Origin of the sequence: Dyella sp. C11, assembly GCF_003121485.1 — a bacterium.
Classification (GTDB): Bacteria; Pseudomonadota; Gammaproteobacteria; order Xanthomonadales; family Rhodanobacteraceae; genus Dyella.
In genome coordinates this window covers 1-113,514 of record NZ_QAVX01000009.1, presented here as the reverse complement: position 1 = coordinate 113,514, position 113,514 = coordinate 1, and the positions used below count along the sequence as shown (strand labels likewise).

Annotated in this window: 106 protein-coding genes and 1 pseudogene (1 of these 107 only partly in view); 36 read left to right on the top strand and 71 right to left on the bottom strand. The window is 63.2% G+C overall.

Annotation, left to right across the window (positions count from 1 at the left end; genetic code table 11):
* From argC to DK366_RS10665, 5 genes are all read left to right on the top strand, one after another.
* Positions 1 to 930, top strand: partial view of an N-acetyl-gamma-glutamyl-phosphate reductase gene (argC, locus tag DK366_RS10685; protein ID WP_109125539.1) — the 3' portion only. The gene continues 27 nt to the left of window position 1, outside the view; 930 of the gene's 957 nt are visible here — the last part of the coding sequence; its start codon lies off the left edge, out of view; its stop codon occupies positions 928 to 930.
* 166 nt (positions 931 to 1,096) lie between these two features.
* Complete coding sequence (gene argH, locus DK366_RS10680; RefSeq protein ID WP_109125538.1) at positions 1,097 to 2,392, top strand: argininosuccinate lyase; 1,296 nt, start codon at positions 1,097 to 1,099, stop codon at positions 2,390 to 2,392.
* A 26-nt stretch (positions 2,393 to 2,418) separates the two neighbouring features.
* Complete coding sequence (locus DK366_RS10675; protein ID WP_109125609.1) at positions 2,419 to 2,778, top strand: cupin domain-containing protein; 360 nt, start codon at positions 2,419 to 2,421, stop codon at positions 2,776 to 2,778.
* Positions 2,775 to 3,950, top strand: a complete 1,176-nt coding sequence (proB, locus tag DK366_RS10670) for a glutamate 5-kinase (protein WP_109125537.1) — start codon at positions 2,775 to 2,777, stop codon at positions 3,948 to 3,950. Before DK366_RS10675 ends, proB begins: the two co-directional genes overlap by 4 nt.
* The gene (locus tag DK366_RS10665) at positions 3,947 to 5,212 is read left to right on the top strand and encodes a glutamate-5-semialdehyde dehydrogenase (RefSeq protein WP_109125536.1); all 1,266 of its coding nucleotides are present in this window, start codon (positions 3,947 to 3,949) and stop codon (positions 5,210 to 5,212) included. The genes proB and DK366_RS10665 overlap by 4 nt, the downstream gene beginning before the upstream one ends.
* 107 nt (positions 5,213 to 5,319) lie before the next feature.
* Here DK366_RS10665 and DK366_RS10660 read toward each other — a convergent pair whose 3' ends face one another.
* The 5 genes from DK366_RS10660 to DK366_RS10640 all read right to left on the bottom strand — a co-directional run bounded on the left by DK366_RS10660 (position 5,320) and on the right by DK366_RS10640 (position 10,003).
* Entirely contained in the window at positions 5,320 to 5,802 is a 483-nt protein-coding gene (locus DK366_RS10660; RefSeq protein WP_232821002.1) for a nuclear transport factor 2 family protein, read from the bottom strand.
* Positions 5,803 to 5,967: 165 nt separating this feature from the next.
* Positions 5,968 to 7,248 (bottom strand): kynureninase, encoded by a 1,281-nt coding sequence (kynU, locus tag DK366_RS10655; RefSeq protein WP_109125534.1) that lies wholly within the window; start codon positions 7,246 to 7,248, stop codon positions 5,968 to 5,970.
* Positions 7,249 to 7,361: 113 nt separating this feature from the next.
* Positions 7,362 to 8,255, bottom strand: coding sequence for a hypothetical protein (locus DK366_RS10650; RefSeq protein WP_109125533.1), 894 nt, complete (start codon positions 8,253 to 8,255; stop codon positions 7,362 to 7,364).
* A gap of 210 nt (positions 8,256 to 8,465) precedes the next feature.
* Positions 8,466 to 8,972, bottom strand: coding sequence for a hypothetical protein (locus DK366_RS10645; RefSeq protein WP_109125532.1), 507 nt, complete (start codon positions 8,970 to 8,972; stop codon positions 8,466 to 8,468).
* On the bottom strand, positions 8,969 to 10,003 hold the full coding sequence (locus DK366_RS10640) for an amidohydrolase family protein (RefSeq protein WP_109125531.1): 1,035 nt from the start codon (positions 10,001 to 10,003) through the stop codon (positions 8,969 to 8,971). Before DK366_RS10640 ends, DK366_RS10645 begins: the two co-directional genes overlap by 4 nt.
* A 187-nt stretch (positions 10,004 to 10,190) precedes the next feature.
* On the opposite strand from DK366_RS10640, the gene DK366_RS10635 reads away from it, so the two are divergent.
* Positions 10,191 to 10,565 (top strand): YciI family protein, encoded by a 375-nt coding sequence (locus DK366_RS10635; protein ID WP_109125608.1) that lies wholly within the window; start codon positions 10,191 to 10,193, stop codon positions 10,563 to 10,565.
* 129 nt (positions 10,566 to 10,694) lie between these two features.
* On the opposite strand, the gene DK366_RS10630 is transcribed toward DK366_RS10635, so the two are convergent.
* The 20 genes from DK366_RS10630 to DK366_RS10535 all read right to left on the bottom strand — a co-directional run bounded on the left by DK366_RS10630 (position 10,695) and on the right by DK366_RS10535 (position 28,602).
* Positions 10,695 to 10,892, bottom strand: coding sequence for a hypothetical protein (locus DK366_RS10630; RefSeq protein ID WP_109125530.1), 198 nt, complete (start codon positions 10,890 to 10,892; stop codon positions 10,695 to 10,697).
* Between the two features lie 37 nt (positions 10,893 to 10,929).
* A complete protein-coding gene (locus tag DK366_RS10625) occupies positions 10,930 to 13,014 on the bottom strand; it encodes an FUSC family protein (protein WP_109125529.1) in 2,085 nt (694 codons plus the stop codon).
* A gap of 75 nt (positions 13,015 to 13,089) precedes the next feature.
* A complete protein-coding gene (locus DK366_RS10620; RefSeq protein ID WP_109125528.1) occupies positions 13,090 to 13,896 on the bottom strand; it encodes an N-acetylmuramoyl-L-alanine amidase in 807 nt (268 codons plus the stop codon).
* Positions 13,897 to 14,003: 107 nt separating this feature from the next.
* Positions 14,004 to 14,570, bottom strand: a complete 567-nt coding sequence (yeiP, locus tag DK366_RS10615) for an elongation factor P-like protein YeiP (protein WP_109125527.1) — start codon at positions 14,568 to 14,570, stop codon at positions 14,004 to 14,006.
* Between the two features lie 165 nt (positions 14,571 to 14,735).
* A complete protein-coding gene (locus DK366_RS10610; protein ID WP_109125526.1) occupies positions 14,736 to 15,497 on the bottom strand; it encodes an SDR family NAD(P)-dependent oxidoreductase in 762 nt (253 codons plus the stop codon).
* A gap of 178 nt (positions 15,498 to 15,675) precedes the next feature.
* Positions 15,676 to 16,251, bottom strand: coding sequence for a GNAT family N-acetyltransferase (locus DK366_RS10605; RefSeq protein WP_109125525.1), 576 nt, complete (start codon positions 16,249 to 16,251; stop codon positions 15,676 to 15,678).
* The gene (locus DK366_RS10600) at positions 16,248 to 16,715 is read right to left on the bottom strand and encodes a GNAT family N-acetyltransferase (RefSeq protein WP_109125524.1); all 468 of its coding nucleotides are present in this window, start codon (positions 16,713 to 16,715) and stop codon (positions 16,248 to 16,250) included. The genes DK366_RS10605 and DK366_RS10600 overlap by 4 nt, the downstream gene beginning before the upstream one ends.
* The gene (locus DK366_RS10595; RefSeq protein WP_109125523.1) at positions 16,709 to 17,311 is read right to left on the bottom strand and encodes a YdeI/OmpD-associated family protein; all 603 of its coding nucleotides are present in this window, start codon (positions 17,309 to 17,311) and stop codon (positions 16,709 to 16,711) included. Before DK366_RS10595 ends, DK366_RS10600 begins: the two co-directional genes overlap by 7 nt.
* A 9-nt stretch (positions 17,312 to 17,320) precedes the next feature.
* Entirely contained in the window at positions 17,321 to 17,806 is a 486-nt protein-coding gene (locus tag DK366_RS10590) for a GNAT family N-acetyltransferase (RefSeq protein WP_109125522.1), read from the bottom strand.
* Entirely contained in the window at positions 17,803 to 19,083 is a 1,281-nt protein-coding gene (locus DK366_RS10585; protein WP_109125521.1) for an amidohydrolase family protein, read from the bottom strand. The genes DK366_RS10590 and DK366_RS10585 overlap by 4 nt, the downstream gene beginning before the upstream one ends.
* A gap of 105 nt (positions 19,084 to 19,188) precedes the next feature.
* Entirely contained in the window at positions 19,189 to 19,563 is a 375-nt protein-coding gene (locus tag DK366_RS10580; RefSeq protein WP_109125520.1) for a hypothetical protein, read from the bottom strand.
* Between the two features lie 38 nt (positions 19,564 to 19,601).
* Complete coding sequence (locus DK366_RS10575) at positions 19,602 to 20,369, bottom strand: LytTR family DNA-binding domain-containing protein (RefSeq protein WP_198651513.1); 768 nt, start codon at positions 20,367 to 20,369, stop codon at positions 19,602 to 19,604.
* A complete protein-coding gene (locus DK366_RS10570; RefSeq protein WP_109125518.1) occupies positions 20,363 to 21,616 on the bottom strand; it encodes a histidine kinase in 1,254 nt (417 codons plus the stop codon). The genes DK366_RS10575 and DK366_RS10570 overlap by 7 nt, the downstream gene beginning before the upstream one ends.
* A gap of 145 nt (positions 21,617 to 21,761) precedes the next feature.
* Positions 21,762 to 22,658: a hydroxymethylglutaryl-CoA lyase gene (locus DK366_RS10565; protein WP_109125607.1), complete on the bottom strand. Its 897-nt coding sequence runs from the start codon at positions 22,656 to 22,658 to the stop codon at positions 21,762 to 21,764.
* Positions 22,659 to 22,695: 37 nt separating this feature from the next.
* Positions 22,696 to 23,409, bottom strand: a complete 714-nt coding sequence (locus DK366_RS10560) for a hypothetical protein (protein WP_109125517.1) — start codon at positions 23,407 to 23,409, stop codon at positions 22,696 to 22,698.
* Positions 23,410 to 23,493: 84 nt separating this feature from the next.
* Positions 23,494 to 25,482: a biotin carboxylase N-terminal domain-containing protein gene (locus tag DK366_RS10555; RefSeq protein WP_109125516.1), complete on the bottom strand. Its 1,989-nt coding sequence runs from the start codon at positions 25,480 to 25,482 to the stop codon at positions 23,494 to 23,496.
* 201 nt (positions 25,483 to 25,683) lie between these two features.
* Positions 25,684 to 26,202 carry a cupin domain-containing protein gene (locus tag DK366_RS10550; protein WP_109125515.1) on the bottom strand — a complete coding sequence of 173 codons (519 nt, stop codon included), beginning with the start codon at positions 26,200 to 26,202 and terminating at the stop codon, positions 25,684 to 25,686.
* A gap of 15 nt (positions 26,203 to 26,217) precedes the next feature.
* Positions 26,218 to 26,610 (bottom strand): VOC family protein, encoded by a 393-nt coding sequence (locus DK366_RS10545; protein WP_109125514.1) that lies wholly within the window; start codon positions 26,608 to 26,610, stop codon positions 26,218 to 26,220.
* A gap of 41 nt (positions 26,611 to 26,651) precedes the next feature.
* Complete coding sequence (locus tag DK366_RS10540; protein WP_109125513.1) at positions 26,652 to 27,446, bottom strand: enoyl-CoA hydratase/isomerase family protein; 795 nt, start codon at positions 27,444 to 27,446, stop codon at positions 26,652 to 26,654.
* 64 nt (positions 27,447 to 27,510) lie between these two features.
* Positions 27,511 to 28,602 (bottom strand): MBL fold metallo-hydrolase, encoded by a 1,092-nt coding sequence (locus DK366_RS10535; protein WP_109125512.1) that lies wholly within the window; start codon positions 28,600 to 28,602, stop codon positions 27,511 to 27,513.
* Between the two features lie 229 nt (positions 28,603 to 28,831).
* On the opposite strand from DK366_RS10535, the gene DK366_RS10530 reads away from it, so the two are divergent.
* The 3 genes from DK366_RS10530 to DK366_RS10520 are packed head-to-tail and all read left to right on the top strand — an operon-like array spanning position 28,832 to position 31,214.
* Positions 28,832 to 29,077, top strand: coding sequence for a FeoA family protein (locus tag DK366_RS10530; RefSeq protein ID WP_109125511.1), 246 nt, complete (start codon positions 28,832 to 28,834; stop codon positions 29,075 to 29,077).
* The gene (locus tag DK366_RS10525) at positions 29,074 to 30,918 is read left to right on the top strand and encodes a ferrous iron transporter B (RefSeq protein WP_109125510.1); all 1,845 of its coding nucleotides are present in this window, start codon (positions 29,074 to 29,076) and stop codon (positions 30,916 to 30,918) included. The genes DK366_RS10530 and DK366_RS10525 overlap by 4 nt, the downstream gene beginning before the upstream one ends.
* Positions 30,915 to 31,214, top strand: a complete 300-nt coding sequence (locus DK366_RS10520; protein WP_109125509.1) for a DUF6587 family protein — start codon at positions 30,915 to 30,917, stop codon at positions 31,212 to 31,214. Before DK366_RS10525 ends, DK366_RS10520 begins: the two co-directional genes overlap by 4 nt.
* 15 nt (positions 31,215 to 31,229) lie before the next feature.
* On the opposite strand, the gene DK366_RS10515 is transcribed toward DK366_RS10520, so the two are convergent.
* The 5 genes from DK366_RS10515 to DK366_RS10495 form a co-directional block, all read right to left on the bottom strand.
* Positions 31,230 to 32,129 carry an SEL1-like repeat protein gene (locus DK366_RS10515; protein ID WP_109125508.1) on the bottom strand — a complete coding sequence of 300 codons (900 nt, stop codon included), beginning with the start codon at positions 32,127 to 32,129 and terminating at the stop codon, positions 31,230 to 31,232.
* Between the two features lie 100 nt (positions 32,130 to 32,229).
* Positions 32,230 to 32,670, bottom strand: a complete 441-nt coding sequence (locus DK366_RS10510; RefSeq protein WP_109125507.1) for an SRPBCC domain-containing protein — start codon at positions 32,668 to 32,670, stop codon at positions 32,230 to 32,232.
* A complete protein-coding gene (locus DK366_RS10505; RefSeq protein ID WP_109125506.1) occupies positions 32,667 to 33,029 on the bottom strand; it encodes a metalloregulator ArsR/SmtB family transcription factor in 363 nt (120 codons plus the stop codon). The genes DK366_RS10510 and DK366_RS10505 overlap by 4 nt, the downstream gene beginning before the upstream one ends.
* Positions 33,030 to 33,084: 55 nt before the next feature.
* A complete protein-coding gene (locus DK366_RS21400) occupies positions 33,085 to 34,473 on the bottom strand; it encodes a hypothetical protein (protein ID WP_198651507.1) in 1,389 nt (462 codons plus the stop codon).
* Positions 34,470 to 36,161 (bottom strand): molecular chaperone HscC, encoded by a 1,692-nt coding sequence (locus DK366_RS10495; protein ID WP_109125505.1) that lies wholly within the window; start codon positions 36,159 to 36,161, stop codon positions 34,470 to 34,472. Before DK366_RS10495 ends, DK366_RS21400 begins: the two co-directional genes overlap by 4 nt.
* Before the next feature lie 128 nt (positions 36,162 to 36,289).
* On the opposite strand from DK366_RS10495, the gene DK366_RS10490 reads away from it, so the two are divergent.
* Positions 36,290 to 36,475, top strand: coding sequence for a hypothetical protein (locus DK366_RS10490; protein WP_109125504.1), 186 nt, complete (start codon positions 36,290 to 36,292; stop codon positions 36,473 to 36,475).
* A 50-nt stretch (positions 36,476 to 36,525) separates the two neighbouring features.
* On the opposite strand, the gene DK366_RS10485 is transcribed toward DK366_RS10490, so the two are convergent.
* The 3 genes and pseudogenes from DK366_RS10485 to DK366_RS10475 all read right to left on the bottom strand — a co-directional run bounded on the left by DK366_RS10485 (position 36,526) and on the right by DK366_RS10475 (position 40,276).
* Positions 36,526 to 38,133: a carboxyl transferase domain-containing protein gene (locus tag DK366_RS10485; RefSeq protein WP_109125503.1), complete on the bottom strand. Its 1,608-nt coding sequence runs from the start codon at positions 38,131 to 38,133 to the stop codon at positions 36,526 to 36,528.
* A gap of 544 nt (positions 38,134 to 38,677) precedes the next feature.
* Positions 38,678 to 38,935: pseudogene (locus DK366_RS10480) on the bottom strand (hypothetical protein); the annotation flags it as partial.
* Positions 38,936 to 39,094: 159 nt separating this feature from the next.
* The gene (locus tag DK366_RS10475) at positions 39,095 to 40,276 is read right to left on the bottom strand and encodes an acetyl-CoA C-acyltransferase (protein WP_109125502.1); all 1,182 of its coding nucleotides are present in this window, start codon (positions 40,274 to 40,276) and stop codon (positions 39,095 to 39,097) included.
* Positions 40,277 to 40,492: 216 nt separating this feature from the next.
* Between DK366_RS10475 and DK366_RS10470 the strand changes: the two genes are divergently transcribed.
* Positions 40,493 to 43,318 (top strand): autotransporter serine protease, encoded by a 2,826-nt coding sequence (locus DK366_RS10470; RefSeq protein ID WP_109125501.1) that lies wholly within the window; start codon positions 40,493 to 40,495, stop codon positions 43,316 to 43,318.
* Positions 43,319 to 43,484: 166 nt separating this feature from the next.
* On the opposite strand, the gene DK366_RS10465 is transcribed toward DK366_RS10470, so the two are convergent.
* The 5 genes from DK366_RS10465 to DK366_RS10445 form a co-directional block, all read right to left on the bottom strand.
* Complete coding sequence (locus tag DK366_RS10465) at positions 43,485 to 44,642, bottom strand: isovaleryl-CoA dehydrogenase (RefSeq protein WP_109125500.1); 1,158 nt, start codon at positions 44,640 to 44,642, stop codon at positions 43,485 to 43,487.
* A 112-nt stretch (positions 44,643 to 44,754) separates the two neighbouring features.
* Entirely contained in the window at positions 44,755 to 46,905 is a 2,151-nt protein-coding gene (gene yccS, locus DK366_RS10460; RefSeq protein WP_109125499.1) for a YccS family putative transporter, read from the bottom strand.
* Positions 46,906 to 47,086: 181 nt separating this feature from the next.
* On the bottom strand, positions 47,087 to 48,190 hold the full coding sequence (locus DK366_RS10455; RefSeq protein WP_109125498.1) for a Glu/Leu/Phe/Val dehydrogenase dimerization domain-containing protein: 1,104 nt from the start codon (positions 48,188 to 48,190) through the stop codon (positions 47,087 to 47,089).
* A gap of 210 nt (positions 48,191 to 48,400) precedes the next feature.
* The gene (locus DK366_RS10450; RefSeq protein WP_109125497.1) at positions 48,401 to 48,757 is read right to left on the bottom strand and encodes a YXWGXW repeat-containing protein; all 357 of its coding nucleotides are present in this window, start codon (positions 48,755 to 48,757) and stop codon (positions 48,401 to 48,403) included.
* A 230-nt stretch (positions 48,758 to 48,987) separates the two neighbouring features.
* The gene (locus DK366_RS10445; RefSeq protein WP_109125496.1) at positions 48,988 to 49,314 is read right to left on the bottom strand and encodes a YXWGXW repeat-containing protein; all 327 of its coding nucleotides are present in this window, start codon (positions 49,312 to 49,314) and stop codon (positions 48,988 to 48,990) included.
* A gap of 176 nt (positions 49,315 to 49,490) precedes the next feature.
* On the opposite strand from DK366_RS10445, the gene DK366_RS10440 reads away from it, so the two are divergent.
* The 10 genes from DK366_RS10440 to DK366_RS10395 all read left to right on the top strand — a co-directional run bounded on the left by DK366_RS10440 (position 49,491) and on the right by DK366_RS10395 (position 61,936).
* Entirely contained in the window at positions 49,491 to 50,114 is a 624-nt protein-coding gene (locus tag DK366_RS10440) for a TetR/AcrR family transcriptional regulator (RefSeq protein WP_109125495.1), read from the top strand.
* On the top strand, positions 50,111 to 51,043 hold the full coding sequence (locus tag DK366_RS10435; protein WP_109125494.1) for an alpha/beta hydrolase: 933 nt from the start codon (positions 50,111 to 50,113) through the stop codon (positions 51,041 to 51,043). The genes DK366_RS10440 and DK366_RS10435 overlap by 4 nt, the downstream gene beginning before the upstream one ends.
* Before the next feature lie 223 nt (positions 51,044 to 51,266).
* Positions 51,267 to 54,734, top strand: coding sequence for a methylmalonyl-CoA mutase family protein (locus DK366_RS10430; protein ID WP_109125493.1), 3,468 nt, complete (start codon positions 51,267 to 51,269; stop codon positions 54,732 to 54,734).
* A 12-nt stretch (positions 54,735 to 54,746) separates the two neighbouring features.
* Positions 54,747 to 55,346, top strand: a complete 600-nt coding sequence (locus DK366_RS10425; protein WP_109125492.1) for a 2'-5' RNA ligase family protein — start codon at positions 54,747 to 54,749, stop codon at positions 55,344 to 55,346.
* Positions 55,347 to 55,464: 118 nt separating this feature from the next.
* A complete protein-coding gene (locus DK366_RS10420; protein WP_109125491.1) occupies positions 55,465 to 56,133 on the top strand; it encodes a glutathione S-transferase in 669 nt (222 codons plus the stop codon).
* An 880-nt stretch (positions 56,134 to 57,013) separates the two neighbouring features.
* On the top strand, positions 57,014 to 57,715 hold the full coding sequence (locus DK366_RS10415) for a polysaccharide deacetylase family protein (protein WP_109125606.1): 702 nt from the start codon (positions 57,014 to 57,016) through the stop codon (positions 57,713 to 57,715).
* On the top strand, positions 57,712 to 58,824 hold the full coding sequence (locus tag DK366_RS10410) for a glycosyltransferase family 4 protein (protein ID WP_109125490.1): 1,113 nt from the start codon (positions 57,712 to 57,714) through the stop codon (positions 58,822 to 58,824). The genes DK366_RS10415 and DK366_RS10410 overlap by 4 nt, the downstream gene beginning before the upstream one ends.
* A 169-nt stretch (positions 58,825 to 58,993) precedes the next feature.
* Positions 58,994 to 60,307 carry a hypothetical protein gene (locus DK366_RS10405; RefSeq protein WP_109125489.1) on the top strand — a complete coding sequence of 438 codons (1,314 nt, stop codon included), beginning with the start codon at positions 58,994 to 58,996 and terminating at the stop codon, positions 60,305 to 60,307.
* A 124-nt stretch (positions 60,308 to 60,431) separates the two neighbouring features.
* A complete protein-coding gene (locus tag DK366_RS10400; protein WP_109125488.1) occupies positions 60,432 to 60,815 on the top strand; it encodes a metalloregulator ArsR/SmtB family transcription factor in 384 nt (127 codons plus the stop codon).
* Positions 60,812 to 61,936: an SRPBCC domain-containing protein gene (locus DK366_RS10395; protein ID WP_109125487.1), complete on the top strand. Its 1,125-nt coding sequence runs from the start codon at positions 60,812 to 60,814 to the stop codon at positions 61,934 to 61,936. Before DK366_RS10400 ends, DK366_RS10395 begins: the two co-directional genes overlap by 4 nt.
* Before the next feature lie 688 nt (positions 61,937 to 62,624).
* On the opposite strand, the gene DK366_RS10390 is transcribed toward DK366_RS10395, so the two are convergent.
* Positions 62,625 to 63,986, bottom strand: a complete 1,362-nt coding sequence (locus DK366_RS10390) for a DUF2252 family protein (RefSeq protein WP_198651506.1) — start codon at positions 63,984 to 63,986, stop codon at positions 62,625 to 62,627.
* A 234-nt stretch (positions 63,987 to 64,220) separates the two neighbouring features.
* On the opposite strand from DK366_RS10390, the gene DK366_RS10385 reads away from it, so the two are divergent.
* Complete coding sequence (locus DK366_RS10385) at positions 64,221 to 65,549, top strand: Nramp family divalent metal transporter (RefSeq protein WP_198651505.1); 1,329 nt, start codon at positions 64,221 to 64,223, stop codon at positions 65,547 to 65,549.
* Positions 65,550 to 65,651: 102 nt separating this feature from the next.
* Positions 65,652 to 66,032, top strand: a complete 381-nt coding sequence (locus DK366_RS10380; RefSeq protein WP_109125486.1) for a hypothetical protein — start codon at positions 65,652 to 65,654, stop codon at positions 66,030 to 66,032.
* 63 nt (positions 66,033 to 66,095) lie between these two features.
* Here DK366_RS10380 and DK366_RS10375 read toward each other — a convergent pair whose 3' ends face one another.
* Positions 66,096 to 67,484: an Hsp70 family protein gene (locus DK366_RS10375; protein WP_109125485.1), complete on the bottom strand. Its 1,389-nt coding sequence runs from the start codon at positions 67,482 to 67,484 to the stop codon at positions 66,096 to 66,098.
* Between the two features lie 440 nt (positions 67,485 to 67,924).
* On the opposite strand from DK366_RS10375, the gene DK366_RS10370 reads away from it, so the two are divergent.
* The gene (locus DK366_RS10370) at positions 67,925 to 68,269 is read left to right on the top strand and encodes a hypothetical protein (protein WP_157956502.1); all 345 of its coding nucleotides are present in this window, start codon (positions 67,925 to 67,927) and stop codon (positions 68,267 to 68,269) included.
* A gap of 324 nt (positions 68,270 to 68,593) precedes the next feature.
* A complete protein-coding gene (locus tag DK366_RS10365; RefSeq protein ID WP_157956501.1) occupies positions 68,594 to 69,382 on the top strand; it encodes a hypothetical protein in 789 nt (262 codons plus the stop codon).
* A gap of 128 nt (positions 69,383 to 69,510) precedes the next feature.
* Here DK366_RS10365 and DK366_RS10360 read toward each other — a convergent pair whose 3' ends face one another.
* The gene (locus DK366_RS10360) at positions 69,511 to 69,876 is read right to left on the bottom strand and encodes a VOC family protein (protein WP_157956500.1); all 366 of its coding nucleotides are present in this window, start codon (positions 69,874 to 69,876) and stop codon (positions 69,511 to 69,513) included.
* 244 nt (positions 69,877 to 70,120) lie between these two features.
* Between DK366_RS10360 and DK366_RS10355 the strand changes: the two genes are divergently transcribed.
* Positions 70,121 to 70,951 carry a hypothetical protein gene (locus tag DK366_RS10355; RefSeq protein ID WP_109125481.1) on the top strand — a complete coding sequence of 277 codons (831 nt, stop codon included), beginning with the start codon at positions 70,121 to 70,123 and terminating at the stop codon, positions 70,949 to 70,951.
* A gap of 42 nt (positions 70,952 to 70,993) precedes the next feature.
* Here the strand turns inward: DK366_RS10355 and DK366_RS10350 are convergent, their stop codons facing one another.
* Positions 70,994 to 71,920 (bottom strand): M14 family metallocarboxypeptidase, encoded by a 927-nt coding sequence (locus DK366_RS10350; RefSeq protein ID WP_109125480.1) that lies wholly within the window; start codon positions 71,918 to 71,920, stop codon positions 70,994 to 70,996.
* A gap of 144 nt (positions 71,921 to 72,064) precedes the next feature.
* Here DK366_RS10350 and DK366_RS10345 point away from each other — a divergent pair, with 144 nt between their 5' ends.
* Positions 72,065 to 72,808, top strand: coding sequence for a 2OG-Fe dioxygenase family protein (locus DK366_RS10345; RefSeq protein WP_109125479.1), 744 nt, complete (start codon positions 72,065 to 72,067; stop codon positions 72,806 to 72,808).
* A 25-nt stretch (positions 72,809 to 72,833) separates the two neighbouring features.
* On the opposite strand, the gene DK366_RS10340 is transcribed toward DK366_RS10345, so the two are convergent.
* The 5 genes from DK366_RS10340 to DK366_RS10320 all read right to left on the bottom strand — a co-directional run bounded on the left by DK366_RS10340 (position 72,834) and on the right by DK366_RS10320 (position 79,200).
* Entirely contained in the window at positions 72,834 to 74,618 is a 1,785-nt protein-coding gene (locus DK366_RS10340; RefSeq protein ID WP_109125478.1) for an aspartyl protease family protein, read from the bottom strand.
* Positions 74,619 to 74,752: 134 nt separating this feature from the next.
* Positions 74,753 to 75,706: an alpha/beta hydrolase gene (locus DK366_RS10335; protein WP_109125477.1), complete on the bottom strand. Its 954-nt coding sequence runs from the start codon at positions 75,704 to 75,706 to the stop codon at positions 74,753 to 74,755.
* A 204-nt stretch (positions 75,707 to 75,910) separates the two neighbouring features.
* Entirely contained in the window at positions 75,911 to 76,417 is a 507-nt protein-coding gene (locus DK366_RS10330; protein ID WP_109125476.1) for a PepSY domain-containing protein, read from the bottom strand.
* 255 nt (positions 76,418 to 76,672) lie between these two features.
* Positions 76,673 to 78,499, bottom strand: coding sequence for an ATP-binding protein (locus DK366_RS10325; RefSeq protein ID WP_157956499.1), 1,827 nt, complete (start codon positions 78,497 to 78,499; stop codon positions 76,673 to 76,675).
* Positions 78,500 to 78,516: 17 nt separating this feature from the next.
* A complete protein-coding gene (locus tag DK366_RS10320; protein WP_109125474.1) occupies positions 78,517 to 79,200 on the bottom strand; it encodes a response regulator transcription factor in 684 nt (227 codons plus the stop codon).
* Between the two features lie 423 nt (positions 79,201 to 79,623).
* Here DK366_RS10320 and DK366_RS10315 point away from each other — a divergent pair, with 423 nt between their 5' ends.
* Both DK366_RS10315 and DK366_RS10310 read left to right on the top strand, forming a co-directional pair.
* Complete coding sequence (locus DK366_RS10315; RefSeq protein ID WP_109125473.1) at positions 79,624 to 81,333, top strand: thiamine pyrophosphate-dependent enzyme; 1,710 nt, start codon at positions 79,624 to 79,626, stop codon at positions 81,331 to 81,333.
* A gap of 166 nt (positions 81,334 to 81,499) precedes the next feature.
* A complete protein-coding gene (locus DK366_RS10310) occupies positions 81,500 to 82,123 on the top strand; it encodes a dihydrofolate reductase family protein (RefSeq protein WP_109125472.1) in 624 nt (207 codons plus the stop codon).
* A 16-nt stretch (positions 82,124 to 82,139) separates the two neighbouring features.
* Here the strand turns inward: DK366_RS10310 and DK366_RS10305 are convergent, their stop codons facing one another.
* The 3 genes from DK366_RS10305 to DK366_RS10295 form a co-directional block, all read right to left on the bottom strand.
* Positions 82,140 to 82,949 (bottom strand): fatty acid desaturase, encoded by an 810-nt coding sequence (locus DK366_RS10305; protein ID WP_232821001.1) that lies wholly within the window; start codon positions 82,947 to 82,949, stop codon positions 82,140 to 82,142.
* 363 nt (positions 82,950 to 83,312) lie between these two features.
* Positions 83,313 to 84,677 (bottom strand): phenylacetate--CoA ligase family protein, encoded by a 1,365-nt coding sequence (locus tag DK366_RS10300; RefSeq protein WP_198651504.1) that lies wholly within the window; start codon positions 84,675 to 84,677, stop codon positions 83,313 to 83,315.
* A gap of 360 nt (positions 84,678 to 85,037) precedes the next feature.
* Positions 85,038 to 86,534, bottom strand: a complete 1,497-nt coding sequence (locus DK366_RS10295; protein ID WP_109125602.1) for an FAD-dependent monooxygenase — start codon at positions 86,532 to 86,534, stop codon at positions 85,038 to 85,040.
* On the opposite strand from DK366_RS10295, the gene DK366_RS10290 reads away from it, so the two are divergent.
* From DK366_RS10290 to DK366_RS10280, 3 genes are all read left to right on the top strand, one after another.
* Positions 86,533 to 87,243, top strand: a complete 711-nt coding sequence (locus DK366_RS10290) for a TetR/AcrR family transcriptional regulator (RefSeq protein WP_198651503.1) — start codon at positions 86,533 to 86,535, stop codon at positions 87,241 to 87,243. The two genes, DK366_RS10295 and DK366_RS10290, sit on opposite strands and share 2 nt — an antisense overlap.
* 129 nt (positions 87,244 to 87,372) lie before the next feature.
* Entirely contained in the window at positions 87,373 to 88,137 is a 765-nt protein-coding gene (locus DK366_RS10285) for an SDR family oxidoreductase (protein WP_109125469.1), read from the top strand.
* A 102-nt stretch (positions 88,138 to 88,239) separates the two neighbouring features.
* Positions 88,240 to 89,175, top strand: a complete 936-nt coding sequence (locus DK366_RS10280; protein ID WP_109125468.1) for an alpha/beta hydrolase — start codon at positions 88,240 to 88,242, stop codon at positions 89,173 to 89,175.
* Between the two features lie 82 nt (positions 89,176 to 89,257).
* Here the strand turns inward: DK366_RS10280 and DK366_RS10275 are convergent, their stop codons facing one another.
* The 12 genes from DK366_RS10275 to DK366_RS10220 all read right to left on the bottom strand — a co-directional run bounded on the left by DK366_RS10275 (position 89,258) and on the right by DK366_RS10220 (position 99,443).
* The gene (locus DK366_RS10275; RefSeq protein WP_109125467.1) at positions 89,258 to 89,734 is read right to left on the bottom strand and encodes a hypothetical protein; all 477 of its coding nucleotides are present in this window, start codon (positions 89,732 to 89,734) and stop codon (positions 89,258 to 89,260) included.
* Between the two features lie 128 nt (positions 89,735 to 89,862).
* Positions 89,863 to 90,519, bottom strand: a complete 657-nt coding sequence (locus tag DK366_RS10270; protein ID WP_109125466.1) for a ChrR family anti-sigma-E factor — start codon at positions 90,517 to 90,519, stop codon at positions 89,863 to 89,865.
* The gene (locus tag DK366_RS10265; RefSeq protein WP_232821006.1) at positions 90,516 to 91,088 is read right to left on the bottom strand and encodes a sigma-70 family RNA polymerase sigma factor; all 573 of its coding nucleotides are present in this window, start codon (positions 91,086 to 91,088) and stop codon (positions 90,516 to 90,518) included. The genes DK366_RS10270 and DK366_RS10265 overlap by 4 nt, the downstream gene beginning before the upstream one ends.
* Before the next feature lie 279 nt (positions 91,089 to 91,367).
* Complete coding sequence (locus tag DK366_RS10260) at positions 91,368 to 91,898, bottom strand: lipocalin family protein (protein ID WP_109125464.1); 531 nt, start codon at positions 91,896 to 91,898, stop codon at positions 91,368 to 91,370.
* A gap of 14 nt (positions 91,899 to 91,912) precedes the next feature.
* Complete coding sequence (locus DK366_RS10255; protein ID WP_109125463.1) at positions 91,913 to 93,001, bottom strand: cyclopropane-fatty-acyl-phospholipid synthase family protein; 1,089 nt, start codon at positions 92,999 to 93,001, stop codon at positions 91,913 to 91,915.
* Positions 92,982 to 93,797, bottom strand: a complete 816-nt coding sequence (locus tag DK366_RS10250) for a DUF1295 domain-containing protein (RefSeq protein ID WP_109125462.1) — start codon at positions 93,795 to 93,797, stop codon at positions 92,982 to 92,984. The genes DK366_RS10255 and DK366_RS10250 overlap by 20 nt, the downstream gene beginning before the upstream one ends.
* Entirely contained in the window at positions 93,794 to 94,330 is a 537-nt protein-coding gene (locus tag DK366_RS10245) for a DUF2878 domain-containing protein (protein WP_109125461.1), read from the bottom strand. The genes DK366_RS10250 and DK366_RS10245 overlap by 4 nt, the downstream gene beginning before the upstream one ends.
* Entirely contained in the window at positions 94,330 to 95,622 is a 1,293-nt protein-coding gene (locus DK366_RS10240) for a cyclopropane-fatty-acyl-phospholipid synthase family protein (RefSeq protein ID WP_109125460.1), read from the bottom strand. The genes DK366_RS10245 and DK366_RS10240 overlap by 1 nt, the downstream gene beginning before the upstream one ends.
* Positions 95,619 to 96,431 carry a DUF1365 domain-containing protein gene (locus DK366_RS10235; RefSeq protein ID WP_109125459.1) on the bottom strand — a complete coding sequence of 271 codons (813 nt, stop codon included), beginning with the start codon at positions 96,429 to 96,431 and terminating at the stop codon, positions 95,619 to 95,621. The genes DK366_RS10240 and DK366_RS10235 overlap by 4 nt, the downstream gene beginning before the upstream one ends.
* Entirely contained in the window at positions 96,428 to 97,708 is a 1,281-nt protein-coding gene (locus tag DK366_RS10230) for an FAD-dependent oxidoreductase (protein WP_109125458.1), read from the bottom strand. Before DK366_RS10230 ends, DK366_RS10235 begins: the two co-directional genes overlap by 4 nt.
* Before the next feature lies 1 nt (position 97,709).
* Positions 97,710 to 98,654, bottom strand: a complete 945-nt coding sequence (locus DK366_RS10225) for an acyl-CoA desaturase (protein WP_109125601.1) — start codon at positions 98,652 to 98,654, stop codon at positions 97,710 to 97,712.
* Between the two features lie 72 nt (positions 98,655 to 98,726).
* Positions 98,727 to 99,443 (bottom strand): hypothetical protein, encoded by a 717-nt coding sequence (locus DK366_RS10220; RefSeq protein WP_109125457.1) that lies wholly within the window; start codon positions 99,441 to 99,443, stop codon positions 98,727 to 98,729.
* A gap of 340 nt (positions 99,444 to 99,783) precedes the next feature.
* On the opposite strand from DK366_RS10220, the gene DK366_RS10215 reads away from it, so the two are divergent.
* Positions 99,784 to 101,895, top strand: coding sequence for a TonB-dependent siderophore receptor (locus DK366_RS10215; protein ID WP_109125456.1), 2,112 nt, complete (start codon positions 99,784 to 99,786; stop codon positions 101,893 to 101,895).
* A gap of 364 nt (positions 101,896 to 102,259) precedes the next feature.
* The gene (locus tag DK366_RS10210; protein WP_157956497.1) at positions 102,260 to 103,177 is read left to right on the top strand and encodes a cupin-like domain-containing protein; all 918 of its coding nucleotides are present in this window, start codon (positions 102,260 to 102,262) and stop codon (positions 103,175 to 103,177) included.
* A 591-nt stretch (positions 103,178 to 103,768) separates the two neighbouring features.
* Here the strand turns inward: DK366_RS10210 and DK366_RS10205 are convergent.
* The 3 genes from DK366_RS10205 to DK366_RS10195 all read right to left on the bottom strand — a co-directional run bounded on the left by DK366_RS10205 (position 103,769) and on the right by DK366_RS10195 (position 106,159).
* Positions 103,769 to 104,383 (bottom strand): peroxiredoxin, encoded by a 615-nt coding sequence (locus tag DK366_RS10205; protein WP_109125454.1) that lies wholly within the window; start codon positions 104,381 to 104,383, stop codon positions 103,769 to 103,771.
* A 151-nt stretch (positions 104,384 to 104,534) separates the two neighbouring features.
* Positions 104,535 to 105,182, bottom strand: a complete 648-nt coding sequence (locus DK366_RS10200; RefSeq protein ID WP_109125453.1) for a glutathione S-transferase family protein — start codon at positions 105,180 to 105,182, stop codon at positions 104,535 to 104,537.
* A complete protein-coding gene (locus DK366_RS10195; RefSeq protein WP_198651502.1) occupies positions 105,179 to 106,159 on the bottom strand; it encodes an AraC family transcriptional regulator in 981 nt (326 codons plus the stop codon). Before DK366_RS10195 ends, DK366_RS10200 begins: the two co-directional genes overlap by 4 nt.
* Positions 106,160 to 106,235: 76 nt before the next feature.
* Between DK366_RS10195 and DK366_RS10190 the strand changes: the two genes are divergently transcribed.
* Positions 106,236 to 107,225 (top strand): oxidoreductase, encoded by a 990-nt coding sequence (locus tag DK366_RS10190; RefSeq protein ID WP_109125452.1) that lies wholly within the window; start codon positions 106,236 to 106,238, stop codon positions 107,223 to 107,225.
* Between the two features lie 57 nt (positions 107,226 to 107,282).
* Here the strand turns inward: DK366_RS10190 and DK366_RS10185 are convergent, their stop codons facing one another.
* Complete coding sequence (locus tag DK366_RS10185) at positions 107,283 to 108,245, bottom strand: MBL fold metallo-hydrolase (RefSeq protein ID WP_109125451.1); 963 nt, start codon at positions 108,243 to 108,245, stop codon at positions 107,283 to 107,285.
* Between the two features lie 253 nt (positions 108,246 to 108,498).
* Here DK366_RS10185 and DK366_RS10180 point away from each other — a divergent pair, with 253 nt between their 5' ends.
* Positions 108,499 to 109,317 carry an alpha/beta hydrolase gene (locus tag DK366_RS10180; protein ID WP_109125450.1) on the top strand — a complete coding sequence of 273 codons (819 nt, stop codon included), beginning with the start codon at positions 108,499 to 108,501 and terminating at the stop codon, positions 109,315 to 109,317.
* A gap of 147 nt (positions 109,318 to 109,464) precedes the next feature.
* Here DK366_RS10180 and DK366_RS10175 read toward each other — a convergent pair whose 3' ends face one another.
* The 5 genes from DK366_RS10175 to DK366_RS10150 form a co-directional block, all read right to left on the bottom strand.
* A complete protein-coding gene (locus tag DK366_RS10175; RefSeq protein ID WP_109125449.1) occupies positions 109,465 to 109,794 on the bottom strand; it encodes a hypothetical protein in 330 nt (109 codons plus the stop codon).
* Between the two features lie 97 nt (positions 109,795 to 109,891).
* Positions 109,892 to 111,001 carry an alpha/beta hydrolase gene (locus DK366_RS10170; RefSeq protein ID WP_109125448.1) on the bottom strand — a complete coding sequence of 370 codons (1,110 nt, stop codon included), beginning with the start codon at positions 110,999 to 111,001 and terminating at the stop codon, positions 109,892 to 109,894.
* Between the two features lie 523 nt (positions 111,002 to 111,524).
* Positions 111,525 to 111,821 (bottom strand): hypothetical protein, encoded by a 297-nt coding sequence (locus tag DK366_RS10160; RefSeq protein WP_157956496.1) that lies wholly within the window; start codon positions 111,819 to 111,821, stop codon positions 111,525 to 111,527.
* A 72-nt stretch (positions 111,822 to 111,893) separates the two neighbouring features.
* Positions 111,894 to 112,208 (bottom strand): hypothetical protein, encoded by a 315-nt coding sequence (locus DK366_RS10155; protein WP_109125445.1) that lies wholly within the window; start codon positions 112,206 to 112,208, stop codon positions 111,894 to 111,896.
* A 56-nt stretch (positions 112,209 to 112,264) separates the two neighbouring features.
* Positions 112,265 to 112,597: a hypothetical protein gene (locus tag DK366_RS10150; RefSeq protein ID WP_109125444.1), complete on the bottom strand. Its 333-nt coding sequence runs from the start codon at positions 112,595 to 112,597 to the stop codon at positions 112,265 to 112,267.
* Positions 112,598 to 113,514 lie beyond the last annotated feature (917 nt).

The window sequence follows — 113,514 nt, the reverse complement described above, 5'->3', positions numbered from 1 at the left end:
ATCGTCGGCGCACGCGGGCACACGGGTGCCGAACTGATCCGGCTGGTGGCCGCACATCCGGCGCTGGAATTGGCGTTTGTTTCCTCGCGTGAGCTGGATGGCCAGCGCGTGGCGGATAACGTCGAGGGTTTCGAAGGCGAGCTGCGTTACGCCAGCCTCGACGCCGATGACGTGGCAGCGCAGGGCGCGGATATCGTCGTGCTGGCGCTCCCCAATGGGAAGGCTGCGCCGTATGTCGAAGCCATCGACAAGGCCAGGCCTGAGACGATCATCGTCGACCTTTCCGCCGATTATCGTTTCAACGAGAAGTGGTACTACGGTCTGCCGGAACTCACGCGCCAGCTGTGGCGCGGCGAGAAGCGCATCAGCAATCCGGGTTGCTACGCGACTGCCATCCAGCTGTCCATCGCACCGCTGAAGGATCTGCTGGCGGCACCGCCGGTGAGCTTTGGCGTATCCGGCTACTCCGGTGCCGGCACCACGCCGTCGGACAAGAACAACCCGGAGAAGCTGCGCGACAACCTGATGCCGTACTCGCTCACCGGTCACATGCACGAGAAGGAAGCGAGCCGGCATTTGAATGTGCCGGTGGAGTTCATGCCGCACGTGGCGCCGCATTTCCGCGGGCTCACGGTCACCACGAACCTGTATCTGGCACGCCAGGTGAAGCGTGAGGACATCGTGCAGCGCTTCAACGGTGCGTACGAAGGCGAAAAGCTGGTGCATGTGGTGGATGAGGCGCCGTGGGTCAGCCACATCGCCAACAAGCACCACGTGGATATCGGCGGTTTTGCCGTGTCCAACGACGGCAAGCGTGTCGTGGTGGTGGCCACGCTCGACAACCTCCTGAAGGGCGCGGCGACGCAGGCCATGCAGAACATCAATCGCGCCATTGGCGTTGACGAGTACACGGCGATCCCGATCACCTGACCGTCATTCCGGCGCAGGCCGGAATCCAGATGCGATGGCGAAGGGTCCCTGCGGTAGCAGCAGATCAGCTTTTTGCGACAACCAGGCCGTGTCTCTGCTGGATTCCGGCCTGCGCCGGAATGACGAGCAGAAAGATGGCGCCTTACCAAGATTGCAGGACACCACGATGACCCAACCTCTCTGGCAAAAATCCAACATCAAGATCGACACCCGCATCATGACGTTCCTCGCGGGCGACGACGTGGTGCTGGATCGCGAGTTCTTCCTGCACGACATCACGGCCAGCAAGGCGCATGTGGAAGGGCTAGCCAACATCGGTGTGGTGAGCGGGGATGAAGCCGCGGCGTTGAAGCGCGAGCTCGACGTGCTGGCGGAGGACTTCCGCGCCGGCAACTTCGTGCTCGACGACCGTTATGAAGATGGCCACTCGGCCATCGAGGCGCGTCTTACCGAGCGCCTGGGTGATGCCGGCCGCCGCGTGCACACCGGTCGCAGCCGCAATGACCAGATCCTGGTCGCCACGCGCCTGTGGCTGAAGGAGCAGCTGGCCACGCTCGAAGGCACCTGCAAGGCCATTGCCAAGGTTTGCCTGGATCGCGCCGCGCAGCCGGCCATCCCGTTGCCGGGCTATACGCATCTGCAGCGTGCGGTGGTGTCGTCCACCGGCATGTGGTTTGCGGGCTTTGCCGAGGGTTTCATCGACAACGCGCTGCGTGCGCAGCAGACCGCGCTGCTGATCGATGCCAACCCGCTGGGTACGGCGGCGGGCTATGGCGTGAACCTCAAGCTGGACCGCGAGCACACCACGCAGGCGCTGGGTTTTGCCCGCATGCAGGTGTCGCCCATCTACGCACAGCTCTCGCGTGGCAAGTTCGAAATGGCCGTGCTGGAAGCCATTGCCGCGGCGCTGCTGGACCTGCGTCGCCTGGCGTGGGACCTCTCGCTGTTCACCACGGCCGAATTCAACTTCGTGAAGCTGCCGAGCGAATACACCACAGGCAGCTCGATCATGCCGAACAAGCGCAATCCGGACGTGGTGGAGCTGCTGCGCGCCAGCTACGCCAGTGTCGCCGCCGCCCGTACCGAGATCGAGCAGCTGCTGTCGCTGCCGTCGGGCTATCAGCGTGACCTGCAGTTCTCCAAAGGTTCCCTGTTCCACGGTTGCCGTCATGGCCTGGCCGCGCTGGAACTGGTGCCGGACCTGCTGGCCCGCATGGAATGGAACGAGCCGGCCATGCGCGCCGCCATCGAGCCGGCCATGTATGCCACCGACGTGGCGATCGAGCAGGCAGCGGCGGGCGTACCCTTCCGCGATGCGTATCGTGCGGCAGCGGATGCGGCCGCCTCGGCCGGCGAGGGACGCACGCCCGAGGCCAGCCTCGCAGCACGCGTCTCGCCCGGTTCCGGAAACGACCTGCGCCTGGACGCATTGCGCGATAGACTCAGCCGTCTGGACGGCTAAAAGGAATAGGCATGTTGGAGATCGGCATGGGAACCGTCAGCACGGAAAATGCCGAACACTACCACTGGGGACAAGACTGCGACGGCTGGCATCTGCTGGCCGGCGCGGACCTCAGTGTGATCGAAGAACGCATGCCCCAGGGCGCGTGGGAGGTTCGTCACCGCCATGAGCGCTCCCGCCAGTTCTTCTATGTGCTTCAGGGGGAGCTGACCATCGAGCTGGACGGCGCGTCACACCGATTGTCGCCCAGGCAGGGTCTCCATGTGCCACCCGGGCGCCCCCATCAAGTCCGTAACGACAGCCACGCCGACGTGCGGATGCTGGTCGTTTCCTCGCCCCGCAGCCACGGGGATCGTATCGAAACGCCCTTGGGCGATCACGCATGAACGAAGGGCAGCGCTCGCAGGTTATTCCCATGCAGGCGCTGCCCACATGGCGTCGTTGCGTGCTGAAGGTGGGCAGCAACCTGCTTGCGGCCGACGGCGGTGGCCTCACATCAATCTATGCCGCGGCCTTGGCGGACTTCATCCGTGCCAGTCGTGACGCCGGTCGCCAGGTCGTGCTGGTGTCGTCGGGTGCCGTGGCCGCAGGGCGTGCCCAACTGCGCGCGCACACGCCAAGCGGCGGCGATATTGCTGCGAGGCAGGCATTGGCCGCGTTGGGGCAAGCGCCGATGATCGCGTTATGGCAGTCGCTGAGTTCACGGCCGGTCGCCCAGGTGCTGCTGACGCACGACGACCTGCGCAATCGCCGCCGTTACCTCAATGCACGCGCCACCTTGAGAGAGCTGCTGACGCTGGATGTGCTGCCGGTGGTGAACGAGAACGACACGGTGGCCGTGGACGAACTCAAGCTCGGCGACAACGACAACCTCGCCGCGATCGTGGCTGCGCTGGTGGACGCGGACCTGTTGCTGATCGCCTCGGATATCGATGCGCTTTACACCGCCGATCCACGGCGCGATCCCCTGGCAACGCCTTTGCAGCGTATTGAGGCATTGACGCCGGAAGTGATGGCGATGGCCGGTGGCAGCGGCAGCACCGTCGGCACCGGTGGCATGCGCACGAAGCTGGAAGCCGCCGCCAAGGCCGGTGCTGCAGGCGTTCCCACCGCGATCTTCAGTGGCAGGCGTTCGGAAACGGTCGACGCGCTGGCGCAGGGGCAGTTGCGGGGCACGTTCTTCGTGGCGGGCAAGACGCGCATGCAGGCACGCAAATATTGGTTGCGCCATGCGCCTGCCGCGCCGGGGCGCATCCAAGTGGATGCCGGTGCAGCGCGGGCGTTGGCAGGTGGTCGCGCTTCGCTGCTGCCCGGTGGTGTGCTCGACGTAACCGGGGAATTCCATCGCGGCGATCTCGTGGAGATCGTGGACGAGGCGGCCCGCGTCGTGGCGCGTGGGCTTAGCCAGTACGGTGCGGTTGAAGTGAAGCGCATGGCCGGGCGACACAGTCGCGACATCGAGCCCCTGCTGGGCTACAGCTACGGCGCGGAGATCGTGCACCGAGACGATCTCGCCACGCTGGTCGACATCGAAACCACAGGGGACATCGACGCATGAGTGACATTCGTTCGCTGGCCTTGGCCTGTCGCGATGCGGCGCCGGCTCTGGCGATGCTCGGCACCGAGGCGAAACGCGCGTTGCTGGCCGATATGGCGGGCGCGCTGGAAAGCCACGTCGACGCCATTCTTGCGGCGAACGCGACAGACATGCAGCAGGCGGCAGCAAAGGGCGTCGAAGGCGCCATGCTCGATCGCCTGCGACTGGATGGTCCACGCGTCAAAGCCATCGCACAGGCGCTGCGAGACGTGGCCACGCTGCCCGATCCGGTGGGCAGGGTCACGCGCCGGGAAACGCTTCCCAACGGTGTCGAGGTGGAACGCGTGCGTATTCCGCTCGGCGTCATCGCGATGATCTACGAAGCCCGCCCCAATGTGACGGCGGATGCCGCCGCGCTGTGCCTGATGGCTGGCAACGCCGTGATGCTTCGCGGTGGTTCCGAGGCGATCCATTCCAATGGCGCGGTCGCGGCAGCGCTGCATGAAGCACTGCGCACGCACGGCTTGCCCGAGGCAGCCATCACGCTGGTGGAGGACCTTCGCCGCGAGACCATGGTGGAGCTGCTGCAGCTGAGCGACATCGTGGACCTCGCCATTCCGCGTGGTGGTGAAGGATTGATCCGTTTCGTGGCGGAACACGCGCGCGTGCCGGTGATCAAGCACTACAAGGGCGTGTGTCATCTCTACGTGGATCGCTCGGTCGATATCGCGCTTGCCTTGAATCTGCTGGTCGATGGCAAGACATCGCGACCTGGCGTGTGCAATGCGCTGGAGACATTACTTGTCCATCGTGATGTGGCGGCGGAATTCTTGCCGCTCGCGGTTGCGGCATTGCGCGAGCGTGGTGTGGATCTACGCGGCGACGACGCTACGCGTGCGATAGCGCCTGGCGTGGGCGGTGCCAGCGAGGAGGATTACGCCGCTGAATATCTCGACCTGATTCTCGCCATGCGCGTGGTAGACAACATCGATGAAGCCGTAGCGCATATCCGTCGTTATGGCTCCGATCACACGGAAGTCATTGCGACCAAGGATGAGACGGCGGCGAAGAAATTCATCCACGCGTTGCGCTCGGCCGTGGTGATGGTCAATGCGTCGTCGCGATTCTCCGATGGCGGCCAGCTGGGACTCGGCGCGGAGATTGGCATTTCCACTACACGGTTGCATGCGTATGGCCCTATGGGGGCCGAGTCGCTGACCATCGAGCGCTTCGTGGTGAGAGGGAAAGGGCAGGTGCGCCACCCGGAAAGCCGGATCGCCTGAGTCGCATTGCTTGTTGTGGGAGCGCACCCTGTGCGCGACTGGGCTAGCGATGTCTGTTGAGCCAGTCGCGCACAGGGTGCGCTCCCACAACAAATCAGGGTGTGGTTTTACTTGCCGCTGTCGATGGCGTGATGGTCGTAGCTCACCACGCGCGTCATCTGCCACTGGCCGTTCTGGTAGCGCCAGATGTGGAGGAACTTGCCGATGCCTTCGCATTTGCCGGTATCGAGCTTGCAGAAGCGGTGCGTGCCCATTTCGATCGCGCCGTAATCCTTTATCGGATAGACCTCGAGCGTACCGACCAGCTCGCGCTTTACCTTGTGGCAGATGTTCCTGCGGGTGGCGTCCACCACGGCGTCGCGGCCGGTCATCAGGCCACCCTTGTCGTGATAGAACTCGACGTCCGCGCTGAAGAACGTGCCGAATGTCGTCATGTCGCAGGTGTTGTAGGCGTCGAACACCTTGGTGTCGAGCGCGGCGATGGTGCGGTTGAGTTCGTCGCCCGTGGGCGGTGCATCCGGCGCGGCGGCGTGTGCGGCGGCGGCGCCGAGAAGCAGGGACATCAGACAGCTCAGTCGGACGGTACGCATGGGCATTCCTTGTCTGGAGTGGTGCTTATCATCAGGCAATGGGCGTGCCAAAACGGAGCGTAGCCCAAGTGCTTGATGCGGAAGGTTACCCGAAGACAGGCGGGGCTGCGGACAGCGTCCGCGGACAGTCCGCGGACGGCTGGACGTCCATTTGCCCGCGAACTCTCAGGCCTTGGTTGCCCAGGCGCGAGCGGCTTCGACAAACGCCACGCAATCGGCGAAGCGGTTGTACAGCGGCGTGGGCGAGATGCGAATCACGTCCGGTTCGCGCCAGTCGCCGACGATACCGTTCTCCATCAGGTATTCGAACAGCGAACGACCGCGCTCGCGGCCACCCTGAACGCGGATGGACAACTGGGAGCCGCGGCGCGCCGGATCGCTGGGCGTTACCACTTCCAGCACGTCGCTCAGCTGGGTCTGCACCAGCCATTCCAGGTAGCCGGTGAGGCGCAGCGACTTCTCGCGTAGGTTCGCCATGCCTGCACGCACGAAGATTTCCAGCGACACGCGCAGCGGTGCGAGCGCCAGGATGGGCGGGTTGCTCAGCTGCCAGCCGTCCGCGCCGTAGGTGGGCACGAATGCCGGGCCCATCTGGAAGCGCGTGGTCTTGTCGTGGCCCCACCAGCCGGCGAAGCGCGGCAGGGTGGTGCGCGCATGGCGTTCGTGCACGAACGCACCGCCGACCGCGCCCGGCCCGCTGTTGAGGTACTTGTAGCTGCACCAGATGGCGAAGTCCGCGCCGATGTCGTGCAACTGCAAGGGCAGATTGCCCACCGCATGCGCGAGATCGAAGCCGACCATGCAGCCATGGCGGCTGGCGAGACGCGTGATGGCGGCGAGGTCGAAGGCCTGCCCCGTGCGGTACTGCACGCCGGGCAGCATCACCAGTGCGATGCGGGAGCCGTGTTCGGCCAGTACACGCTCGATGGCTTCCATCGAAATGGTGCCGTTGGCTTCATCGCCCTTCAGTTCGATCAGCGACGTCGCCGGGTCGAAGCCATGGAAACGAATCTGCGATTCCACCGCATAGCGATCGGTGGGAAACGAGCCTGATTCGATAAGGATGGCGTGGCGTTCCGGCGTGGGCCGGTAGAAGCTCACCATCATCAGGTGCAGGTTCACGCCCAGCGTGTTCATCGCCACCACTTCGGACGGCTGCGCACCCACCACGGTGGCGAGGTCGTCGCGCACGAACTCGTGGTAATTCATCCACGGCAGGCGACCCTTGAAGTGGCCTTCCACCGCAAGCCCCGCCCAGTCGTCCAGTTCCGCGGCCAGTGCGTCACGCACGGCGCGCGGTTGCAGCCCCAGCGAATTGCCGCAGAAGTAGTGGCTGTCCCTGCCTTCGTGCGGAGGTATCAGGAATTCATCGCGGAAGGAGCGGAGCGGGTCGGCGGCGTCCTGCGCTTGCGCCCAAGCGAGGGTGTTTTCGTATCTGTAGGGCATAAACTTAGTCACGCTTGGACAAGAAGCTAGATTGCCATGACTTGGCCTCGATACTCCAACTGAAACGAGGCGTCACCCATGGATACGGCCTCGTTCCATGACACGCTCGAATGTCAGTAAGCTGCGGCGGCACAGATTAGGGTGTTACCACCTTGCCCAACCTTCCATGTACATACGACCTCGCGAGGGCTTGAGCCGCCGTTGTAGTTCCAATCAGTTGGAGCACCGATGGAGTTCATGTGCTTGCCAAACCGACCCATATCATCGCCACCAGCCCCGGGTCCATACCATTTCCCTTGGTTTTGAGGTTGGATTGAGTCGGGGATAAGTTGGGTTTTTGGTGTTCTTGCGCTGCCAGGCACGAATTGCAGCTGCGTCTGGTTAGCGTCGTTGGCGGTCTTTCGGTAGATGACGTAACTGCCATCGGCAAAGGTGATTCGAACTTCCAGCGATATCTCACTCTTGAGGCCGAAGAATACAAGTCCCGCTTCGTTAACGGTGTTGTAGAAGGATCGAACTTGATTCCATCGATCTCTGTTATTGACGATTTCGAAGCCAATACGGTTACGCAGATTCGCATCTTCGGTTACGTCATAGGCCGTAGTACCTTGATTGAGTCCGGGAATATTTGAACCCAAATCGGTGTAGGGAATATTGATTGCTCCTTGCAGCTTGAATCCTGCGATTTGATAGAAGCCGCTTAGATTGACGAAAGCGCTATAGATGGCTGAATCAACTGATACTTCAGTAACCTCGATCGCGTCTGGCGGCGGATCAAATTCCTGGGAATAGCCCCGCTTCAGGCTGAGGCGGTAGGAGTGAATTGCTCCGGTCTTGAGGTTGTAGAGCGTTGGATTGCCGAGGTCGTAGTAGGACTTGGCTGTTTGGCGAAAATAAGCATCCGTCGTGCATGTCTGGCATTGATCGAGAATGCCGTCAAAGGCATTAGCAGTTGCCGTTATGCCAAATACGCCAATGAATATGCCGGGTATCGCGTGGAATTTCATGAGTACGTCCCCTCCCAGGTTGCAAAAAAAGCGTCGCAATAAATTGCGACGCTTTTTTACAGTGAAACGCTTGGTTAGAGATCGCTATCGTGCCATGCACATTGCTCGTGTCGGGCAGCGTAGTTTTCCGATGTAGCCGACGTCCTACCGCTTTCAGTTGCGGGGGCGGAGGCGTCGTAGCATCCGATGCCGACTGGACTTGTCCAATGCTTACTTCAGCCGCGCGGCAATCGCATCGCAGCCCTTGTCGAACGACGCACGCCAGGCCGCGCCGGCCGCGCTTTGCGCCGGGCGCACGCAGCGCAGCTGGATGGCGTGATTGTCCTTGAACCAGTAGCGCTCGCTGTAGCTGAACTGCGCGCCGTTTTCCTGCGCCGTGTAGACGAAGTTGTCCGGTGAGCCGCCCGTGGCAGGCTGGTAGCCGGTGAGGGCCTTGGCCTTGCTCATGGCGCCGGAAAAGTACTGCTGGAAGTCGCTGGCGGTGCCGAGCTGCTTCACCGTCACCGACACGCGGGCCAGGTTGCTGCTGCCGTTGGGCGAGGGGGCGGGCACCTGGAACACGCGTACTTCCGGGTCGCCCTGGGTTTCCATGATGCCCATCCACTGATCCGGCGTGCTGAAGTTGACGCTGCCGCCGGCCATGCTGACGTCCGTGGCGTGCGCAGCGCCGGCAAGCAAGAGGGCGCCGGCCAAACCGATGTTGCGGAAGAAGCTCATGCCTTTTCCTGTGCGAGGGTGTGAGGTTCGAATCGTTGCAGCGGCAGCCCCAGCCATTCCAGGGCGGTGCCGTGGAAGAGCCGCGCGCGGGCCACGTCGTCGAGCCCGAGTGACTCGATGCCGCTGCCAGGATGCTGTTCCCCCAGGGGGAAAGGATAATCGGTCCCCAGCATGACGCGCTCGACCCCGGTCACATCCAGGAGATAGCGCAGGGCCTGGGGATCGTGCACACAGGAGTCGAAGTACAGGCGTTGCAGGTATTCGCGCGGGTTGCGCGGGTTGTCCGTGGCGACCAGGTCGGGGCGCATGCGGAAGCCGTGCTCGATGCGGCCGATGGTCCACGGGAAACTGCCGCCGCCGTGGGCCAGCATCACGCGCAGCTTGGGCAGGCGCTCCAGCACACCGCCGAACACCAGGCAGCAGGCCGCGCGGGTCTGTTCGGCCGGCATGCCCACCAGCCAGGGCAGCCAGTACTTGGGCATGCTGGCCGCGCCCATCATGTCCCACGGGTGCACCATCACGGCGGCGCCCAGGTCGGCCGCCGCTTCGAAGAACGGAAACAGTTCCGGCGCGTCGAGGTTCCAGTCGTTGCAGTGCGAACCGACCTGCACGCCCTGCAGGCCCAGCTCGTCGATGCAGCGCTCCAGCTCGCGTATCGCCAGTTCCGGGGATTGCAGGGGCACCGTGCCGATGCCCGCGTAATGGCGGGGGTAGTCGTTGCAGATCCGCGCCGTCTCGTCGTTCAGATGACGATGCAGCTCCAGCGCCTGGTAACCGGGCGCCCAGTAGGAAAACAGCACCGGCACGGTGGACACCACCTGCACGCTGACGCCGAAGCGGGCGTAGTCGTCGATGCGCTGCTGCGCGTCGAACGCCGACTCCCATACCTCGCGGAAGAACTTGCCATCCTTGTAGATGCGATGCCGCCCGTCGTTGTGGATCATCACGGGGAAGCGCTCGTCGCCGTACTTGGCGGCAAGGTTGGGCCAGTCGCGAGGAAGGATGTGGGCGTGTGTGTCGATTTTGAGCATGCCCCCGAGTGTAAGTGAGGGGCGGGGTGCCGTCTCGGCGCAGTGCAGCGTAACTCCGGCCATCGGCTCACCCGCCGGGGAGACGCAGCCGGCCACTGCGTGAACCCGGGCCTGACGGCATATGCCGGCGTAACGTTTTGCGGTCATCATGGCTGGCGCGACGACGCCGTACGCCATCGGAGGCAACATGAAGTTCCTGGTCATGATCTATTGCGACGACAGCCTGCTCGACGCCCTGCCGCCGGGCGAGTTCGACACCATGATGCACGGCTGCTTCGTCCACGCGGACGAGCTGCGCGCGAAAGGTTGCCTGCTGGATTCCATGCAGCTGGAGGCGCCCTCGCAAGCCAAGGCGCTGCGCATGCGCGACGACAAGCTATCGGTGATGGACGGCCCCTTTGCCGAGGCGAAGGAATACCTCGGCGGCTTCAACCTTATCGAGGCCGCGGACATGGACGAAGCCGTGCGCATTGCCTCTGAATTTCCGTGGTCCCGCACGGGGCGTATCGAAATCCGGCCGGTGAGGGATATCGATGCCGTGCGTCGACGCGTCGGGGCATAAGCCCGAAAGCGGACGCAGCCTTTCCTGTTTGTGGGGGCGCACCCAGTGCGCGACTTTCCCCAAGCTCGTCGCGATAGCCGTCGCGCACAGGGTGCGCTCCCACAACGGCGGGGGGGTGACGCTGCGTGGTTACACCGTGGCCGTCGACTTGTGGTGACTGCGGCCCGTGATGTGCGCCAGCGTGTTCACGTTGTCCACCAGGCGGTCGCTGATGCGCGTGAGCGGGTCGGTGACATGTCGGCGCGTAACCCCTGCAAGCCATGAGACCTCTGTGGGAGCGCCCTGTGCGCGACATTCCCCAAGCTCATCGCGATAGCCGTCGCGCACAGGGTGCGCTCCCACAACGGCGGGGGGCGCTGCGTGGTTACACCGTGGCCGTCGACTTGTGGTGACTGCGGCCCGTGATGTGCGCGAGCGTGTTCACGTTGTCCACCAGGCGGTCGCTGATGCGCGTGAGCAGGTCGGCGGCCTGTTTGTCCTCGGCCATGCCCAGCAACGCGGCAAATGTGCGCTGCAGGCTGCGCAGGTCGGGCAGGCGTTCGGGTGCGCGTTGCGCGCGAATGGCGCTGGCAATTTCGTGCAGCGCTCCCGCGGCGTGCTCGACGAACGCGCACATTTCGGCGGTTTCAGGCAGGTTGGCGTGATCGTCGATCAACGCTTCCAGCGTCATGGCCGTGCGCGCCAGTCGGTTGCTGTTGGCAAACAGCGCGTTGGCAAGCTCCAGCAGCTGCGCGGGCGTGGCGGGTTCGGCGCGCATGCGGTCCAAAGACGCCTGTGCATTGCTGCGTGCCGTGCGCGCCGCCGTGCGCGCTTCGCGACGGCCATCGCGACGTTCCGGGTGGGCGAGCGCATTGAGGTAATCGGCGTACGCATCGACCATGTCCGACAACGCCGCACGCGCACGGGTGCGCTCCCATGTTGGCCACAGCACGTAGGCAATCAAGGCCATGCCGCTGCCCAGCGCCGTATTGATCACGCGATCCATCACCGCGTCGCTGGAATTGACGCCTTCGAACGAGAGCAGGATCACCACGGTGCCTGTCAGCGCGGCCACCGCCATGCCGTAGTGCGCCGTGGCCAGGTAGCGGAACGCCATGCACAGCACCGCCATCAGCGCGAGATGCGCCCACATCTCGTGTGGCGTGAAGTGCAGCAGCGCGGTGGTGATGACCAGGCCGAGCACCGTGCCGACCACGCGCAGCAGGCCTAAGTTGAACGTGGCGGCAAAGTCGGGGCGCAAGACGATGGCCGCCGTCATCGGCAACCAGTAGCCGTGGGGAAGGGCGAGTTCGCGCGACACGAACAGCGTGGCCGTCAGCGTGACGGCGCTGCGCACGGCGTGGCGAAACGCTACCGAATGCGGGGTAAGGTTGGCACGCAAGGTGGCGCGCGCCGAACTGCTGCGCAGTGCCGTCGGCAGTGGCGTTTCCGCCGCGGCCGCGCGGATTTCACCACGGCTGCCTGCCCAGTTCGCGTTACGCACCGCGGCCGCCAGCTGGCCGGAAAGCGCGTGGATGTGCGTCGCCAGGCCATCGGCGTTGCCGCCATCGCCGAGCAGGGCGTTCTCGCTGGCTTGCAGCGTTTGCAGCGCGTGCTGCGCTTGACGGGGCGATTCGGCCACTTCCAGCGCATCGGCAATGGCGGCGAGCACGCGCGCCGCATCGCCGCGGAACATCGCATGGATGGTGGGGTTGGCGCGCAACTCGGCCATGGCGGTGAGTTCAAGGCGGATGCGCTCGGCCAGCTCAAGCAGCACGCCGAAAGCCTCCATGGCACGCCCGCGTGCATGGTGCCGGCCCAGCAAGGTGTGCTGCAGCGTGGTCATGGCATCGGTAAGCGCCGGCACGTCGGCATCGTCGTGTTCCTGCTGGCGCGCGAGCGTGGCCAGTCCGCGATACACGGCGGCCAGTGCATGGCGTTCGGGCCGGTAGCGTTGCAGTGGCCATGCCGCTACTGAAAACAGCGTCAGCAGCAGGCCGCCGGCGAAGATCAGCGCGGATGCTCCGAGTGCTTCATGCAGCGGTCGGGGATTGGCCGCCGTGACTACCAGCAGGATCATGCTGGTCATGCCTACGCGGGTCATGTCGGTGCCAAACACCACCAGCAAGCCGCCGACGAAGCCGAACGCGGCCGTGGCGATCAGGATGGGAACCAGCTGGTCGCCGATCAGGAAACCGATCAACGAGGCGAGGCCCGCCGCCACCGATGCGAGCAGCAGCCGCGTCATGCGTTGGCGATAGGGGCCGGGCTGGTCCGAGAACATGGTGTCCAGCGCGCCGGCGCCGATACCCAGGCCAATGCCCGGATGTCCCATCAGAATGCCGATCGCCAGCGGCAGGATGACCGCCGCGGTGTTGCGTACCACCACGCGCACCGGCACGTCCGGCCGTTTCGTGGTCAGCAGGCTATCGACAACCGTGGCGCGCAGCGAATAACCCGTCGAGGACATGACGTGGCGAAGCTCCCTGGTAACGACGCAAGTTTGCCTTATCCAGGCTGAAGCGGACGCGACGGATCGGGCGCGTCAGCCGGCGGGTGCCGTGGTGACATGACCGTCTACGCCAAGCTGCTGCGCCAGGTTGAACAGGATGCGCAAGTCCTGCTGGTCCAGCGCATCGCCATCCATCCCGCGAAAGTGGTGGTGGAACGAACGCACCACCGCATCGCGGTTGTCCAGCGGGTAACCGATCAACCCCAACGCCGCCCACGGATCGAAACCCGGTGGCGGATCGACCAACGATCCGCGCGGCCACAAGCCAAACCCGGCCTGTGCCAGTTGCTGCCACGGAAAACGCGGGCCCGGATCGTCCTTGCGTCCGGGTGCTAGATCTTCGTGACCGATAATCTGCGTGCGCGGAATACGCAGGCGGTCGCACAGGTCGGCCAAGAGGCGCAGCAGGTTGTCGATCTGCACCTGCGTGAAAGGGGAGTCGCCGTCGTTGTCCAGCTCGATGCCGATGGAGGCGGAGTTCACATCGGTGATCGTGCCCCAGCGCCCCGCGCCTGCATGCCAGGCGCGTTCGCCGTCGGCGACCAGCTGGTAGATGTGGCCGTCGTTGCCGATCAGGTAATGCGAGCTCACCGGGCCGCCGCTGTTGGCCGTGCGCAGCGTGTGCAGCGCCTGCTCGGCAGAGTGCTCGTTGGTGAAATGAATGACGATCAGCACCGGGCGGCGCGCGTCGAAGTTGGGCGACGGCACCCATTGCGCGATGGGATTGCGCACCGGCGCGGGAGCACACGCGGCGAGCGCGAACGTCGCGCCGATCAGCAGCAGGCGCGCTACGCGCCATGGACGTGGATGCGGGGCGTGGGGACGCGACACGGCATGCATTCCTGAGCGGGAAGTAGTGAACGTGCCGCAGCGGCGCGGTGGCGTCAAGGCAACGAAAAAAACGCCGGGTTTCCCCGGCGTTTTCAGGCATCACGACGAAGCGTTGATCAGGAGGCGCGGCCGGCGAATTCGCCCGTCAGCGTGTTCACCCACACTTTTTCTTCGTTGGTGATGTATTCCGGCACCTGGATTTCAATGCCGGTGTTGAGCTTCGCCGGCTTGGTGCGCTTGGTGGCGCTGGCGCCCTTCAGTTCCGGCGCGGTGTCGACCACGGTCAGCGTGACGCTGGTCGGCACTTGCAGGCCCACCGGTGCGTCGTCGATCAGCTGCACGTAATAGCCTTCCACGCCTTCCACGATGTAGCCGGCGTTGTCGCCCACCAGTTCGGATGAGAGCAGGTACTGGGTGTAATCCTCGTTGTCCATGAAGACGAAGGCGCCGTCGTCCATGTACGAGATATTCGCCTCGCGGCGGACCAGGTCCATTTCCCTGAGATCGTCGTCGGCGCGCAGGCTCAGGTCGAACTTGCGGCCACCGGGAATCGAATACATGGTGAAGCGGAAGGTGACGTTGCCGCCACGCGCCGTGGGCGAGCTGCGCTCGATGTCACGCACCTGATAGACGGTGCCTTCGTGTTCGACCACATTGCCTTTCTTGACGTCGGAAGCTTTCATGTTTGGGTAAGTAGTAAGTGGTAAATGGTAAGTAGGAAGAGCGGACTGAGGCGCCTATCCGTGCGCGCCATGCAGGGGAAGCAAGTGCAAATAGCTGAGTGGCATTGAGCGGGCGGGTAGCCCTTGCTCTTTCCCTTTACCACTTACTACTTCCCCTTTACTGCCTTACTTTGGCTGCAAGCGCACCGCGCCGTCGAGGCGGATGGTTTCGCCGTTGATGTAGCGATTGCCCAGGATGAAGCCCACCGTGTTGGCGAACTCGTCCGGCTTGCCCAGGCGGGACGGGAACGGAATGGACGCGGACAGCGACTCCTGCACCTGCGGCGGCATGCCGTCCACCATGGGCGTCCAGAAGATGCCCGGGGCGATGGTCACGACGCGGATACCGAACCGCGACAGCTCGCGTGCCATCGGCAGGGTCATGCCGACCACGCCACCCTTGGAGGCGGAATACGCGGCCTGGCCGATCTGGCCTTCGAAGGCGGCAACGGACGCGGTGTTGATGATTACGCCGCGCTCGCCGTCTTCACCGGCTTCGTTGCCCTGCATCAGCGAAGCGCCTGCCTTGGCGACGTTGAAGCTGCCAACCAGGTTCACCATCACCGTGGTGGCGAAGGTGCTCAGCGGCATCGGGCCTTCCTTGCCGAGCATGCGGCCGGCGCCCAGGATGCCGGCGCAGTTCACCACCACGTTCAGGCCGCCCATCGCGTCGCGCGCGGCGGCAACGTTGGCGGACACGCCTTCCTCGGAGGTGACGTCGGTGCGGTAGAAGTGGCCCTTCAATGCCTTCGCCGCTTCCTGGCCCTTTTCCTCGTTCACGTCGAACAGGGACACCGTGCCGCCGTTGGCGACCAGGAACTGAGCCACGGCCTGGCCGAGACCGGAGGCGCCGCCGGTAATGATCGCCTTGACCTGATTGAGCTGCATGGAACGTCCTCGGAAATGCCAAAAACGAAATGGTAGCCGAGGAAAGGGGCTGGCCGCGCGTGACACCGGCCCCGGCCGTCACCTTTGTTTGTGGGAGCACACCCTGCGCGCGACAGGGTGTGCCGAGAGGTCGGTCATCGGGCGTCGCGCACAGGGTGCGCTCCCATATGTAGCCGGGTCAGGAATTGATGCGTTGCAACAACGCGGCCCACTCCGCTGTCTCACGCAGGGCCGCGAACGGCACCACCGGGCGCGGCGGGTTTTCAGGCGCCTGCAATTGCAGCTGCCACACGCCCACATCCCACCACTGGCCGAGCTTGTAGCCCGAGCTGCGCCAGACACCCGCAGGCGTAAAGCCCATGGATTCGTGCATGGTCACGCTGCTCTGGCCGGGCAGGGTAATGACGCCCACCGCCTGGTTGATGCCCTGCAGGCGCATGGCATCGAGTTGGGCGCCGTAGAGACGCCGGGCGATGCCGCGCCGGCGTGCATCGGGATGCACGTAGATGGACGTTTCGGCGATCCAGTCGTAGGCGGCACGTTCGCGAAAGCGGCTGGCGTAGGCATAGGCCAGCACGCGGCCGTCTTCTTCCCAGACAATCCACGGATATTGGCGCAGGCGCGTGACGACGCGCTCGCGCATCGCATCGACGCCGGGCAGTTCGGTCTCGAAGGTTTCCACGCCGTGCAGTACGGAAGGCGTGTAGATGTCGTGGAAGGCGGTGGCATCATCGGCCAGCGCAATGCGGATCATGGGAGCGGTTTCTCCATGCAGATGCTGCGCGGGTTGGCGCGGTGTTCGCCGAAGGGCGGGCAGCGACGATAACCGGCGCGCTCGTAGAGTTCCAAGGCTTCCGTTTGTGCCGTGCCGGTTTCCAGGCGCACGAGCGCGCCGCCTGCACGGACAATTTCAGTCTCCAGCGCTTCCAGCAACTGCTTGCCCAGGCCAAGGCCGCGGCAGGCCGGCAGCACGTACATGCGCTTCACCTCCACGTAGTCGTCATGGCGCACGAAGGCGCCGCAGGCGACGGGTGTGCCGTCGACGCGTGCGGTGAGGAAGGTGACGTTGGGCTGCTTCAATTCTTCGGCGGGTACCGGACGGATATTGCCGGTGGGATAGAGCTCGGCAAGATAGCCGTCCAATTCGCGAATCAGCGGCGACACGTCGAGTGATGACGGATCGTCCACCTCGAAATGCAGTACCGGCGCCTTCAGCATGATTCGTATTTCCAGTTCCGGCGCTTGCCTTCCGCCAGCCATTCCAGCGCGGTGGCCATGCGCTTCTGCCGGGTGGCGTCGGTTTTCGCTTCGTTGATCCAATCCACGTACTCGCGTTTGGCGCCTGGTGGAAAGGCTTCATACGTTTTTCGTGCCGCGGCATGCGGCCGGGAGACGAGCAGGGCGGCGAAGTCCTCGGGCAGCACGGGCGCGGACTTGGCGGCCGCACGGGCTCGCCTTGTCCGCGCGCCGCTCTTGTTCAGCGCCATGGCCTTGCGAATGAGCTCGATGAGGATGCGGTTGGGCGGCAGGTCCTTCAGCGATGTGAGCTTGCCGAACTGGCCCATGCCTTCGGCATCCTTGTCGCCGGCCAATTCCCTGTAGCGCCAGAAGCCGAACGAGCAGTGGCTTTTGAACGACGCCATCGAGCACAACGGCGTGTTCTTGTAGATGAAGAACGGCATGCTCCACTTGACGTCCTCTTCCACCTCGGGGCAGACCTCGTGGACGAGGTCACGCAGGTGTTCCAGGACCGGCTGCGCGAAGGGCGCGGCGTGGGCGATGTAGTCGTCGATGCGTGGATCGTGGCTGGCCATGGGCTTCTCTTACAGGTCGCGCATGTAGAACTGGTCACAGCTGAAATGCCCCGTACCGCCCATGGGTGCATCGATGGTGCGAAAGCCGTGGCGGCGATACAGCGTTTGCGCTGCGTCCATGCCGGTCAGTGTTTCGAGGTAGCAGCGACGGAACCCGTGTTCGCGCGCGGCGTCGAGGCAGCGAAGCATCATGGCGCTGCCGGCACCGATGCCGCGGGCTTCGGGCAGGAAATACATTTTGCGCAGCTCGCACACGTCGCTTTCGCCGCCCTCCAGTGGCGCCATGCCGCCGCCACCGATCACCTTGCCGTCGCGCTCCACCACGAAGTAGGCGCTGCGTGGGCGCGCGTAGGCCTCGTACATGGTGTCCACTTCGGCATCGTGGATGGCAAAGCCCGGGCCGTCTGCGCCGAATTCGGGCATCACGGTGCGGATGATCTGTGCGACAACGGGATTGTCGCGCGCTTCGATGGGGCGAATCAGTGCGTCAGTCATGGCGTGCTTTGTGGCGTGCGGTAAACGGTGCCGTCCTTCATCACGAAGACGGGATGCTGCAGGTCGTCGATATGCGTGCTGGGGTCGCCGGTGAACGCCGCGAGATCCGCGTGCATGCCCGGCGCAATGCGCCCGAAATTCTGCTGCTGGCGAAGAATGCGCGCGGCCACGTTGGTGGCGGCGTGCAGTGCCTGCGGCGGTGTCATGCCGTCGCGCACCATGTTGGCCGGTTCGCGCCAGTTGTCACCGTGGGTGAATACGCCCACGTCGCTGCCGTTGCCGATGATCACGCCGAGTTTGAGTGCGGTGCGAAAAGCGCGTTCGGCGTCTTTCATGCGGGCAGTGGGTGCGCTTTGGCCGGGCACGTAGTGTTCGAAATACTGCGCCGTGGACTCCACCGCGGTGAGCGTGGGTTCGTACGCGGTGCCATGCTGCTTCAGCAGACGGAACGTGGCTTCGCTGGCGCCATACCCATGCTCGATGCTGTCCACACCCGCTTCCACCGCAAGGCGTACGCCTTCGTCGCTGGATGCGTGAGCGGCGACCGGACGCCCGGACAGATGGGCGGTATCCACGATGGCCTTCATCTCGGCCAGCGACAGCGTGGGTTGCGTGCTGCCGTCGGTGCCCACGCGATAGTCGGCGTAGAGCTTGATCCAGTCGGCACCGTGTCCCGCCTGTTCGCGGGTGGCGCGAATGGCTTCGTCCACGCCGCTGATTTCCTGCGCGCCGCTGGGCAGGTCCATGTCCGGACGAAAGCCGCGCGGCCCGGGGCCGTAGCTGGCGGTGGCCACGATGGCGCGGGTGGCGACGAACATGCGCGGGCCGGGGATCATGCCTTCATCGATGGCCCGCTTGATGGAGACATCGGCATAGCCTGCGCCTTCGGTGCCCAGGTCGCGCAGGGTGGTGAACCCGGCGAGCAGGGTGGCGCGGGCATGGGCGGCGGCTTCCAGCGTGCGGTAGTCCTGCGGCTCCTTCAGCACCTGGTCGTTCCACAGCGTCTCGTTGTACGGGTGCAGGAACACGTGCGAGTGAAGATCGATCAGGCCCGGCGTGAGCGTGGCGCCCGGCAATGCGATGCGCTGGGCACCGGCAGGTGCCTGGATGCTGCCGGCGGGCCCCACGGCAGCGATGGTGCCGTCGTGCACCAGCACTTCCCAGCCGGTGTGGGCCGTGTCGCCGTCGGCGGTCCATATGCGCTCAGGCGCCAGCAGCACGTCGCCCTTGGCCGGCACGGCAGCGGTCGCTGAGGCACCCGTCACCATCAGGGCCATGAGCAGGGCCGTCCAGGCTTTATGTCGCTTCCACCGCATCGTGTACTCCCGCCATCGATGCGTCCGATTCTAGCGAGCCGCGGCAGGATGCCGCGATAGGACGTTTCAGGGAGTAGCGTGTCCGGTTTGTGCCAATTGCCGGGCACAGGCGTTGTCGGCGGCAGGCGTCGCGGTGACGCAGCTGGCGAAGTCTTCCGGCAGGCGCGTCAGCAACAGCGTATCGCCCTGCCGCATGGTGAAGACGGTGATGGGCGGTTCGCAATCCACGCTGCGTGTGCCACATGAGCCCGGCAGCAGGGTGTAGTGGCACAGGCCGCTCTGGCTGCGCAGGCAACGGAACGTGGCCAGTTCGCCGCTGATCTGGATGGTGCTGTAGATCAGGTCGCGGCCATTGGCGAGTTCATGCGTAACGACCGTGCGCACCGGTTCGAAGCCCGTAAGCGACAACAACAAGTGAAACAGAAGAATCAGCTTTTCCATGGCGACCTCTTGTGATTCTTGGTGGCGGAATGTCTCCGTTACATGTTTCGGAACAGGGTCATGAAAGGCTGGCTGACCACCAGCGTTTCCGGCCGCTGCTTGAGCCGCAGCGTGCCCTTGCCCGTGTCGTCGCGGACGACGGACGCCACGGCACGCAGGTTGACGATGGTGGAACGGTGAATCTGCTTGAACACGTTCGGATCGAGCACGGCGGCCAGTTCGCGGATGGGCGTGCGCAGCAGCGCCTCGCCTTCGGCGGTCATGGCGACGGTGTATTTGTTGTCGGCGCGGAAGTAAGCGACGTCATCGACCATGATCAGGCGTGTTTCGCGGCCATTGCTGGCGGTAATCCACGTCAGCGGCTCGGCGCGCGGCCCCGGGTTCAGCACCATCTCGCGCAGCAGCTGGGAAAGTGCGGCGGCATCGGTGACGCGCGAAGCGGCGCGTGTCTGCAGCCGCTGCATGGTTGCTGTCAGCCTTTCTTCGTTGATCGGCTTGAGCAGGTAGTCCACGGCACCGCGCTCGAACGCATCGATGGCGTACTGGTCGTAGGCCGTGGTGAACACCACTTGCGTGCCCGGGCTGGCTTCGGCCGTTGCGGCGGCGACTTCAAGACCGTTGAGGCCGGGCATGCGGATATCCAGGAAGGCCACGTCGGGCTTCTGCTCGCTGATGGCTTCAAGCGCGCTGGCGCCGTCCTCGCATTCGGCCAGCACTTCCAGGTCGGGCCAGACACGGGCGAGCAGATCGCTCAACGCCTGGCGCAACAGGGCTTCGTCTTCGGCAATGATCGCGGTGGTCACGATGCGTCACTCGTGGTGTCGTTGTGCATGGGGATGGTGATGGTGGCGGCCACGCCCTCGGGCACGTTGCCTACCACCGACAGCAAGGCGTCGGTGCCGTAGATCAGGCGCAGGCGTTCGCGCACGTTCTTCAGGCCGATACCGGTACCGCCGCCCGCTTCGCTGAAACCGCGTCCGTCGTCGGCAACGGTGATGGACACCGCATCGTCGTCGCGTCGCGCAAGAATCCAGATCGTGCCGCCGCCGGGCTTGGGCTCCAGGCCGTGCTTGATGGCGTTTTCCACCAGCGTCTGCAGCATCATCGGCGGCATGGGCATGGCACGCAGTACGTCGGGTACGTCGAGCTGCAGCGACAGACGTGGTCCCATGCGCAGTCGCATGATTTCCAGGTAGGCGCGGGTGCGTTCCAGTTCGTCGCCCAGGGTGGACAAGGTGTCGTCGCGCAAGGGCAGGGAGTGGCGCAGGTAGTGGATCAGGTGACCCAGCATCTGGTCGGCCTGTGCCGGATCGCTGCGCGTCAGGTATTGCGCGCTCGCCAGCGTGTTGTAGAGGAAGTGCGGTTCCACCTGGGCATGCAACAGGTTGAGGCGGGCCACCGTGCGTTCTTTCTCGCGTTCCGTCTGCTGGGCGCGCATCTGCTCGTTGCGACGCTTTTCGGCAATGCGCCGGGTAATGGCACGCGTAATGGCTTCGGCGTTTTCCAGGTTGGTGCCGTCATCCACGCGGAACCAGTCACTCCATGCGCCCAGTTCCGGTTCGCACACCAGCGTAACGCTGCCGATGCCTTCGCCTGGTGTCACCGTCGCAAAAATCTGATTGCGCAGGTGGCCGAACCACGTGGATGGATCGAGCCTGCCCAGCTGCCGGCCGTAGGTCAGTGGACGCTTCACCTTGGCGCGAATCTGCAGGCTGTCGCGTGCGCTTTCGATGTCTTCGCTGCGGGGCAGTTCTCGCACGGCTGCGTCGAGCAGGTCGAACGCCTCGCCGGCTTCGAAGGGAATCTCGATCTGCCGACGCTGGCGGTTGCCGATGGTGCTGTCGTCGATATGGCCGGCGATAAGCCGCACGCGCCGCAGGTGCGAGACCGCGCTGGTCACCACCAGCACGAGTGCGATGAAGATCAGCAGGACAAACATGCTGCCCGTGTCGCGGTACTCGAACGGCGGCGTGTGCGCAATCAAGATGGCCGCGAACAGCAGCACGAAGAACCAGAAAACAACGAGACGGGCGACGAAGAAAACGCTCTTCATGGTGGCAGCATCCTTGGCTTGGATGCGACGGAGAATACCCAGCCCTATCGAAGCTGGCGCGCGCTTTTCGACGAAACCGCCACCAAGCCGACGAACCCGGGCCCGACGGGAATGAAAACGGGCGAGGTCAGCGCCCGCTTTGCGCTCAGGCGGCCGTGAGCGCCCGCGTCACGCGGCTGGCCGTTTCCTTGTGCAACTGGCCGGCCAGCCAGGCGCCGGTGGCGACGAGGATGTCCAGGTCGATACCCGTTTCCATGCCCAGGCCATGCAGCATGTAGACCACGTCTTCGCTGGCCACGTTGCCCGTGGCGCCCTTGGCATAAGGACAGCCGCCCGTGCCGGAGACGGCGCTGTCGACTACGCGCACGCCTTCTTCAAGGCACGCCAGGATATTGGCCAGCGCCTGCCCGTAGGTATCGTGGAAATGCACTGCCAGCGCGGACATGGGCACTTCCTGCGCCACCGCCTTCAGCATCGCGCGTGCCTTGGCAGGCGTACCCACGCCAATGGTGTCGCCCAGCGATACTTCGTAGCAGCCGACCTCGTGCAGGCGTCGCGCCACGCGCACCACATCGCTCACCGGCACCTCGCCCTGATAGGGACAGCCGAGTACGGTGGAAACATAGCCGCGCACTTTCACGCCGTCGTCTTTCGCGCGTTTCATCACGGGGATGAAACGTTCGATGGACTCATCGATGCTGGCGTTGATGTTCTTCCGGTTGAACGCTTCGGATGCCGCGGTGAAGACGGCGATCTCGCTGACGCCAACGGCGCGTGCCCGCTCGTAGCCTTGCTCGTTGGGCACCAGCACGGGATAACTCACGCCCGGCACCTTGCGAATGCCCTGGAACACTTCGGCGGCATCGGCCAGTTGCGGCACCCACTTGGGACTGACGAAGCTGGTGGCCTCGATGGTCTTCAAGCCGGTGCTGGAAAGGCGATCGATCAGGGCGATCTTGACGTCGGCGGGCAGCAGCGTCTTTTCATTCTGCAGGCCATCGCGCGCGCCAACTTCGACAATGCGGACATGATTCGTACTCATGCCGATCAGCATAGCGCGTTCCCGCCTGTGAAGCCTCTCAGGGCAGGCGTTCGGGATGGAACGCCTGGATGAAGGGAAGGTAGAGCGCCTGCGCCTGCGGCGTCGTGAGGCCGGTGAGCGCGCTGCCGTTGTCGCTGGCCTGCAAGGTGACCATGTAGCGGTCCTTGAACAACGCCAAGGCTTCAGCAGGGCCCACCTGCGTCTTGGCCGTGACGTGGACGATGAACGAGTCCTTGGTGGCCGTGGGCACCAGAATCGGAGCGTAGTCAGGGCCGCCAATGGCAGCCAGAGCATCGGCACTCGTCTGCATGGGGTCGGTCATGGCGGTAAGCATTTCTATCGCCGCGCGGCTGGTGGAGCGCTGCATGTCGCGCGTGCGCCGATTCAGGTCCTGCTGCGCTGCCTGGTCGCCGGCGGCCGGCGGCGGGCTGGTGTCGGTCATCGAAATCTCGATTTGCCTGCCACCATGTGTGCCGTAAACGGCGCGAATACTGTCGGATGCGCAATCCCGTAGAAGGAAGGGCAGTCCGCCGACGGTTTCCTTGGGAGGCAGCGACTGCGCCAGCGGGTTGTCCTCGCATTTTGCGGTGGATGCTGCATCTTCCCGCGCCTGCGCTGCGGCGTCTGGCTGGCCATTTCCCTGCGCGCCGCCTTCCTCATCACCTTGATGCTTGCCGCAGGCGGTCAGCAACGTCATGGCGACGAACACGGACAACATCGTCGGCTGCAGCGAACGAAACGATGCACGCATGGATTCTCCCCGGTCCGTGCACTGGCACGGACAATGGGGGCTAGCGTCGGCATTGTCCTGTCGACGCGGCGTCAAGCCCCGCGGTCAATCGGCGAAGCGCAGCAGCACCGTGTCGGCTTCCACGAAATCGCCCTGCGCGGCGTGGACGCTCGCAAGGGTGCCGGCACGCGGTGCTTTGAGTGCCAGTTCCATCTTCATGGCTTCCATCACCAGCAGTTCCTGGCCTTCTTCCACCGTGTCACCGGCGCTGGCCTTCACCAGGACGATGCGACCCGGCATGGGAGCCACGATCTGATTGCCGCCGGCAGTTTCCTTCGATGCCCACGCGAACGCGGCAGCGCGCTCGAAGGTATGACGATTGCCATGGGCATCGTGCACTGTCACGCGCGCGGCATCCGTACGCACGGGCGTGCGTCGCGCTTCGCCGTCGAAGCGTGCGCTCAATGCGTCGTCGCCAAGACGTGCGCCTCGCACTTCCGTCGCGGCGTCGCCATGACGAAGCTGGTAGTTGCCATCGTGGCCGTAGGCTTCCACTTCATGGCGCTGGCCATGCAACGAAAGCGCAACGATGCGCTTGCCGGCGTGACCCACGCGCCATGCATCGGCACGCGCCCACGGTGAATGCGGGTCGGCGGCATTCGCCGCTACGTGGTTTTCGTCGTGCATCAACGCGGTTGCGGCTGCGGCAAACAGCACGTGCGCTTCCGGTGCCGCATCGCCGGCAAGGAATTCGTCGAGGTGACGATCCAGGTAGCCCGTGTCGGTGCGCGCCTCGACCACCACGGGATGGCGCGACAAGCGTTCGAGAAACGCGATGTTGGATTTCGGGCCTACGATTTCGCTGGCCATCAACGCATCACGCAGGCGTTGCAGTGCCTGCGGACGATCCGCGTCCCACACGATGAGCTTGGCGATCATCGGGTCGTAGAAAATGGTGACCGTGTCGCCTTCGATCACGCCACCGTCCAGGCGCACATGGCGCGAGGGTGCGGGCAGGCGCAGCTTGATCAGCTTGCCGGAGCCGGGCAGGAAGTTCTGGTCGGGATCTTCGGCATACAGGCGCACTTCGATGGCGTGACCGTGCGCCTTGACCTGTTCCTGCGCCAGCGGCAGCGGTTGGCCGGCGGCCACGCGCAGCTGCCCCTCCACCAGATCCAGTCCCAGCGTTTCTTCGGTGACGGGATGTTCCACCTGAAGGCGCGTGTTCATCTCCATGAAGAAGAACTCGCCATCCTGGCCCACGATGAATTCCACCGTGCCGGCGCCCACGTAATTCACTGCCTTGGCGGCGGCTACGGCAGCGGCGCCCATGGCTGTGCGACGTGCCTGGTCGAGGAAAGGCGAGGGCGTTTCCTCCAGCACTTTCTGGTACCGGCGCTGTGCGGAGCATTCGCGCTCGTTGAGGTGGATGACGTTGCCCTGCGTATCGCCGAACACCTGGAATTCGATGTGGCGCGGATGATCGACGTAGCGTTCGAGGATCACGCGCGTGTCGCCGAACGAACTGGCCGCCTCACGCTGCGCGGAGGCCAGTGCATCGGCAAATTCCGCTTCGCTGCGAACGATGCGCATGCCCTTGCCACCACCGCCGGCAGCAGCCTTGATCATCAGCGGAAAGCCGGTGCGGCGTGCCTGTTCGGCGAGCACATCGGCGGATTGGTCTTCGCCGTGGTAACCGGGTACCAGCGGCACGTCGTGCTTTTCCATCAGCGCCTTGGCCGCTGCCTTGGAACCCATGGCGTCGATGCTTTCCGGGCGCGGGCCGATGAAGACAATGCCGGCCTCGCTGCATGCGCGGGCAAACGCCGTGTTCTCGGAAAGAAAACCGTAACCGGGATGGATGGCTTGCGCGCCGCTCCTGCGTGCGACATCGAGAATCACATCGCCACGCAGATAGGATTCCGTGGGGCGCGGGCCGCCGATGGGCCACGCTTCATCGGCCAGGCGCACGTGCTGGGCGTTGGCATCCGCTTCCGAATACACGGCAATGGTGTGGATGCCAAGGCGTCGGCAGGTGCGGATGACGCGGCAGGCAATCTCGCCGCGGTTGGCAATGAGTACGCGCTCGAACATGCGGCTTCCGGGGACGGTGCGAAGCTGCCAAAACTAGCAGATTGCCGCGCTGCCGCCGATGCGCGGCGCAGCATGACACCGCATGAGCCCTGTAGGAGCGCACTTGTGCGCGACCGCTGCGCCCCATTCCACGATGCCATCCGATGAAGCGGTCGCGCACAAGTGCGCTCCTGCAAAACAGGTTTCTGTTGGACGGAGTCCTTATTCCTCGTCCCAGTAACCCACTTGCAGATCCGTGCGCGTCACCATGCGCAGGCCGCGCGGTGCGCCATCCGGACCGGGCGGGTACTCGGCGAGAATGCCGACTTTCTCCGTGTCCGGGTATTCGCAGATCTCCGGGGTCTCCTTGGTGCTCACCGCCAGGTAACGCATGTCGGTGGTGCCGGTGTTGATGATCTGGTGCGCCTTCTCCGGGCCACCGGGCGGGCAGGCAATCACGTCGCCCGCGCGAATGGGATGGCGCTCGTCGCCCATGCGCACTTCGCCGCTGCCTTCGATGATTAAGAACATTTCTTCATTGATGCGATGGCAGTGGAAGGGAAACGCACGTTTGCCGGGTGGCACGGCGGTGATGTTGTAGCCCAGCTTCCTGGCGCCGATCTGGGCGGAAAACCGGCCCATGCGCGCTTCGAATCGCTCCGCCGTGTCGCCGCTGGGGCCCATGCCGGGCGGATACGGCTGCAACTCAACGTCGTCGATGTTGATGATGGGATGTGTCATGGCGTGACCTCGAGGTCATTCCGGCGCGTGGCAGACGGCTTCGATGTTGTGGCCGTCCGGATCGAGCACGAAAGCGCCGTAATAGTGCTCGTGATAATGCGGGCGCAGGCCGGGCGCACCGTTGTCGGTGCCGCCGGCGTCGAGGGCAAGACGGTGAAACGTCCGCACGACTTCGCGGTTGGGCGCGGTGAAGGCGACGTGTGCACCGCCCATGGCGCGCGGATGTTGCGACGTATCGATCCAGAACACGGGTTTGTCATGGGCACCGAAACCGGCGTGCCATCCATCACCGGTCTGCTCGGCGGTGATCTCCATCACCAGCTCGATGCCCAGGGGCGCCAGCACCTGTCGGTAGAACTCGCGACTGCGTTCGTAACCGGATACCAGCAAACCCACGTGGTCGATCATGGCGTCGTTCCTTTACGCAATGGAACAACGAGTATGCGCTTTCAGCCTGGTGCGCACCACGCAGCAGCGCGCTTGGAAAGAAACGCGCCAAGGCCTTCCTGGCCTTCCTCGGAAACACGCAGGCGAGCGATCAAGGCTGCGTTCTCGCGATCGATGCTTTCAGCGCGTGCTTCATCGGCACCTGCCATGCGCAAGGCCAGTTGCTTGGCTTCTGCCTGTGCGACCGGACCGGCTTTGGAAAGCAACGCCAGCGCGGCATCGACGGCGCCATCGAGTTGTTCCGCCGGCACGCACTGGTGAAGCAGCCCGATCTGCAACGCCGTGCCGGCATCGAACAGTTCGCCTGTCACAAACAGTCGACGCGCATGGCGCAGGCCGATGGCGTGGATCACATACGGCGAGATCACCGCAGGCACCAGGCCAAGCTTCACTTCGGTCAAACCAAAGCGCGCGGAATCCACGCCAATGGCGATATCGCAGCACGCCACCAGTCCCACGCCGCCGCCGTAGGCGGCGCCATTCACGCGTGCGATGGTGGGCTTGGGCAGGTATTGCAGCGTGCGCATGAGCGTGGCGAGGCGCAGCGAATCGTCGCGATTGTCCGCCTCGCTCGCGCTGGCCATGCCGCGCATCCAGTTCAGGTCGGCGCCGGCGGAAAAGCTGGCGCCTTCGCCGGTGAGCACCACGGCACGCACGCTGTGGTCATTGCCGGCGTTTTCCAGGGCCGCGGTGAGTTCGGCGATCAGGCCGTCATCGAAGGCGTTGTGCACCTGCGGACGATTCAGCGTGATGCGACGCACGCCGCCGTGGTCGGCGATCTGGATGCTGCTGGTCATGGAAAGCTCCTGCTGGGGAGCGACATCCTAAACCGAACCCTGTCGTGCGACGTCGTGCGCTGCGTCAGTCCTTGGCCGGCAATACCAGGAATTCGGCGGCCTGCCGCGCGCAGCCGCGCGAGTGTTGGGTGCTGAGGTCGCGCCACCACGGCTGCGCTGTCTCGAACTGCGCCGGCTCGATGACTTCGCCCAGGCGTGGCATCACCAGGCCTTCCGGTACCTTCGCCAGCAGGACTTCGGCCGGCTCGCACCAGGGATGCATGGCGAGGTTGAAGGTGCCCCAGTGCACCGGCAGGAAACGCCCGCTGCCAAGCTGGCGCCACGCCGTGATGGCGTTGTCGGGGCCCAGGTGCACGCTGCCCCACGAAGGATGGAACGCGCCCACTTCGATCATCACCAGGTCGAACGGGCCAAGCCGCTGGCCGATCTCCGTGAAGTGCGGCGAGAGGCCGGTATCGCCACTGAAGAACACCGCATGGCGTTCGCCGCGCAGCACGAACGATGACCACAGCGTGGCATTGCGGTCGTGCAGGCTGCGGCCGGAGAAGTGGTGCGATGGTGCGGCAGTCAACGTCAGTCCCGCCGGCACGGTGAAGCTTTCCCACCAGTCCAGTTCGATGATGCGCTCGGCCGGCACGCCCCAGGCTTCCAGATGCACACCGACGCCCAGCGAGGTGATGAAGGGCACCTGCAACTTCGCCAGCTCGCGAATGCTCGGGTAATCGAGATGGTCGTAGTGATCGTGCGAGATCAACACGGCATCCAGCGGAGGCAGTTGCGAGATATCCACCGGCACCGGCTGGAAGCGCTTGGGGCCCATGAACGAGAAGGGCGAGGCGCGTTCGCCCCAGACCGGATCGGTGAGCACGCGTACGCCATCGATTTCGAGCAGCACGGTGGAGTGCCCCAGCCAGGTCGTGCGCAGGCCGGTGTCTATCGGGCGCGTCCATTGCGGGCGAGGGTCGAGCGTGGGAAGCGGATGGGCGGGCGTGCGGTCTTCACCGCGGAACATGAAGTCGTCCAGGGAGGGTTTGTCGTCCACCACGCGCGGCGTGCTGGCGGGGTAGGTGTTGATGAACGTCTCGCCCGAATGCTGCGGCGAGGCCTGCATGCGTTCCAGACGCAACCCGGTGGCGTGGCGGGCGAACAAAGCCATGTGGACCTCGGTATCCGTGAAAGCGGGAAAGGCGTGGCCGGCGCGGTATTGCGTCGGAACATGGAAACGCTATCGGGGCATTCGCGATCAGTTCCAAGGCGGTACCGATGGCAGGGGTTCAGCCTTCATGTTCTTGCGCCGCACCGCATGGGGCGTGGCATGGGGCCGCGCTGCACCTGCCGGGTGCCTCATGTACAATGCGAACCATTCTTATTTGAGTTGGTGACTAGTGCGCCTGTCCGATCTTCCGAAAGGGGCTACTGCCGTGGTGGACCGAGTGGACGATGCTCATGCTTCAGACCCCATCGCGCAGCGATTGCGCGACCTCGGGTTCGTGGCAGGCGAGCCCGTTCGCGTGGTGGCGCAGGGCCCGCTGGGAGCGGACCCGTTGCTGATCCAGATCGGCTCCACGCGTTTCGCCCTGCGTCGCAAGGAAGCCGAGCGCGTGCTGGTCCATGCGGAGAAGGCGGCATGAGCGCCGGCACCTTGCGTATTGCCCTGGTCGGCAACCCCAATTGCGGCAAGACCGCCTTGTTCAACCAGCTCACGGGTGGTCGCCAGAAGGTGGCGAACTACGCCGGTGTCACGGTGGAGCGCAAGGAAGGCCGTTTTACGGCGCCCTCCGGTCGCGTGCTTCAGCTGCTGGATCTGCCCGGCACGTACAGCTTCGACGCCACCAGCCCCGACGAACAGATCACCCGCGACGTGCTGGAAGGCAATTATCCGGGCGAGGCCGTGCCGGACCTGGTGGTGTGCGTGGCCGACGCCACCAACCTGCGCCTTCACCTGCGCTTTGTATTGGAAGTGAAGCGCCTGGGTCGGCCGGTGGTGCTGGCGCTCAACATGATGGATGCCGCGCGCCGTCGCGGCATCGTGATCGACGTGGCGGAGTTGTCGCGCCGACTCGGCGTGCCGGTGGTGGAAACCATAGCGGTGAAACGCGACGGCGTGCAGGCACTGATCGCGCAGGTGGACGGCGAGATTCCGCAGGCATCCCCGGCGCAGTCGGACGATGCGGCAAGCCGTGCCGACCTGCACGCGCAGGTGCGTGAATTGATGGCCGCGACGGTGACCATGCCGCGCGCCACGGCCGAAGTGGATGACGCGCTGGATCGATGGGCGCTGCATCCCGTCTTCGGCATCGCGATTCTCGCCTTCGTGATGTTCCTGATCTTCCAGGCGGTGTATGCGGCCGGCAAACCGATGACCGACCTGATCGGTGACGGTTTTTCGTGGATGGGCGAACACGTCACCGCGTGGATGCCGGCGGGTCCGCTGCAAAGCCTGATCGTCGATGGCCTGTTTGGTGGCCTCGGCACCGTGATCGGCTTCCTGCCGGAAATCCTGGTGCTGTTCTTCTTCATCCTGGTGCTTGAGGAATCGGGCTACCTGCCGCGCGCGGCTTTCCTGCTCGCTCGCATGATGGTTTCGGTCGGTTTGACGGGGCGTTCGTTCATTCCGTTGCTTTCCAGTTGCGCCTGCGCCATTCCCGGCATCATGGGTACGCGCAGCATCACCGACCCGCGCGATCGCCTGTCCACGATTCTCGTGGCGCCCTTGATGACGTGTTCGGCGCGCCTTCCGGTGTATGCCTTGTTGATTGGTGCATTCATTCCCACAAGGCGCGTGTGGGGCATCTTCAACATGCAGGGCCTGGTGCTGTTCGCGTTGTATGCAGCCGGCATTCTTGGCGCCATGGTGGTGGCATGGGTGATGAAGAAGCTGCGTCGCGACCGCAGCGAGCATGCACTGCTGATGGAGCTGCCGTCGTATCGCTTGCCGAAGGTGCGCGACGTGGCCATTGGCCTTTACGAACGCGGCATGATTTTCCTCAAGCGCCTGACTGGCGTGATTCTCGGCCTGACGATCCTGATGTGGTTCCTCTCCACGTTCCCTTCGGCACCGGCAGGCGCCACCGGTCCGGCCATCGACTACAGCTTTGCCGGCTACATGGGACGCGGCCTGCAGTACATCTTTGCGCCGCTGGGCTTCAACTGGCAGATCAGCGTGTCGCTGATTCCCGCCTTCGCCGCGCGCGAGACCGCCGTGGCTGCGCTGGCGACGGTGTATGCGGTGGGCGGTGAAGGCGCCGACGGGGCAGGCCTTGCACAGGCACTGGCAGCCAACTTCTCGCTGGCCAGCGCGCTGTCGCTGATGGTGTGGTTTGCGTTTGCGCCGCAGTGCATGTCCACGCTGGCGGTGATCCGTCGCGAAACCAACTCGTGGCGCAACGTGGGCATCTCGTTCGGCTACATGTTCGCCGTGGCATACCTGGCTTCGTTCCTCACGTACCAGATCACGAGCTGGCTGGCATGAGTACCGGCCTGCTCGTCCAGTACGTGATCATCGGCCTGGTGGTGCTGGCCGGCGCATGGATCACCTTGCGCAAGCTCGCACCGAAGATGACCAGCCGCTGGCTGGCGTCGCTGGCACTTGGCCTGGACAAGCCGGGCAGTGCGGCGTGGAAGCGCTCGCTGGCGCATCGCCTCCAGCCGAAGCAATCCACCGGCAACTGCAGCGATGGCTGCGATACGTGCGGTTCGTGCGGGCCCAAGCCGCCTGCCGCTGCGCGCGATGCGTTTCCGCTGGAATTTCGTCCGCGCGGCAAGTAACGGCGGGTTACGCGTTCACGGGTGGTCCGAGTCGTTCAGTGGCGGATTGATCTTCCGTATAGCCGGATCGTCCGGCTTCATCGGCGTAAGAATGCCCACGGTCACCGTGCCCGACCGCAGATACGAGGCAAACTTGGGATCGTAGGGATCCCTGCTGGCGCGCAGTTGCTGGTAGGCAATGGCACCATCGGTCTGATAGACGCCTGTGACGTCACCCGCCGTGAAGGCCTGCCTGCCGTTGTCTCCCATGTCGTAGACGGTGACCGAGTCATGGCTGTTGAAGCCGATTGTTCCACCGACGATCAGATGCGGTGCCGCCGAACCCACGCGTGATCCCGTGGCCGACATCAGTACCTCGCGCCAGCGCGCCTTGGCGCGAGCCAGCGCCACCTTGTCACCGTAGGTGGGCAGCAGCTCGCGCCAGATCACGTTGGCCTCGTTGAACTGGTCCGGCGTCAGGTGTGCGTAGAGCAATTGCTTGGCGTACACGTACTGCGTTTCGTTGCGCTCCGCTGCCAACGCAAACCAGGCCATCGCGCGTGGCAGGTCCACCGGTGAACCGAGGCCATTGAGGTACATCACACCCAGGTTGTATTCGGCCGGCTTGTACGCCCACGACGCGGCAACCTTGTACATCGCGATGGCATGCTCGTAGTCGCGCTTCTGGTTGGCCAGCGCGCCGAGATAGAAAAAATATTCGCCGGGACGGGCGTCGTCTTCGGGGCGATTGAACGGATCGGTGCGGTCGCGGGGGACATCCGGCGTGGCCGCATAGCTCACCACCTGGGGCGGTGGCGCCTGGGTGTCGACCGGTATGGTGGGCAGGCTGGCGTCGGCGGCATGAAGGGTGGGGCAGATCAGCAGCCCGGCCAGTGCGGCGATGCGAAGCGACATCAGATGGTTTCGCGCGTTCATGGCGATACCTCGTGTCTGCCTGAAGTGGCAGCCATGCCAAGTTACGCCCGTGACTCGCGGCGGGCAATCGCACATGGCTGGGCCATCCAACCGCTATGCGTCAACCGGACGCCTGTTCAAGATGGCGCGCCAGGTGCGCAAGGATCTCGCCCCAGCCGTGCTGCGTCGCATCCGCCCATTCGGCCAACACCTGTTCGTGCAGCAGGGTGAGGTCGCAACCTGATCCGGCCGGAACCATATCGATGCTCACACGCGTTGTCGCCTCGGAATACCTGGGCACCGCGAAGCTGAAGACGAGCCTGCGGGGCCGGTCGATTTCCAGGTATTCGCCCACGTGATCCACGTCCACGCCGTCGCGTCGGTCGCGGAAGCAGAACCGCCCGCCGACACGGGCGTCGATATCCACCTTCACCATCTCGCCCTTCGGCGTCGCGAACAGCCAGCGTCCCGCGGTGGCGGGATCGAGCCATGCATCGAAAACACGTTCCGGGCTGGCGGCGAAATGACGGGTGATGCGCAGGGTGCGCAGGGCGGTGCTCATGGTGATGTGTCTCCGCGGGCGTCCAGGCCGTCGTCTTCCGCTCCGAGCAGGGCGTCGAGTGCGTCGAGCTCGCGGTTCCAGAACTGTTCGTAGAAGCGAAGCCAGTCATCCGCCATGGCGAGCGGCGCGGGTTCCAGCTGGCAGACATGTGTGCGGCCCTGGACCAGGCGTCGCACCAGCCCTGCACGCTCCAGCACCTTCACGTGCTTGGAGGCGGCCGCCAGCGACATGTCGAAGGGGGCGGCCAGCTCGCCGATGTTGCGTTCGCCTTCGGCCAGGCTGCGCAGCATGGCGCGGCGCGTGCCATCCATCAGGGCCTGGAACACGATGTCCAGCGCGGGGGCTTGATGTTCAACCATAGGGTTGAATGTCTGCCGCTCAGGACTGAATGTCAACCAACAGGTTGAATGTTGGTCAGGCGCGGCTGGCCGTGACACGCAGCACGGTTCGCTGGTGCCAGACATCCAGACCCCACGGCACCAGCGCCAGCAAGGCCAGCCATTCACAGGTGATGTCACGCTCCAGGGTGAACCGCAGCAACGGGAAGGCCAGGAAAACGGCGATGCGCAACACGTTGGGTGACGCCCATTTGGCGCCCGTCCACGAGCGTCGCCAGTAGCGCCGCAACGCCAGCCACGCCGCCGGCAGCATGGGAACGAGATAGAGCAGGTTGTTCGGCTGGGCGATCTTGAGTGCCGCGCCCAGCAGGCAAAGCAGCGGCACCATCAGCAGGTTCAGCCAGGGCCAGCGCGCCGATACCTGCTCGGGCCGCGCGTGCCACGCGTCCAGTGGCAAATAGGCCAGCCACAGCAGCCAGATCAGCATGGGCGCGTTGACGAGCAGCAGAAGGCCGATCAGCGGGTTGGTGTCCGGCACGCCGCCAAGCAAGGGCAGCACGCCCAGGAGCACCGCCAGGATCAGGGCGACGGCCCACCGCGCCAAACCCAGGCCCAGGCGCGCGCGCGTCACCTGTTGTGTCTGCGCGGCATCCCACCAGAAGCGCATGCGCTGGCGGTCGAACGCGGCAGGCAATTCGTCCGGACGTCCCTGGCTCACGGCCGCCATGAACTGCATGCGTTCCCGCACGGCACTGGGGCGGAAGCCGGCAAGCAACACGGACGGCCAGCGGAATGGCCGCGTGAAGTCGGTCAACAGGCGTTGCACTTTGGCGAGCGTCCATTGCCGTGAATCGAGGCGTGCGTGAAGTGCCTCGGCGTGTTCGGGCTGTACTTCCCAGGCAAGACGCATGCGCCGCGCGACCTTGGCCAGCGCGGCAGCGTCCAGGCCACTGCGAACGCGGTCGAGATCGAAGAAGCCGAGCAGGATGTCGAGGCAAGCAGGCGACATCGGCGGGATTTCGCGCGACATCTGTTCTACGCAACGCCAGCCGACGGCTTGTTTGACGTGAAGCGACCACAGTTCAGGCCGTTCGCGCAGCCATGCGTGCAAGGCGTCGGCATCGCTGCGCGTGGCCATGGCGATGACGGAATGGGCCAGGGCGAGCACATCCACAGGCACGGGCATCGCCGGCGTTGTGGCGACGTCTTCCACGGTGTGTGTGGACACCGGCGGCGAAAGCGGCGTCGATGGCTCGGGCTCTGCTGGCGTCACTGGTGCATCGCCAGCGTTGCGGGCCTGTGCGCGGCAATAGGCGAGGGCGCGCTCGTATTGCGCATGCAATTGCTGAAAACCTTGCGGATCTTCATCCGGACGCGTCACCCGCAGCCGCTGGGCGTAGGCACGCTTGAGCGCACGTTCGTCGGCATCGTGCGGCAGGCCGAACGCATCCAGTGGCGACGTCACAGGCTTTTCTCCAGCAGATCCATCGCCTCGCCGAACAGGCGGCGATGCTCGCGAATCTGGTGGTCGTCCTGGCTGTCCAGCACGGTGCGGAACTGCATGATCCATTGCTGAAGCTGTGCCCGCGCAGCGAGGTACTCCTCGTACATGCGTTCGGCACGCGCCAGCATGGCGATGTTTTCCTGCTTGTCGCGCGGGTGAACCTTGATGTCCTGCAACGCAGCCAGGCGTGCACGGATATCGGCGGGATCGAGCACGCCCGGGTTCTGCTCCAGCACCAGCTCATGGCGCGCATTCGTCGCGCGCACGGTGGCTTCAACCTGCAGCACGCCGTTGACGTCGTAGGTGAAACGCACGTCCACCGAGTTCTCGTGCGAGGCGCGTCGTTGCGGCAAGTCGATGGAGAGCGTGCCGAGCTTGATGTTGCGCTCGACCATCGGGTTCTCGCCCTGATACACATTCAGTTCGAGCTGGGCCTGGTTGTCGCGCACGGGCTGGAACGACTGCTCGCGACTCACCGGCACGGTGCTGTTGCGGTGGATGATCGGTGCAAAGAACCCCGTTTGCGGATTGCCTGCATCGTCACGGCGCGACACTTCGATGCCCAGGGTGTACGGGCACACATCGGTGAGTATCACTTCGTCCAGGCGCGTATCACGCGCTTTCAAACCGGCAGCCACGCTGGCACCCAGCGCGATGGCTTCATCCGGATTCACATGGCGCAGCGGCAGGCGGCCGAACATGCGCGACACCAGTCGCGACACCAGCGGCATGCGGCTGGCGCCGCCCACCAGCACGATCTCGCTCAGCTGCGCCGGCTGCAGGTTGGCGTCGCGCATGGCGCGTTCCAGCGGCGCACGCAGGCGATGTACCAGTGGCTCGCTCAGTCGCGCGAAACGTTCTTCATCGATCTGCCAGGTGAAGAGTTGCTCGCCGCGCTGCCATTCCACCGTGGCCGACGCGCCGTTGCCGAGCTGGCGCTTGGCCACTTCCAGGCGACGACGCAGCTGGCCGCGCTCCTGCGCAGCCAGCGAGGCGATCTCGATCTGCTGCTCGGTGCAAAACGCTGCTTCGAGGCCATCGAGGAAATCCTCGCCGCCAAGGAAGTTGTCGCCGGCGCTGGCATGCACTTCCACCACGCCCTCGAACATCTCCAGCACCGACACGTCGAACGTGCCGCCGCCGAGATCGAACACGAGGAAGCGCGACCCGTCGCGATTCTCCTGCAGGCCATAGGCGAGGGCGGCTGCCGTCGGTTCGTTGATGAGGCGTTCCACGCGGATGCCGGCGAGTTCGCCCGCGGCGCGCGTGGCCTTGCGCTGTGCATCGGAGAAGTACGCGGGCACGCTGATGACGGCCTCGGTCACCTTGGTGCCGGTGGCGGCTTCCGCGTCGGCAATCAAGGCGCGCAGGATCAGTGCGGAGAGTTCTTCGGGGCGGAACGTGTGCTTGCCCAGGCGGGTTTCACGCGGCGTGCCCATCCAGCGCTTGAAGGTGGCCACGCTGCTGTCGGGGTGGCTGACCATGCGGTCGCGCGCGGCACGGCCGACGATCACGTGGCCGTCGTCGTCCACGCTCACCACCGATGGCGTCAGCACGTCGCCCAGCGCATTGGGAAACAGCCGCGGGCCTTCCTCCCCGAAAACGCCGATCAGCGAATGGGTGGTGCCCAGATCAATGCCTACGATCATCCCTGCCAGACCCCCTGAAAGTCCTTGCGAGTTTACACGGGGGCGACCGCCCGACAGGGCTGGCCATCCGGCTTAGCACGCGTGAGACTGGCCGCGACTAAAATCCGCCGATTGCACAGGAGTCCCCCATGCAGCACACGCCCAACCCCGAATCCGCGGTGCCCGACGGCGATACCGCCGACATCACCATTTCGCCCACGCATGTGCATCATCCGGCCGGTCACAGCGTGGCCGACAGCCTGGACATCGCGGGGCACGACGAGGTGGACCACGAGACGGCGCTGCGCGAATCCTCCCTGCGGGTTCCGCGCTGATTCCCGGTTGAGTTGCATGGCACCCGCCGCATCGTGCGGCGGGTGACGCGTTACATGCGGAACACGCCGTAGCGCTGCGGTTCGATCGGCGCATTCAACGATGCAGAGATCGCCAGGCCCAGCACGCGGCGCGTATCGGCGGGATCGATGATGCCGTCGTCCCAGAGGCGCGCACTGGCGTAGTAGGGGTGGCCCTGGCGCTCGTACTGGTCGCGAATCGGCGCCTTGAAAGCTTCCTCGTCTTCCGCGCTCCACGTTTTGCCGCCGGCCTCGATGCCGTCGCGACGCACTGTCGCCAGTACCGACGCCGCCTGCTCGCCGCCCATCACGCTGATGCGCGAGTTGGGCCACATCCACAGGAAGCGCGCGCCGTAGGCGCGACCGCACATGGCGTAATTGCCGGCACCAAAACTGCCGCCAATCACCACCGTGAACTTCGGAACGTGTGAGCACGCCACCGCGGTCACCATCTTGGCGCCGTCTTTCGCGATGCCGGCGTTCTCGTACTTCTTGCCGACCATGAAACCGGTGATGTTCTGCAGGAACACCAGCGGCACGTTGCGCTGGTTGCACAATTCGATGAAGTGCGCGCCCTTGAGTGCGGACTCGGAGAACAGGATGCCGTTGTTGGCGATGATGCCCACCGGATAGCCGTGGATATGCGCGAAGCCGCATACCAGCGTCTTGCCGTAGCGTGCCTTGAACTCGTGGAACTCCGAACCATCGACGATGCGGGCGATCACCTCGCGAATGTCGAACGGGCGGCGGCTGTCCTGCGGGATGATGCCGTACAGCTCGTCCGCCGCGTACAGAGGCTCGGACGGCGCGCGCAGGGCCAGCGGCATGTCTTTCTTGCGATTGAGGCTGGCCACGATGTCGCGGGCAATGGAAAGCGCGTGGGCATCGTTCTCGGCGTAGTGATCGGCCACGCCCGACACGGCGGTATGGACGTCCGCGCCACCGAGTGCCTCGGCATCCACCACTTCGCCCGTGGCGGCCTTCACCAGCGGCGGGCCGCCAAGGAAGATCGTGCCCTGTTCGCGCACGATGATGGTCTCGTCACTCATCGCCGGCACATAGGCGCCGCCCGCGGTGCACGAACCCATGACCACGGCGATCTGCGGAATGCCCAGTCCCGACATGCGGGCCTGGTTGTAGAAGATGCGGCCGAAGTGTTCCTTGTCGGGGAAGACCTCGTCCTGCAGCGGCAGGAAGGCGCCGCCCGAATCGACCAGGTAGATGCAGGGCAGGCGGTTCTCCAGCGCGACTTCCTGCGCTCGAAGATGCTTCTTCACCGTCATGGGGAAGTAGGTGCCGCCCTTGACCGTGGCGTCGTTGGCGACCACCACCACCTCGATGCCGTTGACGCGACCGATGCCGGTGATGATGCCCGCCGCCGGTGCCGCGTCGTCGTACATGCCGTGGGCGGCAAGCGGCGAGAGCTCCAGGAACGGCGAGCCCGGATCGAGCAGGGCGCGGATGCGTTCGCGCGGCAACAGCTTGCCGCGGGCCGTGTGCTTTTCGCGGGCCTTGTCACCGCCGCCTTCCGCACTGCGTGCCAGCTCGCGGTGCAGGTCATCCACCAGCCCCTTCAGCTGCGCGCTGCTGGCCTGGAAGTCGGGTGAGCGGGAATCGATCTGCGACGCGATGACACTCATGGGCTGGGGCTGCTCTCTGGGGAGCCCCGGATGATAGCGGTCCCGGCGCAGTGGCTAAATCGGCGTCGCAACATGGAGGGGTTCGGTGGCGGACCAGCCATGCCTGCCTCACCTTTGTTCCCATCTCACCGCTATCCCTATCTCACCGTCGTTCTTACCTCACCGTCGTTCTTACCTCACCGTCACTGTTACCTCACCGTCACTGTTACCTCACCGTCACTGTTACCTCACCGTCATTCCGGCGAAGGCCGGAATCCAGCGCCTTTGCTCTGGACCCGGCTCACGGCACTGGATGACCGGCCCTTCGGCCGTTGAAAAGCGCCTCCGGCCCGCGCCGGAATGACGGTGAGGAAGATGATCCACGCGGCACCGGTCATGCGCACTTTTCATGACCAAAAAAGAACGACCACTCGAAGGCGGTCAGGCGTGCCACAGGCACAAAGAAAACCGGCCACCCGAGGGCGGCCACGCTTTTCACAGGCACAAAAAAACCGGCCGCCCGAAGGCGGCCGGTTTCGGAAGTACACGAGTGTACTTAGTGTGCAGCGGTCGAGGCAGCAGCCGGAGCGGCAGCGGTCGAAGCCGGCATCGGAGCCGGCTGTTCAACCGGAGCAGCGGCGGGCGTAGCCGGAGCCGGAGCAGCGGCCGGAGCCTCTGCTGCAGCCTTCTGAGCCTGGTCAGCAGCCTGCTGAGCCTGGTCAGCCGACTTCTGAGCGTCCTGCGCGGAATCCTGCGCGCCGTTGCTGCAAGCCGCCAGCAGCGCGACGAGCGCAGAGGCGAGAAGGGTACGCGTGAACTTCATGGTGAATCTCCTTTGCCGTGGAATGCCGTTTGGCGGGCGTATTAATAGCGCTTTCATGGGAAATGCGCCACATCTTTGTCTGAAACAGCCAAAAATCGGTTAACCCCGCTTTCATCGGCGGCCCTTGGCGGGCCTCCGATGAGCTTCTGCCATAGCGTCTTAGAGCACTTCGATGGCGAGTGCGGTGGCTTCGCCGCCACCGATGCACAATGAGGCTACGCCACGCTTCAGGCCACGCGTCTTCAATGCGTTGAGCAGCGTCACCACCAGACGCGCGCCGCTGGCGCCGATCGGATGGCCCAGCGCACAGGCGCCACCGTTGACGTTGATCTTGTCGCGCGGAATGTCCAGTTCCTTCATCGCGGCCATGGCGACCACGGCAAAGGCTTCGTTGACCTCGAACAGGTCCACGTCACCGACCTTCCAGCCCGCCTTCTCGAGCACCTTGTGCAGCGCGCCCACCGGTGCGGTGGTGAACCATTCCGGTTCCTGCGAATGCGTGGCGTGGGCCACGATGCGCGCCAGCGGAGTCAGGCCGCGGGCCTTGGCATCGTCCGCGGAAAGCAGCACCACGGCGGCGGCACCGTCGGAGATGCTGGAAGAGCTGGCGGCCGTGATGGTGCCGTTTTCCTTGCGGAACGCGGGCTTGAGCGTCGGGATCTTGGTGACGTCGGAGCGGCTCGGCTGCTCGTCGGTGTCGACCTTCACGTCGCCTTTGCGGCCGGACACGGTCACCGGGACGATCTCGTCGGCGAAGGCACCCGAGGCCTGTGCAGCCTTCGCGCGCTCAACGGATTCCACCGAGAACTTGTCCTGGTCTTCGCGGGTGAAGTGGTACTTGTCCGCGCACTGTTCACCGAACACGCCCATGGCCTTGCCGTCGTACGGGTTGGTCAGGCCGTCCCACGCCATGTGGTCCACCAGCGTGCCGTCGCCGTAGCGGATGCCGGTACGCGCGTTGACCATGTGCGGCGCATTGGTCATGGACTCCATGCCGCCCGCGACAACGACGCCGGCCGAGCCGGCCTTGATCAGATCGTGGCCCAGCATGATGGCCTTCATGCCCGAACCGCAGACCTTGTTGACCGTGGTGCAGCCAGCCGACACGGGCAGGCCGGCGCCCAGCGACGCCTGGCGCGCAGGTGCCTGGCCGAGGTTGGCGGGCAGCACGCAGCCCATGATCACCTCGCCGACATCAGCGGGAGCCACACCGGCCTGCTCCAGGGCGGCACGAATGGCGGTGGCACCCAGCGTAGGGGTGGGAACGCCGGTGAACTGGCCGAGGAAGGAGCCAATGGCGGTGCGCTTGGCACCGGCGATGACAACGCTGACGTCCGACATGGAGATCTCCGCAAGTACTTGATGGGGTCATGCCCCGGTTTAGTCGGGGAATTATCGCAGCCCCCCAACAGCGGGGGCAAACCGGCCCTTGTGCGATGGCAGCGCGATCTTGCTGGCATTTAGTTGCGATTTCGTTGTGCAAAGATGGCGGTGCGCGGATGCAATGGGGGCCGCGCTTTCCACCATATGTGGTGCTTCAGGCGACGCGGGGGCGTTATGAACAGGGCGAAGCGTGGTTATCGATACCGCCAGGGAGCGGTATTGGCGTTTGTGGCAATGGCGCTGGCGGCCTGCGGCGGCGGAGGTGGCGGCAACACCCGGCCTTCAGCGCCAGCTCCCGCACCGGCACCCGCTCCGGCGCCTGCACCCGCGTCCTCCGTGCCGACGCCACCCATTGACGCCCAGTTGAACCTGACCAACACCTATGCCGCGCACAACGCCGGCTATACCGGTGCCGGCGTCACCATCGGCATTGTGGATACCGGCGTGACATCCACGCATCCGGCGCTGACGGGGCGCGTGATCAAGGAACTGACCTACGTCGATCCGTCGACCAACAACCTGAAGGTGGACGACGTCAACGGTCACGGCACCTATGTGGCGGAGATCGCGGCAGGTACATCGTTCGGGCAATTCGCGGGCGGCATCGCGCCGGGCGCGGATATCGTTTCCGCGCGCATCATCGACGACAGCGCGCCGGACGATAACGGCTCCACCGCGCCGGCGACGGTTACGTCATCGGATGCCATACCGCTGGGCCAGGTGAATGCGGACCTGATCACCAACGGCGTGAAGGTGATGAACAACTCGTGGGGCGGCATCAGCTGGAGCTCCAGCGATACGGCCCCCACGCAGGCTTTCCACGACGCCTACAGCCCCTTCATCAACACCTGGGGCGGACTGGTGGTGTTTGCGGCGGGCAACGATTCCCAGGCCAACCCCAGCACCATTGCCTCGCTACCCAGTCTTGCGCCGGATCTTGAAAAAGGCTGGCTCACGGTGGTGGCGATCAACAGCAACAGTCCGACGCAGCTGGACAGCTATTCCAACAAGTGCGGCATCGCCATGAACTACTGCCTGGCCGCACCAGGCGACGTGATCGTGAGCGGCAAGAGCGATACCAGCACAGCGAACGAAACCTACTGGATCGTCGAAGGCACATCGCTGGCGGCGCCGCAGGTATCCGGTGCGGCGGCGCTGGTATGGCAGGCCTATCCGTATTTCACCAACGACCTCGTGCGCCAGACGTTGTTGGGTACGGCCGATCCGCTGGGTGGTTCGCAGCCCAACGCCACCTACGGTTACGGCGAACTCGACGTGGGCAAGGCGGTGAACGGGCCGGAGCAGTTCAACTGGGGCGACGTTACCGTCAGTTTCAGCGGCAGCTCCAGCTGGAATAACCCCATTTCGGGCGCGGGCGGCCTGGTCAAGCAGGGCACGGGCACGCTCACGCTGACGCAGCCTTCCAGCTACACCGGTTTGACGGATGTGCAGGGCGGCATGCTGGTGGCGAAGTCGCTGGCATCGAGCCTCAGCATTGAAGCGCAGGGCGTGGTGAGCGGCACGCCGTCCATTGGCGGTTCGGTGACCAATGCCGGTGTGCTGGCGGTGGCCGGTTCCGACGTCACGGTCGGTGGCAACTACACGCAGCAGGGTGCGGGTCGACTCGCGGTCTCGCTGGGTTCGGCGTTGCGCGTCACGGGAACGGCGTCGCTCACCGGCGGTGACCTCTATGTCACTGGCATCAATTCGGGCTACGTGGCCAATACCCATACGGACGTCCTTACGGCCAATGGCGGTATCTCAGGAACGTTCTCTGCATTGAATGTCGCCACGGGTGTGCTGCTGGCAGCGTCGCTCAACTACAACAGCACCGACGCGTGGTTGAACGTGAGCCAGGTGCAGGCGACGGCGGTCACCGGCATGACGTACACGCCGGCATCGTTCGGTGCGGCGGTGCGCATCGACGGCGCCTTCAGCCAGATCAATGCGCAGACGGTTTCGGGCACCACGGTCACCGGCAATCCGCTGCCGAGTTCCTTCATCAGCGGCGCGGCGAGCCTGCAACAGACCTCGTCGGTCAGTGCCTTGCAGCAGTCGCTCAGCTCGCTTTCCGGCCAGCTGCATGCGGCGAGCGCGGCCATGACCTTCGATGCCATGGATGCCGGCACTCGCGCCCTGTCGCAACGCTTCGACCAACTGGGCGACGTGTACGCCACCGGCGGCTGGACGCAAAACCTCAGCAGCTACGGCAGCATGGATCGCAGCGGTTACGACAGCGTCGGCTATGACCTCAGCGGCTGGATGGTGGGCCAGGACCGCCGCCTCGGCAGCAATGGCGTGCTCGGTTTCGCCGTGAGCCAGACGCAGGATCTTGGCCGCCTCGACGAGTTCGCCGACCAGGGCAACAGTCGTGCTTTCGAAGGCATGCTCTACGGCGGCCTGGTGCAGAACCAGTGGTACGCCATGGGACGCCTGGGCATGGGCAGCTATCGCGAAGACATGCGCCGCCACGTGGAACTGGGCAGCGATGTGGAGAGCGTTGCCAGCGACACCAACGGCACCTATGACATTGCCTATGGTGAAAGCGGTTACCGCATGGATGTGGCCGGCGTGCATGTCACGCCGTACGTGAATCTGCAGTACGCCAACATCCGCACCGATGGCTTCGATGAACTGGGCGGCGATGGCTTTGGCCTCAAGGGCTCCAGCCAGGCCATCGAACGCTGGCAGGGTGGTGCGGGCTTGCGCGCCGGTCGTGACTGGTCGATGTCCGGCGGCAGCAGCCTGAGCGTGCAGGCACACCTGCTGTGGCAGCGCGCTTTCAGCATGCGCGGCGATGTGATGGATGCCAGCTTCTCCGTGCTCAACCAGTGGTCGCCCGTGGGCGGCATCGGCCTGTCGCGCTACGGTGGCGATGCAGGGTTGAGCGTCGACTGGGCTCTGTCTCGCCGGTCACGTTTGTCGCTCGGCATGGATCAGTACGTCGCCGAACACGAACACGGAAAGATGGACACGCTGGCCTATCGCCTGAGCTTCTAGCCCGGCATTTGACACCCTCTCCCCGAAGGGGAGAGGGAGAAGTGCAACGTGCGCGAAAAGTCTGCTTGGAACCCTCTTCATGCGAGTGCACTGCGAGGTACTCGCTATGTGGATAGTGAGAGCGTCAAGGAATCAGTGAGACTCACAAAAGAGCCAAGTCCCAACATCACGCCTTGCCGTGAAACAACTCTCGCCCGATCAGCATGCGGCGGAGTTCATTGGTGCCGGCGCCAATCTCGTACAGCTTCGCATCACGCAGCAGGCGACCGGCCGGGAACTCGTTGATGTATCCGTTGCCGCCCAGCGTCTGAATGGCTTCCAGCGCGACCTTCACGGCGTTCTGCGATGCGTTGAGCAGGCAGGCCGCAGGGTCGATGCGCGACTTCACGTTGCTGTCGAATTGCTGGGCCACCATGTAGGCAAAACCACGCGAGCTTTGCAGCGCGGTGTACATGTCGGCGATCTTCGCCTGCATCACGCCGAAGGTGCCGATGGGGGCGTTGAACTGCTTGCGCTCCCGCACGTACGGCAGGGAAATATCCAGTGCAGCCTGCATCAGGCCGATGGGGCCACCCGACAGCACAAGGCGTTCGGTGTCCAGGCCGCTCATCAGCACGCGCACGCCTTCGTTCACTTCACCCACGATGTTCTCTTCGGGGATCTCGCAATCCTCGAACACCAGTTCGCAGGTGTTGGAACCACGCATGCCGAGCTTGTCGAGCTTCTGCGCGGTGCTGAAACCCTTCATGCCTTTTTCGACAATGAAGGCCGTCATGCAGCGGCTGCCGGCCGGACGCGGCGCGGTGCGCATGTAGACCAGCAGCACATCCGCATCGGGACCGTTGGTGATCCACATCTTCGAGCCGTTGGCGACCCACACGTCGCCCTTCTTCTCGGCCTTGCAGCTCATCGAGCCGACCACGTCGGAGCCGGCGCCGGGTTCGCTCATGGCCAGCGCGCCGACGTATTCGCCCGAACACAACTTGGGAATGTATTTGCGGCGCTGTGCTTCGTTGCCGTTGTGGAAGATGTTCTGCACGCACAGGTTGGAGTGGGCGCCATAGGAAAGGCCGACCGAACCGGATGCACGCGAGATTTCTTCCATCGCCACCATGTGGGCCAGGAAGCCCATGCCGCTGCCGCCGTACTCTTCGGGAATGGTGATGCCCAGCAGGCCCATGTCGCCGAACTTGCGCCACAGGTCGGCCGGGAAAAGGTTTTCGCGGTCGATGTGGTCGGCGCGCGGGGCGATCTCTTTCTCCGCGAATGCATGCACGCTGTCGCGCAGCAGATCGATCTCTTCACCCAGCGGAAACGGACGCATGCCTACGGACTCCACAAATGCCTGAGGCGTTCATGGTACCGCGCCGCCCATGACAAGCCGTTGCGCGTCGCACAACCGCCAGGCGCAATTTGCACCGCGAATCACGGTTTTATCAGGGCGCGTTCAGCACCGTGGCCAGTTCGGCAAGTCGGTCGCGCTGTGCCAGTACCTGCGCGAGCTGGCCGAGCACGAGACGTTCGGTGTCGTCGTGGGCATGCGTGGCGAGCGGTTCCAGCAGGGCGGTGTCATCGGTGACGGTCTGCGCGGTCATGCCACGGGCCAATGCATCGCCCAGCTGTGCCAGCGCATCGACTACCGTGCTGCCGGCGCGGGTTACCGCGTCGCGCGACGCGGGCGACGCAATGGCCTCGCGGTTGGCGCCCAGGGCGGAAAGCTGCCCGAGCAGGGTGTGGGCTGCGGACAGGAAGCGAAGCAGCGTCTCCGTGCCGCGTCGGTGTCGTCCGGGTTCGCGCAACATGTTGGCGAGCACGGCGCTCAGCGTGGCGTTCGCGTTATGCGCATCGCGACGGGCGATACGGTAATCGAGGTCATCGCGTCGCCCATCGACGTACTGCCGCATGATCTGCGTGAGGTAATGCGCGTCGCTGCGCACCATGTCGGCGAGCACATCGTCAAAGCGGCGTCCTTGCCAGTCGGGCAGAATCAGGCGCATGGCAAGCGCGGCAATGGCGGTGCCGATCAGCGTGTCCAGCAAGCGTGGCCACATGACGTCGTAACCGCTGCCCACCTGGTTGAAGCACAGCACGACGAACAACGTGATGGCCGCGGTTGCCGTGGTGTATTTGCGAAGGCGTGCAGCAAAAAACACCACGCCCGAAATCACGATCAGCGGCATTTGCCCCGGACCGAACGGTACGAGTTTCAGCGTGGCCCAACCCAGCACCAGGCCAATGACCGTGCCCGCCACACGCTGAAGAAGCCGCACACGCGTGGCGCCGTAGCTGGGCTGACAGACCAGCAGCGTCGTCAGCAAAATCCAGTAGCCGTGCTTGGGATGCACGGCGTGCAGCACCGCGTAGCCCACCAGCAGGGCCAGCGAGAGGCGCAGCGCATGCCGGAAGCGGAACGATCGCGCGGTGAGCTGCAAGCGGATGCGGTCCCATGCATCGCCGAAGGATTGCGGGCCGGGGTTCTGCAACAGCCTTTCCTGCGGGCTGTCCGGCGTCTCGATGGGCGTGTTGCCCGCCAATGATTGCTGGATGGCCGCGATGTTGCGGATGAGTGCGTCGAGCGCGCGCAGCAAATGCGCGGCGGGTGGCTGTGGCAGGTCGTGCAGCGCGGCCAATGCGCCGCGCAGGTCGGCGATGGCGGCTTCACTGCTCGCGTTTACTTGCGTTGGCGTGCGAAAGCGCAGCGCGTCGGCGCGGAGGCGGCAGGTCTTGGCTTCCAGTCGAAGCATGTGTTCACAGCGAAACAGCACATCGCTGTGGAACAGCGCCTCGCTCAGCGCATCGTACGGATAGTGCGCTGAGCTGATGCGTTCGTGGATGTCCTGCGCGAGGAAATACGTTTGCAGTCGCGTTGCTGTCGTGCCGCGCGGCCGACGCGCGCCGATGCGGTCCACCAGCATCAAGCGCGTGTCGTTCAGCGCTTCGACGACGCGTTCGTTCTGCATGGCCAGCGACCATTGCAACGCTTCGCGATCGACGCCATGAACCGGCGTGAACAGCGCGGCCTTGCCTTCGAGGTAGTCCGCGAGTGCATCGAACAGCCGCGCCAGCGACAGGCGCACGGCTTGCTGTGGCGCGAGCACGCTCCACAACAGGGACAGCGCGCCGTACCACGCGGCGCCTTCCAGCAGGAGCAAGGGCTGATGCCACCACGGGCCGGTATTCGCCTGGTCGGCGCCGATCATGGTGTACACCGCGAGCAGCAAGGTGGCGCCGGCGACCGTGGCGTAGCGTTCGCTCGCCGCCCCCAGCATCACCAGCAAAAAGGTGGAGACGGGCAGGCCGATGCCGAAAAGGAGAGGGTGGGGAAACAGCCACTGCACGGCGAACGCCGAGACGGCAAAGCACGCCAGCGTAAGGAGCAGCGTGGTGATGCGGTTGCGCCAGTGGTCTTCGGTTTCTGCGAGCGCGCAGGCGATGACGCCCAGAAGGATGGATACCACTTCGTTGATGCGCCCCGTGCCGAAGCACCACCCCGCGGCGCCTCCCAGCGCAAGCAAGACGCGGAGGCATTCGGCGTAGCGGTCGGAGCCGCGCAGGCGGCGCCAGCGGTGGGCGAGGGTATCGAGCATGGGGGCAGCATACGATGCGGCGATGCCCTTGTAGGATTTTGTAGGAGCGCACTTGTGCGCGACCGGCATGCGAACGGCGTGTCGCTCTGGTAGGCCGGTCGCGCACAAGTGCGCTCCTACAGGGGCACCGCAAAAAAACGCCGGCACGAGGCCGGCGTTTTCGTCACACGTACCGCCGTGCTTACTGACCGCGCATGCGACCCGCAAAACGCGGACCGTGGTTGCCCATGCTCGGCAGCTTGATCTTGCCGATGGCGTCGATGCGCTCTTCGGCCAGGCGATCGGCCGCCTTGTAGGTCGGCACGCCTTCGCTCTTGGAGATTTCGAAGATGCGACCCAGGTTGTAGTAGATGGTGCGCATCATGCGCATGGCGCGCTCGCGGTTGTAGCCGTCGATTTCCAGCGACACGTTCATCACGCCGCCGGCGTTGACGGCGTAGTCGGGGGCGTAGAGCACGCCGCGACGCTGCAGTTCGTCACCAATGGCGTCGGTGGCCAGCTGGTTGTTGGCCGCGCCGCAGATGATCTTGGCCTTGATGCGGTCAATCGTCTGCTCGTTGAGCGTGCCACCCAGGGCGCACGGCGAGTACACGTCGGCGTCGACGTCGTAGATCTCGTCCAGGCCCACGGCTTCGCAGCCCAGCTCGTCCACGCAGCGCTGCACGGCATCCTTGTTGATGTCGGTGACGAACACCTTGGCGCCCTGTTCGCGCAGCAGCTTGATGAATTCGCTGCCCACGTGGCCGGCACCCTGCACGGCGTAGCTGTACTTGCCCACGTCTTCGTTGCCGTGCTTGACCTGCAGCGCGGCCATCAGGCCCTGCAGCGTGCCGAACGCGGTGAACGGCGACGGGTCGCCCGAACCGCCGTGCACCTGGTGCACGCCGGTGACGTATTCAGTTTCACGGAACACGTATTCCATGTCGTTGACGTCGATGCCAACGTCTTCGGCCGTGATGTAGCGGCCATTGAGCGAGTTGACGAAGCGACCGAACGCGCGGAACAGCGCCTCGGACTTGTCCTTGCTCGGATCGCCGATGATGACGGCCTTGCCACCGCCCAGGTTCAGGCCGGCCACGGCGTTCTTGTAGGTCATGCCGCGCGACAGGCGCAGCACGTCGTTCACCGCGTCCTGCTCGCTCTTGTACGGCCACATGCGCAGACCGCCGAGCGCAGGGCCCAGCACCGTGTTGTGGATCGCGATGATGGCCTTCAGGCCAGCGTCCTGGTTGTGGCAGAAGACGACTTCTTCGTGACCCGTTTTGGCGATGGTTTCGAAAATCATTGGAACGGAAACTCCAAGTTGTGTGCCCGGGGACGGCACGCCGGGATGGCGGCGGGAACGGTGCAGCGCGAACCCGCCAAGGCTGAAAACGCCTGAAACTCAAACGCCCCAGCAGGGCTGGGGCGATGAATCGAGTTCCCAATTCTAATACGGGGCGAGGCGAGGCTGGTGCCGCGCCGCATCAAAGCGCCGCCGTATGGGCTTGCGGCCTTAGCCCTGCACCCACACGCCCACGTTCAAATGCCAGCCGTCACCACGCTGCACGTAATGCGGGTGCACGTAGTGGTAACCCGGGCGCGCCGGCTCCCAGTGACCGTGCATGGCGATGTACTTGTGACCATTCCAGTGCCAGTAGCCGCGAGCCCAGATGTAACCCGGGCGCGGTGCGGGTTCTTCTTCCACCAGCACGGTCGGCGGCGGCTGCGGTGCGATGACTTCGACGTAAGCCGGCGCCGGTGCGGGTTCTTCGACAACCACGGGATGATGGCGCGGCGGCGGAGGCGGCTCGACCACGCAACCGCTGGCGAGCATGACGACGGCGGCAAGTGCGACGAAACGAATCGACATAAATGAAGTGGCCTTTGTGAAAGTGGATGACTGCGGCGGCGGACGATGACGTGCGTGGCTGAGGGCCACCTTTCTTGCGAAAGACGCTCTTTTTCGTTGAACAGCAAGGATTTGCGCCGCCGATGCAGGCCGGGCGCGCGATGCGCCCGGCTGCGTTCGGCTAGGTGGTTGATGCGGCAGGTTTCACGATGTCTTCGGCGACATCATCCAAGCCGCAAGGAGCTGCGGAATCAGCGGCCCCAGTAACCCTCATGCATGCGCCAGCCATCGTGCGCATGTTCCCAGCGGGCCGGGTGATAAACGTAACCGGGGCGCGCACGCACCCACGTTCCGCCCACCCATACGTGGCGACCGCCATCCCAACGCCAGTAGCCAGGCGTCCAGGCGTAACCCGGGCGCGGCGGCGGCACGGCTTCATAACGCGGCGGCGGCGGTGCAACGCCAATGCCGACCGAGACATCGACGCCTGCCGAGGCGGGCGGTGCGAACGTCATCGCTCCCGCGCTTGCGATGCCAAGACCAACGAGCAGGGCGAGTTTGCGGGTATTGCTCAGCATGATGTCGTCTCCTTGGTAATCGGCCGCACCCCGCGGCCTCAATGCGGGGAACGGCGCATTTCCTTGCCTTGTTGACCGTTGAGGCCCGGCTCGTTCAGGTTCGCGGGGGCAAAACGCTGCGATCCGTTCAGTTTTCTTGACGAGAAAAGAACGAACGGTCGTGCTATTTTCGTGTCATGAACGTCGCCGCCCCCGGCAAACGCGCCGCCACGCGCGAACTCATCCTCGACCACGCCTTCGAACTCGCGCGCAGGGAGGGCTTGGAAGGGCTGTCCATCGGCGCACTCGCGCAGGACGTGGGCATGTCCAAGAGCGGCGTCTTCGCCCACTTCGGTTCGCGTGAGGATCTGCAACTGGCGGTGCTTGAGGCAGGGCAGCTGCGTTTCCTGCAGCGCGTGAAATGGCCGGCGCTGAAACTGCCGCGCGGTTTGCCACGCATGCGCGCCATCGTTACCAACTGGGTTGAATGGGGCCAGGAATATCAAAGTGGTTGCGTGCTTCTCACGGCAGCCAGCGAATACGACGGCCGCGAAGGCGCATTGCACGACACCGTGACGAAGCAGCAGGCGGGATGGCGGCAGGAGATGTGCCGTGCCATCGGCCACGCGGTGGAGAACGGCGAACTGCGCGACGACACTGACCCGCCGCAGCTCGCCTTCGAAATCTACGCACTCATGCTTGGCCTGCACCACGATGCGGGCCTGTTCGGTTTTGACGAAGCACGCCGCCACACGCTGGCCGCGTTCGAGCGCTTGATCGCCAGCTACAGCCCGCAAGCCGGGCAGAGGACTGCGCCATGACCCACGCCACCACCGTCGCCAAGCATCGTCGTGGTCCTCATCCGTTCGCGCTGGGTGCCGTGCGTGCGGGCTTCACGCTGGCAAGCCGACTTGCGCCGACGCGCGCGGTGGAGCGTGCGCTGCGTCTGTTCGTCACGCCGTTTGCCAGCAGCCGCGCACGCGCGCAGGCCGCGCAGGCAGATGCCCACATGCAGCGCGGCGAGCTTCAGGTCAACGGCCGGCGCATCGTTACCTATACATGGGGCGATCCCTCGCGGCAGCCCTATGTGCTGCTCGTGCACGGCTGGTCCAGCTTCGGCCTGCGCTATCTGCCGTGGGTGCAGGCGTTGCGCGACATGGGCTACGCGCTGGTGACGTTCGACCAGCCGGGACATGGCAACAGCGGCGGGCGCCAGTGCACGCTGCCCGATTTCATCGATACCGTGCGCGACGTCGGGCGCCACTTCGGCGATGCCGAGCTGACTATCGCCCACTCGCTGGGTGGTGCCGCCGCCGCGCTGGCGCAGGGCGAGGCATGGCACGCGCGGAAACTCATCCTCATCGCGCCAGCGGCAGATCCCGTGGCGGCCACCCAGCGCTTCACGCAGTTCGTGCGCCTTGGCGAGCACCTGCGCGTACGCCTGCATGACAGCCTGGAAGCCATGACGGGCATCAACATCCACGAACTGCAGGTGCATCGTCACCTGCCGTTGCTGGGGCAGCCGACACTGGTCGTGCATGACCTGGATGATCGCGACGTACCCTGGGCCGAAGGCGAGCGTTACGCGCGCCACATGCACGGCGCGCGTTTGCTCACCACGCAGGGGCTGGGACATCACCATGTGCTGGATGCACCGGAAGTGATCGAGGCTTCGCTGGCATTCTTGCGTGGTGAGACGGTGGGCGAGCGCGTGGTGTCGTCGCCGAATTTGCCGTTTGGGGATTCCTGAAGCGCCTGTCGCGCACAGGGTGCGCTCCCACACAATGTCGCCGAATCCCTGTGGGAGCGCACCCTGTGCGCGACAGCTACATGCACGATACCTGTCCGCACGGTCCGCGCCGAGGTGAGGGGAAACCGTTGCCACGCCTCACTTCTCCGCGCCGCAACATGTTCCAAACGTAACAAACCACTAAAATCGGGAGTCCGACGCATCCGCAGTCCCCGGAGTCCCCATGAGCTCGCCCGCCCAGCACGTTTCCGCCAGTTCCGCCCAGGCGGAAACCCGCCCGTTGCGCTTCGTCACCGCCGCCAGCCTGTTCGACGGCCACGATGCGGCCATCAACATCATGCGTCGCATCATCCAGTCGCAGGGCGCGGAGGTGATCCATCTGGGTCATAACCGCTCGGTGGAGGACGTGGTTCGCGCGGCGCTGCAGGAAGACGCCGACGCCATCGCGCTGTCGTCGTACCAGGGTGGCCATGTCGAGTACTTCAAGTACATGGTCGACATGCTCAAGGAACACAACGCCTCGCACATCCGCGTGTTCGGCGGTGGCGGCGGCACCATCACGCCGGAAGAGATCCGCGAACTGCAGGCCTACGGCGTCGAGCGCATCTACCACCCGAACGACGGCATGAAGCTCGGCCTCACCGAGATGATCGAAGACGTGATGCTGCGCACGCGCGCCGCCGCGGTGAAGCGCGCCAAGGACGAACAGACGTCCACGCTTTCGCCGATGGTGGATATCGCCAACGAAATCGCCGTGGGTCACGTGCTCTCCGCGCTCGAAGAAGGCGAGATCAGCGAGGCCGAGCTCGACCATCTGCGCAAGCAGTGGAAGATGGCCGGCAAGCAGACGCCGGTGCTCGGCGTTACCGGCACGGGCGGCGCGGGCAAGTCGTCGGTGGTGGACGAACTGCTGCTGCGCTTCCTGCATGCGTTCCCCGAGATGCGCATTGCCGTGCTTGCGGTGGACCCGACGCGTCGTCGCAGCGGCGGTGCGCTGCTGGGCGACCGCATCCGCATGAATTCCCTGCGCAGTCACCGCGTGTACATGCGTTCGATGGCCACGCGTCGCCAGCACGCTGCCACCAGTGCGGTGCTGCGTGACTGCATCGATTTTCTGAAGGCGCAGCCGTACGACCTTGTCATCGTCGAAACCGCCGGCATCGGCCAGAGCGATTCGGAAATCGTCGACCTGGTGGATTTCCCCACCTATGTGATGACCAGCGACTACGGCGCAGCCAGCCAGCTCGAAAAGATCGACATGCTCGACTTCGCCGAGTTGATCGTGCTCAACAAGTTCGACAAGCGCGGCGCCGAAGACGCGTTGCGCGACGTGCGCAAGCAGTGGAAGCGCAACCGCACGGCCTTCACGCTCACCGATGAGCAGGTGCCGGTGTATCCCAGCATCGCCAGCCAGTTCAACGATCCGGGCGTCACCTGGATGTTCAGCAACCTGTGCCGCCTGCTGCGCGAAAAGCTCAGCCTGCCGGCCGAAAAGTGGACGCCCAGCCTCGACACCACGCTGAAGGAACCACGCGCCACTGTGCTCATTCCCGGTGCCCGCGTGCGCTACCTCGCGGAGATCGCCGAGCAGGGGCGCGGCATCAACAAGGAAATCGAGCACGAAGCCGAATTCGCCAGCAAGGCGCAGCATTACTACGAATCGCTGAAGGAACTGGGCGACGCGCATCTGCCGCGCGAACTGGCCCGCTACGAATCCGAAGCGCTGCACGAAGAAGGTGCGGACCGCACGTTGCTCACCCTGCGCCAGCGCTACAACGCGGCCATCAAGGAACTGAGCCACGAGGCGATCCACCTGCTGCACGACTGGCCCAAGCGCTACAAGTCGGTGACCGAGGAGGTCAACGAATACAAGGTGCGCGACAAGGTGATTCGTGTGGAGAACTACCGCACGTCGCTCAGCCATCAAAAGATCCCGAAGGTGGCGCCGCCCAAGACGAAGGATTGGGGTGACCTGCTGCGCTTCCTGATGCGCGAGAACCTGCCCGGCCATTACCCGTACACCGGCGGCGTGTATCCGTATCGCCGCACCGGTGAAGATCCCACCCGCATGTTCGCGGGCGAGGGCACGCCCGAGCGCACCAACCGTCGCTTCCACTACCTGAGCCAGGGTGGCGCGGCCACGCGTCTGTCCACCGCGTTCGACTCGGTCACGCTGTACGGCGAAGATCCCGCGCCTCGTCCGGACATCTACGGCAAGATCGGCAACTCCGGCGTCAACATCGCCACGCTGGACGACATGAAGAAGCTGTACTCCGGCTTCGATCTCAGCGCGCCGAGCAGTTCCGTGTCGATGACCATCAATGGTCCGGCACCGATCATCCTGGCGATGTTCATGAACACCGCCATCGACCAGAACATCGAAAAGTATTTGAAGGAAGACCCGGCGCGCTGGGCTGATGCCGAGAAGAAACTGGCGTCGATGTTCCCGAATGGCCGTCCGCAGTACTCGGGTGATCTGCCCAAGGGCAATGAAGGCCTCGGCCTTGGCCTGCTCGGCGTCACTGGCGACCAGCTGGTGGATGCCGACACCTACGCGCGCATCAAGGAGGAAACCCTGCAGACCGTGCGCGGCACCGTGCAGGCGGACATCCTGAAGGAAGACCAGGCGCAGAACACCTGTATCTTCTCGACCGAATTCGCGCTGCGCATGATGGGCGACATCCAGCAGTATTTCGTCGACCACAAGGTGCGCAACTTCTACTCGGTGTCGATCTCCGGCTATCACATTGCCGAGGCGGGCGCGAACCCGATCAGCCAGCTGGCCTTCACGCTGTCGAACGGCTTCACCATCGTGGAGTACTACCTCGCGCGCGGCATGCAGATCGACGACTTCGCGCCGAACCTGTCGTTCTTCTTCTCCAACGGCATGGACCCGGAATACACCGTGATCGGCCGCGTGGCCCGCCGCATCTGGGCGCGCGCCATGCGCGAGCGCTACGGCGCCAGCGCGCGCAGCCAGATGATGAAGTACCACATCCAGACGTCCGGCCGTTCGCTGCACGCGCAGGAAATCCAGTTCAACGACATCCGCACCACGCTGCAGGCGCTGTACGCGCTGTTCGACAACTGCAACAGCCTGCACACCAACGCCTACGACGAAGCCATCACCACGCCGACGGAAGAAAGCGTGCGTCGCGCGGTGGCGATCCAGATGATCATCAACAAGGAACTGGGCCTCAACTTCAACGAGAACCCGTGGCAGGGCAGCCACATCGTCGATGCGCTCACCGACATCGTCGAAGAGGCCGTCTACAAGGAGTTCGAGGCGATCAGCGAACGCGGCGGCGTGCTCGGCGCGATGGACACCATGTACCAGCGCGGCAAGATCCAGGAAGAGTCGATGTATTACGAGCAGAAGAAGCACGATGGCAGCCTTCCGCTGATCGGCGTGAACACCTTCCTGCCGAAGGACCACGGCGGCGAAATCGCCACCGAGATCGAACTCATCCGTTCCACCGAAGGCGAGAAGGGCCAGCAGATCGACAACGTGCTGGCCTTCGGCAAGGCACGCAACGGCTTGGCGCCGGAGAGCCTGAAGACGCTGCAGAACACCGCACGCGATCGCCAGAACGTGTTCGAGCAGCTGATGGAAGCCGTGAAGTACAACTCGCTCGGCCAGATCAGTCACGCGTTGTATGACGTGGGCGGCGAATATCGCCGCAACATGTAAGCGGAGCAGGTGATGGCAGGCGGTGATCTGTTTGGACTATCCGGCGACGAAGGCCTGGCGCCGGAGTGCAACTACTTCTTTGCGCTGATGCCGGCGGGCATCGCCCTGCAGCAGATCGGCGAACGGCGTGCGCACGCCGTTCGCGAGGCGCAGGAGCTACGCCCATCGCCGGTCGAGGATCATCGTCTGCATCTGACCTTGTGTACTCCCAAGAGCCTCAAGCGGTTGCGTGCTCCTTTCGAGGAGTCGCTCAAGCGTGCGGGTGATGATGTGACCGCTGCCGCCTTCGGGCTGCGCCTGGATGGCTTTGAGAAATTCACCGGCGGCTACGGGCAGGCGTGCCTCGTCCTGCGCAGCGACGGGGAAACCGGACCGCGAGCGCAGGCGCTGAAGGACGCCATCGGCGAAGCGCTTTTCAAGCATGGTTTCGGCTGGGACAAGGGCGCGCTGTCGCCCCATGTGACTCTGTACTACGCCAACGATGTCGCGCTGCCCGACAGTGTCGGCCAGCCCGTCGATTGGCAGGTGGACGAATTCGTGCTGATCCGCAGCCATGTGGGCAAGCATCGGCACGATGTGATCGGACGATGGCCGTTAGCCGCCGCCGCGTGAGCTGATCCGCCGCCCCACGGCGGTGGCGCGGCAAGCCCCTGGAAAAACACCGCCGCCCGACTCACAGCCGCGCGCGTCGCCATGCTAGCCTCGCGCATCCACCTCGTCGGCAGCGGCCATGCTCACCGTCCACCACCTCAACAACTCCCGCTCCCAACGTGTGCTCTGGCTGCTGGAAGAGCTGGACGTACCGTACGAAATCCGCAAATACCAGCGCGATCCCAGGACCATGCTGGCGCCGCCCGAGCTGCGCGCCATCCACCCGCTGGGCAAGTCGCCGGTGATCGAGGATGACGGACAGATCGTGGCCGAGTCGGGTGCCATCACCGAGTACCTGGTGGACCGCTACGACACGGGCGGCCTGGCGCCGCTGCCCGGCATGCCGGAGCGGCTGCGCTTCAACTATTGGCTGCATTACGCCGAAGGCTCGGCGATGCCGCCGCTGCTGTTGAAACTGGTGGCGTCGCGTATTGCCACCTCGCCGATGCCGTTCTTTGCCAAGCCGATTGCGCGGCAGATTGCCAACAAGTTGCAGGCGACTTTTGTCGATCCGCAACTGGCCTTGCACTTGAACTACGTCAACAACGAGCTTGCGCAGACGGGCTGGTTCGTAGGCAGCGAATTCAGTGCCGCCGATATCCAGATGAGCTTTCCGATGGAGGCAGCCATGGCTCGCAGTGGCCTGCGCGACAGGCTTCCGCACATCGCCGCTTTCGTGAAGCGCATCCAGCAGCGCCCGGCGTACAAGCGTGCCTTGGAACGCGGCGGTCCGTATTCACTAGGCTGAGCCTGGCGCGCCTCTTCCTTGTGGGAGCGCACCCTGTGGGCGACGGCCTCGGTCTTCGAGCAGGGCGAGTCGCGCACAGGGTGCGCTCCCACAATAGTTCGCGAGCATGGAAATCAGGAAGGTTTGCAACCGGTGCCGCAGGTGCAAGATTGCTGCCCGCTCACCGACCTGCGGCGCCCCGGCTGCAAGCCTTCCTGATCTCTTTGTTGCTCACACATCAAACGGTCACCGGATCAAGAACGCCGATGCACGCCATTGGATTACATGCGTGAGTTACTTGATTCGAACCTGCGGGTTGCCGGGCACTCGCGCGGGTTTGAACAGGCGCCGCTGACTCAGGCAAAGCACAAGATAAATCGACGAGAGCGCAAGGCCTCGCCACATTGCCGCATCTTCTCCCGGTCGTGTCAGAAGCTGGGCAAGCGACAATGCAAACAGTGCGAGCGACAGCCCGATGCCGATACCTCGCCAGCCCGTGGCGTGTGAGTGCTGTGAGTGGATTTCCATGGACACATGGTCGAGCAGCTTCGCGTAAAGAAGCGATGTCGAACGACACGTCCATCATATAAATCGCGTAAAGAATCTTGCGCCGATGCTGCGTCGATGCGAATCGGGCGTTCGCGATGGAGGAGATATCGCACGGTGTTCTTGCAACCGAAAGGCATGGTGACCGGCGCCGGGATGCGCGATGGATACAGCCGGGCTTCATCTCCGCGCAAGGCCTTTGTCAGCTACGGGCGAAGCTTGTTCAACGCCTTGTGAAACGACAAGTACGTGCAAGCAAGCGAAAGATTCGCGCAGATGTCGAGGAGTAACACAGGGGGCTGAGCACGCTTGACCCGAATGATGCGAAGACATCCTCGTGAAGATTCCCATCCTGATGTATCACAACATTGCCGATGTTCCCGACGGCATCCGCGTGTATCGAAGCCTGTATGTATCGCCTGGCTCGTTCTCGCGGCAAATGGCGTTGCTGCGAGCGCTTGGCTATCGCGGCGTATCCATGGCCGATGCCATGCCGTATCTGCGGGGCGAACGCGAAGACAAGATTGCGGTGATTACGCTCGACGACGGTTACGTCGATAACCTCACATCCGCCATGCACACATTGCGGGGTCTTGGTTTTACGGCGACGTGTTACGCCGTCAGCGGTTACATCGGCCAGTACAACGCCTGGGACGAATCCAAGCTGGGCATTCGCAAACCACTCATGTCGGTGGAAGAACTGCGCGCCTGGCGTGCCGGCGGCATGGAAGTCGGCGCGCACTCGCGCACGCATGCGCGTCTTAGCCAGTGCAACGATCAGCAACTTCGCGACGAGGTGCACGGCTGCAAGGTCGAACTGGAAGATCGCCTTGGTTTTGGCGTTACGCAGTTCTGCTATCCGTACGGCGATTACGACGGCCGTGCCGTGCGGGCTACGCGGGAGGCGGGCTATATCGCAGCGACAACGACGGACCGCGGTCGCGCCGTTCCGGGTTCGGACTTGTGGCGACTGCCCCGCATCCAGGTGGCGCGTCATCACGTGCTGCCGCAAGTCGCTGCCAAGGTGCTCACGGGGTATGAGGACAAGCGCGCATGAAGCTCCTCTTCGTTGGCACCAATCCGGAAAACACGGGCGCTGCCACGCATTTCGTGGCATTGGCGCGCGCGCTGTCCCAAGCAGGCCATCAGGTCGAGAGCATTGTTTCCCGTCGCGGCCTGATCGGCGAGGGCATGGCGTCGGCGCGCATCCCGGCGTTTCAAAGCACGTTCCGCAATGCCTATGACCTGCGCGGCTACACGGCGGTGTTCCAGCGCATCGTACGCTTTGCGCCGGATTGGCTGGTTGGCAACTTCGGCAAGGAATACTGGCCGCTGATTCTTTGCGGCCGTGCGACGAACACGCAGGTCGCTCTGTTTCGTCACCGTAACCCGCGCATGAGCAAGATTTCCGAATACGGTGTGCCGCGGCTCGCGCAGCGCTTCGTGGCCGTGTCCGAGTACGCGCGCGATGCGTACCTGGCGCGGGGCGTGCCGCCGGAGCGTGTGCACATTTCCTATAACCCGGTCGATACGCGCGTGTTCCATCCGGATTTCACCCGCAGTGCGCAGGTGCGCAGGGAATTCGGCATACCGGACGACGCGATCGTCATGGGTTACGCCGGACGCATGCATGGTGGCAAAGGCGTTGTTCCGTTGATGAAGGCCGCCAACGCCGCCATGGCGGCCGACGGTCGCCTACATGCCTTGTGGGTGGGCAACGGCCCTGAAGAGCACGTGTTGCACAGCATGGCGGAGCAGGGCGGTGCGGCGGCTCGCCACCATTTCACGGGCTGGGTGAACGATACGGCGCAATTTTATGCGGCCTTTTCATTCCTGGCTTTTCCCTCCGTGGAGCCCGAGACCTTCGGGCGCGTGGCGATTGAAGCCGGCGCCTGTGGCGTACCCGTGCTGGGCAGCCGGATCGGCGGCATTCCGGAAACCATGATGGACGGCCATACGGGGCTGCTGGTCGAACCTGGCCGCGTAGGCGACTGGCGTGAAGCCATACTCGCCATGTGCGATCCCGACGTGTTCCGCCGCATGGGTGTGGCGGCCCGTGTTCATGTGATGGAACACTTCAGCAACCCGGCCGTTGCCCGCGACTTTGAGTGGTTGCTGCGATTCGGCGGCGCGCCCGTGCAGCATTCCTATCCCGTCGCCACCTGACGGCCTAAAGAACCTCTCCCCAATAAGCTCATGGCAAAGCCTCATATCGGGGCCGGGGCCATGTCACTTGTGAATCGTCATAAAACGGTCACAATTCGTTCGCGATGATGCCGGGGGGCAAGTGATGGGGACTGCCCGGCGTTCCGAACTCAATATCGGGGAGAGACGTATGCGACGCAAGTTGGCCGTAGCGCTGGGCTTGGCCGTGTGTTCTGCCGTGGCCCATGCCGACAGCTTCGATGATCTGTTTACCCAGGGCCATGTCGACGGCCAGTTGCGCCTGTACGACTTCAATCGCCTTTACGACACACCAGCCACGCCCGACGCGCATTCGCTGTCGCTGGCGGCGCTGATCAACGCGCAGACCGGCACCGTGCTGGGCGGCTTGAGCTTTGGCGGTTCGTTCGTGACGGCCAACATGCTTGGCACGAAGGACGACAACCCCGCCAAGGTCGATACCTCCCTGATGGGCCCGAACAGTTCGCTGGGTGCGTGGAGCCAGGCATACGTGCAGTACAAACACGACTGGTTCCTCTTCAAGGGCGGCTACCAGTATCTCGACACGCCGTGGATGGGCAACAACGATTCGCGCGTGATTCCCTCGTCGTACAACGCCATCCTGGTGGGCATTACGCCGGTCACCAACTGGAACATCTACGGCATTCGCGAATACAGCTGGAAGAGCCGCACCTCCAACGGCATGTATCCTGACAACTTGTACTACCCGTCGAAGTTCGACAGCGATTCCATGTACGGCAACAACGGTTCGTTGCCGATCACATCGCCGCGTACGCCGGGCACCTGGGCTGCCGGTACCAATTACACCAATGGTGGGCTGAAAGCCGAAGCGTGGTACTACAACTTCCTTCGCTTCGCGACGATGGGTTACGTCAACGGCAGCTACACCTTCACTACCGGTACGCCGTTCAATCCGTTCATTGCCGTGCAGGCATTGAAGGAAAACAGCAGCGACGACAACATCCTGGTCGAGACCAAGACGAAGCTGGTGGGCGTGGCGGGTACGAAGGTCGATGCCGAAGCCTGGGGCGCCGACATCGGCACCACCATCTTCGACGGCAAGATCGACTTTGCGTACAACAAGCTCAGCGGCGAGAGCGGTGCGGTGGGTGATGGCGCGCTTATTTCGCCCTACACGGTGAACTACGGTACCGACCCGCTGTTCACCACCTCGATGATTCGCGGCCTGGTGGAAGTGGGCCCCGGGCATGCCTACAAGGGCCGCATGCAGTACAGCTTCTTCAACAAGAAGCTGCAGCTGGTGGCGGCGTATGCGAAGTACACCACGTACGAGCGCGGCGACAGCCACGATCTGTACTTCGACATCATCTACAACATGGACAGCGTGCTCAAAGGCCTGCAGTTGCGTGATCGCTGGGAACGCTCGGTGGGCGGCATCGCCAACCTCAATCCAGGTAATGAGTCGTTTACGTATAACCGCGTGATGATCTCCTACAAGTTCTGATGTTCCAGCGGTGGCGGCGTCCTGCCGCCACCGCACTTTCCTTGGGCTTTGGTCGCTTGAGTCTTCACAAAGGCTCGACGAAAAAGCGCTTGACTATCAATTAACCAAGTGGTTAATTGAAGCCATGGCAAACACCGACGATCCGCTGTCGATCACCTTCGCTGCATTGGCCGACCCCACGCGCCGCGCCATCCTCACCCGCCTCGCGAAAGGCGAGGCCACGGTGGGGGAGTTGGGCGAACCCTTCGACATGTCCGCACCGGCCATCTCCAAGCACCTGCGGGTGCTGGAAGGCGCAGGGCTGATCGCACGGGAAGTGGATGCCCGGTGGCGTATTTGCCGCCTGCGGGCAGAACCCATGCACGATGCGCACGACTGGCTGGAGGCGTATCGCCGCCATTGGGAAGGCAATCTGGATCGACTGGTCGAATTCGTCGAGCGAACCCATCGCGCCGATACGAAGCAACGTGACAGCGGCGCACCACGTACTCCGAGGAAGAAGCCATGACCACGCAAGCTGCAACCTTCGAGCTGGAAATGACCCGCTTTATCCGCGCGCCGCGCGAAAAAGTATTTGACGCCTTTACCGACGAAGCCGCGATGTCCGTGTGGCACTGCCCGCGTGGCCTGCATGTGGGCGAGGTGAGTTCGGATGTGCGCGTGGGCGGTCGTTATCGCATCACCATGGTGACCCGTGATGGCGTGGTGCATGGCGTGGGTGGCGTCTACCAGGCCATCGACCGTCCCGAGTACCTCGCCTATACCTGGGCGTGGGACGGCGAGGGCGACGCGGCGGCACGCACCACACTCATTGAAGTGACGCTCACCGAGAAAGACGGCGGCACGCAGCTGCATATGCGCCATACCGGCTTCCCCGATGCCGCCGTGCGCGACGATCACAACCAGGGATGGACGTCCGTGTTCAATCACCTGGAAGACTACCTGGACCCGGAAGGTTCAGCGCGCACCATCGTCATCGTGGGCAGCCCGATCAGCACGTATGTGCGTACCGTGTGCATTGCGCTGGCGGAAAAGGGCGTGGCGTACACGCTCAAGCCCGCGAAGCCGCATTCGCCGGAAGTGGATGCGATTCACGCGTTCGGGCGCATTCCGGCCATGTATGACGGTCCACTGCAGTTCTACGAGACGCGCGCCATCCTTCGCTACATCGACGAAGCGTTCGACGGGCCGAGTTTTCTTCCGGCGAACGGCGTAACTGCAAGGGCGCGTGCGGAGCAGTGGTATAGCGTGCTGGACGACTATGGCTACGACGCCATCGTAAAGCGCTGCGTGTTGCCGTATTTGTTCCCCGCATCGGCGGATGGCAAGCCGGATCGTGCGGTAATCGATGCGGCGTTGCCCGATATCGATCGCGTGCTTGCCACGCTGGATGCGGCTTATGGCAAGCGGGATTTCCTGGTGGGTAATGCGCCCTGTCTGGCGGACTATCTCGCTGCGCCGCTGATGCATTCGCTGTCACAGGTTCCGGAAGGGCCGGCGTTGCTGGCCAGGTATCCGAATGTGCAGCGTGGGTTGGCGGTGATGCAGGCGCGGCCGAGTTTCCTGTCGGCGGATATGGAGAGGGATGCGGGGAAGGTGGTGCCGTTGCGGAAGGTGAGTGTGGCGTAACGGGACGCCGGTTTTTTTCTCAATACCGGCGTGCTTATCCCCGCCTAAGGTGGGCGCCTTTTCTCCCTTCAGTCCTGCATGTCCTCCCCTACGGGGCGCACTCTTTCTCCCTCTCCCCTCCGGGGAGAGGGCTGGGGTGAGTCCCGAAAAGGGGATAAAGGGCGGGTGCTCGCGGGAACTTGTCTATCCCTCACCGTCATCCCAGCGGAAGCTGGAGGTGCGTTTCAACGGCCGAAGGGCCGGTCATCCCGTGACTTTGCTTTTGCTCCGTGGCTCGGTTGAAGCGGTGCCGCGACCTGGCTCGCCTGCGGCGGGCTTCCGACCTCCTGCCGGAGGCCGGGTCACTTTCTCTTGCTTGCCCAAGAGAAAGTAACCAAAGAGAAGGGCACCCCGGATGACGCGCCCTCCGGCCTTCGGCCTCCAGGTACGCGAGCGGGTTACGGGGTTTGTCGACAGGGCATCCTGCCCTGACGACAAACTGGCTCGCATCCATGCGAGCCACCCTGCGGGCTATTCCTTCACCCGCCCGCCGCTGTCATACGGGGCCCGGGAGTCAAAAGCTAATGGCCAAAAGCCAAAGCCAATTCGTACTAAGGACGTTTTCGCGAGCACCCGCCCTTTATCCCCTTTTCGGGACTCACCCCAACCCTCTCCCCGGAGGGGAGAGGGAGTTAGGTGCATGCGCGGCTTAGTACAACGCTGTGCCCGCGTTATACGCGCTCACGAACGACTGCCAATCCAGGTTCACCTGCGTTGCATAGTTGAAAGCGAACGTGGAAATCTCGGACTGCAGGCCACTCGTGCTGCTTACCGCATCGGTGATTTGCTTGTCGATGCTGTACGGCACGATGGTGCTGTTGTAGTCCTGGTCGGAAATCGCGTGCGCAGAGGCGAGTGCCTGTCCGAGGTAGGTGGCGGCGGTGTTGAGTTTGCCGGCGCTGGTGAGTTGGGTGTAATCGAAGTCTTCTTCGAACGGCGATTTTTCGTGGAAGTAGAACGCCATGTTGTTGATGGTGGCGTAGCCGATCAACACGTCGGCGTTGAGCGTTTGTGCCTTGGCCGTCATCGCCACGCGGTTGCCTTCGTTATTGCTGTAGTCGGTGGCGGGCAGTTGGCCGTTGTCCGCTTCCGTCACCACGCTGGGCAGCTCTTGCTTCAATTCCAGGATCACGTCGTCCGACGTCGACGTGGACGGGCCTTCGATCAACACGTAGTAGCGCAGCTTGCCAAGGCTGCCGACGCCGGAGCCAAGCTTCTGGCGAATATCCTTCACCTGGTAGTAGCTGGCCGCATAACGCTTGGACGAGGAAATGCTGCTGATGTAGCTGTTCATCGCAGCGACGATGGCGTTGTAGGTGGTGCTGTTGACCGTGGCGAGCGAGCCGGCCACGGTCTGGAACGTGCGCGTGCTGGCGCTTACCTGCGTGTATTTGCTCAGCAGGCTGGAACGCGAATCGCCTTTCGAGTCGCTGATGGTGTCTTGCACCACGCCGGATGTGTTGCCGTTCTTCAGCTGGAAGCTCAGCTCGTCGCTGCTGCCCTTGAAGTCGTTCATTTCGCTCATGTACGCCGACACCATCGTGTTGATCGCGGTGGTGATGTCGCTGTCGGCGATGCCATTGGCGCGGCCGGCCAGCACCATGCTGGTGGCTAGGCGGCGCAGGTCCCATACGTATTGGCCCAGGTAACCTTCGTCGAAATCGTCGACAGAGAACACATTGTTGCCGCTGCTGTCCTGCCATGCGCCGAAGTTGCCGATGTGCGCATCGCCGCCGATCCAGGTGAAGCCCGTCTGCGACGTCGTATAGGCCGACGCGGGCAGGGTGGTCATGTCCTGATAGAAGATGTGGTCGGTGCCGCGATAGAAGTTGAACGCGCTGGCTGCCATCGTGGACATCTTGGTGGCGAGATCGGTGCTGTCCGTCGCGGCCAGCGGATGGTTGTAGTTGTAGATCTGCGAGACCACCCAGCTCGTGCGCGACGTAGCCGCCTGCGCAGCAGACGTGAGCAGCAGGCCGGCAGTCGCCAGCGCCAACAAGGCCTTCTTCATTAGGTTGTTCCCCGGATGCGTGGAAAAGGGCGCGGACCACCCGCGCCAGCCAGAAGCTGGCAGGATTCAAGCAATGCGCAGTGACAGCGGCGTGACGGCGATACGGCGGCAAGACCTTGCGGCAACCGTGGCGTTCGCCGCGAGCGATAGGCGCTTCTTATCGGCGCCATCCAATCAATCAAATTCACGGGCGTGCAGCGCGGCAGTAGATTTCAAGACGATCCCGTCCAACACATGGCTGCCATCCTTGCGCGCATGAACGCCTTTGTCCTCCAACCGTCGCTGCCGCTTGTTGCCGGGAATGCCGAGGCGAGCCCGGCACAGGGTGCGCCGTTGCAAGGGCGCAGTTGGCGCGCGGCGCTGGCGTTGCTGGGTCCGAGTGTGGTCGTGTCCGTGGCCTATCTGGACCCGGGCAATCTGGTCACCAATATCCAGGCCGGAGCGCAGTACGGCTACAGCCTTTTATGGGTGGTGGCGCTGGCCAGTGCCGTCGCGGTGTTGTTCCAGATGCTTTCGGCGAAGCTGGGCATTGTTACCGGGCGCAACCTTGCCGAGCTGTCGCGCGATCACCTGCCGACGGCGCTGGTGATGCTGATGTGGGCATCGAGCGAAGTGGCCGCCATGGCAACGGATCTGGCCGAATTGCTCGGTGGTGCATTGGGTGTATCGCTGCTTTGCCACCTGCCGTTGATGCCGAGCCTGGCCATCGCTGCCATCGCGACGTACGCGATGTTGATGCTGGAGCGACGCGGTTTTCGTCCCATGGAAATTGCCATAGGTGTGTTGGTGGGCACCATTGGCCTTGTATTTCTCGCCGAGCTGCTGGTGTCGCACGTGCAATGGCACGGTGTGGTTCGTGGGCTGGTGTCGCACGAATTGCCTGACAGCGGCGCATTGAACCTGGCGGTGGGGCTGGTGGGCGCCACTGTCATGCCGCACGCGCTCTACCTGCACTCGGGCCTGACGCAGTCGCGCACGCCGGTGCGCAGTGACATGCAGCGCCGGACCCTGCTGCGCTTTTCCAACCGCGAAGTAGCCATCACGCTGGCGCTTGCCGGCCTGGTGAATGTCGCCATGGTGGCGGTATTCGCGGCGGCGTTTCACGCCAATCACACCGACGTCGACGATATTCGCGAAGCCTACGAGGCTTTGGGGCCGTTGTTGGGTGCCGGGGCGGCAGGCCTGTTCCTGCTCGCACTCATTGCGGCCGGGCTATCGAGCTCCGTGGTGGGCACCATGGCGGGGCAAGTCATCACCCAGGGCTTTGCGAAGTTCCACATTCCGCTTTGGGTCCGGCGCAGCATCACCATGCTGCCCAGCTTCGTCGTGGTGGGCATGGGCGTCAGCCCGACCAGGGCACTCGTCGCCAGTCAGATTGCCTTGAGTCTCACGCTACCGTTCCCGATGCTTGCGCTGCTTTGGCTCACCGGAAGACGCGACATCATGGGCGTGTTCCGCAATCGTGCGCAGCTGCAGGTGGTGGCGTTCATTGCCATGGCCGTGGTGTTGGCGCTCAACGTTGCGCTGGTGCTGCAGGCATTCGGTGTGCGCGTGATCGGCTGAACTACGGTAAGGATTCCCATTCTTTGCGACAAGCTTTGCCTCAAGCCGCCACTTAGCCACCATTGAGATCGGCTATGAATGAGGTTCAGGGAGGAATGTCATATGCGGGGAACAAAAAGGACCACGGTATCGCTGATCCTGGCATCCACCATGCTGGCTTGTTGCAGCGATAACCCAAAAACGGTGTGGACCGTGCAAGAGCCTTCCCCGGATGGGAGCCACGTAGCCTTCGCGAAAATCGATGTGTGGGGAGGTCCAGGCAACAGCTATGCCCTCACGACGGTATCGCTAAAGACGGCTAACGTTCGGAGCGTGGTGGACATTGTCGTGCTGGACGACAACGAGGCCACTCTGGATGAAATGAAGAACCTGCGGCTCGCATGGCGATCAAATAGCCAGCTGGAGATAACGGCGAGTGCAAAGGCCCGCCCCACCTTTGAGGCTATCAAGGCTCAAGGCGTGGACATCACGCTCAACCTTTGATGCCGTTAGCCAAGACGTGTGGTCATACGTTCGCGAGGCGCATCCTGGCAAGACCATCCGGTTTCAAAGCGACAAAAGGCTAACCTCGCTGGCCGCCACCGCCAACCCCGACACCACGCCCAGCGACGGATCGCCATGCACCAACGGAATCTCGGGGAAGCACGCGTGCACGCGTGCCTTCACCTGCGGTGAGCGCGACGTGCCGCCCGTGAGGAAAACGCTGGCGGGCAGGGCGGCGATGTCGTCGCGCACGGTGGTAAGCGTGCGCTCCAGCTGCGTCAGGAATGGTTCGATGGCCGCATTCAAATCCTCGTGCGTCGCGTCGACGGCCAGGCCCGGCTCGATGAAATCCAGCACGGCGCGATGGTTGTCGTTGCTGCTCAGCATGATCTTGGTGCGCTCGGCCGTCTGATTGAGACGCGTGGTGGCGCCCAGTTCCTGCAGTGCGCGAAGTCGTGCACCGTAAGGTGCGGCGACCAGTCGGTAATTCTGCTTCCGGAATTCGCGTTGCTTGGGCAGGTTGTGCACGCTGGCGGCTTCCACGAACTGGTGCTGCGGCACGCGCACGACATCCTTGCCCATCAGTGGCATGAAATTGTGCAGGCTCACGCCCACGTCCAGATCGGTACCGCCCTTGGGCAAGCCCCAGTTGCGCGCAATCAGTGGCGATGCTTCGCCGCCGAGTTCGGCGTGCGTGACGTCGGTGGTGCCACCGCCGATGTCGACGATCAGCGCGTGCTGACGGTCGGCGAGACTCTTGTGGTAATGCATCGCGGCGGCCGCGGGTTCTTCCAGAAAACGCACTTCATCGAAGCCGGCTGCCGCGGCGGCCTCGCGCAGGATCTCAATGGCCTGTTCCGAACCGGCGGCGCCCATGGAGCTGCGAAACTCCACCGGTCGCCCGATCACTGCACCACGCACGGCTTCGCCGAACTGGCGGCTTGCGGTGAGGCGAATGTGTTCAAGGATATGCGTGGCGATATGCACGATCACCTTGCGTACCTGCGGGTCCAGTCGATAGCCGAACATCGATTTCGGCGATTCGATGAGGTTGCCGCCACCGCTTTCCAGGTAACCCTCCACCGCGTCCTCGCCGAACAAGGCATGCTGGAAGCTGGCTACGGACGCCGTCGCGGCGCGCGCCTGTTCTTCCATCCATTGGCGGCGAACCACGCGCAGCGCATCACGGCGAAGCTCCTCGTCGGAACGCGACACCGTGTTGCCGGCGGCGGCCTGTCGACGCAGCTCGGTGCGGGCGGAGCGAATATGCGTCTCCAGCTGGGCTTCCAGCTCGGGCGTGAGTTCGAAATCGTTGGGATCGGGCACCAGTTCCGGGAAGTACACCGCCGTGCGGAACTGTTCCGCTTCGCCGAAGCGAACCAGGGTGAGCTCACCATTGATGATGGCGGCGGCTGCCGAATAGCTGGTGCCGAAGTCGATGCCGATGTGCATAAAAAGGCCACGTGCGGGAGGGCAATCGACCATTATCTCAGTTCTGGCTGTCGCTTGCCCGAAAGAGACTGGTTGCCCACCGTTGAAGCGATCGCGCCATCACGGCCTGGATCACCGGCGGTCACTGAAGCGTAGCTTTCGTGGAGTATCAGGTAACGAAAGCCATAGCGAGTTGTGAATGTTGCGTGGAGAACACGCAACGCGAAGGCATCTTTCAAGGCCTTAGGTGTTTTTACGCAATCCCAACCGCGTAGATCCACCGTCGTAATGACTGTAACGCCGTGCTTTCATGGTCCACGCCCGTGCGTTCGCGTCCGGGGCCCGTACCGGGGCGTTGCTTGGCCGATGTTGCACGTCCGGCATCCACGGTTGCATCAAAGGAGACGACAACTATGTCTCATTCCGACGATGGGAAACTCCGCTCAGGCCTGAACTGGCTGATGGCATCGCTCGTGATGGTGGCACCCTTGGCCTGGGTGGGCTCGCAGTCCATGGAGGGGCCGTTGTACGTGGATACGGCCGCGCCAAATGTGTCGCATCTCGCCATGCACGGCGCCATGCTCGATACGACACCGGCTGCAATGGTGATCGCGCGCGAAGGCCGTACGGTTCGCGAAGCATTTTTTGCGCCTCGGAACCAACCGCATATGGCCACCATGGAAGCAGCACCGCTGTCGGTGGCGCGGGTCGAGCCCTTGGAAAAGATCGACGGGGCTCGAGCGCTTGCCGATTTCCGAAGCTCCGGCATCGAACCTTACCAGCTTGCCGTCGCCGATCCGCACTGACGCTGCCCGCCGACCAATCGTCGGCGTCGACCCGATGCGCAATGATGCGCAACCACTGCTAGTTTGCGTAGAAATACGCTGGCAGGCGTGCATGCTCAGGCAGAAAATTGCCTAACACGGCGTCAACGGAAGTTGGCGCACGTCGAGGTCTGCCACGGAGGCGGCACACGACTGGTTGGTGATGTGGTGATGTCCACACTGGCAGCAGCCAGCGACGACATCGCGGGGGAAGATACTGCTACCTCGACCCTTACGGGAGGGGATATGCGTTGCAGTCACTGTTCTCGTATGGCGGCCTTTGGCGCCGCCGCGCTGGTGCTTTTCGTGCAAAACGTCCACGCGGACGACCATCCGATGCTCGACTATCTGTCGGTCAGCGTGGGTGGCTTCTCCAACAACACCTCGGCCAACATGCGCGCGGATGGCGCCGTGAAAGACTCCGGTTCGCGGCTGGATTTTTCCCGTGACCTTGGTCAGGGCGGCACCCGCACGTTGCCCTATCTGGACGTGACCTGGCGCCCTTGGGATCGGCATGAGGTCGAGTTCACCTACTACCACGACTCCAACGACAGCTCGCGTTACCTCAACCGCACGCTGGAATTCAATGGAGATCAGCTGGCAGTCGGCGCGCAGCTCTCCTCACGTTTTTCGCTTGATGCGGCGTCGGCCGGTTACCGGTACTGGGCATGGATTGGCGACCGCGGTGCTTTCGGTGTTTCCGTGGGGCTACAGGCCTACCGCTTCAGCCTGAAGCTGTCAGGCAATGCCTTTGCCGCCACCAACAACAACGAGGTAAGCACCAGCGCCACGCGAACGGCGCGCGTATCCAGTGATCTTCCTGATCCATGGATCGGCGTTTCCTATCGCTACCAGGCGACGGATTGGGTACGCATCGTGGCAGATGCCGGTGCTTTCAAGGCCAACGTTGATCAAGTGGATGCCACGCTTTACAACGGACGCGTGGGTGCGGAGTTTTATCCGTGGGATCACTTCGGTGTGATCACGCAGTACTCATTCAACCGGATCGATGCGGATGTCAGCCGCTCCCAGTTTCGCGGTGACGTGGATTTCAAGTTCAAGGGATTCCAGCTACTGCTCAAGCTGCGCTTCTGAAGAAATCGATGGGCGTGCTGCCGTCCGGTTCGTGCAGCACGCCATCACCCTGATGGACGATGGCTTTCCCGTTGTTGATGGCGTGGAGGAAGAAGCGCGTCTTTGCGTTTGTTTCAAGGCACGTTTCGTTACACGATCTGCTCACCAAATACGATGCGATGCCCGTCGGGCGTGACGATGGCAAACTCGCGCATGCCCCACGGCTTGTCTTCCAGCGGATGCCATATCTCCACGTTTCGGGAAAGGTATTCGCGGAACAGGTCGCCGATATCGCGGACATGCAGATAGGCAAACCACGAGTGATCCTGGCAAGCGGTCATGGGCTGGGCATCGGGGCAGTCCCCGATCCGAAGATGACATGCCCCGCGCTGGAGAAACGACCAGCCATCCTCGCGTAGCGTCTCTTCGAAGCCGAGCTGCTCGGTGTAAAAGCGCACCGATGTGGCCAGGCTGTTGACGGCAAGGACAAACGTGGTCGCCGTGATTTCGGACATGCGTGTTTCTCCTGTTTGCGTGGCTGGCCACATTGCCATCGATTGAACGCCAGGAAATCCCCGATGGTCAGGAGCGCTACCCGGAATCCAAGGGATATCTCCGTAGTTTTACGCATGCTACGCCCGTAGTTATGCCGTTGCGGCGGCTCGGCACAGCCCTGAATCTCCTGACGTATGCGGGCTTGCGATTGGTTGGCATGCCTGGCCCATCGGTAGCGATGCATCTGCATCTTCGAGGTTGTCCATGCCCAAGCCATGTGCCTTTCGCTTCGCCGCTGCGCTCACCCTGTTGCTCGCCACCCAGTTTTGCCACGCGCAAGATGCCAGCAACCAGGATGCCGGCGGCGCGCAGGATCTGGCCAAGAAGCTGTCCAATCCGGTCGCGTCGCTCATCAGCGTGCCGTTCCAGTTCAACTACGACCAGAACATCGGACCGGCGCAGGATGGCGACAAGTACCTCATGAATTTCCAGCCGGTGATTCCGGTATCGATCAGCAGCGACTGGAACATGATTTCGCGCACCATCGTTCCGGTGGTGAGCCAGCACGAGATCGCGCCGGGGCTGGGCAGTCAGACGGGCTTGGGCGATGTCACCCAGAGCCTGTTCTTTTCACCCAAGGCTCCCACGGCGGGCGGTTGGATATGGGGTGTGGGTCCGGTGTTGCTGCTGCCCACCGCGACGGATCGCTTGCTGGGTGCGGGCAAATGGGGCGCGGGTCCCACCTTCGTGGTGCTGCGCCAGCAGGGGCCATGGACGTACGGCCTGCTGTTCAACCACATCTGGTCGGTGGGCGGGCAGAGCAACCGCGCGGCGGTGAGTTCGTCCTTCGTGCAGCCGTTCTTTTCGTACAACACACCCACCGCGTGGACTTTCACTTTGCAGACCGAATCCACCTACGACTGGAAGCATTCGCAGTGGTCGGTGCCCATCAACATGGTGGCTGCCAAGCTGGTCAAGCTCGGCAGCCAGCCGGTGCAGTTCTTTCTGGGTGCCCGCTATTGGGATCACGCCACCGATAACAGCCCTCACGGCTGGGGCGTTCGCCTGGGCGCTACGTTCCTGTTTCCCCAGTAAGGCCAGCTGATGGTGCCGTCGAATCGTCGGCCACGCGGCGTATCAGCCGTTGCGATGCGCCAGTGCGTAATCCATGGCAGCCCGTATTGCCGCCACTTGCGCATCGTTGCACTCCTGCGGCGTGGTGCGCGGGCTATCGGGATAGACCTCGGTGGTGGTGGCGTATCGTGCGTTGGTGATGCCTGCACACAGGCTCCACTGGCGCACCGGGAATTTGATCACACCCGGCAACAACAGCGGCGCACCGATGATCTCGCTCTTGGCATCCGGCTCGGCGATGTGCGTTACCTTGGCCACGGCATCGATCACCGCCTGCTGAAAGGCGGGCTGCGGATGGTCGGCGTCATCCACCAGATAGAAGCCATCGGGAACGACATCCGGCGCGTAGTCCTTGCCATCGCGCGCAGCAAGTGCGGGCCGGAATTCTGACTCGTCGGAATCGGTGGTTTCATGCAGGTCGATGTGCATCAGGGTGCTGTCGCGCAGCGGCGCCAGCAGCGCCACCAGTGCCGCCGATTCACCGGCAGGGCTGCCCTCGCGGAAGTTGCGGTTGGGATCGAGTGCGTCGGGGTTCCAGCGATGGATGCGCTCGTATGCCCACGGGCTGACGCAGGGCACCACCAGCAGATTCACCTTGCCGGCGTATTCGCTGCCGTGGTGTTGCAGGAATTGAAGCGCGCCACGCACGCCACTGGTTTCGTAGCCGTGTACGCCGCCCGTCACCACCATCACGGGAAGATCAGCGCGCCAGTTTCGGCTGCGCACGACAAGCAACGGAAAATGTTCCGTTCCGTAGTCCAGTGCGCCGTATTCGCTCACGTCGAACGTGTCGCGCAGGGTATCCACCACGCTTGTCACGTCATCGGCATAGCTGCGCTGCTTGACCTGTCGCGCAAGCCATTCACTGCGCTCAGCAGGGCCCCAGGGCTGCCCCGGTGTTCCAATAGGGTAGAAAGCGTCGCTGTTCATGATGACGTCGTGCGTGTTGGGATGGCGTACTTTAGCATCTGCGCTTTGGTGGGCCGTGCGTCATGCATGACTGCCACGAAACGTTGGCGCAGGCCTGCGCGTCTAGCCTGCCCGCAGTTGGTCCAGTTCAATCAGGAAAGAAACATGCTCAATCCCACCGACCCCTTGGTTGCGGCGCTGCTCGATCAGGTGACCGCGCCGGGCTTTGCCTTTGTCGAAGGCGAAGGCATGCGTGACTTGCTTGTGTCGGTGGGTGAGCTGTCCGACTGGGATCAGTTTGCCGCGAGTTGGCAACACCTGGGGCCTGATCCGTATCTGGCGGCGAAAGGGCGGTTCCGGCGCAGGCGACATGCAACCTTTGCGGCTTCCGTGGATGGCACGGTTACCCTAGAACCGCATCAGCCACATTTCCAGAGCCTGCAATACAACGCTTTGCAGGGCGATATCCAGCGCTGGTTCGAACCGATGGAATCGTCCGTGGCAACGGGCTCGACCATGCGCACCATTCTTCACTTCTGCCACGCCTTCTTCGCTCGACTGGCACCGGAGGTAGCGCGCTGGCACGTCGAAGCGCATCAGTTCCGCATCGAAGCCAGCACGGACGCCGCCGGTGAACCGACGCCGGAAGGCAGTCATCGCGATGGCGTGGATTACGTGATGGTGTTGCTGGTGAACCGCCAGAACATCGCCAGCGGCACCACCACCATTCACTCGCCCGATGGAAAGCTGTTGGGCGATTTCACGCTGACGCATCCGCTGGATGCTGCCTTGATCTATGACCACAGCGTCTATCATGGTGTGACACCGGTGCTGCCCCTGGATCCGAGCCGCCCTGCGTGCCGCGACGTGCTGGTGGTGACATTCAAGGCCGCGGCGTCGGCAGGCTGACAACGCGCGACGCGGGTGGCCTGCTTCAATGGACGTCCGTCTGGTGTTGCGGAGTTCCTTCTGCCAGCCCGAACTTGCCGGCACGCGCTTCGATTTGCGAATCCATGGCACGTGCGGCCGCCAGATCGGCGCGGCCGGCATCGACCTGCCCTGAACGAATCCTTGCCAGACCCAGGCCGTAGCGCATCCACGCTGAAACGGGGCCCTGCGCCATCGCTTGTTCGTAGGCCTTGATGGAGGAGGGGTAGTCGCCCAAGCGCAACTCGACCAGGCCGAGGCTGTCGAGATAGGCCGGGTTGGCGCCATCGCGCTTGAGTGCCTTGCGGCAGTCCTTCAACGCATCATCGAGCATCTGGTTGCTCAGGCTGCGCGCCCAGCAGCGTTGGTTGAGCACCATGCCCAGCAGCGCATCGTTGTCGTGCAGTCGAATCCAGTCGTCGAGCAGGGGCAATGCTGCCGCCGGATCGTCGAGCTGGATATACAGGGACGCGATCAACCGTGTCCGATCGGAGCCTGGCGGCGCCACGCTGCTTGCCGCAGCCACATCGGCTGCAGCGCCAGCGCGATCCTTGTGCGCAAGGCGAATCTGCGCGCGCATCAGCAGGGCATCGAGATTCCTGGGATCAAGACCCAGCGACTTGTCGAGGTCGGCCAGCGCGGCATCGGGTTGCTTGCTCGCTTCGTGGGCCCTCGCGCGAGCAACGTAATAGGGAGCTTGATCGGGCGCCAGGCGTATCGCCTGGTCCAGATCAGCAACGGCCGCACCGGACTCGCCGCGGGACAGATGTGCCTGCCCGGAGAGGGCGAAATCGCTGGCTGCCCTGGGCGTGGCGCTTGTCGCGCTCGCTGGGGCACTTTCGGTTTTGCTGCCGTCATCCGGCGCCGAGGCAAAGGTAAATACGCGCCCGCCGTTATAGGTGAAATACGCCTTCCTTTTGCTGTTGGCGATGAACATGCGATGGGCAAGCAGAAAGTCGATGCCGAGCAGCATGTCGGTGTCATCCCCGATGTGGCCATCGAGCACCTGCATTTGCGAGTGCTGGATGGTTTCCGTGCCCACCGAGAACGTGTCGACCTTTACGGTCCAGGTTTTCACCTGTTTGCCGCCAACGCCATAACTGGAGCTGCCACCCTTGTTGCCAGGTGCATTCACGTTGATGCCGGCGCGCTCGGCTGCATCGCGGCTCAGCAGCGTGGCCGACGCTCCCGAGTCGACCAGCGCGCGCAGCTTCCGGCCATTCACCACGACGTCGAAGAAGGTGCGGCGATCGTAGGCATTACGGGACCGCACGGTGTCGACGACGTTGTATTTGCCGTCCTTGGCCCAGTACGCCAGCGATACCTTGTCGCAGTTCTCCACCTTGAACAGCGTCAACTTGCCCTGGGCGAGATCGATTTCCAGGTCAGCGAAATCGAGCACATTCGCGCCGAGCAGACCCGTGCCGATGTCGGTGCCGCCCACCATGAAGTCCACGTTGGGCAGGGTGGTTCCCAGTATGCCGAATTCCTTGACGTGGGCCTGCTGGATACTCGTGGAGCCGCCGATGCCGCCGACGCGGTAGCCAAACGGCACGGGCTGCAATTTGAGCCCAAGCGAGGTGGCCGTGGCGTTCGACATGATGTTGAAGAACGCGCCCGTGTCGATCATGAAGCGCGTGTCTTTCCCGTTGATCTTCACCATGGTCGTGGCCTGGCTTCCGACCATGTCCACGGGCAACGTGCCGTAATCCTTGAGGTGACATTCGTCGGCCCATGCCTGACCGGCGAGCAGCATGCCCGTGCCGATGAAACACCAACGCCATGCCTTCATTCCGTCTTTTCCCTGACAGCCCAATGTAAGCCGATCATAGCGTGGTGCGTGGCTTTGGATTGAAGGCTCGCCGCGCGTAAGTCCTTGCTGCTTTCAACCCTGCCAACAGTGGCTTTGGCGGCAGGACAAGCGCTTCAGGGTGCGTCGTTCGCCGGAATCACGCCGATGGTGTGCAACCACGTTTCGGCAAGGGCGGGCCAGTGCGTGATCGGGTTGTCCGTCGGCCTGAGTCCGAACGCATGGCCGCCGTGCGCGTATAGATGCATCTCGGTCGGTACATCGGCGTTCTTGAGTGCGGTGAAGTAGGCCAGCGCCTGTTCGACGCCATCCACCTGATCATCTTCCGCCTGCAGGATGAACGTGGGCGGCGTGTCGTGCGTCACCCGAACGTTGGTGTTGAACATGCCCTTGTCATTCGAGAGGTGGCCTGGATAGATGGCCAAAGCAAAGTCGGGTCGGCTGCTCTCCTTGTCGGCGGCATCGACAGGCGTATATGTACGGCGATTGAAGTTGGTGCTCGTCTCGGCAACCAGATAACCACCTGCGGAGAAGCCGAGCACGCCGATCTTGTGCGGGTCGATATGCCATTCACTGGCATGGGCGCGGACAAGCCGTAGGGTCCGCTGTGCGTCCTGCAGCGATGGCATCGACAACTGGTAGTTGTGCGGGCGGCAGTTGCAGTGCCAGTCGTAAGGCAAGCCGGGGACGCGATACTTCAACAGCACGCAGGTAACACCCTTGGTGACCAGCCAGTCACAGACTTCCGATCCTTCAAGATCCATGGCCAGTATCTGAAAGCCGCCACCCGGAAACACGACAACCGCCGCGCCCGTGTTCTTTCCCTGCGGCGCGTAGACGGTCATCGTGGGCAGCGACACATTGGTGATCGCCGTGACGGTCTTGCCGCCCATCAGGTTCTTGGGATTGGTGTGACTTTCCTCGGGTCCCGGCAGAGGCTTCGCATCCGGCGGTGTGCCGGGCCATAAGGGAGTTTGCGTGTGGCCGGCGGAAGGCTGCCAAACGTCGGACGAGGCATGCGCACCCGCGCTTGCGAGCAGCAGGCACAGTGCAAGAGCGGATGGCTTCATGAGGTTCCTTCCTTTTGGCGCTCGGCCAATGGCGTGCGGTGGCGAAAGGGCAGCGGATGCCGCCAATGTCCGATTGTGTCCACCGCGGAAGGCCAAGCGGTGCCGTACTCATGGATATTTTCGGGCACGCCGCCTGGGCAATCCGCCAAAAAACAACCCGGCGTCAAGGGCGCCGGGTTGCCGAAGCGTCGAAGCGTGAACTCGTCAATCGTGGGAACGAGCGACCACGGTGCCGTCGTTGGGATCGACCAGTACGGCGACATCGGCGCCATGGGTGGTCTTGGCGTCGGCGCTCCACAAGCCTTCGTCGAACTTCACGTGACCGACGTTTTCATAACCGTCGCCGGCCAGCTTGGCCTTCACTTCGTTCTCGTTGAGCTTGGACGGTGCGTCGGCAGGATACACGCGGCCATTCACCGGACCCACCGCCAGCTTGACCCATTTCTTGTTGCCGCCGCGCGCATCGCTACGCCACACGCCATCCTTGAATTTCAGATCCTTCACTTCCTTGTATCCGGCATTGGCAATGGACGTCTTGATGGCATCTTCCGTCAAGGCTCCCGTGGGCATGGTGTCCGTCCACGTGGTGACGGTGGTCGTGGTGGTCTGCGTGGCACTCGTCACCGGTGGTGCGGAAGAGGGTACATCCTGCGCCGCGGCAACGCCGAAGCAGGTCAGTCCGATCATCAGGGTAAGCAGTCGCTTGGTCATGGTCAGCCCCTTCACGAGGGTGGCAACAGGTGGCCGAGAGCTTGCGCAGCGACTATTCAACCCGGTGTGAACTTTCGGCGAGCATGTGACGCACAGTCATGAATGTTTGCCACACGCCCGCTGCCATGGACGCAACGTTTCGTATCCAGTAAGCGATGTGACGAAGCCATGCATGGAATGGGTTGCTTCACGGCGGTCCAGTGATGCCGCTTTGAATGGAAAGGCGGGTGGGCGCCGGACATCCCCGCTTGGGCACTAGTGGATGTGCAGCGGCACATCCAGTGCAATGGCCACGCCCTCGCCGCTGCGGCTGCGTAAATGCATGGCACCGCCCAGTCGCTCGGCGCGTGCGCGCAGACTGGCAAGGCCCACGCCCTGGGTGTGCGTGGTTTCGTCAAAACCACAGCCGTTGTCTTGCACTTCTGCCAGTAACCGCGCGTCGGTGCGGCGCAGGGTCAGCGCCACGTGACCGGCGCCGCTGTGCTTAAGCACGTTGGTCATGGCTTCCTGCAGGAAGCGGAGCAGATCGAGACTGCGTGCCGGCTCCAGCCGAACCTGCTCGATGCCTTCCATGTGCCATTGGCTTTCAATGCCTGCCGCTTCCATGCGCTGGCTCCATCGATGTCGTAACGGTGCAAGCAACCCTGGCAAGTCGGTGTGGGGACCGGTCGTGGTGGTGTCGATGATCAGGCGAAGATCGTCGCGCAGCTGCTTCAGCACCGCCGTAGTGCGCAGCGTTTCTGATGTAACGGGCGATCGTTCCAATGCGGCGATAGCACTGAGCAAGCTCCCGCCGAAACCGTCGTGCACGTCGCGAACCAGGTTCAGGCGCTCGCCAATGCGCGTGTTGACCAGTGCGAGTTCGTGCTCGCGGGCAAGCGTGTTCGAGAGGTTGTCCGTAGCCGTTGCCACTTCGCGTTGCAATTCCACGTTGAAGCCTTCGGCTCGTCGCATGGCAGCAGCAAAGCGGTGGGCCAGCACGAAACCCATGCCAATCAGCGTAAGCGGGGACGTGAACGCCAGCACGTACAGGTTGCTGCGGATGATGCCGAAGAAGAGCAGGAAGTCGTGCAGTGACGTAAGCAGCGGAATCAGCAGGCAGACGGCGAGCACCCGTTGATCCGTGCGGCGCGTGCGTACTGCGTTCACGATGAACGCCACGATGCCTGAATAATAAATCAGCCCACCGACGATGATGATGAGACTGCGCTGTGGGCCCGCGGAGCCTGGCCACAGCAGGGCGTAGGTCAACGATATAGCATTGAAGGCCAGCAACGTACGCGTCAGCCCCCGTGCTTTGAGGTGGCAGTAACGCAATAGGAAGATGGCGAAACTCGATGCCGCCGCCGCGTAGAGAAAAGCGTTGAACGCCTCCCAGCCGTCCGTGCTCGCGAACGGCCACACGCTGGGTGCGATGAAGTTGAATCCGTAGCCGGCGAACAAGAGCGCGCTCAGCGCATACCAGCCGTACACGGTGTCTTCCCGGCGCACCAGCCAGAACATGCCGAACAGTGCGCCCAGTACGACGCCTATGGCCTGGTTGAACAGCGGGATGTCGTAGCGCCAGTGCACGCCTTGCTGATACAGCGCTGAGACGGTTTGGGCATCGCCTACGGTTACGGTGCCCATGCCTGGCTGATACGCGGCCAGGCCGGAAACGCGAACCAGAAGTTCGTTCTCGCCTTGTCGTAGCAGTGGCTTGTCGAGCAGGAAATATTGCGGCTTCACCCAGCTGCGTGCGAGCGGTTCCACCAGGGCTTGATCGCGATGAACAAGGCTGCCGTTGAGATAGACCGCGTCCGCCAGGCAGACATAGTCGAGCAGCAGGCCCATGGGGGTATCTGCGCTGGCGGCATTCCAGCGCAACCGGTACCACACCACACCGTCATGGGTGGGCCAATGCGATGTCCACACGTCCATCAGCGTCACAGGCACCCAGCCCGTGTCCGGTGGAACGCTGGAATGCCAGTCGGCTGGCGCGGCGTCTGCATGATCCAGCTGTTGTATGCCCGACGCAGCGTGTTCGACCGGAGGCGTGCGAGAGCAGGCGGCCAGCGCAAGCAGCAGGGCTGACAATGCCATGCAGCGCAGCCAGCGGTTCACCTCAGCAGTCCGCGCATGCGTGCCTCGAACACCGCGGCCGTGCGCGAACTCACGGCGAGCTTGCGATAAATGCTTTTGGTATAGCTCTCGACGGTCAGGCGCGACAGTCCGGTGAGACCGGCGATTTCGCGATTGCTGTGGCCGCGGGCCACCAGCTGGAGAATCTCGGTTTCCCGCTGTGACATCCGGTCGATGCCCGTGGTTTCCGTGCCTGAAGACGGAGGCGGGGTGATATCCGTCGTGGCGGAGATCAGCGCAAGAATGCCGCGAGCCACGAAGGGATCAATCGAGGCGCCGCCGCGTGAAATGCTTTGCAGGGCCATGCGCAGCTCGTCGTCATCGCGTTCCTTCAACAGATAGCCGCACGCGCCGGCGCGCAACGCGGAAAGCACTGTGGCTTCCTCTTCCCACGCGGAAATGACCACGCAATTCACTTCAGGTCGCTGGTTGTGCAACTGGGCGATGATGTCCACGCCGTTGCCATCAGGCAGTCCCAGGTCAATCAGCGCCGTATACAGCACGGGAGTGTCCGACAACACGCGTCGTGCTTCGGCAACGCTGCGTGCGCACAGCGGAGGCGGTGTGCCCTCCACCGTTTTCAGCAACGCGGTGAGTCGATCCAGCATGGATGCATCGTCATCGACTATGAGCGTCGGCCCCAGGCCGATGGCATGGCTCATCGCTTTCCCCTTGGTGCCCCCTTGGCCTGGTGATTATAGGTGAAGTGGTGGTCCTGTCCGGTCACTGTGTCGTGAAACCCTGCGCTGACCCCGTTCGCATCGAGCTGACAGGGCACCTCGTGCCCCGTTGGTGATGCCGCCGAAGCAAGCGCAGAGCAAGGCACGGGCCTGTGATCGCAGGCGCTCAACGATCCTGCTTGCAGGCAGGGCGGTACCTCGGCGTTCCTTCTGCATCTCCGGCGCGCCGTCGCGTGATCTTGCGCGTTAGATGCGTCCGCCCCATCCACCTGACGAAGACAGCTGTTCGCGTAGCCTCTCGGCAAGCAGCGCTTGGCTTTTTGGGGACGGAGCGCGAGTCGCCTGCACTGATCCCGTCGGTGTTGCAACGGGACTTCTTCCCTGTGTCATAACGCGGAGCGCGCCATGAGCAAGAAGGTCGCCGAAATTATTGTTGAAGTCCTCGAGCAATCCGGAGTCAAACGCTGCTACGGCATCGTTGGCGATACGTTGAACTTGATTGCCGAGCACCTCGACAAGAGTTCTATCGACTGGGTGCATGTTCGCCACGAAGAAGCGGGAGCATTTGCTGCAGGTTGCGAAGCGCTGCTGACCGGCCAGCTGACCGCCTGCGCCGGTAGCTGCGGGCCGGGAAGCCTGCACTTCATCAACGGACTGTACGAGGCCAACCGCAATCGTTCACCGGTGGTATTGATCGCAAGCAGCATCCTGATGAGCGAGATGGGATTCGAGTTCATCCAGGAAGTGGATTTCAAATCCGTCTTCAAGGAATGCTCGGTGTGCTGCGACATGATCATGACCGCGGACCAGGCCCGCAAGAAGACGGTGATGGCATGCCAGGCGGCTATCGCCAAGCGGGGTGTCGCGGTGCTGATTGTTCCCGTCGACGTATCGCATGCCGAGGCCCACGAAGACTACCCGTATCGCGTGCACTCACCGCGCCCCACCATTCGCCCCAACGATGCAGAAATCGCGGAAATTGCAGACATTCTCAACGCTTCGGACAAGGTAACCATCTACGCCGGTTCCGGTTGCGAAGATGCACTGCAGGCGATTGTCACCACTGCCGAACGGCTCAAGTCGCCCGTGGCGCATACGTCGCGTGGAAAGAGCTTTCTGGAGCACGACAACCCCTACAACGTCGGCATGACAGGCATCCTTGGCAACGAGGCGGGGTACAAGGCCGTGCTCGAATGCGACACCTTGCTGCTCTTGGGCGCTGATTTCGCCTGGCGCCAGTTCTACCCCGACAAGGCCAAAATCGTTCAGATCGACCTCGATCCCACCCATCTGGGGCGACGACACCATGTCACGCTGGGCGCGGTAGGGGATGTCAAAGACACGTTGACGGCGTTGCTGCCGCTACTGAAACCCAAGGCGGATGGTACGTTCCAGGAAACCTATGTGCGTCGCTTTCAGGAACACAAGGAAGCCTGGAAAAAACAATGGGTGCCCGGGCACAACGACACGATCCCAGGCTCCTACCTCACGGCTGCCATCAGTGCGCGCGCTGCACCCGATGCTCTGTTTTCTGCCGATGACGGCACGCCCATTTTCTGGGCGACGCGCTGCATTGACACCAACGGCAAGCGGCGGGTGTTCGGAAGCCTGCTTCACGGCACGATGGCCACCGCGCTGCCCGGTGCGCTGGGCCTGAAGAAGGCGGAGCCGGATCGTCAGGTGATTGCGCTCTGCGGAGACGGTGGCTTATCGATGCTGTTGGGCGAACTGCTCACCGCTATCCAGGAAGACATACCGGTTAAAGTCGCCGTATACGACAACGCCAAGCTCGGCTTTGTCGAAATAGAGCAGATGTCCGAGGGCATGCTGGATACATTCACCCGCATGAAAAACCCGGATTTCGGCAAAGTGGCTGAGGCCATGGGCTTGTGGGGCAAAACCGTCAGCAAAGCCTCCGATCTGGATGCCGCCATCGACGAATGGTTGTCACAGCCGGGTCCGGCGTTGCTCAACGTGAAGGTCAATCCCTTGGAGCTGTTCCGGCCGCCCTTCATCGAACCGAAAGCGGCGGTGGGCATGGCCTTGTATTCCATGCGTGCCATTCTTCATGGCCGTGGCGCGGACGTCGTGGAGATCATGCGCGAGAACCTGTGATCTTGTCGGGCGTGTCGAATTCGGCGTTGGTGGTTCGTCGTGATGATGAACGCCGACGCCCTTGCAACGGCCAACCCGGTCATTCCTGGGGTTGGACGAAGGCGGCTCGTTGGAATCGGGTTGATCCGGGGTGCTACTCGGGGCCCATCAGTACGAGGAAACGCCGATGAGAAAATTGATCCTTTCCATGTCCATGTCACTCGATGGTTTTGTCAGCAGTCCCGATGGTGACGTCAAATGGATATTCAGCGGTGACCAGGAAGCCATGGCCTGGAAGGTGCAGAACCTGTCGAACGCTGGCCTGATCATCATGGGCAGTCGTTCGTTCCAGGACATGGCGCCTTTCTGGGTCACGTCCGCCAGCCCCTTCGCACCGCCGATGAACCAGATACCGAAGGCGGTTTTTTCCAGGCAGGGGACGGGTGTCCTGCAGGGTGTCGCTGACGCACTTGAGGTGGCCAGGGCGGGTAACGCCGGATCGCTCCAGGCCGGTGCGGAAAGTTGGGCCGAGGCTTATGTGGCGGGTGGTGACTTGGCCGTGGAAATCGCAGGGCTCAAGGCTCAGCACGGCAAGCCGATCATGGCACTTGGCGGCGCCTTGTTTGCGCGCAGCCTGATCGCGCATGACCTGGTCGATGAATATGCCTTGATGGTGCATCCCATCGTCCTGGGCAGGGGCGTGCCGATTTTCTCGGACTTGCCCGCACCCAGGCCGCTCACGCTGGTCAGCTCGAAAGCCTTCCCGCTGGGATCGGTGGCGCAGATCTATCGACCGGCAGGGCAGGCCTGACGCCTGCGCCGCGCCTTCAGCGCAAGCGGCCGAACCCGCTGAATTGCCGCAGCGCCGATCGGAAGTAACTCGCGTCCGTCGCACGGGCGGACGCATCGGCTTCTTCACGGGCCAGCGCCGGCAGCGCCGTCCACGGCAGCGTCGGATACTGGTGGTGCAATCGATGAAGATGATGATTCATCAACACGGGACGCCACAGGGCGTGCACGCGGAAATTGCGTGCGCGTTCGGGTTCATCGAGCATCACGTCGTAATGGGGCAGGTTGTCCGCCACGGAAAGCCATATGCCACGCAGCAGCATGGTGGCTGCGAGCACCGGCCACCACGCGCCGTAGAAATAGAACGCTACGCCATGCAGCGCGATCGACAGCAGCCAGTCGCGCCGTATGCGAAAGCGTCGATCCCGGTTGGCCGCAAAGCCGACGAACATGCGCTGGATATCGCGGTCCACCGGGTTGTCGCTGCGAAGCTTGCGTGCAACGAGTTTTCCCACGAAGGGCGCCGGCAAGAAGGCGAGCAGGGGCAGCACCACTTCACCCAGGTAAAGGCCACCCAGCAGATGAGCGTAGTAGCCGAGACGGGCAAGCACGCGATGTGACGCGCCTTCATGCACGTCCGGTCGGTCATAGGATTCGCGCGTGAAACGGTGGTGCATCAAATGGCCAAAACGCGCCGCGTCGTACGGCAGCAGGAAGGCAATCGCCAAGGCACGCCCCACCCATTCGTTGAGGCGCTGCCCAGGCAACAGCTTTCCATGGATGGATTCATGGATCAGCCCCCAGTGCATGGGCGTCAGCACCACCAATGGCACGGCAATCCACAGCATGGATAGGCCCCATGCCCGCAACAGGAAAGGCCACACAAAAAGCTGTATCAGCATGGCCATCGCGACCACCCCAAGGAGCATCCCATTGGCGCGGTAGTCGATGGAGACACGCCGCGCTGCTCGCCGAGCTGCCGCTGTCGGAGCGCCTGCCGTTCCCGCTGCTGCCTGTGTGTCCATCGTTACCCCAAAAGTGCGGAACCACCGCCGCCTAAGCTAGCAGCGCTGTTTGACAGCAAAAAGAGGGGGCTGGCCAAGATCCCCGCGGGAAGGTGCCGAATGGCAGGGCGGCAAGGCGGCCCGCACGGGCAGGCCCGCCCTGCTGCGGGCCCGCGCGCCGGTGTACCGCTGGGGGCACGCCTTCTTTCAGACGGTTGGCTTGAGATCGGAAATGGTCAGCCGCGTCTTGCCGCTGCGGGTCAGCGGGATGTCATCGACGAAATGGCATGCCAGCTGTACCGAGTCGCCCAGCACCTTGTGGAGCTCGTGCCTGATGAATGCCAGCGAGTCCTCGTCAAAGGCGGGGCCGCGAACGATGTTCAGATCCAGCCGGTCGAGCTGGTTTTGCACGACCTGGTAGCGGGTGACACCCTTGGTTTCCTTGAACAGGAAGGGAAAGAACATGCCGGGAAGCACGCGTCCGTCGGGGGTATGGATCGCGTCGAGCACGCGGCCATCCACTTGCTTGATCAGGGGTAAGCCACGGCCACAGCTGCAGGTCTGGTGGGAAGGTGTCGCCAGATCCGTCGTGGCGTAGCGAATCAACGGCATGCCATAGTTGGACAGATCGGTCACCACGACCTCGCCCGACTCGCCATCACGTGGCGCATCGGCCGTCTTGGCCAGTTCCACCACCAGATGATCGCTGTTGATGTGTAGGCCTTCATGTTGCTCGCACTCTGCCGCGATAAGCATGAATTCCCGGCAGCCGTAGGTGTTGAACGCGGGGCAGCCGAACGCGGACTCGATCAATTCGCGCTGGAACTCGTGCATGGCTTCCCCGCACGAGATGAACGTTGCGGGGCGATGCACTTGCCGCCCTGTATCGCGCAGCCACTGCGCCAGGCGAATCAGCGGTCCGGTGTAGCCCAGCAGGACGCGAGGCTGGTACGCATCAATGAAGTCGGCGTATTGCGCCATGTTGGCTTCGGTCATGTGGAAGCTGTTGACGACACGGCGCGAGAACACGGCGTGGTAAACGTGGTCCTTGACGCGTTGCTTCACCGACGGTGTCCCGACACCCGCGCCCCACAGCATCAGGCTGCGCGCGCCTAGCGGTGCCCCGGCCCACTTGTAGCCCCGCCACATCACTGCATGGCGCCGGTTGTTGCTCTCGCGAGAGTAACCAAAGCGCGTCGGCTCTCCCGTGGAGCCGCCGGTGGTCTTGTAAAGCAACTCGTCCTTCATGGACGTCGCTTTCAGGTCGTCGAAGTTCGCGCGTACATCTGCCTTGGTAAGCAAGGGCAGGGCGGAGAAATCATCCATGCTGGTGATGTCACCGGGTGTCATGCCCAGGGCTCGCCACTGCTTTCGATAGTAGGGCACCTCGCGATAGGCGAATTCCAGCAGCAGCTTCAGGCGCCACCACTGTATGTCTGCTATCTCCGATGGTGACAGCCACTGATCGGACTCATAGCTTTCCAGCCACGACAGCGTGGAGCGATGTCGCAACACCGATTCATAGGCCGGAAAGAGCACGTGTCGAAACGCCGTCTCGTACCATTGGCGCATGGCAACCTCCACCGCATATCGCGATATCAGTCTTCGGAATGTCCCCTTGCGTTCCGCTCGACCACTGTCACAACGGGCCCGCTACCCATAAACAGCCGCCTGCTTGCACGTGCCTTTCCAAGGCGCAGCACGGAAGTGATAGTGCTTTCAATCTAAGTAGCCGTGTCGATGCGTTCGTCATTGCGCGCTTCGACGACATTCGAAAGTCTTGTGCAAGGTCGAAGCGCATTTTCTTGTATCGAGCATCGAATGGCATTCGATGAAGGTTCGCGCCACGACTCGCCTTGGCGCTGTCTGGAGTCATGTTTTGCATCGAAGATAAACGCAAGCAATGTCGTCAAGAATTTGCGCGCGTACTGATCAATCCCCTCGGCGAAACCAGCGCAGCAGCGCTTCCGGCAAACCGTGGGTGGTGGCCTCCGCATTCACCCAGGCAATGCAGGCATCGGGGCGAATCAACATGGACGGCCCCTGGTCGACAGCAACGCAATGCACTCGTTGCGTGCTGGCTTGTGCGAGCGCGGAAGCCGCGTTGCCTGATGTTGCGTCGAGCAGCACGCCGGTACCTTCCTGCATCAAGTCATAGAGTGAGGCCGTGCTGTCGCCCAGGTGCAGGTCACTGGCGAGCTGTCCCACGTCGTCATGTGTCGTGCCCAGGTCGTAGCGCGTGGACAGACCACGCACCATGTCGCTGATGCGTTGGTTGACGTCATCGACCTGCATGAGCTCTGTCATCAGTTCCCGCATGGCACCCGACTGGGGATCGGGGCGAAGCAGGGCTGCCTGGGCCAGCGTATTGGCCAGCACCGCTTCGGCCACGGGGCGCCGTTCGGCGGTATACGTATCGAGCAGGCTGTCGGGCATCTCGCCACGGATGACGGCAGCCAGCTTCCATCCAAGGTTCGTCGCATCCAGCAAGCCAAGACTCAAGCCCTGGCCGCCGAAGGGGGAGTGCACATGCGCCGCGTCGCCGGCCAGTAGCACTCTGCCTTGGCGATAGGTATCCACCAGCCGTGTGTTGTCGGCCCAACGACTTCCGCTTTCAAGCGCTGTCACGCGAACGTCCGCGTCGCTGATATGCCGAAGCAATGCTTCGACTTCCTCGCGTGTGACCGGCGCCTCCCGGTTCTCGGGCGCGCGGCTGAAGTCCAGCATGAACAGTCGGCCTGGTACGGGGCCATAGGAAAAGACGCCGCGCGGGGTGCGACGCCAGCCAAGCGGCAGCAAGCGTTCGGGATGATCGATATCGGCCATCACCTGGTAGAACGTCGTGGTGGGCGCGGTGCCGGGGAACGCAAAGCCAGCCATCTTGCGAACGGGGCTGCGTCCGCCATCGCAACCGACCAGATAGGCGCAGCGGAGGCGTTGTTCGCCTGCGGGCGATGCCCAAGTGACGGTCACGCCATCGTCGTCTGCCTCCAGGCCGGTGACATCGCACTCGCGGCGCACATCGATGCCGAGTGCGCGTGCACGCTCACCCAACATGGCCTCCAGGCCTTGCTGGTTGACGGCGCGGACGCGTCGCTGTGGCTCGCGTTGCGCATCCTTGCGGATAAGCAGGCCGGCAAAGTGCCCGCTGTACTTGCCCATCCTCGCGCGCCAATCCGCGCCGTTCTGCTCGGTGAACTGTTGCATCACAGCCAGGTTGCGGGCTTCTTCCCCGGCGATGGCGGCGCCCATGCCGCGGCGTTGCAGGGCTTCACACGCCAGCGGGCCAAGCGCCATGGCTTTCATGGCTGGACTTGGCGTGGCCAGGCGCTCCAGCACGAGCACGCTGGCGCCAGCCAGGGTGAGCTCAATGGCGGTCAGCAGGCCCACCGGGCCCGCGCCAACCACTACCACGTCGATCGACTTCATGTACGACATCCAAATATGTACTCAGTACATAAAATGTGGGATGATGCCATCCATGTCAACTCCACCCGACCGTCGCACCCGCAAGCGCCTCGCCACGCGCCTGGGCATTTCCAATATCGCCACGCGCCTGTTTCTTGATCGAGGCTTCGACAACGTGACGGTGGATGAGATCGCCCCCGCGGCCGATGGCGGCCGCATGACGGTGTTCAATCACTTCCCGCGGAAGGAAGACATGTTTTTTGATCGCGACGAGGAGCTGCGTCAACTTCTGCGCGCCACGTTGCTGCAACGTGACCCGGGCGTTGCACCCATCGAGGCACTTCGCCTGCTCGCTCACCGGTTGGTGGAGGAACAGAGCCCCTACGTGCGGTTCTCCACGGCAAGCCAGGGGTTCGTGAAGACCATCGAAGCGAGCGAAACGCTGAAGGCGCGCGCCAGGGCCATACGCGACGAGATCGCGCAGGTCGTTGCCGACGCGCTGGCCGAAAGCACGGGAAAAAAGGCCGTAGACGCCGACGCGCGCCTGGCCGCGAGCCTGCTGTTGGCAACGTGGACCGTCGCGCTCATCCATGGTCATCAGACCTTCCGCCAGAAGCGAAATGCAGGCGAGGCGAGGGCGGCCTTTCTCGCCGTGATCGACAAGGGCACCGCCGGCCTGACGGTCGCCTTGGCGGGCACCGCTTACATTCGAGCGGCCACGGTTCCCTGAGCGCCCGGGGAACACGTTCGAATATTTCGAACATGGTGCCCTTCGGGCCTGATACGTCTTTCCCACGCCCCGGGTTCAATCTTTCTCCAACGCGTAAAGCGCATAGCCCTTCGCTAACGGAGAAACCCCATGTCTCGTCTTATCAACAAGGTTGCATTGGTTACCGGCGCCAGTTCCGGTATTGGTCGCGCGACGGCCACATTGTTTGCCGCCGAGGGTGCCAAGGTCGTGGTCGGCGCCCGCCGCCAGGCTGAACTTGATTCGCTGGTCAGCGAGATCGAAGCGGCAGGTGGTCAGGCCGTGGCACTCGCGGGTGATGTGAAATCGGAAGCCTATGCCAAGGCGCTGGTCGATTTGGCCGTGGCGCGCTTTGGACGTCTGGACGTCGCCTTCAATAATGCCGGCACGCTGGGCGAGGCCGGTGCCAGCACTGAAGTGAGCGAAGCCGGCTGGAACGAAGCGTTGGCCATCAACCTCACCGGTTCGTTTCTCGGTGCCAAGCACCAGATCGCCCAGATGCAGAAGAACGGCGGTGGCTCGGTAATCTTCACGTCCACGTTCGTTGGCCATTCCTTTGCCTTCCCCGGGGTTGCCGCTTATGCCGCGAGCAAGTCGGGCCTCATCGGGCTTACCCAGGCGCTCGCGGCGGAGTTTGGCCCGCAGGGCATCCGCGTCAACGCCATCCTGCCGGGTGCCGTGGATACCGACATGTATCGCGACATGAACAACACGGCCGAGTCGCAGGCATTCATTACCAACCTGCATGCTCTCAAGCGCGTGGCCACACCCGAAGAGCTGGCGCGCTCCGTGCTGTACCTCGCGTCGGACGACTCGACCTTTGTCACCGGCACGGCATCGCTGGTCGATGGAGGCGCGTCGATCACGCGCACGTAACCCGGTATCCCTTGAACTAAGGTCCAGGGCGGGGTGGCGCTTCCACTTCGCCCTCTCTGGGGCCTCCATCCAACGCACCTTCTTCATGACGGGAGTCAGTCAATGATTCGCCTTGTTCTTGCTGCATGCCTGCTTTTCTTCAGCAGCCTTCCGGCGATGGCCGAAGTAAAACCATTCCCCGCTCAATTCAAAATCGAAGACATCAAGGTCGACGGCGCCACCATCCATGTGCGCGTCGGTGGCAAGGGGCCTGCCGTGGTCCTGCTGCACGGCTTTGGCGATACCGGTGACATGTGGGCGCCGCTGGCGGCCAACCTGGTTCGCGACCACACGGTGGTAGTGCCGGATCTGCGTGGCATGGGTTTGTCTTCCCGGCCGGAAGCAGGCTACGACAAGCGGACGCAGGCCGCGGATGTACACAACGTGCTGGCTGCCCTGCACATCGACCATGCGGTGGTCGTGGGCCATGACATCGGCACCATGGTGGCCTACGCCTATGCCGCGCGTTACCCCACGCAGACCGATCGCCTGATCGTGATGGATGCACCGGTTCCCGGCATTCCGCCGTGGGATCAGATCGTGCGCTGGCCCGCCCTGTGGCACTTCGATTTCGGCGGTCCGGACATGGAGCGCCTGGTGGCCGGTCGCGAACGCATCTACCTCGACCGTTTCTGGAACGAATTTGCCGGCGATCCTTCCAAGGTTGATGAAGCTACGCGACAGCACTACGCCGAGCTCTACGCGAAACCGGGCGCCATGCACGCCGCATTCGCACAGTTTCGCGCCATTCGCCAGGATGCCGATGACAACAAGGCAGGCCTGTCGACCAAGCTCACCATGCCGGTGCTTGCCATTGGCGGTGCGAAGTCGTTCGGCGACAACGAGGCCATCGTGATGCGCAACGCGGCCAACAACGTCACCGGGCTTGTGGTTCCGAACGCCGGCCATTGGCTGATGGAGGAAGCACCCGATACCACCATTGCCGCCGTACGCGATTTCATCGATGGCAAGCCGGTGAAGTCATCCACGACGAAGTAATGGAAGCCTGGCATGTCCGCGGCCATCGCGGACATGCCAGTTCCTGTGGCTACGTAACGGCCGAACGGGCCATTCCTGCCGCTCAACGTACCGGCGTGAAGTAATGCGTCCGCATGATCGGTACACCGTGATCACCGAAATAGACGGCTGTTTCGATGAGCGAGTTGCCGTCACCAGTCACCGAATAGATCCGCGTCGATCCCGGTATGCCACCCTTGGACAGCGCCATGATCAGCACGTTGGGCGCCGGCATGCGAAAGGCTGCGGTATCGGCCTCGTTGTTTCCCGTGACGGAAGCGGGTGTGCCGTCAAGCGTCGCCGTTCCCTTGGAATGATTCTCCGAGCCGGCGGCATCCACGATATCCACCTCCGTGGACCACTTTCCTTCGCCGGCACTTCCAAAGGTGATCGTGACGCTTTTGGGCCTGGCCTCGGGGGCCATCGGCAGTCGTGATACATCGACCGCCCATCGTCCGGTCAGCGGAGAGGGCATGGGTGACTCGGCAAGTGCGGGGTGAATCCAGCCCAACAGCAACACGACTGCCAGAAAGACCTTCATGGGAAGCTCCTGTGTCCTGGACGTTCTTGTGGGATGTCTGCCCGTTGTCCGCACGAGGGGAAGCGCACAGCCGAACGCCCGGAAGGCTACACCAAACGCTTTGGGCCTGTAGGCGGCAGCCTGGCGGCTCAGAGATTGAACAGCGGCTGCAGCGTTCGGGCCAGCCAGCCGGAAAAGCGGAGCGGAGCATCCGTGGCCGCGACGCATATGCACGGCACGCCGGGCGACGTCACCGGCTGATGTTCCACGTCGCAATCCAGGTCGGCGACGTCACCGGGGGCGAAGTGGCCGAGCGAGTCGTCGTAGGCACCTTGCAGAATCATGGTGAGTTCGTTGCCACCGTGGCTGTGCATGGGCAGGCTGCGTCCGGGCGCCACCCGCAGAAGCATGAGATGACTGTCGGTGACATCGCGTGCGCGAATGTGATGCACGCCCGGGCCGATCAGGCGCCAGCGCAATGCCTGATAGGTTTCGCCGAAATACGGCCACAGCGGCTTTGGCAACGCATGGGGATCGTGCGTCGTTGATACGGCCACTTCCGCAGAACCTTCGGGCTCTTCGCCGGAAAGCCGCGCAAGCATGCTCGCGCGCGCAGTCGAAGAAAGCGGCGCGCCTTCCTGTTGCTTGAGGAAATGGCCACCGACTCGGTCGGCATCCAGCCACCGCTGACGGCAGGCACTGCAGATGCTCAGGTGCGCCGACACCACGGCGGCAAAGGCGGCGGGCAACGCGCCGGCCGAGTACGCAATGACGGTGGAGGCATCGAGATGATGATGCGGATTCATCGCGATGGCCTCAGGCCTGCTTGCAGCTTGGCAAACGCGCGACGCAGGTTGGACTTGACCGAGCCCAGGGGCATGCTCAGTTCGTGGGCGATTTCACTGTGACTTTTTGCTTCGTAGTAGGACATGCGTATCAGGCGCGCCTGCGGCGCGGGTAGTTCGTCGATGGCGCGGCTCAGGCCGGCCTGGTCGGTAAAGGCTTCGGTGCTGCTGGTGGTGGAGTCGGTGCATTCCAGGTCAAGCTGTTCCAGGCCATCCTGGATCGGCAGCCAGTGCGGTTCACCGCGCACGCTGTCGATGTACAGATTGCGCGCGATGCGGAACAGCCATGTCGCAAGGCTGGCACGCGCTGCGTCGAATTGCGCGGATCGCCGCCAGAGCCGAAGCAGCGACTCCTGCACCAGTTCCTCCGCCTGTGCCGCCGGTACGTTCAGCCCCAGCAAATAGCGTTGCAGTCGCGGCGCGTAGTGATCGTAGATGTGCATGAAGCACTCCACGTCGCGGCGCGCGGATACGGCGGCCATCTGGTCAGCCCAATAACCCGCATCGTCAGCAGCGTGGTTGGCCGGCATGGACACGCGTCGTATCGCCTCGATGGGCGTCACTTTGGGAGTGACGGGGTCAGTGGCCATCATACCCAACCTTCCCGAGGCGCATGCCGCGTATTCGGCACCTTGCGACGATCATGGATGACGCCACGCTCGACACATGCCGGTGAGAGCCAGCAGAAAGCATGAAGCTGGACGCGTGAACGGGCATGTGGGCATTCCGGTAGCCTTGTTGCTTATACGCAGACCGGCAGCGTTTGGATGCATGGCGCGTTTACTGACCCGGAATGAGCGTACCCTGCGTCATTGCTGCGGCACCTTGCGCAATTGGCTGGCGTCGTAGCCCAGCGCCGCTACACGTGAAACCAGCACCTGGTACTGCCCATCGGGGATGGTCCGCGACCTTGCCATGATCCACACGTAGTCGCGCTTGTTGCGCGCCACGATAACCGTGCGGTAGTCCCGATCCAGCCACGCGATGATGTATTCGGCCTTGATCGGCCAGATGAACTGCATGCCCCATACCGCGCCGTTCGTACCATCCCGTACATAGCCCTTCGCGTGCATGATTTTCAGCGCGCCATCGGGTGAGTCGTGCCGGAAGCGGAAGGTAGTCTGGATGGTGCCGTCGGGCAGGAGCACGTACGACTCAATCGCGTTCACGGCGCCTTTCTCCTGACGCGTGGGAATCGAGGCGATGACGTACCAGTCGCCCATGTAGCGCGGTATGTCCACCTGGGACACCGGTGCAATGGGTGGTAACGGCGCCGCGCAGCCGGCAGCGGAGAAAACGGAAAGGCAGGTGATCAGCAGGTGTCGGGTCATCGCACGCATGACGGGCTCCGAGGTCAGTCGTCCCGGACAAAGCGATAGTGCGCCACCAGCCACTCCTGGCCGTTGGCATAGCCGAACAGTTCCGCGCAGGCCATCCAGAACATGCGCCAACGCTGGAACCACAGTGCAGCCAGTGCAGTGCTGCCATAGGCATCCTTGAGCACGCGCATCACCTCGTCGCGCTGCGCGTCCTGCCTGGCCAGCCAGGCGTTGGCCGTGCGTTGATAGTGCGTGCCGTCCACCAGCCACTGCTTGTCGATGCGCAGATCCCGTTGAAACCAGAGCAGCGTATCGGTGGACGGCATCAGGCCGCCGGTAAAGAAGTGGCGGCCCATCCAGTTGTCCGAACCCTCGGTTTCAAAAGGGTAGGCCGCATGCCGATGGGCAAAGATGTGCACGAACAGGCGGCCGGAGGGACGCAGCCAGCGCGCGATGCGGCTCATCAGCATGTCGTGATTGCGCACGTGCTCGAACATTTCCACCGACACACACCGGTCGAAACGTTCATCCGCCAGGGACAACGAGCTGATATCGCAGGTGATGACCTCGACGTTGGATAGATCGCGCCGACGGCACTCGTCCAGAATCCAGGCTCGCTGCGAGTGCGAGTTGGATACCGCCGTGATGCGGGATTGAGGAAAGCGTTCGGCCATCCATAGCGTGAGCGAACCCCAGCCGCAGCCCAGTTCAAGAATGTCCTGCCCGTTGATGAGTTGGGCGCGTGCCGCGTAAAGCTCAAGCATGGCAAGTTCCGCCTGCTCCAGCGTGGTGGTGCTGTCGTGGAAGTAGCACGATGAATACTTCAATCGCGGCCCAAGGCACTGCTGGAAGAAAGCGGCCGGCACTTCGTAGTGCTGTGCGTTGGCGGCATCCGCGTGGATAGCCATGGGGCTGCGTCGAAGCTGGGCCATCAGTTGCTGCTGACGTTCCTGTTGCGCGGCGACGCCTCCCGCCGTGCATTCCGCAAGCCGTTGCGCGCACAGGCGACGTATACCGGCACGCAGCCACGCATCGGGCAGCCATCCTCGCTCCGCCCATCCCAGCAGGCCTGGCGCGGCGCGGTCGGTAAGCAGTTCGGTGGAATCAGCGATGGACGCGCTCATGAGCTACCCCTTCAGGCGAGCGTCGGGAGGGAAACCATGGGAAGAACATGGAAGTGCGGCGCTGGTAGTCCCGGTAGGCATCGCCGCGCGTGCGCAGTGCCTGGGCTTCGGTAAACGGCACGCCGCTGATCCAGCGCAGGAACACGTACATCACGACGGGGCCACTCCACGCCAGCCAGCCGATGGGCGAGCCCACGGCCAGCGCAACGTAGGCAAACCAGTGCATCCATTCGAAGAAGTAATTCGGGTGACGCGAGTAGCGCCACAAGCCGGCATCGCAGGTCTTGCCGTGGTGGGATGGTTGCGAGCGGAACATCGCCAGTTGGCGATCGGCGACGGCTTCACCCGTCACGCTTGCGATCCAGATGGCGAGCGCCGCAAACGTCCATGACGACCAGGTGTCGACCGGATTGGCCGCTACCGCCATGAAGGGCAGCGCAAACAGCAGCACCAGCGCTGCCTGCGCCAGAAAGAAGGCTAGAAACTTGCGCTGGTCGCCGTGCCAGTGCGCGCGCAGTTCCCGATAGCGCCCGGCTTCCTTCTCGTTGCGCACACGTCGCCACAAATGCAGGGCGAGCCGCAGCGACCAGGCCGTGCCCAGGCAGGCCAGCACAATGCGCGGAAGTGCAGCGCCTGCGCCCGTTGCTGCCATCAGCAGGGCAGCAACGCCCAGGCCGGCCGCCCACAGCACGTCCACAATCCCGGCGTTCTGGTGGCGTCGTTGCCATAGCCAGCCGCCCACCATGGCGACCGCCATCAACAGGGCAAGCAACGCCAGTTGGCGCGGATAGCTCATGTGCTGCTCCTTGCGGCCTGCACGCTCCAGCGCTTCGCACATGCCACCAACAGAGCCAATGCGCCGGCCCAGCTCGCGGCCAGCCATACGATGGCCACATACGACGGCTGGGTAAATTCAACGGTGTGCCATCCGCGCGCTGCCGCGGCATAGGCAAGCGGTGCGCCGATGGCGCCCACCAGGGCGGCAAGCCAACGCCGGTGTCGCAACCAGGCCAGCGAGCGGTGGATCGTGGTCGAAAAGCAGGCCCAGAGCATCAAGATCCACATCGGCGCGCCGTGTGGCGGCAGCGCCGGCGCCGGCGAGGCATAGCGCAGCCAACCCATGAGGGAGCACATGCCGTCGACCACCACGCCAAGCACCACCGCAAGTACGAGTAGCCGGCATTCCACGGACAGGTTCTGCGCAGTCAGCACTTGCGAGACCACAAACACGGCACCCGCACCCATCGCCCAGCCGACATGGCCGCGCGATGCGCCTATGACAAGCGCAAACCATACGATCTGGTAACCGATCAGGTTGATCCAGAACATCACGGGGTGAATCCTCCGTCACGTTCAGCCCAGCGCGCACACGAGGGGCGCGCACCGGGTTTGGCAAACAGCAGGTGCGACACGCCAATGGCGCGTTCCAGGAAGCCGCCTTCGCAATAGGCCAGATAGAACTGCCACAAGCGCACGAACCGCTCGTCGAAGCCTTGCGCACGTACCTCGTCGAGCCGACTCATGAAGCGCTCGCGCCACGCTTGAAGCGTGCGTGCGTAGGAGAGGCCGAAATCTTCCTGATCCACCAGGGCGAGGTCGCACGCACGCGTTTTCGCCTCAAGCATGGCCTGGAGCGAGGGAATGAAACTGCCCGGGAAAATATGGCGCTTGATGAAATCCACGGACCGCAAGGCTTGGGCGTATCGGTGATCTTCAATGGTGATCGCCTGGAGTAGCGCCATGCCGTCGTCTTTCAGCAGGGAGCCGACCTTGCCGAAATACGTTTCCATGTACGGCGCGCCGATGGCTTCGATCATTTCGATGGAGACCAGTCGGTCGTAGTTGCCGTCCAGGTCGCGGTAGTCACAGGAAAGCACCTGCACGCGGTCACTCAACCCAGCCTCTGCAACGCGTTGCGTTGCGAGCGCGTGCTGTTCCTGCGAGATGGTGGTGGTGGTGACATGGCATCCGTAGTGACGGGCGGCATGCAACGCAAAGCCACCCCAGCCGGTGCCGATCTCGATGACCTGCTGACCCGGTTGCAGGTCGAGCTTGCGGCAGATCACATCCAGCTTGCGGGTGGATGCCGCTTCCAGGGTGTCTGTGGGGCCAGCCCACAACGCCGACGAGTACATCAGGTCGGAAGAAAGAAACAGGCGGAAGAAGTCGTTCCCGAGGTCGTAGTGGGCCGCGATATTGCGACGGCTCCCGGCGCGCGTGTTGTCGCGCCATGCGTGCCAGTAGCGCAACGCGGCGCTGCCCAGTCGCGCCGTGCCGGTTTCCATGCGGTCGAGCAGGTCGCGATTGCGCACCAGCAGGCGCACCAGTTCCACGAGATTTTCGCAGTGCCATGCGCCATCAGCATATGCCTCAGCGGCGCCGACGCTGCCATGGAATGCCAGTGCGCGGTAGAAGCGCATATCGCTGACCGCGATTTTTGCCCGCGGCGCATGCGGGTGATCGTCACTCAGTTCGAAGGTGCCCAGCGGGTCGTATATCGAGAGCGTCCCTCGCCGCAGTCCTGCGAGCCGCGCCAGCAGTCGTTCGCGCAGGAAGCGATCCATCCAGGTGATCGATGCCGCAGGCAACGGCAGGGCGGCGGCTTTTGCCATCTCGTTCATGGATGCTCTCCAGGTGACGGGGCAATAACGCGGCTGCGCTGTGAGGCGGCGTGAGCGGCGGGGTGATCGTGAACAGGCACGCGTTTCGCCCAAAGGCGGAAGGCCTGCCAGTGAATCGCGCCCATCACTTGTGCCGTCATCAGGGGATATCGCCACAACACACGCGCGAGTGTTTGGCCATTCAGCGGTTGGCGGTGCAATTCAAGCGTGGCATCGAATTCGCAGTCTTCGGCGCGGCGTACTTTCATGTGTACGAGCAGATCGTCCGACGGTGTCGTGAAGCGCCAGTCGTAACGGCGATCCATCGCCATGAAGGGCGAGACGTGGAATTGCTTGTCGAACGCCCAGGTCATCGCACGACCATGCCGTTCGGCGCGGTCCACTGGCAGCACATACGCATGCCGCTCGCCCCACGGGGTATTGGTAATTTCCGCTACAACGTTTTCCAGCGTTTCCCCGGCACTGTCGTAGCAGTAGTAGAACGTCACGGGATTGAACACGAAGCCCGCATAACGCAGATGACTCAGCATGCGAATCGGTCCTGTCGGCGTGCACCCGGTGTCACGCTTCACTCGCTGTCGCACTGCATCCGCAAGCGTCATGTCGCCCGGACCGAGATAATCGCTGCGCCGCCATTCGGCGAGGTTGCGCTTGTGCGCGGACCAGAACCAGCGCGAGCGGAACACCTCGTCCACCTCGTCCAGGTCCAGATACAGCTGCGCCATGCGATACCGAAACACATGTTCGCGCGGCAGGTGGCGACGATGCGTTACCGTGCCTTCGTAAACCGCACTGGCGAAGGTGTTCACGCAAACACCTCCGTAGCCGACGAACGACTCGATGCGACAGCGTGGCCGTTGATCGCCTGCGCCACATCGACCGCGCTGCGCATGCCATCTTCATGAAAACCCCAGCCCCAATAAGCGCCGGCGTACCAGGTATGCCGTTGCCCCTGAATCTCGTGCTTGCGTGCCTGCGCAGACACGGATGCGGCGGTATAAACCGGATGGTGGTACTGCATCCGCCGATGGATCTTCGCCGGGTCGATGGCGTACGAACGGTTCAACGTCACGATGAAGGGCTCGGGCGACGCGAAGCCCTGAAGATGATTCATGCAATAGCTCACCGTGCACGCATCGGTGGGTTGCTGGGGAACGTAGGCGTTCCATGCCGCCCAGGCTTTGGGATGGCGCGGCAGCAGGCGCGCGTCGGTATGGAGCACGGCATCGTTGGCCTGGTAGGTGATGGCACCCAGAATGTCCTGCTCGCGCTCGCTGGGGTCGCGCAGCAGGGCAAGCGCCTGATCGCTATGGCAAGCCAGCACCGCCTGGTCGAACAACTCGTGTCCGTAGGCCGACGCAATGGCCACGCCTTGCTCGTGCCGTCGAACGGCATGGACAGGGCAGGCGAGACGCTCCTGCACGTTCCAGCGTCGCCGCATCGCTTCGATGTACGTCGATGAGCCCCCTTCCACCACCTGCCATTGCGGGCGATCGTCGGTCTGCAGCATCTGGTGGTTGGCCATGAACTGGACCAGATAACGCGCGGGGAACTGCAATATCGCGTGCGCCGGGGACGACCACAGCGCGGAGGCCATGGGCACCAGATGCTCGTCGCGGAAAGCAGCGCCGTAGCGCCGTTCGCCCAGATAGTCGCCCAGGCTGGGGCCGGGACCTGCGCCTTCGAGCAGCGCCGGTGCTTCGCGATAGAACCGCAACAGGTCACGCACCATGCCGATAAAGCGCGGCGACCACAGGTTGCGACGTTGGCAGAACAACCCATCCAGCGTGGACGCGTTGTATTCCCGTCCCGAGCTGGCGTGCTGCACGGAAAAACTCATCGCGGTGGCTTTGGACGTGACGCCGAGTTCGTCGAACAGGCGATGCAGCAGCGGGTAATGCCGGCGGTTGTGCACGATGAAGCCGCTGTCCACGCGATAGGGCTTGCCGTGTAGCAAGATGTCGTGCGTGTGCGTATGCCCGCCGAGGTAATCGTTGGCCTCGAAAAGCACCACGTCGTGATCCTTAGAGAGCAGCCAAGCGCTGGCCAACCCCGCGATACCCGAGCCGATCACGGCAATGCGCATATCAGTGCTCCGCCTTGCGTGTCACCCACGCCGGCACGGGTTTCAGATCCCACACCAGGCCAAGGGCGGCGAGCAGCCGGAGCCCGTACCAGGTCAGGTCGATTTCCCACCAGCGAAAGCCCTGGCGAGCCGAGCCGGGATAGAAGTGATGGTTGTTGTGCCAGCCTTCGCCGAAGGTGATCAGCGCAAGCCACGGGTTGTTGCGGCTGTTGTCGCGGGTGGCGAAGCGGCGCTGGCCAAAGCGATGCGCGAGCGAGTTGATGGTGACCGTGGCGTGGAACAGCACCACCGTCGACACGAAGAAACCCCACACCAGCATTTGCCAGGCACTGGTGCCCAGCGTTGGCGCAAACCGGTGCAGCAGTGCGCCCAGTGCAAACAGGGCAACGGCCAGTGCGACCGGTATGGCGGTGTCGAACCGGTCGAGCCAGCGCAATTCCGGGTACACCTGAAAATCCGGCACGCGCGACAGGTCGGTCTTGAACGCCTCGGGCGTCAGAAACCAGCCGGCGTGACTCCACAAAAAGCCATGCACCGTCGGGGAGTGTGGATCGAGTGCGGTATCCGCATGCCGATGATGGTGTCGATGATGCGCCGCCCACCACAGCGGGCCACGCTGCACGCATGCGGCCCCGATTACGGCGAACGCGAACTGCACCGTGCGCGACGTGCGAAAGGTGCGGTGAGAGAAATAGCGGTGATAGAACCCGGTGAGGGCAAACATGCGTACGGCATAAAGACCCATAGCCACGGCAATCGCGACGGGCGATACACCGACCCAGATGACGCACAGGCAGGCGGCATGCATGAGGATGAAGGGCACGGCGCGAAACCAGTCGATCTTCCGGCAGCCTTCCTTGCCTGCCGATGCCTGGCCATCGAACCACTGCAGCAACGTCTGCAAGCGTGGCCGCTGCCGAGCTCGGATGGACGCAGTCGATGACAGGCGGTTCATTCGTGCGTCCCGGGAGTGATGTCTAACAGTCATACGTCCAAACGCGCCAACTGGATGCACGACTCATGGTTCCGGACAGTGGCTCACCAAGGTTTCGGTTTCGGCTGCGCGAATCTGCTCCCTGGAGGCGGGTGCGGCATCGTGATCGGCGAACTCGATGCGCACGCGTTGGCGCTTGCCACGCGCATCGCGTACGTTGCTCAAGCCCACGAACTCGATGAGCCGCTGGTCGGTCAGCGCGTACGTCAGGGTGATGGAAGGTGCGATGGCACCCAGCCATCCGGCCAGGCTCATGCGGAACTGTTGCGCGGCCACGCCGTTCTGCACCGTCTTCGCCGCGGGCTGCAGTTTCACGTTCAAGTAGGCGAGTCGCTCGGGCATGACGAAGGCAGCCGACATGCCATGCTCGTCGGTCAGCTCGTTCCAATGGATTCGCACGAAGTCGTCGAAACCCGCGTCGATCACGGTATTGGGGCGCGCCGGCAAGGTGGCTGTTTCCCGCGCGCTGCTCGCATCGCGTTGCACATAAACCAGCCATTGGTTCTGCGTGCGGCGAGCGCCTTCGATATAGCCGTCCCGGTTGTCGATCATCTCGAACTCAGGCGTCCAGGGCGTGTCCACGTAGCGCATGGTTTTTCGGGCGAAGGGCTGCCCATTCGAGCAGCGATAAAGCACAAGCCGCGTCGGCGTGCCCTTGTCCTCGAACAGCCAGTGTTCCTCGCGGTACCGTATTTGGGCGGTATCTACGTCATAGGCGACGCCGGTGTAATGCCGTTCCACCGCGTGACCCGATAAAGCGACACACATCGCCGTAGCGAAGCAGAGCAATCGCCGGCCCGCGCAAGAGCGATGTGCCGGCACGGCGGTCATTGGCGATCCAAGGGAAGGGGCATGTCCTGCGTACGCTCGGTGCAGGGGATTGGATGCATCGCATGCGTCGATACCACCCGGAATGACCGTCGCGGCACCCGCAAGGCAGGCACCAGCGACAAAACGCGCACACATCGCGGTTGTAAAGGCTTGATTACCAAATAAGAATCATTATCATTCTTGACTCGCCACTGGCGAGCCGTGCCGTCCATAGGGGCCGCGGCCACGTTTTTCCTCGGGACCCGCTTTCATGCTTGCCACCTTGTCCAGAACCGCGCTTCTGGTTGCGACGACGCTTGCCCTGGCGTCGCCGGCTTATGCCGACGACCAGACCACCACCGACTCGACCGCGCCCAAGGCGGCCACCGGCAAGGACGACAAGAACGCCAAGTCGCTCGACGCGGTGAACGTGGTGTATTCCACCACCAAGACCATCACGCCCGTGGTGGAAATTCCGCAGTCGGTCAGCGTCATCACGCCGGATCGCATGTCGCTCTACGGCGTGCAGGGTCTGGATGAAGCCGTGCGCTACCTGGCAGGTGCGGTGGGCGGCAGCTACGGCGCCGACCCGCGCAGCGACTGGATTCTGATCCGCGGTTACGACCCGGCCAAGTTCCTCGACGGCCTGGCATTGCCCAGCGGCTCCTGGACGGCCGATTCGCGCATCGAGCCCTATGGTCTGGAACGCGTGGAAGTGAACAAGGGCCCGTCATCGGCGATGTACGGCCAGCTGCCGCCCGGCGGCATGATCGACATGACCACCAAGCGCCCGAGCCTGGATGCGCCGCACGAAATCGAAGCCACCGTGGGCAGCTTCGGCCAGAAGCAGCTTTCCGGCGACACCGGCGGCCAGCTGGGCAGCGACGGCCAGTGGCTGTGGCGCGTGGTGGCGCTGGCGCGCAAGGGCGATTCCAACATCGAGCATTCGAAGGACGATCGCTACTACTTCGCGCCCAGCCTGACCTGGCAGCCGAACGACGATACGTCGCTGACCATCCTGCCGCGCTACCAGCGCAGCCTTTCCGATGGCGTCGGTGGCTTTCTGCCTTCGCAGGGCACGCTGTACTACAACCCGAACGGGCAGATTCCGCGCGACGTGAATCCGGGTGAGCCGGACTACGACCATTACTACAAGACCGATGAATCGATCGGCTACGCCTTCACGCATCGCTTCAACGATGTGTGGTCGTTCCGCCAGGACCTGCGCCTGCAGAACGAAAAGGTCGACCATCGCCTGATCGGGCCGCTGGGTCTGGAATCGGATCTGCGCACGCTGGATCGCTACAACTACCCGCTGGTGGACCACGCCAACGTGTTTGCCGTGGACAACCAGGTGGAAGCCAAGTTCGACCAGGGCAGCGTGCAGCATGACGTGTTGATGGGCGTGGACTATCTGCACAGCCACAACGACTACAAGTCCGGTTATGGCTCGGCGCCCTCGATCGATATTTTCGATCCGGTCTACGGCCAGCCAATCACCCAGGTGCCCTACACGTATCACACCGACAGCTTGCTCGAGCAGCTGGGTGCCTACGTGCAGGACCAGATCACCATCGGCAAGTGGGGCATCATCGCCAGCGGTCGCGAGGACTGGGTGACCAACAAGGTCACCGACGTGATTGCCGATACGAAGCAGAAGCAGAACGACAACGCGTTCTCCGGCCGCCTCGGCGTCAACTACACCACCGATTTCGGGCTGGTGCCGTACCTGGCGTATTCGCATTCGTTCAAGACCACCGTGGGCACCACCTTCGATGGCAACGCGTACAAGCCGATCACCGGCGACCAGTACGAAGGCGGCCTGAAGTACCAGACCCCGGATGGCCGCACGCTGATCACCGGCGCCGTGTACCAGCTCACGCAGAACAACTCGCTCACGGTCGATCCCGAGCATTTGTTCTTCGAACTGCAGCAAGGCCAGACGCGTACGCGCGGCGCCGAGCTGGAAGCGAACGTGGCCGTCACCGACCACTTCAGCATGACCGCCGCGTATGCCTACACGGATGCCAAGGTCACCCGCGCCAACGACGCGTCGCTCAACAAGGAAGTGGCCTTTGTGCCCAAGCAGCAGGCGTCTGTCTCGGCGGACTACAACGTCCATGAGGGCGTGCTCGCCGGTTTGGGCTTTGGCGGTGGCGTGCGCTTCATCGGCGAACACTACGGCGACTCGTTCAACCAGTTCCGCACCGGCGGCTACACGTTGTTCGATGCCAATGCGCATTACGACTTGGAGCGTTGGCGCTTCCAGGTGACCGCAGCCAACCTGTTCGACCGTACCTACGTGTCGACCTGCAGCAGCGCCATCTGGTGCTACTACGGCTACCCGCGCGAAGTTACCGTTTCCGCGCGTTATCGCTGGTAATAAAAGCTGGGTGTGTATCGAACGGCCTGCCTGGCAACGGGCAGGCCGTTTGCTTGTGTGTTGTTCGCCGAAAGTCGAATCGCAAACATCATCGCAAGTCTTGCGAAAGCAACGTTGCATCCATGATCAAAACTCGCATTTTTAGCTGAATTCCAGCGCAATTTCGTTCGCCTTGCTTACGACGCTGAAAGATTCGTCACAAGCTTTTGCGAGCTTTGCGCACGTACTTGGCGACGCGCATTTTCTTTCAAGGAATATGCCTTCCAGTCATCTGCTGCGTACAAAAAACACGGCGTATAAGTGCGGCCGACAGGGTCAGATCCATCACGCGCGAGAAACAGGGGCGTGCGATTTAGGGGCCGCTATGAATGCTTCAGTGTCACCGTTTATCGATCTTGACTGGGATGCTTTCGATCCCTGGCGCATACAGCCGTTCAAGCACAGGCTGGTGGATCATCCACTATTGCAGACCGAGCAACTGGTTGAACTTGGCAAGCGTTGCCGTGGCACCACGCGCTGGTATTCGTTCAACAGCGACATCACGGCGGGTACGGATTTCGACGATGCGTCGGACCTGTTTCCTACAAAGTTGTCGCACGTCGATTCGCTGAAAGACATCAGCAATGCGAAAGCGTGGGTGCTGCTGCGGCACATCCAGGCCGATCCGCTTTACCGCGAACTGGTGGATGCGGTGATCAACCCCATGCAATCGCAGATCCAGCGGAAAGACCCCGGCCTTTACTACCGCGCGGGCTGGATCTTCTCGGCATCACCCAATACGGCCACACCGTTTCACATCGACCGCAGCCATGTCTTCCTGTTCCAGGTGCGTGGTACGAAAACCGTCTACGTGTGGGATGCGGAAGACACGGAAGTGTGCAGCGACCGCGCACGCGACGGCTTCCACATGCGCCATGACCTGAGCCGAGCACCATGGCATGAGGAATTCCGCCAGCGGGCCCATGTGTTCACGCTGAGCCCGGGTACGGGCGTCTACATGCCGCTCACCAGCCCACACATGGTGGAAACCAGCCAGGAAGCCTCCACCACCATCAGCTTCACGTACAACACTGACGCCACGCGGCGGAATGCGCGTGTGCATGTAATGCGGGAAATGCTCCATCGCATCGGCATGAAACCGCCGGCCTACGGCAAGAACCAAGCGTTCGACTTCGCCGCGTTTGCCGCGGCCTCGGCCATCGCCGTGTGCCATGGGCCGGGCGGTCATCCACCGACCTGTCCGTCGTTGGTGAAGAAGAGCGAGTACGCGGTGGCGGACTGAACCGCAACGTAGCGCCTCACTGCTTGCTTGTGGGAGCGCACCCTGTGCGCGACGAGTCCTATTTGTAGGAGCGCACTTGTGCGCGACAGGCACCGGGAAGAGCGTCGCGCACAAGTGCGCTCCTACAGTGGGGGTGGTTGCGATCCGAGTGACTGCGCTATCGAGATGCGTCAAAACCCCAGCTCGGCGCATCGCTATTTGTGGGAGCGCACCCTGTGCGCGACTGGCGCCTGGAAGAGCGTCGCGCACAGGGTGCGCTCCTACAGTGAGGGTGGTCGCGATACGGGCGACTGCGCTATCGAGATGCGTCAAAACCCCGGCCCGGCACTTTGCTATTTGTAGGAGCGCACTTGTGCGCGACAGGCACCGGGAAAAGCGTCGCGCACAAGTGCGCTCCTACAGTGGGGGTGGTTGCGATTCGAGGGACTGCGCTATCGAGATGCGTTAAAACCCCAACCCGGCGCATCGCTGTTGTGGGAGCGCACCCTGTGCGCGATTGGCGCCTGGAAGAGCGTCGCGCACAGGGTGCGCTCCCACATGGAGGAACAACGCGACACGGGCGGCACGACGCCACCCGTGTCAGCGGCTCGATCAAGGCGCCTTCGGCGACTGCATCTGCTGCACGATGGCCAGCGACTTGCTCACGTGATCCTGCGGGTGCAGGTGGTCCGCTTCGGAGGAGAACACGGCGGCGACCTTACCGTCCTTGCCGATCACGAACGTGGTGCGCGAAATGAAGCCGTGGTCGATCACGTCACCACGCACATCTTTCGCCTGGGGTTCGGCAGCGGACATCTTCAGGTCGAAGGACGCAGCGATCTTGCCGTCCGGATCGGACGCCACCGGGAACTTGCCGGCACAGTAATTGGGATCGGCCGAGAACGAATTCAGGCGCTGGATGCTGTCGGCGGACACGCCGATGATCGTCGCACCGGCCGCGGTGAACTTGGCCGCTTCCGTGGCGAACGCATGCGCTTCGATATCGCAGCCGCCGGTATAGGCCGACGGGAAGAAGTACACGATTACCGGGCCTTTCTTCAGCGCCTCGGCGAGCGAGTACGAGAAGCTCTTGCCGGCCTGGCTGGCCTGCGCGTCGAAGGCGGGTGCGCTGGTGCCGGTGGCAATGGCGGCGAAGGCGGGGGCGGCCAGGGTCATGCCGGCCAGCAGGGCACCGGTAGCGAGCGAACGGATGAGACGCTTGGTCATTGCAGTAATCCTCGTCGTGCACGTGGAGAGAGGGAAGGGCATAAGGCGCGCGCATCATGCATGCGGGAACAGGATGTGGAATGCGGCCTGGTCGACATGATCGATGTGAGTGCCTTGGTTGGAGTAAACGGTTGCGTGTCGGTATTCCTGGTCAATCGGGCTTGGGCGCGTTGACGGCCCACTGCGCCGCAAACGCCCGCGGGTAAGCGGGCCGCGCTTCGCCGCGAGCCACATAGGCCGCCAGGCTTGGAAAGGTATCGAGCATGCCCGATGGCCTCAGTCGGAGCAGCACGGACACCATCACCAGGTCGGCCGCACTGAAGGCGCCATCGAGCCACTCCGCGTCGCCCAGGTAATTGGAAAGCTGGTGCAATCGATCGCGCACGCGCTCCTGGACCAGCGGCATCCGCTCCGCGCTCCAGGGCTTGTCGCGTTCCAGTAGCCGCACCGTAGCGAGTTCAAGAATCACCGGTTCCACGGTGTTGAGCGCGGCGAACATCCACGTGATCGCACGTGCGCGTGCGTTCGCTTCGCTCGGCAACAAGCCTGTGTGATGTTCGGCAATGTGGAAAATGATGGCGCCCGTTTCGAACAGGGCGAGGTCGCCTTCTTCATACGTTGGAATCTGCCCGAACGGATGCAGGCGAAGATGCGCGGGCTCTTTCATCGCCTGGAACGAAAGCAGGCGAATCTCGTAAGGCAAGCCGGCTTCTTCCAGCGCCCAGCGCACACGTGTGTCGCGTGCCAGCCCCTTGCCACCATCAGGCGAGCGATCGAAGGCGGTAATGGTGATGGTCATGCGGAAACCTCCGTGTCTGACTCGTTGACGAGATCGCCCCGGAAGCCTGCCGCGTAGTGTCTGGGCGAACGGCCCACGATGCGCTTGAACGCGTGGCTGAAGGCGCTCTCGGAGGCGTAGCCAAGGGTTTGCGCCAGCGCGCTCACCGGCGTATCGCCATGGCGCAGTGCGTGTTCGGCCAGGCGCATGCGCCAGCGCGCCAGATACGCCAGTGGCGCATCGCCGGCGGTGGCCTTGAAGTGCGTGGCGAACGCCGTGCGCGACATGGCGGCGCGTTGCGCCAGTTCGTCCAGTCGCCATGCCCGCGCAGGGTCAGCGTGCATCAGGCGCATCACCGGCGCCAGTCGCGGATCGGTCACGGCGCGCAACCAACTGGCCTTGAGCATGGCGCCGCTGGCCAGGTGTGCGCGCAACGCCTGCACAAACAGCAACAGTCCCAATTGGGACGTGGCCAGCGCGGCACCCGGCAGGCCTTCTCGCTCCTGCACCAGTTGTTGGAGGATCCATTGCAATGCACGTGCCTCGGGTGAAGCGCCTTGAACATGGATGAAAGGTGGCAACACATCCATGAGCAGCGGGCTGTACGCGGGATGCGGACTGAAATGTCCGCCCACCTGCATGACTTCGTACGCCGTGGCCGAAGAGTTACCTATCGCCACGAAAGCTTCCGTGCGGCCTGCAAAAAGACCGCGTGATGCCACGGCCTGCACCTGCGGATCGCTGGACAGCGTAAAGGACCGGGCGGAGGCCAGCAGGATAACGTCGCCTTCCTGGAAGCGAAGGGGCGGCTCGTCACCGTCGAAGCGTAGCCAGCACGATCCCTTGGCGGCAGCGAAAAACTTCACCTTGTCGGGCGCCGGGAAGCGGACGGCCCATGGCCCTGAAGCGTAAAAACCGCCAGCCACCACCGAGTGCACCTCGGCCAGCTTCAGCACATCCGACAGCGGATCATCGATCATGCTTGAACGATTGCGCATGTCATGGGGACTTTCAAGCATTCATCGTCCCGCGTTGGGCGCCTAAGATGGCCGCTTCGAAAACCAGGAACACCCCATGTCCCAGGCACAGTCTCCCTTGAACTCCGGCTTTGGCGCGGCGTCCACCGCGCTGGATGTGATTCGCGGCATCGATCTTTCCGGCAAAACGGCCATCGTCACGGGCGGGTATTCGGGCATTGGCACGGAAACCACGCGGGCGCTGCTGTCCGCTGGTGCCCGCGTCATCGTGCCGGCGCGCGACCTCGACAAGGCCAGCAACAACTTGCGTGGCATGAACGTGGAAGTGGCAGCGATGGACCTTGCCGACCCCGACAGCATCGACGCGTTTGCGCATGCGTTCGTCGCTTCCGGTTCACCGCTTCACTTGCTCATCAACAGCGCCGGCATCATGGCGTGCCCGCTGTCGCGTGACGCGCGCGGTTACGAGATGCAGTTTGCAACGAATCATCTGGGTCACTTCCTGCTCACCGCACGACTCTGGCCGGCACTCAAGCGTGCCCGTGGCGCGCGCGTGGTGTCGCTGTCATCGCTAGGCCATCGCTTCAGCGCCATGAACTTTGACGACTGGAACTTTGAAACGCGCGACTACGATCGCTGGGTGGCCTACGGCCAATCCAAGACGGCCAACGCGCTGTTCGCCGTGGCGCTGGATGCACGTGGAAAAGCCGATGGCGTGCGCGCGTACTCCGTGCATCCCGGGCGCATCATCACCGACCTGGCGCGGCACATGAGTCGCGAAGAACTGCAGCGCGTCGGTGGACTCGACGAACAGGGCCGCCGCGTGGCCGATCTCAGTCTGGGCCTGAAAAATCCGGAGCAGGGCGCTGCCACATCGATCTGGGCAGCGACAAGCCCCATGCTTCAAGACATCGGCGGCGTCTACTGCGAAGACGGCGATATCGCCGCGCTGGTTCCGAACGAAGACGTCACCGCACCTGGTGCAGTCACGCAGCCGTCCGGCGTTCGTCCCTGGGCTGTTGACGCCACAGCAGCGGAAAAGCTGTGGATGCTGAGCGAGCAGCTGACCGGCGCAACGCTGGGCTGACATCGAACGCACGTCGCCTTGCCCTGCATGGCACTGCCGGCAGGGCGACACGCACGATCACGGCGTTATTCGCATGCCGTCGCTGGCGAACACGAGGGTGCCCTTGTAGTGCTTGCGAATGGACGCCTCGACATCGCTCTTGTTCGCGTCGATAACGGGCGACAGGTGACTGAGCAACAACGTCTGTGCATCGCTGCCCGCCGCCACATCGCCAATCGCCAAGGGCGGCGTGTGTAGCGTGTACAGCACCGGGCGCGAGCCCGGTGGATCAAGCACCACGCAGTTGAACACCAATAGATCCGTGTGCTTCGCCACGCGGCGCAGGTTGTCCAAGCCCTTGGCATCGATATCGCCACTGAAGGTGATGCTCTGGTGGTGATAGTCGATGCGATAGATCACCGCAGGTGCATCGCCGTGATGCCCCGCCACGGCGCTGATGTCCAAGCCGTTGGCCGAATAAATGACCTTCGGCGTCGTGGGCGCGTTCGCGGACGCGTCGATGTCCGTCGCGCTTATCGTCATCGGCGCAGCGAAGTCGTGCAGGTAGCTGTACGCGCCATCGGGACCGAACAACAGATCGATGAAGCGACTGGTGGAAGGAAACGTGGCCTGGTCGCCTTCGCCGCGATGGCCTGTCGGGCCGAACACTTGAATATGCACCGGCGCACTGCTCGACACCGCACGCGCCTTGAACAAGCCCGGCAGCTCGCCCGTGTGGTCGATATGCAAATGCGTCAACACCACCACATCGGCCTTCGCCAGCGAAAGCCCCGCTTCGCCCAGTCGAACGAACGTGCCGGGGCCGGCATCCACCAGCACACGCGGTTCGCCATCCACCAGCACCGCATAACCCGCACCCGCCCGACCCGTTGCACCGGGACCGCCGGAACCGAGCACCACCAGTTCCAGGGGCGGCGCGGCGGTCGCGGCCACGCTGTTCGCGATGGCAAGCAGCCACAGCGCCAGGCAACAACACAGTGGGACAAGAAGTGGGCCACGGACATAGGTACGCAAGCGCATGCATGCCTCCATGTAGCTCTGGTCGAGTCGTAGGTCTGTTTTCGAACGACAGCGGACAGTTTGCAAATCCTAGGGCGATAGGGTCACTGCCGGCCAGCTGCACGGTGTGATGGCCATCGAGATGGGGTGGGGCGGCAACGTTATGACGAGGGAGTCACGCCTCCGGTGCTATGGATGGGAATGCACCGCCCGAGAAACCAGGGAACGAGCACTAGCCAATCCACGAGACAACTCACGAGAGGAGATGCCAGCGATGCCTACGATCACCACACCGGACGGCGTAGAGATCTTCTACAAGGATTGGGGTTCCGGTCAGCCGATCATTTTCAGCCATGGCTGGCCCCTGTCGGCCGACGACTGGGACGCCCAGATGACGTTTTTCCTTCTGCACGGCTACCGGGTGATCGCCCATGACCGGCGCGGGCACGGTCGGTCGTCGCAAGTAGGCACCGGCAACGACATGGATCACTGGGTTGCCGACCTCGCTGCACTGACCAAGCACCTCGATATCCGCAACGCGATCCACATCGGGCACTCCACCGGAGGCGGCGAAGTGGCGCGCTACGTCGCCCGCCATCAGGATCGCGTCGCCAAGGCCGTGCTGGTGGCCTCGTTGACGCCGAACATGGTGAAGAACGACGCGAATCCCGGCGGTCAGCCGCAGGAGTTTTTCGAGGGGGTCAAGGCGGGCGTGCTTGGCAACCGGTCGGAGTTTTATCGGGCCGTGCCGGAGGGTCCGTTCTACGGATTCAACCGTCCAGGCGCGAAGCCATCGGAGGCCGTGATCGCGAACTGGTGGCGCCAGGGCATGGCCGGCAGCGCGCAGGCTCATTACGAGACCGTCTTCTCCTGGTTGGAGGACTACACCGACGACCTGAAGAAGATCACCGTGCCGGTGTTGGTGATGCACGGCGAAGACGACCAGATCGTCCCATTCGCCAGCTCCGTGCCCCGCGCCGTCGACCTGCTCGCGAATGGCAAGTTGAAGGCATACCCGGGCTACCCGCACGGCATGCTCACCACCCACGCGGACGTCCTTAATCCCGACCTTCTCGCGTTTATCAAATCCTGACGGGGCGCGAGAGCGAATCAGGGCAGGGCAATTCGAGTGGCGCGCTCCATGGGTGCGCCACTCAAGTTATGTGTCTGGCATGGGTCGAAAGCAGGTGTCGCCGCTCTTACCAGGCGCAGCGCGCATGTCGATGTCGATGTCGATGAATCAGCCGCCGGACCAGGTTTGCTGCCGCTCCCGCCCCGTATCAAAAAATGCATCGAGGAAGGCGCGCGGCGGAAGATCGCTCTCTCTAAGCAAAGAGAACACTTCAACTCCCGAGGCATTCACGGGTTCAAACAGCGCAAATGCCTCGGAATACCCAAGATACTCAGACGAGTTTTCCGCGTAGGATCTCGCTTCACTCTCCGCCAACTCAATGGCGGCATCGATCCCTTCCGCTTGCCAGAGCGTGATTCGCTCCTCATACAAATAATCAAGCTTTTGGTCGTCACGGCGCTCCCATAGAAAAGCGCACCGAACGGAGAACGAATCCATCGTCTTCGCCTATTGTTGACAGGTCCGTTTCGGGTCGAAAACGAACCCAAGGTGCATCGAATTCTCCGTCTTTCGACGAGTCGCCTCATGCAGGCGGTCAGCGTCCTTCGGCCCCGCCTGCTTTCTTCACAAGAACGTCAAAGGCCTGGCCGACTTGCTCGTGCGTGAAGTCGCAGTGTCCTTCGCCCACGCGCGGCAACACTGTGACTTTCGATGCGTTGCCGGCAGCTTTTGCCTGCTCGGGATAGACCATGTCGAAGCGGTTCGGCACAGTCTGATCGAAGGCATTACGTTGCAGTACGACGGGCGCAACGATTCGCCCGGTAAGCGTTGCATTGTCGGCGAGATAAGCCATCGCCGAGGGCGTCCCCTTGTACCGGTGCACTTTGCTTTTGAAGGCATCGTCATCCGCGAACTCGGGATAGGCAGCCTTCGTCGTGTCGACGGGCATGCCACCAGCTCGCTGCTCGATCTCGCGCAGCACCATATAGTCGAGCATCAACGCGCCCGGCAACGTCGCGCTGGTTTCCTGCAACCGATCCTCAAGGCGGGCGGCCTTGACGGGATCGCCCTGAAGCGCTTGTTGAATGCGATCTGGATCGATCATGGCCGGCGACGCTGGACTCGCCAGATCTGGCAGCACGTTCGGGAAATACACGTCAAAGGCAACCAGGGAGGCTACGACACCGCGCGCGACAATATCCGGGGCGGATACATTCACGCCACACATCGACAGTCCGCCGCTGTACTCCCGACCATGGCGTTCCAGCATCGCCAACGTCTCCAGGCCGCCCAACGAAAATCCGACGACGTATGCGCGATGCGGTTTTCCATTCTCCTTGGTGAAAAGCTGGCGAAGCCGCTCGCTATCGTCCAGCGCATCGCCCACCGCCCAACCCTGGGAAGCAAACGCGCTGGCCGCGACGGCATAGCCACGAGAAAGGAAAACGGGCGTCTCTTCATTCTGGGGCCACGGACTCTGGCGCGGCACGCCCTTGGGCTCATAGCCATGCATAAGCACGACCAGGTCACCATTCCAGTTCTTCGGTATGTCGATACGGTACGGGGCGCCGTTGAGCGTCCCTGTCGAGGTGCGAATCGACGTCTCGTCTGTGGCATTGGAGGAGGCCAGCGACGCACCAAATGGGTAACAAACACCACAGGCCATCAGCAGACCCAGAAGCCAACTTCCTGATCGGCAGCGCATGCAACTTCCCCTGGCGATGAGATTTCAGGCTAACACATGCTTTGACCCTGGCCGTGGCGAAACTTCCTCTCGCCAAAGGGCTGGCCGCACCCTCGCTCACGTCTGCTGTGGGTCGAAAGCGGACATTACCTGAAGTACTGAGGCGTGCTCTCACCGGGCAGAAAGCAACAAATCAGAAAGCAACCAGATCGACGGGATCAACCAGAACCAGCCCAATATCAAGAAACTAGAACGATATGCCCACGGCCGCTCAGAAAAACGAACCCACCCGCCCTTAGTGTGGATATCAATTTTGATCCAATAAAGCCGAATAAGGGTCAATAGGTAGCCCTGTAGGACAACGAGCATACCAATCTTGAATAGACCACTCGGGCCTCCTGGCCATAGCCACGAGGCAGCTACGACCAGTAGGCCGAAAAGATAGACAAGAACGACGCCAATCCTTGCCAATTCTGAAATCCTTGTTGTTATTTGACCTGATGTCGCTGAGATCATTATGTCCGCTATGGGTCGGAAGCGGACCTCAGTCAGCCGCCATCTTAGCCAGCTCCCGAATGTCGGCCGCCGAAGACTTCATCGGGTGTTCCGCCAGCTCGACGAGAATCCGTGGCAGCCAGCTTGCTCCCGCCCGGGTCAGTTGCTTTTCCAGCTCACCCCGATCGACCCTTTCGAGAAATTCGCCGGGGCCGAAGTCGTAGTAGAGCTCGTTAAAGGATATGCCGTACGCGACCTCAAACCGGTGTCCGCCAGACTCAATCCTGTGAGCTAGCTCAAAGCTCGGAAAACTTCGCGGATTGCAAAGGATGGTTGTTCCCCTCACGCCCAACTCTCCTATTAACTCCAATCGCCTGAGACTCTAAGGTCCGTTATGGGTCGGAAGCGGACATTACCCCTAGTCGGACCAATCTTCGTGTTCCGGCACCATGACCTGCGAGACCCATTCCTCCAGTGACCCGTAAACAGTAGTTCCTGGAAAAGGAAGGCGCTCCGTGGATTTGCCCCAAGTCAGGTGCACGCCTGCCACGCGCCCTGAGCCATCCATGAGCTCAAACAGCGCATCGTCACCGTTGCCACGGGCAAGGAGTTTGGCTTGCACCCCATACAAAACGTGGCCGGGCGGCACTTCAATTGCGAGCTGTCTCTCCAACGTCAATGCGACGCTTTCAGGCCCCGTCGAGACCGCATACCACGGTTCCAGCCACTCCATCGTGCAATCCCCTGTACTTTAATGAGTGTCTGCTATGGGTCGAAAGCGGACCTTAATCATGAGCTTCTGGCAGAAGAGTTTCTCATGGCACGTAGGCACTTCGGCATCAAGTATGCGAGCGCAAATAGCAGTGTGACCTGGACCACACCTGCTAGCGTCAGCATCGCGACGTCAGCGTATGGCCACGAGAAAATGGACTCGGCCCATTGTTCGCCTTTCATCGTTATGGATGAACCCGGTAAGGTCACCAGGAACAAGAGAAGCTCGGAACTGGTCAAAAACTCGCGCGTTTGGTTCGCGGAATTCCAGACATCCGCCCAAGCAAAAATGGTGAACAGCGCAACGAAGAACGCGTAAACCGGCGCCAGCACGCGCAAAAATGTCCTCATCGCCTTCCCCTGCTGTAGCCACCTAGTTGCGAATCTCCGCTATGGGTCGAAAGCGGACATCCTCACCTGGCTGTTATCTGCTTCAGCTCCCGGTCGTAAGCCAGGGCATAGTCCTCCGCGACTTTGATCAAGTGCCTATGCTCCTCACTTTCAGCAGCGTCACTCGTTCCATCGAGACATCGAACGCCAACCCGAGGCGGTGGCAAGTTGCCCTCTGGACCGGGGATGCTGCAAGTGTACCCATATATCCCTACAGGCCTTAGGTCACCCTGAGCTACGTGAGCTCTAGCGTCCGCGCCCGCGTCCTTTAGATTCAAAGCCGAAAGTGTGGTCTTGAGGCGCGCGGTCTGAGCGCCTGATTGTCCCGCTGAATGGCCGCCGTTTGAGCACCCGGCAAGAAGGACACAGAGCGGGATTATCAAATTCATGCTCATCAGGTGCAATGGCGTTCTCCAGTAGCTTCGATGACTGGCCAATGTCTGCCATGGGTCGAAAGCCGACCATTGGATCACCGCCAGATTACCGCGCCCCTTGGGCTCTATCGAACCGTCGAGCTAGCGCAAACGCGCGATGACGAAGACTCTGCGGAAAATGGTCGTTAGCGGCCACCGCGTCTACCAGTTTGGCCAGTTCGGTGTCCAAACTTGCCCCCTCTTCAATCCACCGGACGGCTAACTCCGGCCAATACGGAGTTGGCCAGCGGAGCCCCGCTTCGATGGCCCCACGTACCAACTCTGGCGACGTGACGTCCTCCTGCGGCGACTCAAGGAGCACAACAAGCTCGCGGCTATCCACTGGTCTTCCCCTTGTCGTGCGTTGCGCGGAACGTCCGCTATGGGTTGCGACTTCAGCCGGTCAACGCAACACACTATAGACGCGCAAGCGTGAGGAGTGTTGCCCATGGCCATGCGCCGTAA

Excerpts from the sequence above, each read along its gene's own strand:
- argH (WP_109125538.1), top strand. The coding sequence starts at position 1,097 with ATGACCCAACCTCTCTGGCAAAAATCCAACATCAAGATCGACACCCGC.
- DK366_RS10675 (WP_109125609.1), top strand. The coding sequence starts at position 2,419 with ATGGGAACCGTCAGCACGGAAAATGCCGAACACTACCACTGGGGACAA.
- proB (WP_109125537.1), top strand. The coding sequence starts at position 2,775 with ATGAACGAAGGGCAGCGCTCGCAGGTTATTCCCATGCAGGCGCTGCCC.
- DK366_RS10665 (WP_109125536.1), top strand. The coding sequence starts at position 3,947 with ATGAGTGACATTCGTTCGCTGGCCTTGGCCTGTCGCGATGCGGCGCCG.
- DK366_RS10660 (WP_232821002.1), bottom strand. The coding sequence starts at position 5,802 with ATGCGTACCGTCCGACTGAGCTGTCTGATGTCCCTGCTTCTCGGCGCC.
- kynU (WP_109125534.1), bottom strand. The coding sequence starts at position 7,248 with ATGCCCTACAGATACGAAAACACCCTCGCTTGGGCGCAAGCGCAGGAC.
- DK366_RS10650 (WP_109125533.1), bottom strand. The coding sequence starts at position 8,255 with ATGAAATTCCACGCGATACCCGGCATATTCATTGGCGTATTTGGCATA.
- DK366_RS10645 (WP_109125532.1), bottom strand. The coding sequence starts at position 8,972 with ATGAGCTTCTTCCGCAACATCGGTTTGGCCGGCGCCCTCTTGCTTGCC.
- DK366_RS10640 (WP_109125531.1), bottom strand. The coding sequence starts at position 10,003 with ATGCTCAAAATCGACACACACGCCCACATCCTTCCTCGCGACTGGCCC.
- DK366_RS10635 (WP_109125608.1), top strand. The coding sequence starts at position 10,191 with ATGAAGTTCCTGGTCATGATCTATTGCGACGACAGCCTGCTCGACGCC.
- DK366_RS10625 (WP_109125529.1), bottom strand. The coding sequence starts at position 13,014 with ATGTCCTCGACGGGTTATTCGCTGCGCGCCACGGTTGTCGATAGCCTG.
- DK366_RS10620 (WP_109125528.1), bottom strand. The coding sequence starts at position 13,896 with ATGCATGCCGTGTCGCGTCCCCACGCCCCGCATCCACGTCCATGGCGC.
- yeiP (WP_109125527.1), bottom strand. The coding sequence starts at position 14,570 with ATGAAAGCTTCCGACGTCAAGAAAGGCAATGTGGTCGAACACGAAGGC.
- DK366_RS10610 (WP_109125526.1), bottom strand. The coding sequence starts at position 15,497 with ATGCAGCTCAATCAGGTCAAGGCGATCATTACCGGCGGCGCCTCCGGT.
- DK366_RS10605 (WP_109125525.1), bottom strand. The coding sequence starts at position 16,251 with ATGATCCGCATTGCGCTGGCCGATGATGCCACCGCCTTCCACGACATC.
- DK366_RS10600 (WP_109125524.1), bottom strand. The coding sequence starts at position 16,715 with ATGCTGAAGGCGCCGGTACTGCATTTCGAGGTGGACGATCCGTCATCA.
- DK366_RS10595 (WP_109125523.1), bottom strand. The coding sequence starts at position 17,311 with ATGGCCAGCCACGATCCACGCATCGACGACTACATCGCCCACGCCGCG.
- DK366_RS10590 (WP_109125522.1), bottom strand. The coding sequence starts at position 17,806 with ATGACTGACGCACTGATTCGCCCCATCGAAGCGCGCGACAATCCCGTT.
- DK366_RS10585 (WP_109125521.1), bottom strand. The coding sequence starts at position 19,083 with ATGGCCCTGATGGTGACGGGTGCCTCAGCGACCGCTGCCGTGCCGGCC.
- DK366_RS10580 (WP_109125520.1), bottom strand. The coding sequence starts at position 19,563 with ATGGAAAAGCTGATTCTTCTGTTTCACTTGTTGTTGTCGCTTACGGGC.
- DK366_RS10570 (WP_109125518.1), bottom strand. The coding sequence starts at position 21,616 with ATGAAGAGCGTTTTCTTCGTCGCCCGTCTCGTTGTTTTCTGGTTCTTC.
- DK366_RS10565 (WP_109125607.1), bottom strand. The coding sequence starts at position 22,658 with ATGAGTACGAATCATGTCCGCATTGTCGAAGTTGGCGCGCGCGATGGC.
- DK366_RS10560 (WP_109125517.1), bottom strand. The coding sequence starts at position 23,409 with ATGCGTGCATCGTTTCGTTCGCTGCAGCCGACGATGTTGTCCGTGTTC.
- DK366_RS10555 (WP_109125516.1), bottom strand. The coding sequence starts at position 25,482 with ATGTTCGAGCGCGTACTCATTGCCAACCGCGGCGAGATTGCCTGCCGC.
- DK366_RS10550 (WP_109125515.1), bottom strand. The coding sequence starts at position 26,202 with ATGACACATCCCATCATCAACATCGACGACGTTGAGTTGCAGCCGTAT.
- DK366_RS10545 (WP_109125514.1), bottom strand. The coding sequence starts at position 26,610 with ATGATCGACCACGTGGGTTTGCTGGTATCCGGTTACGAACGCAGTCGC.
- DK366_RS10540 (WP_109125513.1), bottom strand. The coding sequence starts at position 27,446 with ATGACCAGCAGCATCCAGATCGCCGACCACGGCGGCGTGCGTCGCATC.
- DK366_RS10535 (WP_109125512.1), bottom strand. The coding sequence starts at position 28,602 with ATGGCTTTGTTCGCCCGCCACGCCACCGGGTTGCGTCTGGAACGCATG.
- DK366_RS10525 (WP_109125510.1), top strand. The coding sequence starts at position 29,074 with ATGAGCGCCGGCACCTTGCGTATTGCCCTGGTCGGCAACCCCAATTGC.
- DK366_RS10520 (WP_109125509.1), top strand. The coding sequence starts at position 30,915 with ATGAGTACCGGCCTGCTCGTCCAGTACGTGATCATCGGCCTGGTGGTG.
- DK366_RS10515 (WP_109125508.1), bottom strand. The coding sequence starts at position 32,129 with ATGAACGCGCGAAACCATCTGATGTCGCTTCGCATCGCCGCACTGGCC.
- DK366_RS10510 (WP_109125507.1), bottom strand. The coding sequence starts at position 32,670 with ATGAGCACCGCCCTGCGCACCCTGCGCATCACCCGTCATTTCGCCGCC.
- DK366_RS10505 (WP_109125506.1), bottom strand. The coding sequence starts at position 33,029 with ATGGTTGAACATCAAGCCCCCGCGCTGGACATCGTGTTCCAGGCCCTG.
- DK366_RS10495 (WP_109125505.1), bottom strand. The coding sequence starts at position 36,161 with ATGATCGTAGGCATTGATCTGGGCACCACCCATTCGCTGATCGGCGTT.
- DK366_RS10490 (WP_109125504.1), top strand. The coding sequence starts at position 36,290 with ATGCAGCACACGCCCAACCCCGAATCCGCGGTGCCCGACGGCGATACC.
- DK366_RS10485 (WP_109125503.1), bottom strand. The coding sequence starts at position 38,133 with ATGAGTGTCATCGCGTCGCAGATCGATTCCCGCTCACCCGACTTCCAG.
- DK366_RS10475 (WP_109125502.1), bottom strand. The coding sequence starts at position 40,276 with ATGTCGGACGTCAGCGTTGTCATCGCCGGTGCCAAGCGCACCGCCATT.
- DK366_RS10470 (WP_109125501.1), top strand. The coding sequence starts at position 40,493 with ATGAACAGGGCGAAGCGTGGTTATCGATACCGCCAGGGAGCGGTATTG.
- DK366_RS10465 (WP_109125500.1), bottom strand. The coding sequence starts at position 44,642 with ATGCGTCCGTTTCCGCTGGGTGAAGAGATCGATCTGCTGCGCGACAGC.
- yccS (WP_109125499.1), bottom strand. The coding sequence starts at position 46,905 with ATGCTCGATACCCTCGCCCACCGCTGGCGCCGCCTGCGCGGCTCCGAC.
- DK366_RS10455 (WP_109125498.1), bottom strand. The coding sequence starts at position 48,190 with ATGATTTTCGAAACCATCGCCAAAACGGGTCACGAAGAAGTCGTCTTC.
- DK366_RS10450 (WP_109125497.1), bottom strand. The coding sequence starts at position 48,757 with ATGTCGATTCGTTTCGTCGCACTTGCCGCCGTCGTCATGCTCGCCAGC.
- DK366_RS10445 (WP_109125496.1), bottom strand. The coding sequence starts at position 49,314 with ATGCTGAGCAATACCCGCAAACTCGCCCTGCTCGTTGGTCTTGGCATC.
- DK366_RS10440 (WP_109125495.1), top strand. The coding sequence starts at position 49,491 with ATGAACGTCGCCGCCCCCGGCAAACGCGCCGCCACGCGCGAACTCATC.
- DK366_RS10435 (WP_109125494.1), top strand. The coding sequence starts at position 50,111 with ATGACCCACGCCACCACCGTCGCCAAGCATCGTCGTGGTCCTCATCCG.
- DK366_RS10430 (WP_109125493.1), top strand. The coding sequence starts at position 51,267 with ATGAGCTCGCCCGCCCAGCACGTTTCCGCCAGTTCCGCCCAGGCGGAA.
- DK366_RS10425 (WP_109125492.1), top strand. The coding sequence starts at position 54,747 with ATGGCAGGCGGTGATCTGTTTGGACTATCCGGCGACGAAGGCCTGGCG.
- DK366_RS10420 (WP_109125491.1), top strand. The coding sequence starts at position 55,465 with ATGCTCACCGTCCACCACCTCAACAACTCCCGCTCCCAACGTGTGCTC.
- DK366_RS10415 (WP_109125606.1), top strand. The coding sequence starts at position 57,014 with ATGTATCACAACATTGCCGATGTTCCCGACGGCATCCGCGTGTATCGA.
- DK366_RS10410 (WP_109125490.1), top strand. The coding sequence starts at position 57,712 with ATGAAGCTCCTCTTCGTTGGCACCAATCCGGAAAACACGGGCGCTGCC.
- DK366_RS10405 (WP_109125489.1), top strand. The coding sequence starts at position 58,994 with ATGCGACGCAAGTTGGCCGTAGCGCTGGGCTTGGCCGTGTGTTCTGCC.
- DK366_RS10400 (WP_109125488.1), top strand. The coding sequence starts at position 60,432 with ATGGCAAACACCGACGATCCGCTGTCGATCACCTTCGCTGCATTGGCC.
- DK366_RS10395 (WP_109125487.1), top strand. The coding sequence starts at position 60,812 with ATGACCACGCAAGCTGCAACCTTCGAGCTGGAAATGACCCGCTTTATC.
- DK366_RS10390 (WP_198651506.1), bottom strand. The coding sequence starts at position 63,986 with ATGAAGAAGGCCTTGTTGGCGCTGGCGACTGCCGGCCTGCTGCTCACG.
- DK366_RS10385 (WP_198651505.1), top strand. The coding sequence starts at position 64,221 with ATGGCTGCCATCCTTGCGCGCATGAACGCCTTTGTCCTCCAACCGTCG.
- DK366_RS10380 (WP_109125486.1), top strand. The coding sequence starts at position 65,652 with ATGCGGGGAACAAAAAGGACCACGGTATCGCTGATCCTGGCATCCACC.
- DK366_RS10375 (WP_109125485.1), bottom strand. The coding sequence starts at position 67,484 with ATGCACATCGGCATCGACTTCGGCACCAGCTATTCGGCAGCCGCCGCC.
- DK366_RS10370 (WP_157956502.1), top strand. The coding sequence starts at position 67,925 with ATGGCATCGCTCGTGATGGTGGCACCCTTGGCCTGGGTGGGCTCGCAG.
- DK366_RS10360 (WP_157956500.1), bottom strand. The coding sequence starts at position 69,876 with ATGTCCGAAATCACGGCGACCACGTTTGTCCTTGCCGTCAACAGCCTG.
- DK366_RS10355 (WP_109125481.1), top strand. The coding sequence starts at position 70,121 with ATGCCCAAGCCATGTGCCTTTCGCTTCGCCGCTGCGCTCACCCTGTTG.
- DK366_RS10350 (WP_109125480.1), bottom strand. The coding sequence starts at position 71,920 with ATGAACAGCGACGCTTTCTACCCTATTGGAACACCGGGGCAGCCCTGG.
- DK366_RS10345 (WP_109125479.1), top strand. The coding sequence starts at position 72,065 with ATGCTCAATCCCACCGACCCCTTGGTTGCGGCGCTGCTCGATCAGGTG.
- DK366_RS10340 (WP_109125478.1), bottom strand. The coding sequence starts at position 74,618 with ATGAAGGCATGGCGTTGGTGTTTCATCGGCACGGGCATGCTGCTCGCC.
- DK366_RS10335 (WP_109125477.1), bottom strand. The coding sequence starts at position 75,706 with ATGAAGCCATCCGCTCTTGCACTGTGCCTGCTGCTCGCAAGCGCGGGT.
- DK366_RS10330 (WP_109125476.1), bottom strand. The coding sequence starts at position 76,417 with ATGACCAAGCGACTGCTTACCCTGATGATCGGACTGACCTGCTTCGGC.
- DK366_RS10325 (WP_157956499.1), bottom strand. The coding sequence starts at position 78,499 with ATGGCATTGTCAGCCCTGCTGCTTGCGCTGGCCGCCTGCTCTCGCACG.
- DK366_RS10320 (WP_109125474.1), bottom strand. The coding sequence starts at position 79,200 with ATGAGCCATGCCATCGGCCTGGGGCCGACGCTCATAGTCGATGACGAT.
- DK366_RS10315 (WP_109125473.1), top strand. The coding sequence starts at position 79,624 with ATGAGCAAGAAGGTCGCCGAAATTATTGTTGAAGTCCTCGAGCAATCC.
- DK366_RS10310 (WP_109125472.1), top strand. The coding sequence starts at position 81,500 with ATGAGAAAATTGATCCTTTCCATGTCCATGTCACTCGATGGTTTTGTC.
- DK366_RS10305 (WP_232821001.1), bottom strand. The coding sequence starts at position 82,949 with ATGCTGTGGATTGCCGTGCCATTGGTGGTGCTGACGCCCATGCACTGG.
- DK366_RS10300 (WP_198651504.1), bottom strand. The coding sequence starts at position 84,677 with ATGCGCCAATGGTACGAGACGGCGTTTCGACACGTGCTCTTTCCGGCC.
- DK366_RS10290 (WP_198651503.1), top strand. The coding sequence starts at position 86,533 with ATGTACGACATCCAAATATGTACTCAGTACATAAAATGTGGGATGATG.
- DK366_RS10295 (WP_109125602.1), bottom strand. The coding sequence starts at position 86,534 with ATGAAGTCGATCGACGTGGTAGTGGTTGGCGCGGGCCCGGTGGGCCTG.
- DK366_RS10285 (WP_109125469.1), top strand. The coding sequence starts at position 87,373 with ATGTCTCGTCTTATCAACAAGGTTGCATTGGTTACCGGCGCCAGTTCC.
- DK366_RS10280 (WP_109125468.1), top strand. The coding sequence starts at position 88,240 with ATGATTCGCCTTGTTCTTGCTGCATGCCTGCTTTTCTTCAGCAGCCTT.
- DK366_RS10275 (WP_109125467.1), bottom strand. The coding sequence starts at position 89,734 with ATGAAGGTCTTTCTGGCAGTCGTGTTGCTGTTGGGCTGGATTCACCCC.
- DK366_RS10270 (WP_109125466.1), bottom strand. The coding sequence starts at position 90,519 with ATGAATCCGCATCATCATCTCGATGCCTCCACCGTCATTGCGTACTCG.
- DK366_RS10265 (WP_232821006.1), bottom strand. The coding sequence starts at position 91,088 with ATGCCGGCCAACCACGCTGCTGACGATGCGGGTTATTGGGCTGACCAG.
- DK366_RS10260 (WP_109125464.1), bottom strand. The coding sequence starts at position 91,898 with ATGCGTGCGATGACCCGACACCTGCTGATCACCTGCCTTTCCGTTTTC.
- DK366_RS10255 (WP_109125463.1), bottom strand. The coding sequence starts at position 93,001 with ATGAGCGCGTCCATCGCTGATTCCACCGAACTGCTTACCGACCGCGCC.
- DK366_RS10250 (WP_109125462.1), bottom strand. The coding sequence starts at position 93,797 with ATGAGCTATCCGCGCCAACTGGCGTTGCTTGCCCTGTTGATGGCGGTC.
- DK366_RS10245 (WP_109125461.1), bottom strand. The coding sequence starts at position 94,330 with ATGTTCTGGATCAACCTGATCGGTTACCAGATCGTATGGTTTGCGCTT.
- DK366_RS10240 (WP_109125460.1), bottom strand. The coding sequence starts at position 95,622 with ATGAACGAGATGGCAAAAGCCGCCGCCCTGCCGTTGCCTGCGGCATCG.
- DK366_RS10230 (WP_109125458.1), bottom strand. The coding sequence starts at position 97,708 with ATGCGCATTGCCGTGATCGGCTCGGGTATCGCGGGGTTGGCCAGCGCT.
- DK366_RS10215 (WP_109125456.1), top strand. The coding sequence starts at position 99,784 with ATGCTTGCCACCTTGTCCAGAACCGCGCTTCTGGTTGCGACGACGCTT.
- DK366_RS10210 (WP_157956497.1), top strand. The coding sequence starts at position 102,260 with ATGAATGCTTCAGTGTCACCGTTTATCGATCTTGACTGGGATGCTTTC.
- DK366_RS10205 (WP_109125454.1), bottom strand. The coding sequence starts at position 104,383 with ATGACCAAGCGTCTCATCCGTTCGCTCGCTACCGGTGCCCTGCTGGCC.
- DK366_RS10200 (WP_109125453.1), bottom strand. The coding sequence starts at position 105,182 with ATGACCATCACCATTACCGCCTTCGATCGCTCGCCTGATGGTGGCAAG.
- DK366_RS10195 (WP_198651502.1), bottom strand. The coding sequence starts at position 106,159 with ATGCGCAATCGTTCAAGCATGATCGATGATCCGCTGTCGGATGTGCTG.
- DK366_RS10190 (WP_109125452.1), top strand. The coding sequence starts at position 106,236 with ATGTCCCAGGCACAGTCTCCCTTGAACTCCGGCTTTGGCGCGGCGTCC.
- DK366_RS10185 (WP_109125451.1), bottom strand. The coding sequence starts at position 108,245 with ATGCGCTTGCGTACCTATGTCCGTGGCCCACTTCTTGTCCCACTGTGT.
- DK366_RS10180 (WP_109125450.1), top strand. The coding sequence starts at position 108,499 with ATGCCTACGATCACCACACCGGACGGCGTAGAGATCTTCTACAAGGAT.
- DK366_RS10175 (WP_109125449.1), bottom strand. The coding sequence starts at position 109,794 with ATGGATTCGTTCTCCGTTCGGTGCGCTTTTCTATGGGAGCGCCGTGAC.
- DK366_RS10170 (WP_109125448.1), bottom strand. The coding sequence starts at position 111,001 with ATGCGCTGCCGATCAGGAAGTTGGCTTCTGGGTCTGCTGATGGCCTGT.
- DK366_RS10155 (WP_109125445.1), bottom strand. The coding sequence starts at position 112,208 with ATGGAGTGGCTGGAACCGTGGTATGCGGTCTCGACGGGGCCTGAAAGC.
- DK366_RS10150 (WP_109125444.1), bottom strand. The coding sequence starts at position 112,597 with ATGAGGACATTTTTGCGCGTGCTGGCGCCGGTTTACGCGTTCTTCGTT.